The organism is Nonomuraea sp. NPDC050404, assembly GCF_040655495.1.
Lineage (GTDB): Bacteria > Actinomycetota > Actinomycetes > Streptosporangiales > Streptosporangiaceae > Nonomuraea.
The window spans coordinates 510,749-606,941 of sequence record NZ_JBFAKB010000006.1; the positions used below are offsets into that span (position 1 = coordinate 510,749).

The 96,193-nt window shown below is 70.4% G+C and carries 93 protein-coding genes, 3 tRNA genes and 1 riboswitch (1 of these 97 only partly in view); of the genes, 36 read left to right on the forward strand and 60 right to left on the reverse strand.

The window, feature by feature from the left end:
- Nucleotides 1–415, reverse strand: the beginning of a protein-coding gene (locus AB0I81_RS19650) for a DAK2 domain-containing protein (RefSeq protein WP_360658422.1). The gene continues 1,130 nt to the left of window position 1, outside the view; 415 of the gene's 1,545 nt are visible here — the first part of the coding sequence; its start codon is at nucleotides 413–415; the stop codon falls past the left edge of the window.
- 198 nt (nucleotides 416–613) lie between these two features.
- Between AB0I81_RS19650 and rpmB the strand changes: the two genes are divergently transcribed.
- Complete coding sequence (gene rpmB / locus AB0I81_RS19655; protein ID WP_043618345.1) at nucleotides 614–799, forward strand: 50S ribosomal protein L28; 186 nt, start codon at nucleotides 614–616, stop codon at nucleotides 797–799.
- A gap of 3 nt (nucleotides 800–802) precedes the next feature.
- Here rpmB and AB0I81_RS19660 read toward each other — a convergent pair whose 3' ends face one another.
- From AB0I81_RS19660 to AB0I81_RS19675, 4 genes are all read right to left on the reverse strand, one after another.
- The gene (locus AB0I81_RS19660; protein ID WP_360658425.1) at nucleotides 803–967 is read right to left on the reverse strand and encodes a hypothetical protein; all 165 of its coding nucleotides are present in this window, start codon (nucleotides 965–967) and stop codon (nucleotides 803–805) included.
- On the reverse strand, nucleotides 949–1,746 hold the full coding sequence (gene thiD / locus AB0I81_RS19665; protein WP_360658427.1) for a bifunctional hydroxymethylpyrimidine kinase/phosphomethylpyrimidine kinase: 798 nt from the start codon (nucleotides 1,744–1,746) through the stop codon (nucleotides 949–951). The genes AB0I81_RS19660 and thiD overlap by 19 nt, the downstream gene beginning before the upstream one ends.
- Before the next feature lie 22 nt (nucleotides 1,747–1,768).
- The gene (locus AB0I81_RS19670) at nucleotides 1,769–3,562 is read right to left on the reverse strand and encodes a hypothetical protein (RefSeq protein WP_360658429.1); all 1,794 of its coding nucleotides are present in this window, start codon (nucleotides 3,560–3,562) and stop codon (nucleotides 1,769–1,771) included.
- Nucleotides 3,563–3,790: 228 nt separating this feature from the next.
- Nucleotides 3,791–4,759, reverse strand: coding sequence for a thiamine-phosphate kinase (locus AB0I81_RS19675; protein ID WP_360658431.1), 969 nt, complete (start codon nucleotides 4,757–4,759; stop codon nucleotides 3,791–3,793).
- Nucleotides 4,760–4,806: 47 nt separating this feature from the next.
- Here AB0I81_RS19675 and AB0I81_RS19680 point away from each other — a divergent pair, with 47 nt between their 5' ends.
- Together AB0I81_RS19680 and AB0I81_RS19685 are read left to right on the forward strand one after the other, a co-directional pair.
- Nucleotides 4,807–5,040, forward strand: coding sequence for an Lrp/AsnC ligand binding domain-containing protein (locus AB0I81_RS19680; RefSeq protein ID WP_360658433.1), 234 nt, complete (start codon nucleotides 4,807–4,809; stop codon nucleotides 5,038–5,040).
- A gap of 25 nt (nucleotides 5,041–5,065) precedes the next feature.
- A complete protein-coding gene (locus tag AB0I81_RS19685) occupies nucleotides 5,066–5,563 on the forward strand; it encodes a DUF3515 family protein (protein WP_360658435.1) in 498 nt (165 codons plus the stop codon).
- Here the strand turns inward: AB0I81_RS19685 and AB0I81_RS19690 are convergent.
- From AB0I81_RS19690 to AB0I81_RS19700, 3 genes are all read right to left on the reverse strand, one after another.
- Nucleotides 5,546–6,640, reverse strand: a complete 1,095-nt coding sequence (locus AB0I81_RS19690) for a D-alanine--D-alanine ligase family protein (RefSeq protein WP_360658437.1) — start codon at nucleotides 6,638–6,640, stop codon at nucleotides 5,546–5,548. The genes AB0I81_RS19685 and AB0I81_RS19690 overlap by 18 nt on opposite strands.
- Before the next feature lie 201 nt (nucleotides 6,641–6,841).
- Complete coding sequence (locus AB0I81_RS19695; RefSeq protein ID WP_360658439.1) at nucleotides 6,842–7,852, reverse strand: NAD(P)H-dependent glycerol-3-phosphate dehydrogenase; 1,011 nt, start codon at nucleotides 7,850–7,852, stop codon at nucleotides 6,842–6,844.
- 4 nt (nucleotides 7,853–7,856) lie between these two features.
- Nucleotides 7,857–8,567, reverse strand: coding sequence for a lysophospholipid acyltransferase family protein (locus AB0I81_RS19700; protein WP_360658441.1), 711 nt, complete (start codon nucleotides 8,565–8,567; stop codon nucleotides 7,857–7,859).
- A 79-nt stretch (nucleotides 8,568–8,646) separates the two neighbouring features.
- Here AB0I81_RS19700 and cofC point away from each other — a divergent pair, with 79 nt between their 5' ends.
- Nucleotides 8,647–9,300, forward strand: coding sequence for a 2-phospho-L-lactate guanylyltransferase (gene cofC, locus AB0I81_RS19705; RefSeq protein WP_360658443.1), 654 nt, complete (start codon nucleotides 8,647–8,649; stop codon nucleotides 9,298–9,300).
- Between the two features lie 134 nt (nucleotides 9,301–9,434).
- Here the strand turns inward: cofC and AB0I81_RS19710 are convergent, their stop codons facing one another.
- The gene (locus tag AB0I81_RS19710) at nucleotides 9,435–10,721 is read right to left on the reverse strand and encodes an MFS transporter (protein ID WP_360658445.1); all 1,287 of its coding nucleotides are present in this window, start codon (nucleotides 10,719–10,721) and stop codon (nucleotides 9,435–9,437) included.
- A 53-nt stretch (nucleotides 10,722–10,774) separates the two neighbouring features.
- Here AB0I81_RS19710 and AB0I81_RS19715 point away from each other — a divergent pair, with 53 nt between their 5' ends.
- On the forward strand, nucleotides 10,775–10,981 hold the full coding sequence (locus tag AB0I81_RS19715; RefSeq protein WP_360658447.1) for a hypothetical protein: 207 nt from the start codon (nucleotides 10,775–10,777) through the stop codon (nucleotides 10,979–10,981).
- A gap of 80 nt (nucleotides 10,982–11,061) precedes the next feature.
- On the opposite strand, the gene AB0I81_RS19720 is transcribed toward AB0I81_RS19715, so the two are convergent.
- From AB0I81_RS19720 to leuC, 4 genes are all read right to left on the reverse strand, one after another.
- Nucleotides 11,062–11,361, reverse strand: coding sequence for an HU family DNA-binding protein (locus tag AB0I81_RS19720; RefSeq protein WP_360658449.1), 300 nt, complete (start codon nucleotides 11,359–11,361; stop codon nucleotides 11,062–11,064).
- Between the two features lie 98 nt (nucleotides 11,362–11,459).
- Nucleotides 11,460–11,747, reverse strand: coding sequence for a hypothetical protein (locus tag AB0I81_RS19725; RefSeq protein WP_360658451.1), 288 nt, complete (start codon nucleotides 11,745–11,747; stop codon nucleotides 11,460–11,462).
- Nucleotides 11,726–12,313, reverse strand: a complete 588-nt coding sequence (leuD, locus tag AB0I81_RS19730) for a 3-isopropylmalate dehydratase small subunit (protein ID WP_360658453.1) — start codon at nucleotides 12,311–12,313, stop codon at nucleotides 11,726–11,728. Before leuD ends, AB0I81_RS19725 begins: the two co-directional genes overlap by 22 nt.
- Nucleotides 12,314–12,327: 14 nt before the next feature.
- Nucleotides 12,328–13,713, reverse strand: coding sequence for a 3-isopropylmalate dehydratase large subunit (gene leuC, locus AB0I81_RS19735; RefSeq protein WP_360658455.1), 1,386 nt, complete (start codon nucleotides 13,711–13,713; stop codon nucleotides 12,328–12,330).
- Nucleotides 13,714–13,775: 62 nt separating this feature from the next.
- Here leuC and AB0I81_RS19740 point away from each other — a divergent pair, with 62 nt between their 5' ends.
- A complete protein-coding gene (locus AB0I81_RS19740) occupies nucleotides 13,776–14,492 on the forward strand; it encodes an IclR family transcriptional regulator (RefSeq protein ID WP_360658622.1) in 717 nt (238 codons plus the stop codon).
- Nucleotides 14,493–14,550: 58 nt separating this feature from the next.
- Complete coding sequence (locus tag AB0I81_RS19745) at nucleotides 14,551–16,260, forward strand: hypothetical protein (protein ID WP_360658457.1); 1,710 nt, start codon at nucleotides 14,551–14,553, stop codon at nucleotides 16,258–16,260.
- Between the two features lie 470 nt (nucleotides 16,261–16,730).
- Here the strand turns inward: AB0I81_RS19745 and AB0I81_RS19750 are convergent.
- The 5 genes from AB0I81_RS19750 to AB0I81_RS19770 form a co-directional block, all read right to left on the reverse strand.
- Nucleotides 16,731–16,806: transfer RNA gene (locus AB0I81_RS19750), tRNA-Glu, on the reverse strand.
- Nucleotides 16,807–16,827: 21 nt separating this feature from the next.
- Nucleotides 16,828–16,903, reverse strand: a tRNA-Glu gene (locus AB0I81_RS19755).
- A gap of 96 nt (nucleotides 16,904–16,999) precedes the next feature.
- Nucleotides 17,000–17,581: a hypothetical protein gene (locus AB0I81_RS19760; RefSeq protein WP_360658459.1), complete on the reverse strand. Its 582-nt coding sequence runs from the start codon at nucleotides 17,579–17,581 to the stop codon at nucleotides 17,000–17,002.
- Between the two features lie 77 nt (nucleotides 17,582–17,658).
- The gene (locus AB0I81_RS19765; protein WP_360658460.1) at nucleotides 17,659–18,273 is read right to left on the reverse strand and encodes a response regulator transcription factor; all 615 of its coding nucleotides are present in this window, start codon (nucleotides 18,271–18,273) and stop codon (nucleotides 17,659–17,661) included.
- A 103-nt stretch (nucleotides 18,274–18,376) separates the two neighbouring features.
- Entirely contained in the window at nucleotides 18,377–19,762 is a 1,386-nt protein-coding gene (locus AB0I81_RS19770; protein ID WP_360658462.1) for a sensor histidine kinase, read from the reverse strand.
- Nucleotides 19,763–19,872: 110 nt separating this feature from the next.
- On the opposite strand from AB0I81_RS19770, the gene AB0I81_RS19775 reads away from it, so the two are divergent.
- Complete coding sequence (locus AB0I81_RS19775) at nucleotides 19,873–20,808, forward strand: alpha/beta hydrolase (protein WP_360658464.1); 936 nt, start codon at nucleotides 19,873–19,875, stop codon at nucleotides 20,806–20,808.
- 40 nt (nucleotides 20,809–20,848) lie between these two features.
- Here the strand turns inward: AB0I81_RS19775 and AB0I81_RS19780 are convergent.
- Nucleotides 20,849–20,920 (reverse strand) — tRNA-Gln (locus AB0I81_RS19780).
- A gap of 165 nt (nucleotides 20,921–21,085) precedes the next feature.
- Between AB0I81_RS19780 and AB0I81_RS19785 the strand changes: the two genes are divergently transcribed.
- A complete protein-coding gene (locus AB0I81_RS19785) occupies nucleotides 21,086–23,056 on the forward strand; it encodes a M3 family metallopeptidase (RefSeq protein ID WP_360658466.1) in 1,971 nt (656 codons plus the stop codon).
- A 189-nt stretch (nucleotides 23,057–23,245) separates the two neighbouring features.
- Here the strand turns inward: AB0I81_RS19785 and gltX are convergent, their stop codons facing one another.
- Entirely contained in the window at nucleotides 23,246–24,619 is a 1,374-nt protein-coding gene (gltX, locus tag AB0I81_RS19790; protein WP_360658468.1) for a glutamate--tRNA ligase, read from the reverse strand.
- The gene (locus AB0I81_RS19795) at nucleotides 24,612–25,388 is read right to left on the reverse strand and encodes a fumarylacetoacetate hydrolase family protein (protein WP_360658470.1); all 777 of its coding nucleotides are present in this window, start codon (nucleotides 25,386–25,388) and stop codon (nucleotides 24,612–24,614) included. Before AB0I81_RS19795 ends, gltX begins: the two co-directional genes overlap by 8 nt.
- 170 nt (nucleotides 25,389–25,558) lie before the next feature.
- On the opposite strand from AB0I81_RS19795, the gene AB0I81_RS19800 reads away from it, so the two are divergent.
- The 7 genes from AB0I81_RS19800 to AB0I81_RS19830 all read left to right on the forward strand — a co-directional run bounded on the left by AB0I81_RS19800 (nucleotide 25,559) and on the right by AB0I81_RS19830 (nucleotide 28,702).
- Nucleotides 25,559–26,128 (forward strand): Asp23/Gls24 family envelope stress response protein, encoded by a 570-nt coding sequence (locus AB0I81_RS19800; protein WP_360658472.1) that lies wholly within the window; start codon nucleotides 25,559–25,561, stop codon nucleotides 26,126–26,128.
- 131 nt (nucleotides 26,129–26,259) lie between these two features.
- A complete protein-coding gene (locus tag AB0I81_RS19805; RefSeq protein WP_360658474.1) occupies nucleotides 26,260–26,445 on the forward strand; it encodes a hypothetical protein in 186 nt (61 codons plus the stop codon).
- Between the two features lie 43 nt (nucleotides 26,446–26,488).
- Nucleotides 26,489–26,677 (forward strand): hypothetical protein, encoded by a 189-nt coding sequence (locus tag AB0I81_RS19810; protein WP_360658476.1) that lies wholly within the window; start codon nucleotides 26,489–26,491, stop codon nucleotides 26,675–26,677.
- Nucleotides 26,674–26,997 (forward strand): hypothetical protein, encoded by a 324-nt coding sequence (locus AB0I81_RS19815; RefSeq protein WP_360658478.1) that lies wholly within the window; start codon nucleotides 26,674–26,676, stop codon nucleotides 26,995–26,997. Before AB0I81_RS19810 ends, AB0I81_RS19815 begins: the two co-directional genes overlap by 4 nt.
- 110 nt (nucleotides 26,998–27,107) lie before the next feature.
- A complete protein-coding gene (locus tag AB0I81_RS19820; RefSeq protein ID WP_360658480.1) occupies nucleotides 27,108–27,746 on the forward strand; it encodes a DUF6286 domain-containing protein in 639 nt (212 codons plus the stop codon).
- Nucleotides 27,743–28,330 (forward strand): hypothetical protein, encoded by a 588-nt coding sequence (locus AB0I81_RS19825; RefSeq protein ID WP_360658482.1) that lies wholly within the window; start codon nucleotides 27,743–27,745, stop codon nucleotides 28,328–28,330. Before AB0I81_RS19820 ends, AB0I81_RS19825 begins: the two co-directional genes overlap by 4 nt.
- Nucleotides 28,331–28,348: 18 nt before the next feature.
- Nucleotides 28,349–28,702, forward strand: a complete 354-nt coding sequence (locus tag AB0I81_RS19830) for an antibiotic biosynthesis monooxygenase (protein WP_360658483.1) — start codon at nucleotides 28,349–28,351, stop codon at nucleotides 28,700–28,702.
- Nucleotides 28,703–28,744: 42 nt separating this feature from the next.
- Here AB0I81_RS19830 and AB0I81_RS19835 read toward each other — a convergent pair whose 3' ends face one another.
- Nucleotides 28,745–29,341 carry an HD domain-containing protein gene (locus AB0I81_RS19835; protein ID WP_360658485.1) on the reverse strand — a complete coding sequence of 199 codons (597 nt, stop codon included), beginning with the start codon at nucleotides 29,339–29,341 and terminating at the stop codon, nucleotides 28,745–28,747.
- A 151-nt stretch (nucleotides 29,342–29,492) separates the two neighbouring features.
- Between AB0I81_RS19835 and AB0I81_RS19840 the strand changes: the two genes are divergently transcribed.
- Complete coding sequence (locus tag AB0I81_RS19840) at nucleotides 29,493–31,124, forward strand: heparinase II/III family protein (RefSeq protein ID WP_360658487.1); 1,632 nt, start codon at nucleotides 29,493–29,495, stop codon at nucleotides 31,122–31,124.
- On the opposite strand, the gene cimA is transcribed toward AB0I81_RS19840, so the two are convergent.
- From cimA to AB0I81_RS19860, 4 genes are all read right to left on the reverse strand, one after another.
- Nucleotides 31,125–32,702, reverse strand: a complete 1,578-nt coding sequence (gene cimA, locus AB0I81_RS19845; RefSeq protein WP_360658489.1) for a citramalate synthase — start codon at nucleotides 32,700–32,702, stop codon at nucleotides 31,125–31,127. It abuts the gene before it with no gap.
- 207 nt (nucleotides 32,703–32,909) lie between these two features.
- Entirely contained in the window at nucleotides 32,910–33,554 is a 645-nt protein-coding gene (locus tag AB0I81_RS19850; protein WP_360658491.1) for a thioredoxin domain-containing protein, read from the reverse strand.
- Nucleotides 33,555–33,608: 54 nt separating this feature from the next.
- Nucleotides 33,609–34,706 (reverse strand): branched-chain amino acid aminotransferase, encoded by a 1,098-nt coding sequence (locus AB0I81_RS19855; RefSeq protein WP_360658493.1) that lies wholly within the window; start codon nucleotides 34,704–34,706, stop codon nucleotides 33,609–33,611.
- A gap of 239 nt (nucleotides 34,707–34,945) precedes the next feature.
- On the reverse strand, nucleotides 34,946–35,992 hold the full coding sequence (locus AB0I81_RS19860; protein WP_360658495.1) for a 3-isopropylmalate dehydrogenase: 1,047 nt from the start codon (nucleotides 35,990–35,992) through the stop codon (nucleotides 34,946–34,948).
- Nucleotides 35,993–36,090: 98 nt separating this feature from the next.
- Nucleotides 36,091–36,238: riboswitch (cyclic di-AMP (ydaO/yuaA leader) on the forward strand.
- A gap of 18 nt (nucleotides 36,239–36,256) precedes the next feature.
- Here AB0I81_RS19860 and AB0I81_RS19865 point away from each other — a divergent pair.
- Complete coding sequence (locus AB0I81_RS19865) at nucleotides 36,257–36,841, forward strand: C40 family peptidase (protein ID WP_360658497.1); 585 nt, start codon at nucleotides 36,257–36,259, stop codon at nucleotides 36,839–36,841.
- A gap of 59 nt (nucleotides 36,842–36,900) precedes the next feature.
- Complete coding sequence (locus tag AB0I81_RS19870; protein ID WP_360658499.1) at nucleotides 36,901–37,716, forward strand: class I SAM-dependent methyltransferase; 816 nt, start codon at nucleotides 36,901–36,903, stop codon at nucleotides 37,714–37,716.
- A gap of 484 nt (nucleotides 37,717–38,200) precedes the next feature.
- Here AB0I81_RS19870 and serA read toward each other — a convergent pair whose 3' ends face one another.
- Complete coding sequence (serA, locus tag AB0I81_RS19875; RefSeq protein ID WP_360658500.1) at nucleotides 38,201–39,790, reverse strand: phosphoglycerate dehydrogenase; 1,590 nt, start codon at nucleotides 39,788–39,790, stop codon at nucleotides 38,201–38,203.
- A 241-nt stretch (nucleotides 39,791–40,031) separates the two neighbouring features.
- On the opposite strand from serA, the gene AB0I81_RS19880 reads away from it, so the two are divergent.
- Nucleotides 40,032–40,886 carry a hypothetical protein gene (locus AB0I81_RS19880; protein ID WP_360658502.1) on the forward strand — a complete coding sequence of 285 codons (855 nt, stop codon included), beginning with the start codon at nucleotides 40,032–40,034 and terminating at the stop codon, nucleotides 40,884–40,886.
- 97 nt (nucleotides 40,887–40,983) lie between these two features.
- The gene (locus AB0I81_RS19885; RefSeq protein ID WP_360658504.1) at nucleotides 40,984–42,345 is read left to right on the forward strand and encodes an MFS transporter; all 1,362 of its coding nucleotides are present in this window, start codon (nucleotides 40,984–40,986) and stop codon (nucleotides 42,343–42,345) included.
- Here the strand turns inward: AB0I81_RS19885 and AB0I81_RS19890 are convergent.
- Genes AB0I81_RS19890 through AB0I81_RS19900 form a run of 3 tightly spaced genes read right to left on the reverse strand, consistent with a single transcriptional unit; the run spans nucleotide 42,305 to nucleotide 46,088 of the window.
- Entirely contained in the window at nucleotides 42,305–44,905 is a 2,601-nt protein-coding gene (locus AB0I81_RS19890; protein ID WP_360658506.1) for an FtsX-like permease family protein, read from the reverse strand. The two genes, AB0I81_RS19885 and AB0I81_RS19890, sit on opposite strands and share 41 nt — an antisense overlap.
- Nucleotides 44,902–45,582: an ABC transporter ATP-binding protein gene (locus AB0I81_RS19895; protein ID WP_360658508.1), complete on the reverse strand. Its 681-nt coding sequence runs from the start codon at nucleotides 45,580–45,582 to the stop codon at nucleotides 44,902–44,904. The genes AB0I81_RS19890 and AB0I81_RS19895 overlap by 4 nt, the downstream gene beginning before the upstream one ends.
- Nucleotides 45,579–46,088 (reverse strand): PadR family transcriptional regulator, encoded by a 510-nt coding sequence (locus AB0I81_RS19900; RefSeq protein ID WP_360658510.1) that lies wholly within the window; start codon nucleotides 46,086–46,088, stop codon nucleotides 45,579–45,581. The genes AB0I81_RS19895 and AB0I81_RS19900 overlap by 4 nt, the downstream gene beginning before the upstream one ends.
- Nucleotides 46,089–46,176: 88 nt before the next feature.
- Between AB0I81_RS19900 and AB0I81_RS19905 the strand changes: the two genes are divergently transcribed.
- Both AB0I81_RS19905 and dacB read left to right on the forward strand, forming a co-directional pair.
- Nucleotides 46,177–46,725: a DUF1707 and FHA domain-containing protein gene (locus AB0I81_RS19905; protein WP_360658512.1), complete on the forward strand. Its 549-nt coding sequence runs from the start codon at nucleotides 46,177–46,179 to the stop codon at nucleotides 46,723–46,725.
- A gap of 240 nt (nucleotides 46,726–46,965) precedes the next feature.
- A complete protein-coding gene (dacB, locus tag AB0I81_RS19910) occupies nucleotides 46,966–48,510 on the forward strand; it encodes a D-alanyl-D-alanine carboxypeptidase/D-alanyl-D-alanine-endopeptidase (protein ID WP_360658514.1) in 1,545 nt (514 codons plus the stop codon).
- 59 nt (nucleotides 48,511–48,569) lie between these two features.
- Here dacB and AB0I81_RS19915 read toward each other — a convergent pair whose 3' ends face one another.
- Nucleotides 48,570–51,383: a BTAD domain-containing putative transcriptional regulator gene (locus tag AB0I81_RS19915; protein WP_360658516.1), complete on the reverse strand. Its 2,814-nt coding sequence runs from the start codon at nucleotides 51,381–51,383 to the stop codon at nucleotides 48,570–48,572.
- A gap of 278 nt (nucleotides 51,384–51,661) precedes the next feature.
- On the opposite strand from AB0I81_RS19915, the gene AB0I81_RS19920 reads away from it, so the two are divergent.
- The 4 genes from AB0I81_RS19920 (at nucleotide 51,662) to AB0I81_RS19935 (ending at nucleotide 53,583) form a co-directional block, all read left to right on the forward strand.
- The gene (locus AB0I81_RS19920) at nucleotides 51,662–51,817 is read left to right on the forward strand and encodes a hypothetical protein (protein WP_360658518.1); all 156 of its coding nucleotides are present in this window, start codon (nucleotides 51,662–51,664) and stop codon (nucleotides 51,815–51,817) included.
- A 105-nt stretch (nucleotides 51,818–51,922) separates the two neighbouring features.
- Nucleotides 51,923–52,177, forward strand: coding sequence for a DUF6461 domain-containing protein (locus tag AB0I81_RS19925; protein ID WP_360658520.1), 255 nt, complete (start codon nucleotides 51,923–51,925; stop codon nucleotides 52,175–52,177).
- A gap of 28 nt (nucleotides 52,178–52,205) precedes the next feature.
- Nucleotides 52,206–52,622, forward strand: coding sequence for an HIT family protein (locus AB0I81_RS19930; RefSeq protein ID WP_360658522.1), 417 nt, complete (start codon nucleotides 52,206–52,208; stop codon nucleotides 52,620–52,622).
- 154 nt (nucleotides 52,623–52,776) lie between these two features.
- Entirely contained in the window at nucleotides 52,777–53,583 is an 807-nt protein-coding gene (locus AB0I81_RS19935; RefSeq protein WP_360658524.1) for a CAP domain-containing protein, read from the forward strand.
- Between the two features lie 233 nt (nucleotides 53,584–53,816).
- On the opposite strand, the gene AB0I81_RS19940 is transcribed toward AB0I81_RS19935, so the two are convergent.
- The 5 genes from AB0I81_RS19940 to AB0I81_RS19960 form a co-directional block, all read right to left on the reverse strand.
- Nucleotides 53,817–54,671: a hypothetical protein gene (locus AB0I81_RS19940; protein WP_360658525.1), complete on the reverse strand. Its 855-nt coding sequence runs from the start codon at nucleotides 54,669–54,671 to the stop codon at nucleotides 53,817–53,819.
- An 85-nt stretch (nucleotides 54,672–54,756) separates the two neighbouring features.
- A complete protein-coding gene (locus tag AB0I81_RS19945) occupies nucleotides 54,757–55,548 on the reverse strand; it encodes an ABC transporter permease subunit (RefSeq protein ID WP_360658527.1) in 792 nt (263 codons plus the stop codon).
- Nucleotides 55,545–56,294: an ABC transporter permease subunit gene (locus AB0I81_RS19950; protein WP_360658529.1), complete on the reverse strand. Its 750-nt coding sequence runs from the start codon at nucleotides 56,292–56,294 to the stop codon at nucleotides 55,545–55,547. Before AB0I81_RS19950 ends, AB0I81_RS19945 begins: the two co-directional genes overlap by 4 nt.
- Nucleotides 56,291–57,043 (reverse strand): ABC transporter ATP-binding protein, encoded by a 753-nt coding sequence (locus AB0I81_RS19955; protein ID WP_360658531.1) that lies wholly within the window; start codon nucleotides 57,041–57,043, stop codon nucleotides 56,291–56,293. The genes AB0I81_RS19950 and AB0I81_RS19955 overlap by 4 nt, the downstream gene beginning before the upstream one ends.
- Complete coding sequence (locus AB0I81_RS19960; protein WP_360658533.1) at nucleotides 57,040–58,092, reverse strand: ABC transporter substrate-binding protein; 1,053 nt, start codon at nucleotides 58,090–58,092, stop codon at nucleotides 57,040–57,042. The genes AB0I81_RS19955 and AB0I81_RS19960 overlap by 4 nt, the downstream gene beginning before the upstream one ends.
- A gap of 217 nt (nucleotides 58,093–58,309) precedes the next feature.
- Between AB0I81_RS19960 and AB0I81_RS19965 the strand changes: the two genes are divergently transcribed.
- A complete protein-coding gene (locus tag AB0I81_RS19965; protein ID WP_360658535.1) occupies nucleotides 58,310–59,491 on the forward strand; it encodes an amidohydrolase family protein in 1,182 nt (393 codons plus the stop codon).
- On the opposite strand, the gene AB0I81_RS19970 is transcribed toward AB0I81_RS19965, so the two are convergent.
- On the reverse strand, nucleotides 59,456–60,652 hold the full coding sequence (locus tag AB0I81_RS19970) for a helix-turn-helix domain-containing protein (RefSeq protein WP_360658537.1): 1,197 nt from the start codon (nucleotides 60,650–60,652) through the stop codon (nucleotides 59,456–59,458). The genes AB0I81_RS19965 and AB0I81_RS19970 overlap by 36 nt on opposite strands.
- A gap of 88 nt (nucleotides 60,653–60,740) precedes the next feature.
- On the opposite strand from AB0I81_RS19970, the gene AB0I81_RS19975 reads away from it, so the two are divergent.
- Nucleotides 60,741–61,670 (forward strand): adenosine deaminase, encoded by a 930-nt coding sequence (locus tag AB0I81_RS19975; RefSeq protein ID WP_360658539.1) that lies wholly within the window; start codon nucleotides 60,741–60,743, stop codon nucleotides 61,668–61,670.
- Between the two features lie 121 nt (nucleotides 61,671–61,791).
- The gene (locus AB0I81_RS19980) at nucleotides 61,792–61,953 is read left to right on the forward strand and encodes a hypothetical protein (protein ID WP_360658541.1); all 162 of its coding nucleotides are present in this window, start codon (nucleotides 61,792–61,794) and stop codon (nucleotides 61,951–61,953) included.
- Between the two features lie 133 nt (nucleotides 61,954–62,086).
- Here the strand turns inward: AB0I81_RS19980 and AB0I81_RS19985 are convergent, their stop codons facing one another.
- From AB0I81_RS19985 to AB0I81_RS20000, 4 genes are all read right to left on the reverse strand, one after another.
- The gene (locus AB0I81_RS19985) at nucleotides 62,087–62,326 is read right to left on the reverse strand and encodes a hypothetical protein (RefSeq protein WP_360658542.1); all 240 of its coding nucleotides are present in this window, start codon (nucleotides 62,324–62,326) and stop codon (nucleotides 62,087–62,089) included.
- A 228-nt stretch (nucleotides 62,327–62,554) separates the two neighbouring features.
- Nucleotides 62,555–63,322 (reverse strand): type I methionyl aminopeptidase, encoded by a 768-nt coding sequence (map, locus tag AB0I81_RS19990; protein WP_360658544.1) that lies wholly within the window; start codon nucleotides 63,320–63,322, stop codon nucleotides 62,555–62,557.
- A 78-nt stretch (nucleotides 63,323–63,400) separates the two neighbouring features.
- Entirely contained in the window at nucleotides 63,401–64,105 is a 705-nt protein-coding gene (locus AB0I81_RS19995) for a response regulator transcription factor (RefSeq protein WP_360658546.1), read from the reverse strand.
- Between the two features lie 74 nt (nucleotides 64,106–64,179).
- The gene (locus AB0I81_RS20000) at nucleotides 64,180–65,331 is read right to left on the reverse strand and encodes a sensor histidine kinase (protein ID WP_360658548.1); all 1,152 of its coding nucleotides are present in this window, start codon (nucleotides 65,329–65,331) and stop codon (nucleotides 64,180–64,182) included.
- Nucleotides 65,332–65,483: 152 nt separating this feature from the next.
- On the opposite strand from AB0I81_RS20000, the gene AB0I81_RS20005 reads away from it, so the two are divergent.
- Nucleotides 65,484–66,239, forward strand: a complete 756-nt coding sequence (locus AB0I81_RS20005; protein ID WP_360658550.1) for a type II CAAX endopeptidase family protein — start codon at nucleotides 65,484–65,486, stop codon at nucleotides 66,237–66,239.
- On the opposite strand, the gene AB0I81_RS20010 is transcribed toward AB0I81_RS20005, so the two are convergent.
- From AB0I81_RS20010 to AB0I81_RS20045, 8 genes are all read right to left on the reverse strand, one after another.
- Complete coding sequence (locus AB0I81_RS20010) at nucleotides 66,202–66,609, reverse strand: HIT domain-containing protein (protein WP_360658552.1); 408 nt, start codon at nucleotides 66,607–66,609, stop codon at nucleotides 66,202–66,204. The two genes, AB0I81_RS20005 and AB0I81_RS20010, sit on opposite strands and share 38 nt — an antisense overlap.
- Nucleotides 66,606–67,406 carry a methyltransferase domain-containing protein gene (locus AB0I81_RS20015; RefSeq protein ID WP_360658554.1) on the reverse strand — a complete coding sequence of 267 codons (801 nt, stop codon included), beginning with the start codon at nucleotides 67,404–67,406 and terminating at the stop codon, nucleotides 66,606–66,608. Before AB0I81_RS20015 ends, AB0I81_RS20010 begins: the two co-directional genes overlap by 4 nt.
- A 33-nt stretch (nucleotides 67,407–67,439) precedes the next feature.
- Complete coding sequence (locus tag AB0I81_RS20020; protein WP_360658556.1) at nucleotides 67,440–68,408, reverse strand: NAD(P)-dependent alcohol dehydrogenase; 969 nt, start codon at nucleotides 68,406–68,408, stop codon at nucleotides 67,440–67,442.
- 151 nt (nucleotides 68,409–68,559) lie between these two features.
- Complete coding sequence (gene ilvC / locus AB0I81_RS20025) at nucleotides 68,560–69,543, reverse strand: ketol-acid reductoisomerase (protein WP_360658624.1); 984 nt, start codon at nucleotides 69,541–69,543, stop codon at nucleotides 68,560–68,562.
- A gap of 23 nt (nucleotides 69,544–69,566) precedes the next feature.
- Nucleotides 69,567–70,091, reverse strand: a complete 525-nt coding sequence (ilvN, locus tag AB0I81_RS20030; RefSeq protein WP_360658558.1) for an acetolactate synthase small subunit — start codon at nucleotides 70,089–70,091, stop codon at nucleotides 69,567–69,569.
- Nucleotides 70,084–71,823 carry an acetolactate synthase large subunit gene (locus tag AB0I81_RS20035; protein ID WP_360658560.1) on the reverse strand — a complete coding sequence of 580 codons (1,740 nt, stop codon included), beginning with the start codon at nucleotides 71,821–71,823 and terminating at the stop codon, nucleotides 70,084–70,086. Before AB0I81_RS20035 ends, ilvN begins: the two co-directional genes overlap by 8 nt.
- Before the next feature lie 203 nt (nucleotides 71,824–72,026).
- Nucleotides 72,027–74,660, reverse strand: coding sequence for an EAL domain-containing protein (locus AB0I81_RS20040; RefSeq protein ID WP_360658562.1), 2,634 nt, complete (start codon nucleotides 74,658–74,660; stop codon nucleotides 72,027–72,029).
- A gap of 236 nt (nucleotides 74,661–74,896) precedes the next feature.
- The gene (locus tag AB0I81_RS20045) at nucleotides 74,897–75,694 is read right to left on the reverse strand and encodes a 2-hydroxyacid dehydrogenase (RefSeq protein WP_360658564.1); all 798 of its coding nucleotides are present in this window, start codon (nucleotides 75,692–75,694) and stop codon (nucleotides 74,897–74,899) included.
- A gap of 149 nt (nucleotides 75,695–75,843) precedes the next feature.
- Between AB0I81_RS20045 and AB0I81_RS20050 the strand changes: the two genes are divergently transcribed.
- Nucleotides 75,844–76,899 carry a PQQ-dependent sugar dehydrogenase gene (locus AB0I81_RS20050; protein ID WP_360658566.1) on the forward strand — a complete coding sequence of 352 codons (1,056 nt, stop codon included), beginning with the start codon at nucleotides 75,844–75,846 and terminating at the stop codon, nucleotides 76,897–76,899.
- A gap of 171 nt (nucleotides 76,900–77,070) precedes the next feature.
- Here AB0I81_RS20050 and AB0I81_RS20055 read toward each other — a convergent pair whose 3' ends face one another.
- The 3 genes from AB0I81_RS20055 to AB0I81_RS20065 form a co-directional block, all read right to left on the reverse strand.
- Nucleotides 77,071–79,113: a VanW family protein gene (locus AB0I81_RS20055; RefSeq protein WP_360658567.1), complete on the reverse strand. Its 2,043-nt coding sequence runs from the start codon at nucleotides 79,111–79,113 to the stop codon at nucleotides 77,071–77,073.
- Nucleotides 79,114–79,205: 92 nt separating this feature from the next.
- Complete coding sequence (locus AB0I81_RS20060; protein WP_360658569.1) at nucleotides 79,206–79,862, reverse strand: response regulator; 657 nt, start codon at nucleotides 79,860–79,862, stop codon at nucleotides 79,206–79,208.
- Nucleotides 79,859–81,433 carry a sensor histidine kinase gene (locus tag AB0I81_RS20065; protein WP_360658571.1) on the reverse strand — a complete coding sequence of 525 codons (1,575 nt, stop codon included), beginning with the start codon at nucleotides 81,431–81,433 and terminating at the stop codon, nucleotides 79,859–79,861. Before AB0I81_RS20065 ends, AB0I81_RS20060 begins: the two co-directional genes overlap by 4 nt.
- Before the next feature lie 180 nt (nucleotides 81,434–81,613).
- Between AB0I81_RS20065 and AB0I81_RS20070 the strand changes: the two genes are divergently transcribed.
- From AB0I81_RS20070 to AB0I81_RS20080, 3 genes are read left to right on the forward strand one after another with little or no spacing between them, the layout of a single operon-like run.
- Complete coding sequence (locus tag AB0I81_RS20070; protein ID WP_360658573.1) at nucleotides 81,614–82,579, forward strand: tripartite tricarboxylate transporter substrate-binding protein; 966 nt, start codon at nucleotides 81,614–81,616, stop codon at nucleotides 82,577–82,579.
- Nucleotides 82,579–83,109 (forward strand): tripartite tricarboxylate transporter TctB family protein, encoded by a 531-nt coding sequence (locus tag AB0I81_RS20075; RefSeq protein ID WP_360658575.1) that lies wholly within the window; start codon nucleotides 82,579–82,581, stop codon nucleotides 83,107–83,109. Before AB0I81_RS20070 ends, AB0I81_RS20075 begins: the two co-directional genes overlap by 1 nt.
- The gene (locus AB0I81_RS20080) at nucleotides 83,106–84,629 is read left to right on the forward strand and encodes a tripartite tricarboxylate transporter permease (protein WP_360658577.1); all 1,524 of its coding nucleotides are present in this window, start codon (nucleotides 83,106–83,108) and stop codon (nucleotides 84,627–84,629) included. Before AB0I81_RS20075 ends, AB0I81_RS20080 begins: the two co-directional genes overlap by 4 nt.
- Nucleotides 84,630–84,709: 80 nt before the next feature.
- Here the strand turns inward: AB0I81_RS20080 and gatB are convergent, their stop codons facing one another.
- From gatB to AB0I81_RS20120, 8 genes are all read right to left on the reverse strand, one after another.
- A complete protein-coding gene (gene gatB / locus AB0I81_RS20085; protein ID WP_360658579.1) occupies nucleotides 84,710–86,215 on the reverse strand; it encodes an Asp-tRNA(Asn)/Glu-tRNA(Gln) amidotransferase subunit GatB in 1,506 nt (501 codons plus the stop codon).
- 51 nt (nucleotides 86,216–86,266) lie between these two features.
- Nucleotides 86,267–86,842, reverse strand: a complete 576-nt coding sequence (locus AB0I81_RS20090; RefSeq protein ID WP_360658581.1) for a hypothetical protein — start codon at nucleotides 86,840–86,842, stop codon at nucleotides 86,267–86,269.
- Nucleotides 86,839–87,870 carry an AAA family ATPase gene (locus tag AB0I81_RS20095; RefSeq protein ID WP_360658582.1) on the reverse strand — a complete coding sequence of 344 codons (1,032 nt, stop codon included), beginning with the start codon at nucleotides 87,868–87,870 and terminating at the stop codon, nucleotides 86,839–86,841. Before AB0I81_RS20095 ends, AB0I81_RS20090 begins: the two co-directional genes overlap by 4 nt.
- 20 nt (nucleotides 87,871–87,890) lie before the next feature.
- On the reverse strand, nucleotides 87,891–89,381 hold the full coding sequence (gene gatA, locus AB0I81_RS20100; RefSeq protein WP_360658584.1) for an Asp-tRNA(Asn)/Glu-tRNA(Gln) amidotransferase subunit GatA: 1,491 nt from the start codon (nucleotides 89,379–89,381) through the stop codon (nucleotides 87,891–87,893).
- Nucleotides 89,378–89,677: an Asp-tRNA(Asn)/Glu-tRNA(Gln) amidotransferase subunit GatC gene (gatC, locus tag AB0I81_RS20105; protein WP_101787882.1), complete on the reverse strand. Its 300-nt coding sequence runs from the start codon at nucleotides 89,675–89,677 to the stop codon at nucleotides 89,378–89,380. The genes gatA and gatC overlap by 4 nt, the downstream gene beginning before the upstream one ends.
- 119 nt (nucleotides 89,678–89,796) lie before the next feature.
- Nucleotides 89,797–91,875: an EAL domain-containing protein gene (locus AB0I81_RS20110; protein ID WP_360658586.1), complete on the reverse strand. Its 2,079-nt coding sequence runs from the start codon at nucleotides 91,873–91,875 to the stop codon at nucleotides 89,797–89,799.
- A gap of 264 nt (nucleotides 91,876–92,139) precedes the next feature.
- Entirely contained in the window at nucleotides 92,140–94,338 is a 2,199-nt protein-coding gene (gene ligA / locus AB0I81_RS20115) for an NAD-dependent DNA ligase LigA (protein WP_360658588.1), read from the reverse strand.
- Nucleotides 94,339–94,403: 65 nt separating this feature from the next.
- Nucleotides 94,404–95,384, reverse strand: a complete 981-nt coding sequence (locus tag AB0I81_RS20120) for a methionine synthase (RefSeq protein WP_360658589.1) — start codon at nucleotides 95,382–95,384, stop codon at nucleotides 94,404–94,406.
- Nucleotides 95,385–95,408: 24 nt separating this feature from the next.
- On the opposite strand from AB0I81_RS20120, the gene AB0I81_RS20125 reads away from it, so the two are divergent.
- Entirely contained in the window at nucleotides 95,409–96,041 is a 633-nt protein-coding gene (locus AB0I81_RS20125; RefSeq protein ID WP_360658591.1) for an MBL fold metallo-hydrolase, read from the forward strand.
- The last annotated feature ends 152 nt before the right edge of the window (nucleotides 96,042–96,193 follow it).

The window sequence follows — 96,193 nt, forward strand, 5'->3', positions numbered from 1 at the left end:
GTACGGCCCGCGCCGCCGACTCCAGCACGCTCAGCACCGTGCCCTCGACCGGCCTGGCCACGGCCTCCCTGGCGAGCAGCGCCGCCCTGAGCAGCCCGGCGCGCAGGTCGGGACCGTCCTTCAGCACCTCGGCGAGGCCGCGCAGCGCCTGGCTGACGATCACGCCCGAGTTGCCGCGCGCCCCCACCAGCGCCCCGTACGACAGCGTCTGCCACACCACGGCCGCGTCCACGTCGTCGGGCAGCGACTCGACGGCCTCGGCGGCGGACAACATGGTCAGGTGCAGGTTCGTGCCGGTGTCGCCGTCGGCCACCGGGAACACGTTGAGCGCGTCGATCTCCGTTCTGGCCCGGCCCAGCGCGTCGGCGGCCAGGCGCGCCCAGCGGCGTACCGCGGGCGGATCGAGGATCTTCATCGGCGCCTCCGACCGGTCGAATGCGCTACCGTAGTCGGTGGAGAATATCCCCGCCAAGGGCCCGGTTCTGTTGCCTCAGTTCGCGCCCATGGGCGTGGATCGGATATTCTCTTTTGGCTGGCCGGTTGTCCCGGCATGCCCTCCGCCCGGAAAGCATCAGCGGACAGGGCTACATCGACTGTTTTAAGGAGCGATACCGTGGCTTCCGTCTGCGATGTCTGCCGCAAGGGCCCGACCTTCGGCAACAACGTGTCCCACTCGCACCGCCGTACCCGCCGTCGTTGGAACCCCAACATCCAGACGGTTCGCGCGGTCGTCGGCGGCACGCCGAAGAAGCTGAACGTGTGCACCTCGTGCATCAAGGCGGGCAAGGTCACCCGCTAGTTCTCAATCTTCCGCGAAGGCCCGCCGCCTCCCATCGAGGGAGCGGCGGGCCTTCGTCATGCCCGCGCCTCTGCCGAGCAGGTACGGGCGCGGGCATGACGCGCCTCTGCCGAGCAGGTACGGGCGCGGGCATGACGCGCCCGTGCCGATCAGGTACGCCAGCGCCACGCGTGATCCACCGGGCCGATGCCGTCCCCCAGCGGGAAGCCCTTGGCGATCGCGCCCGTCACGTACTCCTTCGCCGTGCCCACCGCCCGCGGCACGTCGTCGCCCAGCGCCAGACGTGAGGCGATGGCGGAGGCCAGCGTGCAGCCGGTGCCGTGGGTGTGGCGGTTGTCCAGGCGCTCGGCGGCGAAGCGGTGCTCGTTCACGCCGTCGGTGAGCAGGTCCACCGGCGGGCCCGGCAGATGGCCGCCCTTGATCAGCGCCCACGTGGGCCCCAGTGCCAGCACGGCGTCCGCGGCCCGCCGCAGCCCGTCCTCGTCCTCGACCTTGACCGAGGTGAGCTGCTCCACCTCCCACAGGTTCGGCGTCACCACGGTGGCCAGCGGCAGCAGGCGGGTGCGCAGCGTGTCGACCGCCTCCGGCGCGAGCAGCGCGTCGCCGTGCTTGGACACCCCGACGGGGTCCACGACCAGCGGCGCGGCGTGGCGGCCGAGCACGTCCGCGACCGTCTCCACCAGCGCGGGCGAGGCCAGCATGCCGGTCTTGACCGCCTGCGCGCCGATGTCCCCGAGCACCGAGTCGAGTTGCGCCCGTACGGCCTCTGGGGGCAGTTCCCAGTAACCCTGGACGCCCAGCGAGTTCTGAGCCGTCACCGCCGCGATGACGCTCATGCCGTGGACGCCCATGGCCAGCATGGTCTTCAGATCGGCCTGGATGCCGGCGCCGCCCCCCGAATCGGATCCGGCGACCGTGAGCACCCGTGGAGGGGTCGAAACCGTCATGCCCCCATAAAACCGCAAAGAGCTACGAGATGGCGCACTCCCCTGCGACCATGCCGCAGTTCTGGGCCTGCGAGCCCCTGCCGGTGGCCGTGAACGAGACCTTGATCGAGGCCCCCTTCGCCAGCGACGCCGACACGTCCAGGATCAGCAGGTCGCCGTCCTGCGTCCACTCGGCGCCGTCCACGTCCACGACCTTGCCGTCCACGGGCACGGAGACCGTGGGCTCGCTCAGCGTCGCCGCCGAGGCGTTGGAGAGCGTGAGGTCGGCTGAATAGGTGGTCAGGTTCTGCTGGATCTTCTGCCGCACGTTGATCGAGCTGCCGCTGACACCCTCCGACGATCCGAACGAGCCCTCGTCGGGCTCAAGGGTGGTGCCGGCGGGCGGCGCGATCTCGGCCTCGGTGGGCGACAACGACGGGGCGTCCTCGGTGGGCGGCGCCTCCGACGCGGTCTGGTCGGCCGGCGGCTCCTCCACCTCCTTGGGCTCCTTCGTCTTCTTGCTCTTGGTCTTGGTGGGCGTGGGCGCGGCGGTGCGGACCGGGGCCCGGACGTTGGAGGTGATCGTGGGCGTCGGGGTCCTGGGAGGGTCGCTCTCCTCCCTGGGCTCCTTCGCCGTCGGCTCCTCGTCCTCGGCGGCGGGCTCGGTCTCCTCCTCTTCGAGGGCCGGGTCGGAGGCGGCGGGCGCGGGCTGGCTCGTGGTGCCTTGTACGGCGGCGCAGGTCGTGCCCTGGCACTTGGTCGCCGGGTCGCTGCCGCTCATGAAGTTGACGCCCGCCACGGTGCCGCCGAGCACGACGGCCACGGCGGCCACCGAGAGCAGCGCCACGCGGCCCTTCCCGGCACCCGACGGGGCGGCCAGCACGTCGTCGCCACCGCCACCGCCGCGTCCCGACTTGCGGCGGCCGCGCCGGCCCCTGGGCTCCTGCGGCTGCTCCGGGCCGGAGTCCTCCGACCAGCCGGAGCCGAGGAATCCGGTGTCGGCGTTCGCCCAGGCGGGAGCCATCGCGGTGGTGGGCTCGCCGGCCACCTTGATGTCGCCCGGCTCGGGCGGCGGGCCGCCGTAGACGGGGCCCGAGGGCGAGTCGAACCTGGCGGTGCGCTCCGGGTCGTCGAAGGGGTTGTGACGGTCGCCTGGCCCGTCGAAGGGGTTGTGACGGTCACCTGGCCCGTCGAAAGGCCCGGGGCGGTCATCCACCCCGTCGAAGAAGGCCGTCCGCTCGGCCGGCCCGTCAAAAGGTCCAGAACGGTCATCAGGCCCACGGAAGGGTCCGGTGGGTCCGGAACGGTCGTCAGGCCCGTTGAAAGGCCCAGGACGGTTGTCCGGCCCGCTGAAGGCCCCGGGGCGATTGTCCGGCCCGTTGAAGGGTCCGGGGCGGTCGTCGGGTCCGTCGAAGAACGCGGTGCGTCCCGCCGGGTCGTCGTCCTGACGATCGAAGAACGAGGTCCGCTCGACCGCGTCGTCCAGCGGCCCCGGACGGTCGGCGGGCCGCTCGAAGGGGCCGGGCTGACCGAAGTGCTGAGGACCGCTGGGAGGGCCGGCGAAGTCGCCACCCTGGAAGTTCTGGTCCCATTCGGCCGGACGGGCGAAGGCGCCGGTCGTCTCGAACGGCCCGGCCTGGTCCTCCCTTGGCCCTCTCGGCGGCGGGAAGGCACCCGCAGGGTCGTTGGCCGGCGGAAATCCCTTGGCAAGGTCGCCGGGCAGCGCGAAAGCCCCGGTGGTCTCAAAAGGCTCCGGCTCCGGCCCGCGCGGAGGCGGCGGGTCGGTACGCCGGGGCATCGGGGCCCACTGCCCCGTCACCTCAGGCTGGTCCGGCAACGAGGGCCAGCCTGGCGGCTCGGCCTGCTCATCAGGACCCCAAAATGCGCTGTCACCCCGTTCATCCCCGTCTTCGGATCCACCTGTGCCGTGGCGGCCCATGGCTGGCCCTTTCTCCCGGTTACAGTGGCCGCCAATCTTCATAACACCTTTGCTAAGCCGTTGTCACAGCAATCCCACTAGTGGTACCTCAAATCCGGAAAATTTCACTTAAATCGGGACAAGTCATCACCGAAAGTGATCCCATCCGCGCGGCCCTATCTCCCGCCCGTACACCAGCACACCTTCGCCCTCGACGATCCGGCCCACCACCCGCCACTCCCGCGGCAGCCGTACCTCCGCGGGGAACACCGCGGCCAGAGCGTGATCTTCGCCACCCGCGAGCACCCACTCCAGCGGATCGGCCCCCAGTTCCTTGGCCGCCGCCGCCACCGGCTCGGCCACGGTGAACGCCTCGGGATCGAGCTCCACCCGCACCCCGCTGGCCTCGGCGATGTGGCCGAGGTCCTGCAACAGCCCGTCGCTGACGTCCAGCATCGCCGCGGCGCCCAGCTCGGCGGCCAGCGGCCCCATCTCGTACGGCGGGCAGGGCCGCCGATGCCCGGCCACCGCCTCCGCGAGCGGCCCACTGTCCACCGGCACGCCGGACTCCAGCAGCGCCCATCCGGCGGCGGCGTACCCCAGCCGGCCGGCCACTGCCACGACCTGCCCCGGCCTGGCCCCCGAGCGCAGCACCGGGGCCCGCCCGCCGAGGTCGCCCAGCGCCGTCACCCCGATGACCATCAGGTCGCAGCGGGTGACGTCACCGCCCGCCACGCTCGCCCCGACCGTCGCGCACTCGTCACGGAAGCCGTCCGTGAGCGCGTCCAGCCAGTCCAACGGCAGGTCGGACGGCACGCCGAGCCCGACCACGATGGACGTCGGCGTGGCGCCCATGGCGGCCACGTCGGCCAGGTTCTGGGCGGCGGCCTTGCGGCCCACGTCATAGCCGCCGGACCAGTCGCGGCGGAAGTGCCTTCCCTCCAGCAGAAGGTCCGTGGAGACGACGACGCGCCCGTCCGGCGCACTGATCATCGCGGCATCGTCCCCGGGACCGAGGATTACCGCCTCACCCTGGGGCAGACGAGCAGTAATACGATTTACCACACCGAATTCGCCGAGATCTCCGACTGTGATGACGCACCTCCTGACGCACACAGGGTACGGTGGCCCTTCGGCGTGATCGAATCGCCCGGGAGGACGTGATGGTGCAGGCCTACATCCTTATCCAGACCGAGGTCGGCAAGGCCGCCGCCGTGGCCCACGAGATCTCCGGGATTCCCGGGGTCACTCAGGCGGAAGATGTAACAGGGCCTTACGACGTGATCGTGCGCGCGGAGGCCAACAACGTCGACGAACTGGGCAAGCTCGTCGTCGCGCAGATTCAGGCGGTGGAAGGGATCACGCGTACGCTTACGTGCCCGATCGTCCGTCTCTGAGGCTTCCGAAGGTAGTAGTCGTCCCATGCGTGCCGCCGCCCTCCTGCTCGTTCTCCTGACGCTCGCCGGTTGCGGCGGCACCGTACAGGTCGATCCGCCCGTTCCATCGGGTGAGGCGGTGGCGGCCTGCGACAAGCTGGCCACCCTGCTGCCCGCGACCCTGGACGGCGACGAACGCGGCGAGTCCACGCCGGAGTCGCCGTACGTGGCCGTCTGGGGCTCGGGCACCATCGCGCTGCGCTGCGGCGTGTCGCGGCCGGCCAGGATGGCGCCCACCGACCGGCTCCAGGAGATCGGCGGCGTGGGGTGGTTCGCCGATCCTGAGCGGCCCACGCTGTTCACGGCCGTGACCGACACCGCCTACGTGGAGGTCACGGTCGGGGGCGAGCACGTGGCCGGCGAGGTGCTCACGGAGCTGTCCGAGCCTGTCGGCCGGCTCTCGCCCCAGCCCTCCACGCAGCCCTCGACCCAGCCGTCCACGCAGCCGTCCTCAGCGCAGCCGTCCTCAGCGCAGACCGGCTGAGCGTGACAGGGCGAGCTGGATGAGGCGGTCCACCAGCGCCGGGTAGGGCAGCCCCGAGGCCGCCCAGAGCTGCGGGGCCACCGACAGCGACGTGAACCCGGGCATGGTGTTGATCTCGTTGAAGACCAGCCTGCCGTCGGGCGTGTAGAAGAAGTCCACCCGCGCCAGCCCTTCGCAGTCCAGCGCCTCGAACGCGCGCACGGCCATCGCGCGCAGCTCCTCCGCCGTCTCCTGCGGGATGTCGGCGGGCACGGTCAGCGACATCTGGTCGGGGTAGTACTTCGCCGCGAAGTCGAAGAAGTCCTGCCCGCCCTCGACCCTGACCTCGCCGGGCAGCGACGCGGCGGCCGGCTCGTCGCCGGGCGACTGCAGCACCGCGCACTCGATCTCGCGGCCGGCGATCGCGGCCTCGATGAGCACCTTGGGGTCGTGCTGCCTGGCGAACTCCACGGCCTCCTCCAGCTCGGCCCGGTCGCCGGCCTTGGAGATGCCCTGCGAGGAGCCGGCCCTGGCGGGCTTGACGAAGACCGGGTAGCCGAGCTCCTCGGCCTCCTTGAGCACCAGCTCGCGGTTGAGCCGCCAGTCGCGGTCGCGTACGACGACGTAGCGGCCGGTCGGCAGTCCTGCGGCGACCATGACGGTCTTCATGTGGGCCTTGTCCATGCCGACGGCGCTGGCCAGCACGCCGGAGCCGACGTAACGCACACCGGCCATCTCCAGCAGACCCTGGATGGTGCCGTCCTCGGCGAACGGGCCGTGCATCACCGGGAACACCACGTCCACCGAGCCGAGCTCGACGGGGATGCTGCCGGGGTCGTAGGCCACCAGCGAGTTGTCGCCCGAGGGCAGCGCCAGCGCCGCGCCCGTGGTGTCGACGACCGGCAGCTCGCCGGCCTCGATGGCGAACCGCTGGTCGGAAGCGGCCAGCACCCACCTGCCGTCCTGGGCGATCCCGATGGGGATCACCTCGTACTTGCTCCTGTCGATCGCGTCCAGCACGCTGCCCGCCCCCATGAGGGAGACGGCGTGCTCAGAATTGCGACCTCCGAAAACGACGGCGACGCGTGGCTTGCTCATGGTGTCCGAATCTACCGGGGTGTCCGTGTCACAGCGAGCCAAGCACGCCGTATTCAGGTGTTTCTCACCCCGATCCGATGGGTCAAACGCCGCAGCGCCCAAACATGGACGGCTCGATCCGGCCGGTCATACGCCGTCGGGCGAGGGCTTGTGCGGCTCGATCCGGCCGGTCCGAGGGCTTGTGCGGCTCGATCCGGCCGGTCAGACGCCGTAGCGCTCGGGCTTGGGTGAGCGGGACATCAGCAACATGCCCGCCTCCGACGGCGACATGCCGTCGTGCACGACGCCGACGACGACCTCGGTGATCGGCATCTCCACGTCGTGTTTCCTGGCCAGCTCAAGGACGGACTCGCAGGACTTCACGCCTTCGGCGGTCTGCTTGGTGGCGGCCACGACCTCCTCCAGCGTCATGCCCCTGCCCAGGTTCTCGCCGAAGGTGCGGTTGCGCGACAGCGGTGACGTACAGGTCGCCACCAGGTCGCCCATGCCGGCGAGCCCGGCGAACGTGTGCGCGTCGGCCCCCAGCGCCGCCCCCAGGCGGGAGATCTCGGCCAGGCCCCTGGTGATGAGCATGGCGCTGACGTTGTCGCCCATGCCCATGCCCGCGGAAACGCCCACGGCCAGGGCGATCACGTTCTTCACCGCGCCACCCAGCTCCACCCCGACCACGTCGGGATTGGTGTAGGGGCGGAACCACGGCGGCAGGTGACAGATCGCCTGCAGCCGGCCGGCCACCGACTCGTCGGTGCAGGCCACCACGGTGGCGGCGGGCTGGCGGGCGGCGATCTCCGGCACCAGGTTCGGCCCTGAGACGACCGCCACCCGGTCCTCCGTCACCTCGGCGACCTCGCGGATTACCTCACTCATCCGCTTGGTGGTGCCGACCTCGATGCCCTTCATCAGGCTCACGAGCACCGCCTTCCGCGGGATCAGCTCCCGCCAGGCGCCGAGGTTGGCGCGTACGGTCTGCGAAGGCACCGCGAGCACCACGAAGTCCACCCCGTCGAGCGCCTCGGCCGGGTCGGTCGTCGCGCGGAGCGTGGGCGGCAGCGACACACCCGGCAGGTATTCGGGGTTGGCGTGGTCGCGGTCGATCGCCTCCACGACCTCGCTCCTGCGGCCCCACAGCGTGGTCCGGTTGCCCGCCTCCGCCAGGATCATCGCGAACGTGGTGCCCCACGAACCCGTACCGAACACGGCCACTTTCGTCACGTCGTCACCGTCCGGCGGGGTCGTAGGGAGTGGCGGGCGCCTTCTCGCCGCGCAACTCGGCCAGCTGCACGGTGATCGCCGCCATGATGTCGGCCGTGGCCTCGCGCAACACACCGGCCTGCGGCGCCCTGCCCGCGTACTTGGACAGGTCCACCGGGGGCCCCACGCTCACGTGGAACGTCTTGCGCGGGAACACCCTGGGCCTCTTCTCACCGTACGGCAACAGCTCCTGCGCCCCCCAGTGGGCCACCGGGATGACCGGCGCGCCGCTCTCCATCGCCAGCCGGGCCGCGCCCGTCTTGCCCACCATGGGCCACAGGCCGGGATCGCGGGTGCAGGTGCCCTCCGGGTAGAACAGGATCGCGCACCCGTCGCCGAGCCGCCGCGCCGAGAGGCTGAGCGACCTGGCCGCCTCGTCGCTGCCGCGCTCGACCGGGATCGCCAGCAGCCCCCGCACGGCCCGCCCCAGGAACGGCACCCTGAACAGGCCCGCCTTGGCCAGGATCACCGGCCAGCGGCCGTTGTTGAACAGGAAGTGCGACAGCAGGACGGGATCCGCCCACGACAGGTGGTTGGCCGCGATGATCACGCCGCCCGTCCTGGGGATGCGCTCTCCCCCGCGCCAGTCCCGCTTGACCAGGAGCCGCGACAGTGGTTTCACCACGGAGACGGCGAAGGTCTCCCAGAAACGCGATGGTCGCGTGGGGCGGCTCATGGTGTCCTCCAGCACGTACAGGGTGCGCCCAAGTCTCCCGGTTGCCCGCGTGGGATGTCGAGGCGCGATGCTTTACCTTATGAGCATTCGCTGGTCCCTGGTCATTCCGGTGAAGACGCTGGTCGCGGCGAAGACCCGGCTGGCCGCCGCGACAGGCCCGCACCGCACCCGGCTGGCCGTGGCCGTCGCCAGTGACACCGTGTCGGCCGCGCTGTCCTGCCCGCCCGTCGCGCGGGTCATCGTCGTCACCGCCGACCCCGCCGCCGCGGGCCCGCTGGCCGCGCTGGGCGCCGACGTGGTGCCCGACCCCGACCGAGGGCTCAACACGGCCTTGCGTACGGGAGCCGCGCATGCCGTTAGCGTGGCGCCCGGCGACGCGGTGGGCGCGCTCCAGGCCGACCTGCCCGCCCTGCGCCCCGCCGAACTGGCGCTGGCGCTCGGGGCGGCGGCCGAGTTCGACCAGGCGTTCGTGCCCGACGCGCTGGACGTGGGGACCACTTTTTACGGGGTACGGCCTGGCGTGCCGTTCACGCCGAAGTTCGGCGGCGAGTCGCGGGCCAAGCACCTGGGCGTCGGGGCCAAGGAGTTGTGCGTGCCGGGGATCGACTCGGTCAGGCGCGACGTGGACACACCCGACGACCTGCGGGCGGCGATCGCGCTCGGGCTGGGGACACACACGGCGGCAGTGGTCCGCGACCTGTGGCCGGAGGCCATCCCGCCCGCGTCGGCCTGATGGCGGGTGGCCGTTGGAGGCGGCCCGGAGGCCATCCCGCCCGCGTCAGCCTGATGGCGGGTGGCCGTTGGAGGCGGCCCGGAGGCCGTCCGGGACGGGCGCGGCCTCGAGGCCGCTGGAGGGCGACCCCGAGGTCATTGCGTCGGCGTCGATCTGATGGCCGGGGCGGTGACGACGGCCAGGTATGACAGTGCGAGCAGGGCTACGCCTGCCGCGAACACGCCGTAGCCGCCCAGCCACTCCCCCAGCAGGCCGCCCGCCAGGGCGCCCAGCGGCGTGGTGCCCCACATGAGGAAGCGCATGCTGGCGTTGACCCGGCCCAGGAGGTGCTCGGGGGTGATGCGCTGGCGGTGGCTGAGCTGTGCCACGTTGAAGATCATCCCCGCGACGCCGGCCAGGGCCGAGGTGATCGGGAAGATCAGCAGCCGCCATCCGGGCCCGGTGGCCACGGCGGGCAGTTGCAGGGCCATGACGAGCACCGCCGAGCCGTACAGGGTGGCGCCGACGCCGAACCGCTCCGTCACGCGGGCCACCAGCGTCGCTCCCGCCAGCGCGCCGATTGCCGCGGCCGACAGCAGCAGTCCGTAGGTCACGGCGTCCACCTGAAGGTCCACGTACAGGTAGAGGGGATAGGCGACGGCACAGACGCCCATGGCGATCCTGGTGAGCGCGCCGCCGATCGCGACCCTGCGCAACACCGGCTCCCGCACCACGAACGCCACACCCTCCCGCATCTCCCCCCACAACCGCCTCTCCACCAGCACGTCACGCGCCCCGGCCCCCTCCGCCCTGGACCTGTCCGCCACGGCGCCACCTGCCGGAGTGCCGTCCGCGACAGCCTCGGCGCGGGGCCGTTCCTCGGCTCGTACGCGGGACAGCAGCGTTCCCGAGACGAGGTAGGCGATGGCGTCGGCCAGCAACGCGAGCGGGGCCGTGAGCGTGCTCACCAGCCAGCCGCCCAGGCCGGGCCCCGCCAGCACGGAGACCTGCCGGGTGACCTCCAGCCGCCCGTTGGCGTGTTCGAGCCGTCGCCTGGGCACGATCGCCGGCAGGAAGCTCATCTGGGCCACGTCGGAGAACACGGTGCCCACGCCGAGCACGAGCGCGACCGCGTACAGGTGCGGCAGGGTGAGCGTGCCCGTCCAGGCGGCGGCGGGCACCGTCAGCAGCGCCGCTCCCCTGCTCAGGTCGGCCCAGACGAGGATCGGGCGGCGTCGCGTCCGGTCCACCCAGACCCCGGCGGGCAGGCCGATCACCAGGAACGCGGCCGTCTGCACGGCGGCCAGCAGGCCGAGCTGGAAGGCGCCGGCGTGCAGCGTGTGCACGGCGGTCAGCGGGAGGGCCACGAGCGTGACCTGGGTGCCCAGTTTGGTGATCGCGTCCGACCACATGAACCGCCGGAAATCACCCCGCAGGCGCATGACGTGATCGTGCGCGCTCGTCTCGCGCGCGGGCAACCCATTACTCTGATCGCGTGCAGGCGACGGTACGCAGCTTCGACGAGGCCACTCGCTCGGGCACGGTCTTCCTCGACGACGGGACCGTGCTGGAGTTCGGCACTCCCGCCTTCGACGCCGGCCCGCTGCGGCTGCTGCGCTCGGGCCAGCGGGTCAACCTCGTCATGTCCGGCCGGGAGATCACCTACATCACGCTGTCCACCTTCCCCGTCCCGGAGGCGTGACCGGTTCCCGCACGGGCTGGCAGGACGGGCTGACATACGTCACGCCCGGGCCGGAGCCCGGGCGTGCTGGCCGACCGGAACTACTTCCTCTTGCCGGTTTTCTTGCCGCCCTCGTTCACGAGCTCTTTGAAGTCGGATCCGGGACGGAACTTCGGCGCCCAGCTCTCAGCGACGTTGATTTCCGCGCCGGTCGACGGATTGCGCGCCGTGCGGGCCGGCTTGTGCACCATCTCGAACGCGCCGAAGCCCGTGATCGAGACCTTGTCACCGCTCGCCACGGCCTTCTGGATGGCGTCGATGACCGCGTTGACGGACTCCGTGGCCGTCTTCCTGTCGCCCACCCGATCCGCGATGGCCTCGACGAGTTCTCGCTTGTTCATGAAAGTCCTGCTCCCCCAGTTTGCGGCTCGGGGTTTCACGACTTCTTCGACAAAGAAACCCCTTACGCGCTCGAAAGTAGGCGGGATCGCGGGGGAACTCAATCACCCTGCGTGTTTTCCCCCTCGCGTGGCGTGTCGAAAGGCCCGTCGGCGGCCTCACAGGGGGGCTTGTCACCAGCCCCGGCAACGGTCTCGTCAAGGGAGGCCAGGAACGCCTCCAGGCGCGCGGCGGCCCGCTCCGGGTCGCGTTTGGCCAGGTCACAGATGGCGAGGTAGCGGCGGGCAAGACGTTCTTTGCGGGCGGCGGGCAGCATGCGGACGCGGCGGTGCGCATCGCGCAACCGCCGCGCCAGTTCGTCGTCTTCTAGACGGTCGTCGGCAGCCATGGCTGCCGACCATTCTCGTACGTGGCCACATCCTCGGCGTGACGCAGGGTCAGCCCGATGTCGTCGAGCCCCTCCATCAGCCGCCAGCGGGTGTAGTCGTCGATCTCGAAGCCGACGACCTCATCGGCCCAGCGGACCTGGCGTTCGACCAGGTCGACCGTCACTTCCAGGGTCGGCTCCGCCTCGACGGCCGTCTGCAGGGCCTCGACCTTGTCGCCGGGCAGGATGACCGGCAGCAGGCCCATCTTGGTGGAGTTGTTGCGGAAGATGTCGCCGAAGCGGGCGGCGATCACGGCGCGGAACCCGTACTGCTGCAGCGCCCACACGGCGTGCTCGCGGGAGGAGCCGGTGCCGAAGTCGGGGCCGGAGACCAGGATCGAGCCGCCCTCGTAGGAGGGGTCGTTCAGCACGAACGTGGGGTCCTCGCGCCAGGCGGCGAACAGGCCCTTCTCGAAGCCGGTGCGGCTGACCTGCTTGAGCCAGACGGCCGGGATGATCTGGTCGGTGTCGACGTTGCTGCGGCGCAGCGGCACCGCCGTACCGGTGTGGGTGGTGAAGGCGTCCATGAGCGGGTTTCTCCTTACAGGTCGGCGGGGGCGGTGAGGCGGCCGGTGACGGCGGTCGCGGCGGCGACCTGCGGCGACACCAGGTGGGTGCGGCCACCCTTGCCCTGGCGGCCCTCGAAGTTGCGGTTGGAGGTGGAGGCGCTGCGCTCGCCGGGCGAGAGCGTGTCGGGGTTCATGCCCAGGCACATCGAGCAGCCGGCTTCGCGCCACTCGGCGCCGGCGGCCTTGAACACCTCGTGCAGGCCCTCCTGCTCGGCCTGCAGCTTGACCAGCATCGAGCCGGGCACGATCAGCGTGCGGGTCTTGACCTGGCGGCCACGCAGGATCTCGGCGGCCGAGCGCAGGTCCTCGATGCGGCCGTTGGTGCACGAGCCGACGAACACGGTGTCGACCTCGATCTCGCGCAGCGGCGTGCCGGCGGTCAGGCCCATGTACTCCAGGGCGCGCTCGGCGGCCGAGCGCGCGACCGGGTCGGCGAAGGAGTCGGGGCTCGGCACGGACTCGCCCAGCGGCAGGCCCTGGCCCGGGTTGGTGCCCCACGTGACGAACGGGGTCAGCGTCGAGGCGTCGATCTCCACGACCCTGTCGAACTCGGCGTCGTCGTCGGTGCGCAGCGACTTCCAGTATTCGACGGCTTCGTCCCACGCCCGGCCCTCGGGGGCGTGCTTGCGGCCCTTGAGGTAGGCGAAGGTGGTCTCGTCCGGCGCGATCATGCCGGCGCGGGCGCCGGCCTCGATCGACATGTTGCAGACCGTCATGCGGCCCTCCATGGAGAGCTTGCGCACGGCCTCGCCGCGGTACTCCACGATGTAGCCCTGGCCGCCGCCGGTACCGATCTTGGCGATGATGGCCAGGATCAGGTCCTTCGCGGTGACGCCGGCGGGCAGTTCGCCCGTGACCTCGATGGCCATCGTCTTGGGCCGGTAGGCGGGCAGCGTCTGCGTGGCGAGCACGTGCTCGACCTCGGAGGTGCCGATGCCGAAGGCGATGCCGCCGAAGGCGCCGTGCGTGGAGGTGTGGGAGTCGCCGCACACGATCGTCATGCCGGGCTGGGTCAGCCCGAACTGCGGTCCGATGATGTGCACGACGCCCTGCCCGGCGTCGCCCATCGGATGCAGCCGGATGCCGAACTCGGCGGCGTTCTTGCGCAGCGTCTCGACCTGGGTCTTGGACACCGGGTCGGAGATCGGGCCCAGCACGGTCGGAACGTTGTGGTCCTCTGTGGCGATGGTGAGATCGGGCCTTCGCACCTTCCGGCCGGCGAGACGGAGCCCGTCGAACGCCTGCGGACTGGTCACCTCGTGAATGAGGTGCAGGTCGATGTAGAGCAGGTCCGGTTCGCCCTCCGCGCGACGGACTACGTGCTGCTCCCAGACCTTCTCGGCCAGTGTGCGGCCCATGATCTCCTCCTTGAGATTCCTCCGACTTGCCTTCTCATATGTCGAGACTGCAGTATCGGTACATGGACAACTCTAGCGGAGTCGGAGTACTCGACAAGGCAGTTCTTGTACTCAATGCGCTGGAAGCGGGACCCGCTTCACTGGCGCAGCTCGTTCAGGCCACCGGTCTGGCCCGACCCACTGCCCATCGGCTGGCCGTCGCTCTTGAGCATCACCGCATTGTGAGTCGCGACACACAGGGCCGTTTCGTCCTCGGCCCGCGGCTGTCCGAGTTGTCCACCGCGGCCGGCGAGGACCGGCTGCTGGCGGTGGCCGCGCCGGTGCTGCTGCAACTGCGGGACCTGACCGGCGAAAGCGCGCAACTTTACCGTCGCCAAGGTGACGAACGTGTTTGCGTGGCCGCGGCCGAACGCTCCAGCGGCCTGCGCGACACGGTCCCCGTGGGCTCCGCGCTGCCCATGACGGCAGGCTCGGCGGCGCAGATACTGCTGGCCTGGGAGGAGCCCGACCGCCTGCACAGAGGGCTGCGCGGCGCCAAGTTCACCGCCGCCACACTCGCCTCCGTACGGCGCCGTGGCTGGGCCCACAGCGTGGGAGAACGCGAGCAGGGGGTGGCCAGCGTCTCGGCTCCGATAAGGGGCAGCGGCGGCAAAGTGATCGCGGCCGTGTCGGTCTCCGGGCCCATCGAAAGGCTCACGCGCGCGCCCGGACGACTGCACGCGGTGCCCGTGATGGCGGCCGCGGAACGCATCACCGAAGCGATGCGCCGCACGTCATGATCAGCAAAAGGATGTATTTGGGGAGCCGAGTGCCTCGCTGGCGCACTAGCCTGAGTGCGTGACAGATCGCATCGAGGTAGCCGCCACTGAGCTGCGACCCCTGCTCGAAGAGTTCATCATGTGGGCGCGCGCCAACGCCCCTGGTAGCGACCCCGAGCTCGTGGGGCCCGCAGCACTGTGGCACCGTCTCGCCTTCTCGCAGGACCTCGGCACCTGGAAGCGGGCCGACCTGCGTAACTTGCTGCTCGACCGGATGCCCAAGGTCGTGGAGGATCCCGACGCCGCCGCCGACGGGATGCTCCCGGCCGTGGACGCGTACCTGACGTTCCTCTCCCAGACCGGCCGGCTGGGCAAGGGATCCGACTCCCTCGCCGATCTGCAGGCCGAACTCGACGACGTCGAGGACGAGTTCGTCGATCTCATGGAGGAACTGCTCGACGAATCCGACGGCAACGATGAGGAGGACGAGAGCGGCGACCTTGGTGATTTCGAGCCTTTCGCCGACGACCTGGCCGAGCTCGCCACGATCAGGCTGCGGCCCGACTCGGAGCTGGCAGCGGCGGCCCGTCAGGCGCCGCTGATCGCCAAGGCCCGCGATCTGGCCGTGTGGGTGGGCTCGGGCCGCAGGGTCGGTGAGGAGACGCTGCTCACCGACGCCGAGGTCGAGGAGGCCCTGACGGCCACCGGCCTGCCCAGGCCGGAGACCGACGGCCCCGTCGCCGAGGCCGTGCCCCAGCTCTGGAACATCTGGAACCTGGCCGTGGACCTGGAGTTCCTCGAACCCGGCGAGGCCGGCACGGTGGCGGTGCAGGACGACACCGCCGAGTGGCCGTTCGACGACGACGAGGACGTGCTCGACGCCTGGATGCTCGGCCTGCACTCGGTCGACTACGGCGACCCCGAGCTGGCCGACGACGACCTCACGATGGCCCTGGCGGGCCTGACCCGGGGCCTGCTGGTCCGGCTGCTGCTGGCCGGCGGCTCGCGCGAGCGCGAGGAGCTGTCGCGGGAGCTCGCGGAGGCCGCCGCCGACCTCGACGAGCTGGGCGGCGACGCGTGGGAGGCGGCGGGCGACCCGCTCGCCCCCGCGATCGACTGGCTGACCGGCTACGGCATGGTCGAGGTCGAGGGCGGCGCCGTCCGCCTGACGCCGCTCGGCACGGAAGGCGTCGTGCACCTCATCGACGACGCCGACATCGAGGTGGACGCCAGGCCGGCGATCGAGTCCATGAGCGCCCACGAACTGCTCGCACTGAGCGCCGAACTGCCGGAGGAGGAGGCCGACGCCGAGTTCGCGGCCTGGATGCGGCTGCGGGAGCCCGGCAAGGCGGCTGAGGAGCTGCTGGAGGCCGCGGCCGAGGACGAGAGCGACGCGCTGATCAGGGTGCAGGCGGCCAGCGTCGTCGGCACGCTGGGCGAGGCGGCCATCCCCGCCTGGCAGGAGGCGCTCAAACAGCCCTCACTGCGCCCGTACGCGGCCACGCACCTCAGCCAGCTTGAGGTGGAGGGCGCGCCGGAGCCCACGCAGGACGACACGCACTGGCTCATCCTCGACATGTGGACGATCTCGGCCGGCCTGGGCCGCTCGGAGTTCGTGACCAGCCTGCGCGACATCGGCCCCGACATGGTCAACAGCCTGCTGGAGGTGATCTGGAAGATCCCCCACGCCCACGTGGAGGAACTCCTGGACCTGATCTCCCAGGTCCACCCCGACAAGCAGGTGGCCAAATCAGCCCGCCGAGCCCTCTTCAAGGCCCGCTCGATGTAGTCCGCTTGGTTCGGAACGCCCCCGCCGTCGGGTTGGACGGCGGGGGCGTTCCGCTTGCGAACGGCGAGCCTGGGACTCACCCTGCCAACGACGTGCCGAGGGGCGGCCCGTGGTGGACGGCTCCGGCGAACGGCGGGGCGAGGTGACCGTGGAGGGCGGGCTGGCGCGTGGTGGACGGCTCCGGTGAACGGCGGGGTGGGGTGACCGTGGACGCCGGGCTGTCGAACGACCGGGCCGCCGGCGGTGAAGGCACGACGGGCCGGGGCTGTTGGTGAAATGGCATTCCGCCGGTAAATGACGCCAACGTCAAGGCGCGCTCAAAAGGTCAACGACTCTCACGTCGATGGTCAAGAATGCGCACGTAACGGCGAGTTACCCGTGAACCGGAGGAGCGTTTCCCTGGAAAGAGCCAGGCCATAGACGGCGATTGGAGCCGCCCGCCGTGAGCGTAAAATATTATGATTTGGATTTGGTAGTCCCGACCGGATTCGAACCGGCGCTACCGCCTTGAGAGGGCGGCGTCCTGGGCCACTAGACGACGGGACCTTCATGTGGGGCTTGTGGCAGTGGTAGTCCCGACCGGATTCGAACCGGCGCTACCGCCTTGAGAGGGCGGCGTCCTGGGCCACTAGACGACGGGACCCTGTCCACAAGCTGCTCTGCCGGAGTGTTTTCCTCCCCGGCAACGCAGGTAACTCTACCGCACCCGGAAGACCACACCAAACCACTTGTCAGTCCATCAGATCCCCACCAGATCGGGCCTGTAGTGGCGCACCCAGTCCCCCATCGGCCCCCGCTGCCACACCGCGTCGAACTCCCCCAGCGGGATCGTCACCTCCGGCCTGCCGCTGGCCGGATCGACGGGGACCCGCGCCAGCCGGTCGCGCATCCAGCCCGGGATGCGGGGCGGCACCACGCGCTCGCCCCAGCCGATCAGGCCGACGGAACGCAGCGGCTGGACCCGCACCCGCGCACCCCCGGGGCGGCCGACGCGGCGCGGGTTGGCGAGTTGGGTGTCCACGACGTCGATCCTGGTGATGTCGGGCCAGCGCAGCCGTACGCGGAAGCCGAGCGAGTCGGTCAGCTCCACCCCGTCGGGCGAGAAGCGCACGACGGTGCCCGAGGCCAGGCGGCGGTGCTTGGCGGCCAGGACGGCGACCAGGCCGCCGGTGGCCAGCGCGCCGACCACGGCGCCCAGCGGGGTGCTCTGGGTGAAGATGGCGCCGAGCAGGAGGCAGACGCCGAAGAACAGCACGAGCGGGGCGATGAACGGGGCGAGGAAGCGCGGGAAACTGCCCGAACGCATGCGAAATTCAGCCATAGGTGGGCCCGGACTTTACCGGAAACCCTCCTGACCTCGCATTACTCACGACTCCGGGCACCAAGACCACGCCAAGATCATCCGGTGAGCAGACCGCGACGGAACGCCTCGGCCACGGCGGCGGCGCGGTCGCGCACGTCGAGCTTGGCGTAGATGTGCAGCAGGTGCGTCTTCACGCTGGCCTCGCTGATGAACAGGCTGGCCGCCGCCTGCTTGTTCGTCGCTCCGCCCGCCACCAGCCGCAGCACCTCCATCTCGCGCTTGCTCAGCCTGCCCCTGGCCGGCCTGCGCAGATGGTCGGCCAGCCGGCCCGCCACGGCCGGGGCGAGCACGGTCTCACCCCTGTGGGTGGCGCGCACGGCCCTGACCAGCTCCTCCGGCGGCGCGTCCTTGAGCAGGTAGCCGCTGGCGCCCGCTTCGAGCGCGGGCATCACGTCGGTGTCGAACGTGGTCAGCACCAGCACCCGCGGCCCGGTCCCGCCGATCAACCGGATGGCCTCCACCCCGTCCATGCCGGGCATGCGCAGATCCATGAGGACGACGTCGGGGGCGAGCTCGGCGGCCAGCCGCACGGCCTCCTCCCCGTCGCCCGCCTCGCCGACGACCTCAAGGTCGGGCTCGCCGCCGAGGGCCGCGCGCAGGCCGTCGCGCACGATCGGATGGTCGTCGGCGATCAACACTCGCAGCGGCATCGGCACTCACCCTCCCCGATCAGCGGTCGCAACCGCAACGGCCCTCGCCATTCCCGATCAGCAGTCGCAGTGGCATCGGCCCTCCCATCCCGCTGTGATCGTCTCATTCCGCGGGCATGGCGGGCACGGCGGCGGCGACGGCCGTGCCCGCGCCGGGCTCCGACTCGATCTCCAGGGTGCCGCCCACACCCCTGACCCGCTGCCTCATCCCATCCAGGCCGAAGCCGTCAGCGGGCCTGTGCGGGTCGAAACCGGCCCCGTCGTCACGTACGTCGAGCAGGACCCCATCGTCCGTGTACGACAGGGTCAGGCCCGCCCTGGTGGCACTGGCGTGCTTGGCCACGTTCGACAACGCCTCCTGCGCGACGCGGAACAGGGCCGTCTCCACCTCGGCGGACAGCGCGACGGGCGTGCCCGTGACGTCGAGCCGCAGATCGACGCCCGCCGTGTCGGCCCACGACCTGGCCATGTGCTCGATCGCCTCCGGCAGCCCCGCGTCCTCCAGCGGTTCGGGGCGCAGCGCGCGTACGGAGCGGCGGGCCTCGGACAGGCCGCGGCGGGCCAGGTCCGCGGCGTGGGTGAGGTGGCGGCCGCGTGACTCCTCGTCGGAGCTGCGGTCGGCGGCGTGCAGCTGGCCGATCAGGGCGACGAGGTCCTGGGCGACCGTGTCGTGGATCTCCCCCGCCACGCGGTGCCGCTCGTCGAGCGCGCCCGCCCGCCTGGCCTGGTCGAGCAGCCTGGCGTTCAGTTCGGCGTTCTCCTCCATGGCGGCGCGCAGCCGTTCGACCAGGCGGCGCCGCCTGTCGTGCTCGGCGGAGACGTACCAGCCGGCGAAGACCAGCGGCACGGCCACGCCGGCGAGCACCGTCAGCAGGGCCGTCCTGTTGCCGGGGCCCGCCTGGGTGGTCACGTTGATCAGGGCGGTGAGCGTGACGCCGGCCATGACCAGCCGGGCCGGGAGCAGGGCGAAGGACAGCGGGTAGCCGATCGAGGCGAACAGGACGAAGACGACGCTCTGGAAGGACAGGGCCGCGGCGAGGGCCAGCAGGAGCAGGTAGTGGGCCACGGCGAGCGCCCGGTGCGTGTCGCGCCGCTGGTAGAGCCAGGCGATGGGGGCCGACCAGACGGCCGCCGCGAGCGCCAGTATCGGCCAGGGTGGCAGGAAGGGGATCAGCTCGGGCGGGAGAGGCTCGGACGGGAGCGGTTCGGCGGGCGTGCTCGACAGGGCGGCGGCGATCGAGGAGATCGCGAGCAGCCCGTACGCCAGCGCCAGGTAGGCCCAGCGCTCACGCCCGTCCAGCCACGGCATCGCCGCGAACCGCCGGACCCGCTCGTGCAACCAGTGCAGACCCGCACGCCGCTGGTCGGGGTCGGGCTGGTCGGGGTCGGGCTGGTCGGGGTCGGGCTGGTCGGGGTCGGGCTGGTCGGGGTCGGGTGAGGGCATGGTCGCACGCCGTCGAGCACGCTCGTCGAAGCGGTCCCGGGTCATGGCAGCCAGCCTGGCACACCATCAACCGATCGGTGGATGCCCGCCATCAGCCGCTTCTCCAGCCGACCGGGCGATGTTGCCCTCCCCTGACCTCGGCGAACATCGAAGACATGAACATTCCAACCCGTAGAACCGCATTCCGTCTCGCCGCCACCGGTGCCGGTGCGGCGGTCGCCGCCTCGTCCGTCGTGGGCCCCGCGAAGAAGAAGGACGTCACCACGTACGTCTTCGTGACCGGCTCCAACGGTGTGGCCGCGTCCGACCCGGAGCTGACGATGCGCGGCCACCGCACCGTGGGCGTGAACCTGCCGGGGCACGGCCCCGAGGAGCAGTTCCACATCGCCTACCAGGCGCCGCAGGACCTGAAGAAGCTGGCCACGCTGCCGTCCCCGGTGGCGGGGGTGACGCTGGACGACTACGTGGAGGCCACGGTGGACGTCGTGCGGCGGGTCGCCCGCTACGGCCCGGTGATCCTGGTCGGCGGCAGCCTGGGCGGGGCCGCGATCACGAAGGCGGCCGACGAGGTGCCCGACCTGATCGACCGGCTCGTGTACGACACCGCGTTCTGCTGCACGAAGCTGCGTTCGCCGGCCGACTACGTCAACTCCCCCGAGGGGAAGGAGAGCCTGTCGGCGGGCCTGATGCACGCCATCGTCGGCGACCCGACCAAGATCGGAGCCATCCGGATCAACTGGCGGACGGCCGACAGGAGGTTCCTGGACGCGGCCAAGGCGGCGTTCCTGGCGGAGGGCACCGAGGGTGAGTTCCTCGCCATGCTGAACACCATGCTGCCGGACGAGAGCCTCCAGGTGAGCAGCGCCGACGCCCGGGGACGGAAGGAGGCGTGGGGACGGGTGCCGCGCGTCTACATCAGGCACAGCAAGGACCGCACGATCCCGCTCGCGCTGCAGGACCGGATGATCAGGGAGGCGGACGCGGCCACGCCCGGCAACAAGTTCAAGGTGTTCACGGTGGAGGCGTCGCACGCGCCGACCGCCAAGGCGTATAAGCAGATCTCGGACATTCTGCATCGGCTGGCGAAATAAGAAAACGGATGTCCCGTCGGGGAGACATCCGTTGCAAATGCTGGGGTACCAGGACTCGAACCTAGACTAACTGAACCAGAATCAGTCGTGCTGCCAATTACACCATACCCCACCGCTGCGGGCTCCTCGCGGAGCTGCGCTTGGCGACGTCCGAAAGAATAGCCCAGCTCGGGTGCTAAGACCAAAACGATTGGCGGGACCGTCCTCCAGAGCTCCCGGCACGTGCCCGGCCGTGCCAAGCTGAAGAGGACAAAACACCACGTGGAGGAGCCCGAGCTTGCCCGAGAATCCGTTCTTCGCCCCAAGCGGCCTGCCGTACGAACTGCCGCCCTTCGCCGATGTTCGCGAGGAGCACTACCTGCCGGCGTTCGAGCGTGGCATGGCCGAGCAACTCGCCGAGGTCGACGCGGTCGCGAGCAGCACCGAGCCGCCGACCTTCGGCAACACGATCACCGCCCTGGAGCGGTCGGGCAGGATCCTCGACCGCACGGCCACGGTCTTCTTCAGCGTCAGCGCGTCCAACACGACCGACGGCCTGATGGAGATCGAGAAGGTGATCTCCCCCCAGCTCACCAGGCACAGCGACGCGATCCGGCTCAACCGGGCGCTGTGGGCCAGGATCAAGCAGGTCACCACGACGGACCCCGAGGAGTCCTGGCTGCTGGAGAAGTACCGCGAGGACTTCATCAGGGCCGGCGCCGACCTGTCGGAGTCCGACCAGGACCGGCTGCGCGCGCTCAACGAGGACCTGTCGAAGTTGTCCACCCAGTTCGCGCAGACCCTGCTCAGGGCCTCCACCGAGTCGGCGCTGGTGGTGACCGACCCCAAGGACCTCGACGGATTCGACGAGGCCAAGATCGAGTCGCTGCGCAAGGAGGACGGCACCTACGTCCTGCCGCTGCTCAACTACACCGCCCAGCCGGGCCTGTCCCAGCTCACCGACCGCGACGTGCGGCGCCGCCTGTATGAGCTGAGCGTCGGCCGCGCCCCCGGCAACTTCGACATCGCGGTCAAGATGACGGCGCTGCGGGCCGAGCGGGCGGCGCTGCTCGGCTTCCCCAGCCACGCCGCCTACACCGTGGCCGACCAGACGGCCAAGACCGTCGAGGCGGTCGAGAACATGCTCGGCCAGCTCGTCGGGCCGGCCGTGCGCAACGCCAAGAAGGAGGCCGAGGCGCTGGCGGAGCAGGCCGGGTTCGACCTTGAGCCGTGGGACTGGCCGTACTACTCCGAGAAGGTCCGCCAGGCCCGCTACGACTTCGACGGCGCCGCGATGCGGCCGTACTTCGAGCTGAACCGGGTCTACCGCGACGGCGTGTTCCACGCGGCCACCAAGCTGTACGGGATCACCTTCAGCGAGCGTGCCGACCTGGGCGGCTACCACCCCGACGTGACCGTGTTCGAGGTGTCGGACGAGGACGGGAGCCGGCTCGGGCTGTTCGTGCTCGACCCCTACGCCAGGCCGTCCAAGCGCGGCGGGGCGTGGATGAACAACCTGGTCGACCAGTCGTCCCTGTTCGGGCTGCGGCCGGTGGTCATGAACAACCTCAACGTCACCAAGCCGGCCTCGGGGCCGACGCTGCTGACGTACGACGAGGTGGAGACGGCCTTCCATGAGTTCGGCCACGCGCTGCACGGGTTGTTCTCGCAGGTGCGTTTCCCGAGGGTGTCGGGCACGAGCGTGCCGCGCGACTTCGTCGAGTACCCGTCGCAGGTCAACGAGATGTGGGTGACCTGGCCCGAGGTGCTGGCCAACTACGCCAAGCACCACGAGACGGGCGAGCCGATGCCGGAGGAGCTGGTACGGAAGCTGAAGGCGGCCGAGCAGTTCAACCAGGGCTTCGAGACCGTCGAATACCTGGCCGCCACGCTGCTCGACTGGGCCTGGCACAAGCTCGCCCCCGGCGAGAGCGTGACCGACCCCGAGGCATTCGAGGCGGCGGCGCTGGAGGCGGCCGGGATCGCCTACCCGCTGGTCCGGCCGCGTTACCGGACCAACTACTTCCAGCACATCTTCGCCGGCGGTTACAGCGCGGGCTACTACTCCTACATCTGGAGCGAGGTGCTCGACGCGGAGAGCGTGGAGTGGTTCAAGGAGAACGGCGGGCTCACCAGGGAGAACGGCGACCACTTCCGGCGCGAGCTGCTCTCCAGGGGTGGCAGCATCGACCCGTTGACGGCCTTCCGCAACTTCCGTGGACGCGAGGCCGGCATCCAGCCGCTGCTCAAGCGACGCGGCCTCATCTGAGCGCCGCAACGCGCCCGCGGCCTCATCTGAGCGCCGCGACGCGCCCGCGGCCTCATCTGAGCGCCGCGACGCGCCCGCGGCCTCATCTGAGCGCCGCATCGTGGCCGCGGCCTCATCGGAGGGCCGCGACGTGCCCGGCAGCCCACCGCGTGAACGTGCGCGGTGGGCGTCCCGTCACCGATGCGCGGGTCAGCCGCGCAGGCGGGTCAGCGCGGCGCGTACCCGATCCTGGGCGCGCTCGCGGCCCAGCACCTCGATCGACTCGAACAGCGGCAGGCCCACCGTCCGGCCGGTGATCGCCACCCGCACCGGAGCCTGCGCCTTGCCCAGCTTGAGCCCGTGGGCCGCGCCGACCTCCTCCAGCGCCTGCTTGAGCGACTCGGGATCCCAGCTCACGGCCTCCAGCCGCGCCAGGTAGCCGGTGAGGATCTCCTCGGCGGAGTTCTTCATGCCCTTGTCCCACGACGCCTGGTCGAAGACCGGCTCCTCCAGGAAGAGGAAGTCGACGTTCTGCCGGATCTCCGACAACACCCCGAGCCGCGTCTGCGCCAGCGCCGCGACCTTGCTGAACAGCTCCCGGTCCCAGGAGGGGTCGAGGTAGGCCGCGCAGCGCTCCTCGAACGTCTCCAGCGGCAGCGCCCGGATGTACTCGCCGTTGAAGGCGCGCAGCTTCTTCTCGTCGAAGAAAGCACTGGCGGAGTTGACGTCCTCGGCCCTGAACAGCGGCACCATCTCCGACCACGGCATGATCTCGCGATCCTCGCCGGGGCCCCAGCCGAGCAGCATCAGGTAGTTGACCATGGCCTCGGCCAGGTAACCCTCCGCGCGGTAGTCCTCAAGGGCCACCTTGTCGCGGCGCTTGGACAACTTCTTGCGCTGCTCGTTGACGATCACCGGCAGGTGCGCCCACACCGGCGGCGTCGCGCCCAGGGCCGGCCAGAGCAACATCTGCTTGGCCGCGTTGCCCAGGTGCTCCTCGCCGCGTACGACGTGGGTGATGTTCTGCGTGATGTCGTCCACCGCGTTGGCCAGCACGTAGAGCGGCGAGCCGTCGGTGCGGGCGATGACGAAGTCCTCCTGCGCCGCGTTGGGGAACTCCACCTCGCCTCGGACGAGGTCGCTCACGACGGTCACGCCCTCGTCGGGCGTGCGGAAGCGGGTGGCGCCCTCGGTCAGCCCCCGGTCGCGGCAGTGGCCGTCATAGCCCTTCTGCTCGGAGCCGGTACGGGCCACCAGCGCCTCGCGCGTGCAGTCGCAGTAGTACGCCCTGCCGTCGGCCAGCAGCTTGGCCACGGCCTCGCGGTGCTGCGGCTCGTACGCCGACTGGAAGTAGGGGCCCTCGAACACCGGGTTGGTGCCGTTGATGCCGATCCAGTCGAGGGCCGAGATGATGCCCTCGGTCCACTCCGGCCGGTTACGCGAGGCGTCGGTGTCCTCGATGCGCAGCACGAACCGGCCGCCGGACTGTTCGGCCAGCGCCCAGTTGAACAGCGCCGTGCGAGCGCCGCCGACGTGGAACATGCCGGTTGGGGACGGAGCGAACCGGACCCGTACGTCAGTCACGGGAGACCACCTTGTTCGTGAGTGTGCCGATGCCTTCGATGCCGACGCTGACCTCGTCGCCGATCTCGAGCGGGCCGACGCCCGCCGGGGTGCCGGTCAGGATGACGTCGCCGGGGATCAGGGTCATGACCGCGCTGACGTAGGCCACCAGCGCGGGGATGTCGTTGATGAGCTGGCTGGTGCGCCCGCTCTGCCGGATGTCGCCGTTGACCGTGGTCGTCAGGGCCAGGTCGGCCGCGTCCAGATCGGTCTGGATCCACGGCCCGAGCGGGCAGAACGTGTCGAACCCCTTGGCCCGCGTGAACTGCACGTCCTTCTTCTGCAGATCGCGGGCGGTGACGTCATTGGCGCAGGTGTAGCCGAAGATGACGTCCTTGACCCGCTCGACCGGCACCTCCCGGCAGAGCCGGCCGATCACCACGGCCAGCTCCCCCTCGAAGTCGACGCGGTCGGACAACGACGTGGGGTAGGCGATGTTCTCGCCGTGGCCGATCACCGTGGTGGACGGCTTCATGAAGATGAGCGGTTCTTCCGGCACCTCGTTGCCCATCTCGGCCGCGTGCTCGGCGTAGTTTCTGCCGATGGCGACCACCTTGCTCGGCAGCATGGGGGCCAGCAGCTTCACCTGGGACAGCGGGAAACGCTCGCCGGTGAACTGCACCTGGCCGAACGGATGGCCGGAGACCGTGGAGATGAACTCCTCTCCCGGACCGCCCTCGACCACGCCGAACGAGACGCCTTCGCCTGTGGAGAACCTCGCTATACGCACCTGACAAGGCTATCGCCGCCGCTGGAGGGGTCCGCCACCTTTTAACGCGTCGCAGTCGGCACAAGTCAGGAACCGTCCATTAATGAGCCCAGAGTCCGTTTTGATGGGATTCGACCGGGTGGCAGCGGTTAGCTCTGCGTAGCAGTGAGACACCTGGGAGGTGACGGATCATGTCGGAGACGATGTCCAATCGGCCCACGGGACCCGGTGCGGCGGGGACGGTGCCACGGGCCCGGGAGCGGGACGGCGGCGGCGCCACCGGCTCGGCGACCTCGCTGGTCACGGACAAGGGCACCACCAGCATCGACGACGGGGTAGTCGCCAAGATCGCCGGCCTGGCCGCCCGTGAGGTGTCCGGCGTGTACGCCATGGGCGGAGGCGCGGCGCGGGCCCTCGGCAGCATGCGCAACATCGTCGGCGGTGACGCGAGCGTCGCCCAGGGCGTGTCGGTCGAGGTGGGCGAGCGGCAGGCCGCCGTGGACCTCGACCTGGTGACCGAGTACGGCACCGCGATCCCCGACCTGGCGGCGGCGGTGCGCAAGAACGTGATCGGGGCGGTCGAGCGGATGTGCGGGCTGGAGGTGACCGAGGTCAACATCCACGTGGACGACGTCCACCTGCCCGACCAGGACCGGGACCGCGATCGGGGCCGTGATCGGGGCCGTGATCGGGGCAGGGACGGGGACCGGGGCCACGACGGGCACCGGCAGGACGCGGAGCCGGAGTCCCGGGTCCGATGACGTCCGCGCCGCCCGATTCCGGCACCCCGCCAGGACCCGGTGCCGGTGCTGCGACCGAGGCCCGGATGATCGCTGATCGGGCTCGGGGGTGTGCCGGGGTGGCGGGGTTGTCCGGGGGGCCTTTCGGGACGGTGGCGACATATCTGCCGGGTGAGCGGCTCACGGGGGTGTCCGTGGGCGAGCTCGTGATCGAGGTCGCCATCGTGGCCACGCTGGCCCGCCCGCTGCCGGAGACAGCAGACGAAGTGCGGCGGGCCGTGGCGGACCTGGCCGGGGACCGCCCGGTGAACGTGCGTGTGGACGACATCGTCGTCTAGATCGCCCCTGGAGATCGCCCGTGGAGATCATCGTGGAGGAGAAATGAACAACATCCAGTGGATGCCGCTCATCGGCATGGCCGTCGGCATCGTTCTCGGACTGGCCGGGGCGTTCGGGGGGCTGAGCGCGTTCCTGCTCGTCCTCGTGCTGGGCGCGGTCGGCTTCCTGGTGGGGCGGTTCGCCGAGACCGGCGAGGTCAACCTGTCCAACTTCTCCGTGAGACGCAAATGACGGGCGCGCCCGAACCGCGCGGGCACACGGAGGTCGCCGACCGGGTGATCACCAAGATCGCCTGCTGCGCCGCCGAGGAGGTCCCCGAGGTGCGCGAGGTGCACGTACGGGGGCGGCCCTGGGCGCGGGCGTCGGACGGCGAGGTGAACGGCGGGCAGGCCACGGTACGGCTGAACGTGGCCGTGGCCTATCCGGCACCGCTGCACGCCGTGGCGGCGCGACTGCGCGAGCACGTGATCCGGCGTGTGGCGTTCCAGACAGGCGTGGAGGTCTCCCGCCTGGACATCACCATGACCGACCTGGGCGGTGACCTGCCATGACACATCTACGCGCCATCCCAAGGCCAGGCGGTGAGCGGCCATGACCGCCCACGACGTGCCGGGTGGTGAGCGGCCATGACCGCCCACGACGTGCCGGGTGGTGAGCGGCCATGACCGCCTACGACGTGCCGCCCGTGCAGGCTGCGCCGTCCGGTGCGCATCGGGCGGGGAACGAGTTGCCGCCGCTGCGGGACAAGGCCGCCGATCGGGCGGCGATCCGGGCGTTCCGGCCCAGCAGGAAGGTGCCCGCGATCGTGGTGGCCCTCCTGCTCACGCTGCTCAGCCTGCTCGTCCTCGCCGAGACGATCTCGGCGCTGGCCGGGCGCCCGCTGCGCTGGATCCCGTACGACCGCATGCTGGCCTGGGCCTCCTCGACGCTCTGGTCGGATCCGCTGGTCCTGCTCGGGTCGGCGGTCGTGACGCTGCTGGGGCTGGCGTTGCTGGCCCTGGCGCTGGTGCCGGGGCGGCCGAGCATGGTGCCGGTACGCAGCGGCGACCCCGACCTGATCATCGGCCTGCGTCCCAGGAGCGTCACCCGGGCCCTGGCGCACGCGGCCGAGCAGGTGCCCGGGGTGCTCTCGGCCCGGGTCACCCGGCGCGGTCACACGTTCGCCGTCACGCCGGTCACGTCCAAACGGGACGCGGACGGGTTCGGCCAGGACGTGCGCGGGGCCGTGCTGGACAGGCTGGCGGGGCTGGATCTGGTGGAGCCGTACCGGGTGGCCGTGCAGGTCAAGGAGCGCGAGTGAGCAGGAAGGCGAGGCGGGGCAACCGGTGGGGGCTGGCGCTGGTCGGGCTGGTGCTGGCGGTGCTGGGGGGCTCCGCGCTGGCCAGAGGGCTGGGCGGGTTCTCGCAGCAGTGGGCCGCCGCGCGGACGACGATCGTGGACGGCAACGTGACCGGGTTCTTCGCGCGTACCGGTCAGGGGATCTGGTGGCTGGTGGCGCTGGCGGCGCTGGTCGTGGCGGTGCTGGCGCTGCGCTGGCTGTTCGTGCAGGGGCGCAGGCAGGTGTGCGGGACGTTGTGCGTCGAGGACGGCCCGACCGGCGTCACGCGGGTGTCGGCGGGCGGGATGGCGCGGGCGGTCGCGGCCGACGTGGCGGCGAGTCCAGCCGTGTTGCGCGCCGATGCGAACCTGCTGGGCCCGCCCGGCCGCCCCGAGGTGCGGCTGCGCCTGACGGCCGACGAGTCGGTGCCGATGGGCGAGTTGGAGCGGCACCTGTCCACGGTGGCGCTGCCTCACGTACGGGATGCGCTCGACCGGGATCGGGTGCCGGCGGTGGCCCGCGTTAGCCTGGAGCCCTCACCTTCACCGCACCGGATCGTGCGCTGACGAGAGGGGTTCTGCCTGATGTCCGTTGTGAAGATCAATGCTCTGACCGTGCCCGCCGAGATGCGCGAGGAGCTCGAACGGCGTTTCTCCAACCGGGCCGGGATGGTGGAGTCGGCCGACGGGTTCGAGTGGTTCGAGTTGTTGCGGCCGGTGGAGGGGACCGAGCGCTACCTCGTCTACACCCGCTGGCGCAGCGAGGAGGACTTCCAGAAGTGGCAGCAGAGCCAGGCGTTCCAGCGCGGGCACGCCCAGGCGGCGGCCGCTGCCCAGGGGCACGGGCATGGGCAGGGCCACGGTCACGGACAGGGGCCCGCGGCGACGGACTCCGAGGTGTGGTCGTTCGAGGTCGCCGAGAGCACCGGCCCCAAGTAACGCCGAGAGCACCGGCCCGAAGTAGGTCCTGAGTAGGTCCTGTCAGCCGTCGAGCGGGTTGCGCAGGATGCGGTCCACGATGCCGTCGCGCACGAACCGCGCCGCCAGGCTCGACGGCTTGCGGGCGCCCTGGTCCGCCACGCACACGCTGAACTCCTTGGCGATCTCCAGCCTCGGATAGCGCTCAAGCCCCTCCCGCCGCACCTCGGCGGGGATCTCGTCGGTCCCGCGGCCCGAGATGTCCATGCCGGTGGAGAGTTCCAGCAGGTGTCCCTCGGGGTCCTCCGCCAGGGGCACCTCCTCCCACATGTGCCTGATGATCACCTCGCAGGCGCGCAGCCGGCGCTCGGGCGACCAGCCGGCCCCGGCGCAGAAGGCCCAGGCCACGTGCCCGCCCGCCTCCTCGTACGGCACCGTGTGGCTGTCGAACTCGGCCACCAGCCCGATGTCGTGCAGCATCGCCGACACGTACAGGAGTTCGGCGTCGAAGGAGATGCGCCGGTCCTGCGCGTAGGCCGCCGCCCACAGGTACGCGCGGATCGAGTGGTTGAGCAGGGAGGGCGAGTGGTACTGGGCGGCCACTTCGAGCGCGCCGCGGCAGGCGGGGCTGTCGGGAATGACCAGGTCGTCGAATCTCACGCCTTCCAGCATGTCCGGCGGACCGGCGGGCCGCCAGCAGGGGTGCCGGGGTGACATCGGGCGGTTAACGAATCGGGCACGCAACTTGACCAGTTGATCGTCATTCCGAAAGCATGTCCCGCCCTCTCGTTTTTGTCCGGAAGGAACTGGCGTGCGCCGCCTCGCGATCCCCCTTGCCCTCACACTCGCGCTCAGTGCCTTAACCGGGCCTGCGCAGGCGGCCGACAAGGTGGCCAGGACCACCGAGTGCCAGGGCGACTGGCTGCCCGGCACGCCGACCGCCGAGGACGTCATGCAGGGCGAGATCTCGCTGGTGGGGCTGCCGGCGTACAAGTTCGGCAAGAACGTCGACTGGAACGCGAGCCCGTACAAGAACCGCTCGTGGGAGTTCGTCTTCCACTCGCTGCGCTGGATGGGCACGCTCGTCGTCGAGTACGAGAACACCGGCGAGAAGCGTTACCTGGACCGCGCCACCGACATCGCCAAGGACTGGGCGGCCGACAACGAGTACGGCGCCCGCGGCACCCCCGCGTACGTCTGGACGGACCACCCCACCTCGCTGCGCACCCAGCCGCTGCTCTGCCTGAGCAGGCACGTCAACGAGAGCTGGCTGAAGCAGAGCCTGGCCACGCACGCCAAGCTCCTGTCGAACCCGAAGTTGTACAAGAAGGGCCACAACCACGGCATCGACCAGGACATCGCGCTCATGGGCATCGGCTGCAGGTACGGCCGCAAGGACTGGTCGAGCCTGGCCGTCAAGCGCCTGACCGGCACGGTGAAGCTGGATGTGGACTCGCAGGGCGCGCTGATGGAGCAGGCGCCGAGGTACGCGGTCTACGTCTACGGCCGGCTCCAGGTCGCCATGACGAACATGAAGGCGTGCGACCTGAAGGTGCCAAGTGAGATCGACAGGCGGGCCGAGGCGATGAAGGACTTCATCGCCCACTCGACCATGCCGAACGGCTACATGGTGCCCATCGGCGACGGCAGCGCGGACACCGAGCCGAAGATGGAGACGGGCAAGCCCAAGCAGAAGGTCAGGAACTACCGGGCCGGGTACGTGTACGGCCGCACGGCGTGGGAGAAGCCCGAGTCGGCCTACTACTCGATCAGGTACGGGCCGGGCATGAAGTTCCACGGCCACGAGGACCACCTGGGCGTGACGTACTACGCGCAGGGCCGCGACATCCTGGTGGACGGCGGGTTCCACTCCTACGAGAAGAGCGCCTACCGCTACTGGACGATGTCGCCCGAGGCGCACAACGTGCCGATCGTGGCGGGCGCGAAGTTCAGGCCGCGCACGGGCAGCAAGATCGTCAAGACCAGCTACGGCGACGACCGCCAGGCGTTCAGGCTGACCGACAAGGCGTACGGGGTCAGCCGTACCAGGTCGGTGCTGGTCAACCATGGCGAGGACGTGATGGCGGTGCTGGACACCGCGTCGGGCGGCAAGAAGGTCAGCAACATCTGGCGCTTCGCCCCCTCGCTCAAGGTCGTCTCGGAGAGCGGCGGCAAGGTGGTGCTGGGCGACGGCAAGTTCAAGGTCACGCTGCTGCAGTTCTCCTCGTGCGACAAGGTCGGCGGGCAGAAGGTGCAGCGGGGCGGCAAGCTGGGCTGGGTCTCGCCCACGTACTTGTCGAAGCAGGCGACCAACGTGGTGGTGTCCCCGGCGGCGAAGTCACTGCTGACGGTGATCGTGCCGGGGACGGACTCGCCCAAGGTGTCGTGCTCCGGCGGGAAGGTCACGGTGGACGGCGTGTCCTTCTCCGCCGGAATCGTCTGACTAGCCGCAGTCGCGCCCGGCGCGGAGCAGGCCGTACGTGACGGCCTGCTCCAGGGCCTGCCACGAGGCGTCGATGATGTTCTCCGCCACGCCGACCGTGGCCCATTCGGCCGTGTCGTCGCTGGAGGTGATGAGGACCCTGGTGATGGCGTCCGTGCCGTGGGTGCCCTCGAGTATGCGGACCTTGTAGTCCACCAGTTCCAGCTTGGCCAGCTCGGGGTAGAGCTTCTCCAGCCCCAGCCGTACGGCCTTGTCCAGGGCGTTGACGGGGCCGTTGCCCTCGCCCGTGGCCACGATGCGCTCGCCCTTGGCGTGCAGCTTGACCGTGGCCTCGCTGACCAGCTCGCCGCCCTTCGTGCGCTCCACGATGACGCGCCAGGACTCGACCTCGAAGTGGCGCCGGCGCTCGCCGCTCACGGTGTCGCGCAGCAGCAGCTCGAAGGAGGCGTCGGCGGCCTCGAACGTGAAGCCCTTGGACTCCAGGTCCTTGACCCGCTCGACCAGCGTCCTGGTGTGCTCGGGGGTCAGCTCGTAGCCGAGCTCGCGGCCCTTGAGCTCGACGGAGGCGCGGCCGGCCATGTCGGAGACGAGCATGCGCATGTCGTTGCCCACGGCGGCGGGGTCGATGTGCTGGTAGAGGTTGGGGTCCACCTTGATGGCGCTGGCGTGCAGCCCGGCCTTGTGCGCGAAGGCGGACATGCCGACGTACGGGGCGTGGGAGTTGGGGGTGACGTTGGTGACCTCGGTGATCGCGTGGGCGATGCGGGTCATGTCGGCCAGCGACTCCTGGGGCACGAGCTCGAAGCCCCGCTTGAGCTGCAGGTTGGCCACGACCGTGAAGAGGTTGGCGTTGCCGGAGCGCTCGCCGTAGCCGTTGGCGCAGCCCTGGACGTGGGTGGCGCCCGCCTTGACGGCGGCCAGGGTGTTGGCCACGGCGCAGCCGGTGTCGTCGTGGCAGTGGATGCCGACGCGGGCGCTGGTGCGTACGGCGTCCTGGACGATCTCGGCCAGCTCGTCGGGGAGCATGCCGCCGTTGGTGTCGCACAGGGCGATGACGTCCGCGCCGGCCTCGGCGGCGGTCCTGAGAACCTCCAGCGCGTAGGCTGAGTTGGACTTGTAACCGTCGAAGAAGTGCTCGGCGTCGAGGAAGACTCGCTGTCCCTCCGCACGGAGGTGGGAGACCGTGTCGCGGATCATCGCGAGGTTCTCCTGGAGAGTCGTGCGGAGGGCCAGCTCCACGTGCCGGTCGTGACTCTTGGCGACAAGGGTCACGACCGGCGCGCCGGATTCGCGCAACGCGGCCACCAATGGGTCGTCGGCTGCCTTCATACCTGCCCGGCGGGTCGCGCCGAACGCGGCGAGTTGCGCGTGCTTCAGGTCGAGCTCTGTTCGAGCGCGCCTGAAGAACTCTGTGTCCTTGGGGTTGGCGCCGGGCCAGCCCCCTTCGATGAAGCCGACTCCCAGACCGTCCAGGTGGCGAGCGACGGCGATCTTGTCGGCGACGGTGAGGTTCAGGCCCTCCTGTTGCGCGCCGTCACGCAGCGTCGTGTCGTATACGTGGAAGCGGTCGTCGGCCATGGATTTCTCATCTCTGGAGAAGCGTGTCGTCCTCGGGAAAACAAAAAGACCCCTCACGGACGTGAGAGGTCTGCGCGCTGGCGGTGTCCCTGCGTCAGCCAGCGCGCCTGCCGATAATGAGCAGACCGTAGAACATGGTGCCGCCCAGTCTGCCACATGGATTCACCATCTGGCACACCGGTCTCACCTTGTGGGACGCCGCGCGGCTCACACCCGGATTCCGTTGCCCTCCGTGATGACGCGCTCCAGCGCCGCCGGGTCGAGCGCCTCGTTGCCCAGCATCCGCCCGTCGAGCACCACCGTGGGCGTGCCCTCCAGCGGGATCTTCGCCGTCTCGGCCAGGTGTGACTTCGCGTACGACTGCGACGTCACGCACGAGTCCACCGACGCGCCCGCCTTCCGCGCGGCCTGTGCCAGCTCCTCGACCGTGAAGCCGGATGCCTCGCCGTGGGGGGCGGGCTGCATGGCGTACAGGGCGTCCCTGAAGGCCAGCCAGTTCTCCTCGGGCACGCAGCGGGCGGCCGAGGCGGCGCGGATGGAGTTGGAGCGCATGGGCTCCTGCTGGAAGATCGTCACGGTGTGGTAGACGACCTTGACCTTGCCCTCCCTGGCCAGCCGCTGGATGGTGGCGTCCACCTTGGAGTGCATCTCCTTGCAGATGGGGCAGTCGAAGTCCTCGTACACGTCGAGCACGGGAGCCTCGCTGCCCAGGTCGGCCAGGATCATCGAGCCGTCGTCCTGCCGGGCCAGCTTCACCCCCTCGGACGACGCGCCGGAGCCGGCGAACGACAACACCCCGAGCACGGCGATCGCCGCGCACGCCAGCGCGACCACCATCAACCGCTTCATCATCAGCCACTTTCATTGAACGCGCGGGCCCGCGGAGGTCCCCGCGGGCCGGTCGCATCAGACGATCTTGTGGACCCAGTTGTGCGTGTCGGGACGGGTGCCGTACTGGATGCCGACGAGTTCCTCGCGCACCCGCATCGTCACCGGGCCCGGCGTGCCGTCGGCCACGGTCCAGGAGCGGTCGGCGCCCTTGACCGTGCCCACCGGCGTCACGACGGCGGCCGTGCCGCACGCGAACACCTCCGTCAGCTCGCCCGACTCGCACGCGGACTGCCACTCGTCCACCGAGATGAGCCGCTCCTCCGTCTCCAGGCCCAGGTCGCCGGCCAGCTCCAGGATCGACTCCCTGGTGATGCCGGGCAGCAGCGTGCCGGTGAGCGCCGGGGTGACGAGCTTGTCGCCGAAGACGAAGAACAGGTTCATCCCGCCCATCTCCTCGACGTAGCGGTGCTCGTGCGCGTCCAGCCACACCACCTGGTCGCAGCCGTGCTCGACGGCCTGCCGCTGGGCGACGAAGGCCGCGGCGTAGTTGCCGCCGCACTTGGCGAAGCCGGTGCCGCCGGGGGCGGCGCGGGTGTACTCGGTGGACAACCAGACGGAGACGGGCTGGAGGCCACCGGTGAAGTACGAGGCCGCCGGCGAGGCGATGACCATGTACTTGTAGGTCTTGGACGGGTAGTTGACGCCCAGCCCCGCCTGCGTGGCGATCATGAAGGGGCGCAGGTAGAGGCTGTGCCCCTCGGTGGTGGGCACCCACTCCCTGTCGGTCTCGACGAGGAGTTCGAGCGAGTCCACGAAGGTCGCCTCGGGCAGCTCCGGCATCGCCATGCGCGAGGCCGAGCGGTTGAAGCGGGCGGCGTTGGAGTACGGGCGGAAGGTCACGATCGAGCCGTTGGCCTGCCGGTAAGCCTTCAGGCCCTCGAACAGCTCCTGCGCGTAGTGGAAGACCGAGGTGGCGGGGTCGAGCGAGAGCGGCCCGTACGGCATGAGCCTGGCGTCGTGCCAGCCGACGCCGTCGGTGTAGTCGACCGAGATCATGTGGTCGGTGAAGGTCTGCCCGAAACCGGGATTCGCCAGTACCTGCTCCCGCTCGGCCGCGGTGCGAGCGTGGTCGGATAGCTGCACGTCGAAGCTGAGCTTCTGAGCGATGGTCATGACGTCGGTCCTTATCTCTGCGATCTACCGAAATCTACCGGAATCTACCGGTTGCCTGCGCACCTGCGGCGGCCTGCAGCCGTGCCCGGACAGGGCAGTCCGTACTTCCTATTGTCTCGCTATATGGGATGGCAAGGGGCCGATGGGGTGGTTCGCCGCATCCCGGAACGCTGGAAACGCGAAAACGCGCCCGGCAGTCCTCCTAGGACCGCCAGGCGCGTTTCCGGGGCTAGGCGGTCCTAGCCGGATACTCGCCCGGTGATGTCGTCACCGATCTCGTGCGTGGTGCGGTTGGCCCAGCCGGTCAGGCGCTCCACGATGTCGTCGGCGACCGCCTGCTCGACCTTGGCCGCCTCGGTGCGCAGGCCGAGGTGGTCCAGGAGCATGGCGACGGACAGGATGGTCGCGGTGGGGTCGGCCTTGCCCTGGCCGGCGATGTCGGGCGCGCTGCCGTGCACCGGCTCGAACATGCTCGGCGCGGTGCGCTCGGGGTTGATGTTGCCGCTGGCCGCCAGGCCGATGCCGCCCGCGATGGCCGCGCCGAGGTCGGTGATGATGTCGCCGAACAGGTTGTCGGTGACGACCACGTCGAAGCGCTCGGGCTGGCTGACGAAGAACATCGAGGCCGCGTCGATGTGGCAGTAGTCGGTGGTGACCTCGGGGTATTCGGCGGCCACCCGGTTGACCGTGCGCTGCCACAGGTCGCCGGCGTAGGCCAGGACGTTGGTCTTGTGGACGAGGGTCAGCTTCTTGCGCGGCCGGGACTTGGCCTTCTCGAAGGCGTAGCGCACCACGCGCTCGACCCCGTGGGCGGTGTTGAGCGACTCCTGCGTGGCGATCTCGTGCGGCGTGCCGCGCCGCATGACGCCGCCCGTGCCGGCGTAGAGACCCTCGGTGCCCTCGCGGACGACGATCATGTCGATGTTCTCGGGCAGCGTGTCGGCCAGCGGCGTCTCCACGCCGGGCAGCAGCTTGACCGGGCGCAGGTTGACGTAGTGGTCGAACTCGAAGCGCAGGCGCAGCAGCAGGTCGCGCTCAAGGATGCCCGGCGGCACGCTGGGGTCGCCCACGGCGCCGAGCAGGATGGCGTCGTAGCCGCGCAACTCTTCGAGCACCGCGTCCGGCAGCGTCTCGCCGGTGCGGTGGTAGCGTGCGGCGCCCAGGTCGTAGTGCGTGGGCTCGATCTTCGTGCCCACTGCCTCAAGGACCTTGAGCCCTTCTGCGACGACCTCGGCGCCGATGCCATCCCCAGGGATGACGGCCAGGCGGATGTTACGCGACTCCATGACGGCAACCTTACCGGCTCGTCTCGCCTAACGAACACTCATCTCATTTCCCGGACATCCCGCTTTGGGCGGTTTGCGACCTTTTGACCGTTTCGTTAGTGTCCGTCGGGCCTAATCCGCGCAGCCGTTGCGCGGAGCCGGGGACCCACCTTTCCCCCCAGGGGCGAATCGGCGACACGTCGCCGTAGGGCTGTCTTCCAGGCCCGAGCCCGTCAGCTAACCCGGCCGGCCGTATGGAAGGACAGTGTTCTGTCTCGCATCGTCATGGCTCGTGCGGCCATCGCCCTGGCAACGGGCGCCGCCGGGCTCATCCTGGCCAGTCCCGCGGCACACGCCACCGCCGCCAAGGACCAGGACCCCACCACCCTGACCGGCGCCGACATCAAGCGCGTACGTGAGGAGAGCGCGCCGACGCCCTCATGGAAGGTCGCCCTCGCCTTCGCCATGGACAAACGCGGCACGCCGTATGTCTGGGGCGGCACCAGCAAGCGGGGCTACGACTGCTCGGGGCTCATGCTGCGGGCGTACGAGGCGGCGGGCATCGAACTGCCGCGCACCGCCCGCCAGCAGTACGGGGCCTTCGACAGGAAGATCGCCTGGAAGGACCTCAAGCCCGGCGACCTGGTCTTCTTCAGCGGCCTCGGCCACGTGGGGATGATCTCCAAGCCCGGTTACATGGTCCACGCGCCGAGCTCCGGCGACGTGGTGAAGGAGGAGAAGTTGTCCGACTGGCGCCGGCAGTCCTTCGTGGGCGCGGTCCGGCCCGATCCCCAGGGCGTCCGCCGCTGGACGTCCTACCTCAAGGAACGTGAGGCTCCGGCCCCGTCCATGCCCACCGCCGTCCTGTAGCGGAACCTGAGTGCGGCCCCGGTGCGCCCGGGGCCGCACGCGGGCGTAGCGTGTCGGATATGTCACCAGAGAAGGTGCATCTAACCGAGGAGAAAGCGACTCTCCTCGCCACCCTGTACGGCAGGGCACTCGACGCGCGATCCCCCCACCCGATACTCGGCGACCAGCTGGCCGCGCAGGCACTGGACCGGATCGACCACGACTTCCGCAAGACCGGGATCAATCCCGGCACGGCCAGGGCCGTGGCGCTCAGGGCGCGCTTCATCGACCGGTGGGCCGCGGAGTTCCTGGACGCCCACCCCGAGGCGACCGTCCTGCATCTGGGCTGCGGGCTCGACACCCGCGTGCACCGCATGGACCCGCCGCCCACCGTCCACTGGTACGACGTGGACTATCCGGAGGTCATCGAGTTGCGCCGGCGGCTGTTCCCCGAGCGGCCCGGCTACGACCTGATCGGCACCTCGGTCACCGACCTGGGCTGGCTGGAGCAGGTCCCCGGCGACGCTCCCGTGCTGGTCGTCGCCGAGGGCCTGTTCTACTACCTCGACGAGGTCGAGGGACCGGCGCTGGTGCGGGCGATCGTGGACCGCTTCCCGGGCGGCGAGTTCGCCTTCGACGCCCTGAACCCGCTCGGGCTGCGGCTCCAGCGGCTCAACAAGCCCGTGCAGAAGGCCGGGGCCACGATGCACTGGAGCATCGACGGCCCCGCCGCGCTGCCGGCCGTACATCCGGGGCTGCACTGCCTGGCGGCAGTGAGCGCGTTCGACATCGACGGGTTCGACCGCCTGTCGGCCTCGCACCGGATGGTGGCCGCGATCGTCAAGCTGCTGCCCGCGATGCGGCGGACGGCGGTGCTCTACCGGCTCAGGTTCTGAACGGCGGAGTCTGAGGGCAGGTTCTGAATGGCGGGGTCCGAGGGGGCGCTCTACCGGCTCAGGTTCTGCGGGGCGCCGCCGTTGTCGCGGCGGTCCAGCGCGGTCTGCACGGCCTCGGCGGCCTCGTCCTCGTGCTCTTCGGCGCGGTTCCAGGCATACATCTCGTACATGTGACTCATCTCATTTCGCGGACGCGTCGGATGAAAACAGCCGGACTCCGGTCGCGAATCCGACCGGGCCTGATCTCGTTGGTCCGGGTCGCGGACCGGACGAAGGGACTTACTGGCCGACACGCACGCCGCTCTCCGCGACGGGTTGCCGACCTGCCCTAACAGGCCCCGCCGCGGCAGGTAATAAGTACGAAGACCTGGCGCATTACCGGTAACAGTACCTGAGCATTCTCATTGGATGTCCTACTATCTCGCATGCTGAGACGCGAAAGGGCCGCCACCCGGAGCGGGTGGCGGCCCTTTCTGATGAGACCTCAGTCCTCCAGGTCCACCGAGCGGCCGCTGTCGGCGCCGATCTCGGCGCCGATCTGCTCGACGATCTCGGCGGGGATGGCGGAGTCGACGGTCAGCGCGATGAGCGCCTTGCCGCCCTTGGTGTCACGCGCCACCTGCATCGAGGCGATGTTGATGTTGTGCTCGCCCAGCAGCCTGCCCACCACGCCGACGATGCCGGGGCGGTCGGCGTAGGTGTAGAAGCACAGGTGGGCCGTCGGCTCGATCTCCATCTCGTAGCCGTTGACCTCGACGATCTTGGTGATCTGGCGCGGGCCGGACAACGTGCCCGAGACCGAGACGGTACGGCCGTCGGCCAGCACGCCGCGCACGGTCACCACGTTGCGCCAGTCGGGGCTCTCGGCGCTGGTGACCAGCTCCACGATGATGCCGCGGTCCTTGGCCAGCAGCGGCGCGTTGACGTAGGTGACCTGCTCCTCGACCACGTCGGCGAAGACGCCCTTGAGCGCGGCCAGCTCGATCACCCGCACGTCCTGGCCGGCGATCTCGCCGCGCACCTCGACGTCGAGCTTGGTGGCCACCTCGCCGGCCAGCGCGGTGAAGACGCGACCGAGCTTCTCGGCCAGCGGCAGGCCGGGCTTGACGTCCTCGGCCACCACGCCGCCCTGGACGTTGACGGCGTCCGGCACGAACTCGCCCGCCAGCGCCAGCTTCACGCTGCGCGCGACCTGCGTGCCGGCCTTCTCCTGGGCCTCGTGCGTGGAGGCGCCCAGGTGCGGGGTGACGACGACCTCGTCCAGCTCGAACAGCGGGCTGTCGGTGCACGGCTCCTTGGAGAAGACGTCCAGGCCGGCTCCCGCGACCCGGCCCTCCTTGATCGCCGAGTAGAGCGCGCTCTCGTCCACGATGCCGCCGCGCGCCACGTTGATGATGCGCACGTTCGGCTTGACCTGGTGCAGCTCCTTGTCACCGATCATGCCGACGGTCTCCTTGGACTTCGGCGGGTGAACGGTGATGAAGTCGGAGATCTTGATCAGCTCTTCGAGGCTGACCAGCCTGACGCCGAGCTGCGCGGCGCGGGCCGGCGGCAGGTAGGGGTCGTAGGCGACGATCTCGACGCCGAAGGGCAGCAGGCGCTGCGCGACGAGCTGACCGATCTTGCCGAAGCCGACGACGCCGACGATCTTCTCGTCGAGCTCGACGCCGGTGTACTTGGAGCGCTTCCACTCCCCGTTCTTCAGCGCGGCGTGGGCCTGGGCCGTGTTGCGCGCGCTGGCCAGGATGAGGGTGACGGTCTGCTCGGCGGCGCTGGTGATGTTGGAGGTCGGGGCGTTGACGACCATGACGCCGGCCTTGGTGGCCGCCTCGACGTCGACGTTGTCCAGACCGACGCCGGCGCGGGCGACCACCCGCAGCTTGGGCGCGGCGGCGATGGCCTCGGCGTCCACCTGCGTGGCCGAGCGGATGATCAGCGCGTCCACGTCCGCGAGGGCGGGCAGGAACTGGGAACGGTCGGCGCCGTCGGTGTGGCGGACCTCGAAATCAGCACCGAGTACGGCGAGGCCAGCCTCGGACAGCTTCTCTGCGACCAGAACGACGGGCTTGTTCACTGGTGTGGATCCTTAGGGCACGGCGGGCTTCGGGGGGACACGTCCACGGATCCCCCTCGGCGGTCCCACAGAGTGTATCCGCAGCTTGTGAACGTATTCACGAGAGCCCACCATCTGAGACGAGATCCGGTCTACCCCCCTGACCGAAAACTCATCCATCCCGGGCGCATCTTTGTCTTGATCGGGAGATTTATTCGCCATTAGCCTGATAAGCCGTGGCCGACTACCTATGGTTCGTCATATGAGCATCGGGAATCCTGCGCTTGCCGACGTGCTCGCACAGCATGGCACGCCCCACCGCCTGCTGAGCGCTCTTGCCGACGGTGGAGTCCTGGTGGCAGTGCGACCAGATCGTTCCGTCGTCCTTGGGACGACCCAAGCCGGTGACCGGGTCCTGCTCGGTTACACCGGTCCCATGACCTATGCCAGGCATCGCGGCAGTCATTCCCTGTCGGCGTGTGACGCCGGCACCATCCTGGACATCCAGCGCGTCACCGGAGTGCGCGAGATCGTCATCGACGCGGCCGGACCAGCCGCCGCGGCCGTGCCCATCGACGACCTCCAGCGCTTCATGACCACGACGCGGTCGGGCCCGACGCCCGTACTGTCGGGGGCGGTGCCGGCCGCCTACGCGACGGGCGCCATGGCCACCGTGTCGCGGGGTGCCGCGCTGGCCCAGGTGGCCCCGCCCAGCCCGCAGGCGCCCGCCTTCCCGTGGGTGCCCGCGCCGCGGCCACACCTGTCGGGGCCGATGCAGCAGGTGGATCCCGGGTACCGGCGGTGTACGCACCCGATCCTGCCGGCCCTGCGGCAGGCGATCGCGTACCTGCTCATGGACTTCCCGCTGGTGCACCACGTCTGGATCTCCGAGGCGGGCACGGCGTCCGGGGCGACCGGGATCATGCTGCACGTCAAGGTGCACATGTCGGCGGCCGAGGACGTCGTACGCGACCTGCACCGGCTGGTCCGCGCCCGGCTGCCGCAGTTCGCCGCCTCCGGGGCGCCGATCCTGATGGCCAGGGTGGCCGACTCGCGCAGCGAGCAGCGGATGATCGAGATCGGCGCGCACGTGGTGTGCGCCGACGTATCGGACTGACCGATCGCCGGGCCCCCGCAGGCGGGCCCGGCCAGGTCAGGGCCTCGCGGAAAAGTGGGCCCTCCCAAACAAGCCCTCGCTCGGTTCTAATGAGTGGATGATCAAACCGGCGGTGAGCACCGCCACCGTCCCGACGGGCGTGCGCCTGGGGTACGGGGTCGGCTCGTTCTGCACGGCCACGGTCAACGCCGTTCCCGGCCTGCTGCTGCTGTTCTACATGACGAACTTCCTGGCCGTGCCCGCGTGGCTGGCCGGTGTGGTGGTGACCGCGCCCAAGATCTGGGACCTGGTCATCAACCCGCTGGTCGGGCGCTGGTCCGACCGGACCACCTCGCGCTGGGGGCCGCGCCGGCCCTGGCTGCTGGCCGGGGCGTGCACGCTGCCGGTCGCGTTCTTCCTGGTGTTCGCGGGGCCGCCGCTGACGGGGGTGCCCGCCGCGCTGTACGTGGGGGTCTGCTTCCTGGCCACGGCGACGGCGTACGCGTTGTTCGAGGTGCCGTACAAGGCGATGCCCGGCGAGATGACGCACGACTACCACGAGCGCACCTCGCTGCTGCAGTGGCGGATGGTCTTCATCGGCCTGGCCACCGCGATCAGCGGCGTGCTCGCGCCGGCCATCGCCACCGGCGGAGGCGGGGACGGCACGCTGGCCAGCTACCGGACCATGGCGCTGACCATCGCGGTCATCCTGCTCACGGCCATGCTCGGCGCGTTCTTCGGCACCGCCCGCGCCCCCATGACCGGCGCCCCCGAGCCGGATCGCGGCGGGTGGCGCGAGCAGTTCGCCGCGATCAAGGGCAACCCGGCGTTCCTGTGGCTGACCGTGCTGGCCTGCGTGCAGATGCTGGCCGTGAGCATGATGCTGGCGGCGGCGCCCTACTTCGCCACGTACACGCTGGGCACCTCCGGCGCCACCCAGACGCTCTTCGCCGCGCTGGTCGGCCCGATCCTGCTGGCGATGCCGCTGTGGGTGCGGCTGGCCAAACGGTTCGACAAGCGCGGCGCGATGATCCTGGCGACGCTGACGTACGGCATCGGCACGACGGCGGCCATCGCCACGCCGATCTTCGGCTCGGTGTGGGCGCACCTCATGATCCTGCTGGTGGGCGTCGGGTACGCCGGAGTGCAGCTGATGCAGTTCTCGATGCTGGCCGACGTGATCGCGGTGGACGCGGCCAAGACGGGCAAGCGGCGTGCCGGCGTGCTGACCGGCCTGTGGACGGCCATCGAGAACGCGGTCAGCTCGTCCGGCGCGCTGTTCTTCGGCGTGCTGCTGTCGCTGGGCGGCTTCATCGAGTCCGAGCCGAGCAAGCCGGTGCAGCAGCCGGACAGCGCGGTGACCGCGGTCCTCATCGGGCAGACCGCGATCCCCGCACTGATCATCTTCGTCTCTGTGCTGATCACACTGAAGTACCGGCTCACACCACCCGGCGCGCCAGCACCAGCCGCGTCCGAGTGAACAGGCCGGCGAGCAGGGCCGCCAGCAGCGGCAGGCCGATCACGAGCGCGGCCAGGAACGTCCACGGCACGGCGGCCGTGGCCTGGACCGCGGTCTCGGACAGGGAGTAGTTGTACCTCCTCCCCCGCATGGCCCTGGCCAGGGCGAGCCCGGAGATCGCGCCTCCGGCGAGCCCCACGACGGCCCCGAGTCCGGCGATGTAGCCGGCCTGCGCCGCCACCACCAGCCTGCGGGTGGACGGGCGACCGCCCACGGCCGACAGGGTGTCGAGGTCCTGGCGCATGTCCGCCGCGGCGAGCCCGGTCGCGGCGAACGTCCCGCCGAGCACCAGGATCACCGCCGCGATCATCGCCAGGGACAGGTAGAAGGTGAGCTGCTCGCCTTCGTGGTTCACCATCAGCATGGCGAACGCGCTGGGGGTCACCGCCCGCAGATCGAGGTTGAGGCGATCCGTGGCCTGGATCCCGCCGCTGAGCAATTTGTCAGGAACGCCATGGGCGTAGATTCGCCGCTCGGCCAGCTTGAATCCGGCCGCGGTCAGAGCCGAGGCAGGCAGCACCCCACCGCTCTGATCCGCCTGCGCCCCCTGCGCCAGCACGGCCGCCACCTGGAACGACTTGTTGTCGTTCCCATCCTCATCCAGCGGCCCCACCGACACGCTGACCATGCCGTCCTTACTGATCATCCGGGAGTCGAACACCACGGCCTTGCCCGCGGCGAGTGCGGCCGCCGCCTGCGGGTCGCGCCGTCCCTGGAACAGGGCGAGCAGCCGCTCGTCCCCGACCGGGCCGTCGATGGGAGACCAACTGAGGTAGGGGCAGTTGTCCGAGCAGTCCCCGGGGCGGAGTTGGATCGACGGGTCCTGGTCGCTTCCCTTGTCGTCAACGACCCGCAGTCCAGCGGCCAGGCTCGCTCCCGGCAGCCTTTCCTCGATGGCGGCGCGCAGCTTCGACCAGGTCCCCTCGTCGAGTCTGGAGCTGCCCACGACGAGAGTGCCCTCGGGAGCACTGAGCGGGTTCTCTTGCTGACGGGCGGTGTACATGGTGGTGAAGGCCATGCCGACGGTGACCGCGCCCATCGTGGCGGCCATCACGGCGGCAACCGCCGAGGCCGTACGGGTCCGGTGCCGGACGGCGTCGCGGACCGACAGACGCGCGGCCAGCGGCAGGCGCGCCACGAGCGGTCCGGTGCGGCCGACCAGCCAGGGCACCAGCGTGATCAGCCCGAACAGGGCCACTACCGTGGCCATCGCCACGCCCAGCTCGCTCTTGAACGCGAGGTGGATCATCGCGCCCGTGCCGAGCACCAGCAGCACGAGCCCGAGCAGCGGACGGCCCGCGCGGTCGCGCACTTCGTCGGGACGGCCCGCGAGCACCCTGGCCGGGCTCTGCCGCGCGGCCTGGACCGCGGGCGTCACGGCCGCGACCAATCCGCTGACCAGGCCGAGCGCGGCGATCCCGAGCACCGGCTCCCACGGCACATCGACCGGGCCACTGCGCAAGTCGTCCAACCGCGCCAGGACCTTTCCGACACCCACCCCCACACCGATGCCCAGTGCGCTGCCGAGCAGTGCCGCCACACCACCCAGCAGCAGGCCGTCGGCCAGCACGATGGCCCGCAGATGCCCCGGGGAGCCGCCCTGCGCGGCGATGGTGGCCAGCTCCCTCCTGCGCCGGCGCAGGCCGACGGCGAAGGAGGGGCCCGCCAGCAGGACCGTCTCGGTGACGACGAGGACCACGCCGATGGCTATCCAGGTCCCTCGCTCGGACGTGTTGGAAGGGTAGAACCTCTCCTCTCCGCGCGGACCCATGATCACGGCGCGGGAGGCCACGTGGAGCCCCACCTTGTTCAGCTCGCGTACCTTCTCCCAGGTGACCGGGACCGGGGTTTCGACGAGCCAGCCGGCTCCGTCCGTGCCGGTCTGGTTCGGCAGCACCGAACCGTACAGACCCACCACTTCCAGCACGCCCGGTCTGACCGGGTTCTTCACGACGCCCACCACGCGCTTCGGCTCGCCCCGCCGCGTGAGCCGGAGCGTGTCGCCCACCCGCACACCGCGGCCGACCAGCGCGGGCGTGATCGCGATCTCCTGCGGCGTGGCGGCGAACCTGCCCTCGGCCAGGGTTCTGATACCCGTGCTGAGCCGGTCACGCAGGTCGATCTCCAGCAGTTCCACGCGGTCGAAACCGTCCGGGAGCCGAGCCTCGGTGGAGTACACGTAGAAGGGCATCACCCGGCCGCCGGTCAGCCTGGCCGCCTCCGCGGCCGTCCATGGAACCGGCCGGTCCGGCTCGGCAGAGTCCTGGTTGCCGAACCGGCCGGCGCGGTCCTGGGTCACCGGGAGCCTGCTCTGATGGGTGTAGACGGCCGCGTCGGCCACCGCACCCAGCCGGGCGATCATCTCCTCCCTCGGGGTCAGATCGGTGGTCTCGGTCATGGTCAGAAAACCCGTGAAGACCAGGACCGGCAGGCCGATCATGATCATGATCAGGGCACTGCGGCCCTTGAAGCGCAGGGCGTCCCTGCGGGAGATGCGCAGGGCGGCGCGGAAGGCGCTCATCGGGAGCTCTCCAGGTGCACGGCGCTCGACTCGGCGATCAGGCCGTCGCGCAGGTAGATCACCCGGTCGGCCCAGCCGGCGTAGCGCGGCTCGTGGGTGACCAGCAGCACGGCCGCGCCGTCGTCGCAGCGGGCGCGCAGGAGCTGCAGGATCTCATCGCCGGTGGCCGTGTCCAGCGCCCCGGTCGGCTCGTCGGCCAGCAGCAGCCGCCGCTCGCCGACCAGCGCCCTGGCGATCGCCACGCGCTGGCGCTGCCCGCCGGACAACTCCTCGGGAAAGCGGTCCGCGACCTCCGCCGCGCCCACCTCCTCCAGCACGGCCAGCGCCTCGTCACGGGCTTTCCCGGTGCGCACGCCGTCCAGCTCCCTGGGCAGCATCACGTTCTCGGCGGCCGTCAGCGACGGGATGAGGTTGAGGTCCTGGAAGACGTACCCGACGCGGGTACGCCGCAGCGCGGCCAGATCCTTGACCCCCGCCAGGTCCCGGCCCTCGATCGTCACGCTGCCCGCGGTGGGCCGGTCGAGGCCGCCCGCCAGGTTGAGCAGCGTGGACTTGCCCGAGCCCGACGGGCCCATGACCGCCACCAGCTCGCCCGCGCCGACCTCCAAGCTGACGCCCCTCAGCGCGTGCACCTGGCCGTGCTCGCGGGTCACTTCCCGCAACTCCACCACACTCATCGATTCTTCTCCTTGGAAACGGCCTCGCAGTGGTCCAGCCAGCGCTGCTCCGCCTCGGCCTTGAAAATCAACGAATCCAGCACCAGCCGCTGCGCGAGTCCCCCGCCCGCGGCCCGTTTGGCCTTGGTGAGCTCCTGCAGCGCGCGCATGGTGGCCATGCGCTGGGTCTGGATGACCTCGGCGACGTCCACCTCACCCGCCACGGCCATCGCGATCTTGATCGCCAGTTCGTCCCGGGGCCGGTCGGTCTGGGCGACGGGGGTGCTGAACCATCGCTCCACTTCCTCCCGACCGGCCTCGGTGATCGTGTAGACGGCGCGGCCCTGCTCGTCCGCCCCGCCGGGCGCGACCAGTCCGTCACGTTCCAGTCGGGAGAGCGTCGTGTAGACCTGGCCGATGTTGAGTGGCCAGGTCGCCCCCGTGGACGCCTCGAACTGGACTCGCAACTGGTAGCCGTACCGGGGTCCGCTGCTCAGCAGGGCCAGCAGTCCGTGCCTGATCGACATGGATACTGAGTATGCATACCGAGTATGCTTTCCGCAACTGATCGGCGTATTCTGGACAGGGGACGAGGTTGAGGCCGATACTCGCTCTATGAGCTCCACGCATCCGCCCTTTCGCGCATCGGATGGGGAACGTGACCGTGCGATCGACGAGCTCAAAGAGCGTGCCGTAGAGGGCCGGATCTCCCACGACACGTTCGTGGGCCGCGTGGACCAGGCGCTGCGCGCACGCAATCGGAACGAGCTCGACGATCTGGTCTCCGACCTGCCACGGCGGCGGTCGCTCCGGCAGCGCATGACCGACGCCGTGGCCTCCGTCTCGGAGTTCACCACCAAGGTCCAGTCGGCGTGGCGGCGTCCGCGCCTGCCCCGGCTGGCGCTGCCCGACGACGAACGGCTGCGTTACGTGGTGGGCCGCGGGTCGGCCTGCGACCTCGTACTGTCGGATCTGACGGTCTCCCGGGTGCACGCCGAGTTGCGGCGCGAGGGGGACGGCGGGTGGATGCTGGTGGACCTCGGCTCGCTCAACGGCACCAGGCTCAACGGGTGGCGGCTGGTGGGGCCGGCGCGGGTGAAGTCGGGCGATGAGGTCTCGTTCGGCGACTGCGGATTCATGGTGACGGCACACCTGCCGTCCTGACGACCGCGCCTTCGGTCCTGACGACCGCGCCCTCAGTCCTGACGACCGCGCCTTCGGTCCTGACGACCGCGCCTGCCGTCTCGACGCGACCGGATTCGCCTGTCCCGGCGCGACGCCGTTCCGTCCTGACGCGACGCCGTTCCGGCTGGTCGTACGGAACAAATACGGAGATTTGCGGATTACAGGGCCGCCCGCGCTGATCCATGCTCTCATGCGATCCCCCAGTCACTTGGAGACCCCATGCGGCGCACCTCAGCCACCCTCGTCGCGGGCGCGCTCGTCGCGGCCCTCGCGTGGGCGTCAGGACCCTCCACCCCCGCCGTCGCCCTCGACCCCGCCGCCGGCGTGGCGGACCTGACCCAGGACCTCAACCAGATCCTCAGCGACCCGCGCCTCACGATCGCCAGGGCGGGCGTCGTGGTCAAGAGCGCCCGGACCGGCGAGGAGTTGTACGCCACCGACGCCGGCAAGCTCCTCATCCCGGCCTCCAACACCAAGCTGTTCACCTCGGCCGCGGCGGCCGAGACGCTGGGCCTGGACCACCGCTTCAGCACCACCGTGCTGAACACCGGCCGCAAGGCGGGCTCGGTGCTGACCGGCGATCTGGTGCTGCGCGGCACCGGCGACCCGACCATGCTGGCCGAGGACTACGACGCGCTGGCCAAGCGGGTCGCGGGCGCCGGCGTGAAGCTCGTCACCGGCAGGCTGGTGGCCGACGACACCTGGTTCGATTCGCGGCGGCTCGGCAACGACTGGGCGTGGGACGACGAGACCGCGTACTACGCGGCGCCGATCTCGGCGCTGACCGCCTCGCCCGACAGGGACTACGACGCCGGTTCGGTGATCGTGAGCGTGGCGGCCGAGGGCGGCAAGGTCAAGGTGTCCACCACGCCCGAGACCGACTACCTGAAGATCGTCAACAGGGCCACCGCGGGCGCCGAGACCGACGTGCTCATCGAGCGGCAGCACGGCACGCGCACCGTGGTGATCACCGGCACGGTCGCGGATCCGTACCAGGAGTGGGTGGCCGTGGACGACCCCACCGCGTACGTCTCCTCGTTGTTCCGCAAGTCGCTGGCCAGGCACGGCGTCAAGGTGCTCGGCCCGACCGTCACGGGCGCGACGCCCTCGGGGGCCAGGGAGCTGGCCGCGCACGAGTCGATGACGCTGGGCGAGTTGCTGGTGCCGTTCATGAAGCTGAGCAACAACATCCACGCGGAGATCCTCACCAAGGCCATGGGCCGCAAGGTGTCGAACCAGGGCACGTGGTCGGCCGGGCTCAAGGTCAGCACCGACTTCGCGGAGGCGAACGGCGTAGAGGTGATCAACATGCGGGACGGCTCGGGGCTCTCGCGCCGCGACGGCTTCTCGCCGGGCTCGATCGTGCAGCTCCTGTCGGCCGTACGTACCAAGCCCTGGTACTCCACCTGGTACGAGTCCCTGCCCATCGCGGGCAACGCGGACCGGTTCACCGGCGGCACCCTGCGCAGCCGGATGCGCGGCACGCCCGCGCAGGACAACGTGCACGCCAAGACGGGTTCGCTCACCGGGGTCACCTCGTTGTCCGGCTACGTGAACAGCGCCGACGGCGAGCCGCTGATCTTCTCGATCATGCTCAACCAGTACCTGTCGGCCTCGCCGAAGGACATCGAGGACAAGATCGCCGTCCGCCTCGCGCAGTTCTCACGGACGGCGGCGGCCGGCGAGGCGACCGGGCTCCGTGCCACGGACGCGGGCCCGGCGGGCGATCTGGAGTGCTCGTGGCTCAAGCCGGTGCAGTGCTGAGGCGTCCTCCGGAAATTGCGGCCCCCTGACGGAACAGGGGTCCGCTGCCTCGGTGACGGTCAGAGCATGTTCTTGATCGGCTGGGGCGTCTCCGGTACGGGCTGGGCTAGGAGGTCGGTCGCCTCCCGTGGTGTGAGCAGGCGGGCGTCACGCAGGAGACCGACGGACCGCGCCCACTGCTCCCGGGCTTCGCCGTGCCGTTCGAGGTCGTGCAGCGTGGCGCCGAACCACCAGCGGGACACGGCTTCCTTCAGGCGGTATCCCGACTCGCTGAGCAGCCGCACGGCCACCGTGTAGCTCTCCACCGCCTCGGTCAGCCGGCCGGCGTGGCGGTAGGCGTCGCCCAGCGAGCCCTGGGCGATGCCGGCGTCGGCGAGCGGGCCGGCCTTCGTCCCCAGCTCCACCAGCTCGCGTGCTTCCGCGATCGCCTCGTCGAAGTGTCCCCGGCGGTAGTGGACATGCACGCGGTTGTTGCGGAGGATGATCGTGGCCCCGGGGCGTTCCGCGTCGTCGTTGAGGTCCAGCCCGGACTCCAGGTAGCCGAGCGCCTCGTCGAGACGGCCCACGATCGTGCTGACGACGCCGAGGTTGTTGAGCACCCCGACCTTCCTGCGGGGCAGGCCCGCGCGGTCCCAGTCGGTGAGGGCCGTCTTCAGTTCCGCGATCGCGGCGTCGTAGCGGCCCTGGTCCCGGTGGACCCAGCCGAGGAAGCTGCGGAGCTGGGCCTTGTCCTCCCAGGCTCCGATACGGTGGGCGACCTCGATGGCGCGCGTGTAGACGTCGGCCAGTTGGGTGTGCCAGCCCTGATAGCAGAAGGGCCAGTGGAGTCCGACGACCAGGCCGACGGCGGTCGCCGGGTCTGGGCCGTCCAACGCCTGTCGCGCGGTGGCGAGCAGGTTGTCCCGTTCGTCGTGGGCCCACCGTCCCGCCTGCGCCGGGTCCTCGAACGGGGTGTCGGGCAACTCGACGGGGCAGCGCAGCACGGCGTCGCCGGCGAGCATGGTGGTCGCCAGCCAGACGGTGGTCAGGTAGTGGTGCAGCGCGCGTCGTACGGCGGCGGCGCGTTCCTCCGCCGGCAGGTCCCGCTGCGCGCGTTCGCGGGCGTAGAGACCGACCAGGTCGTGGAACTGGTAGCGGTCGGGTCCCGCGGCCTCCAGGAGGCGGGCGTCCAGCAGGCGTTCCAGGGCGGACTCCGCGCGGTGGAGGGGCCAGCCGGTCAGGGCCGCGGTGGCGGCGGGGGTGTGAACGGGCAGGTCGAGCAGGCCGAGCAGGGGCAGCAGGTACGCGGCGTCGCGGCCGGCGGGTTCCTCGCGGAGGTGGTGGTGGCTGACCGCGATGCCGGCGCGGACGGCCAGGTCGGCGTACTCCAGCACGTCCAGGCGGCGGGTCGCGTCGGCCAGCCGTCCTTCCAGGTCGGACAGGGTCCAGTCGGGGCGGGCGGCCAGGCGGGCGCCGACGATCCGCAGCGCGAGGGGGAAGCCGCCGCACAGGTGGACGATCCGCTCGGCCGCCTGCGGCTCCACGTGTACGCGCTCGGGTCCGGCCAGGCGGGACAGCAGCGCGGCGGCGTCGGCGGCGTTCAGCGCGCCCAGATGAAGGTGGCGGGCGTTGTCCAGGGTGGCCAGCGGATCCCGGCTGGTGATCAGGACCCGGCAACCGGGACCGGCGGGGATGAGCGGGCGGACCTGGCGGACGTCGCGGGCGTTGTCCAGGATGACCAGCAGGTTGCTCGCCGCGGTCAGGGACCGGTAGCGGGCGGCGGCCTCACCCGGATCGGCGGGTACGGCGGCGCCGTCCAGGCCGAGCGAGCGCAGCAGGTGGCGCAGGGCCTGGGCGGGGGTCAGCGGATCGAGTCCTGGAGTGGATCCGTGCAGGTGGAGGTAGATGACACCGTCGGTGAACCGGTCTGCCATGGCGTGCGCCACGTGAACTGCCAGAGCGGATTTGCCGATGCCGCCGGGTCCGTCGATCACGATGGTCGCGGGTCCGTGGTCCCGGCCGAGTTCGGTCCGGAGGCGGTCGATCTCTGTCGCGCGGGCGGTGAAGGTGTGGGTGTCGGCGGGCAGTTCGGCCGGCGTGTACGGCTCGCCGGGCGTGACCCGCTGGGCCGGGGCGTCCAGGGCGAGGGCAGGGTCGTCGGCCAGGACGGCCTGGTGCAGGCGGCGCAGGTCGGCGCCGGGTTCGATGCCGAGTTCGGCGATCATGCTGGCGCGGGTGCGCTGGTAGAGGTCCAGGGCCTCGGAGGTACGGCCGGCGCGGTGCAGGGCGAGCATGAGCTGGGCGGCTGGGCGTTCGCGTAAGGGGTGGGCCCGCACGTGGACGGCCAGGTCTGCGGTCAGCGCGTGGTGGTCGCCGGCGGCGAGGCGGAGATCGGCGTGGTCCTCCAGGACGGTGCGGTGTTCCTCTTCCAGGCGGGCGGCCTCGATGCGGGCCCAGGAGTCGGTCAGCCCGGCCAGGGGCTCGCCCCGCCACAGTCGCAGGGCCGCGCGGAACAGGGCGTCCGCGGCACCTGTGTCCCCTTGCGTCTGGGCGGTGCGGGCGCGTTTGGCCAGGCGGGTGAACTGGTGGGCGTCGATGTGGCCGGGGTCGAGCGCGAGCCGGTAGCCGCCGGGCCTGGTCTGGATGATCTCCTCGGTGGTGTGCGGTCCGAGGATCTCGCGGAGTTTGGAGACCACGATGTGGAGCTGTTTGGTCGCGGTCGCCACGCTGCCGTCTCCCCAGATGTCGGTGAGGATCCGGTCGGCGTGTACGGCCTGCCCGGCGTTCAGGGCGAGCCTGGCCAGCACGCCGATTCGCCGTTGCCCGGCGAGCCGGACCGGTTCGCCGGCGGCCAGGACCTGCCACGGGCCGAGAAATCTGATCTCCAGCGTCACGAGTGGCGCTGCCCTCCTTCAGGGATGTTTGCGGCAATGGCGAATGGAACGCCGCTTTCATGCGGGTTGCGGCGTCGTGGTGTACCTGTGCAGGTATAGATGCGCAGGCTTACAGGTGCCTTACAAATGACTCACCGGGCTCCTGAGCAACAGGCTTCCGTACGGGGGTGTGTGCCTGCGGGACGTCGGCGCGTACCCGACCTTAAATGAGGATTGTGTCGTGATCACCGCGTCCATTAACATCGGCCCCCGCATATCCGAATCGCACCGGAGGTCTCGTGGAAAACGACAGACTGCTCAAGAAGCTCGCCGTTGTGGCCGTGGCCGGTCTCATCGCGCTCGGCATCGGCGCCGCGGCCGCCTCGTCCGCCTCCGCCGCCGACAAGATCTGGTGGCCCGACCCCTCCGGCGAAATCTCCGACGCCCGCCCGTAGTGCCGCCACGGCGCCGCCGGTCTCCGGCGGCCGGCTGACCGATCCGGAGTTTGTCGGTGGCTGCTGCGATCATGCCGCTCACGTGACCAACGAGAAGGAGCGACCATGACCGAGGCCCCCGAGCAGCTACCCGGCTTCCCCGGGTTGGACATCTTCGGTGAGGTCTACTGCGTGTCCTTCGTCCGCGACCTCTCTCCGGAGGAGGTCCTGCGCCGGTTCGGCGTGGACGAGGCGACCATGGAAGAGGTGGCGTTCGACGAGCTGGAAGAGCGTTCGATCGACACCATGAGGGACGACGCGGCCGGCTTCATCGGCGCCGCCAGGGCAGGCGGCGGGTGGACCGTAACCCTTCAGAGCTGATCAACCGGCCCTGCGAGACTCAGCGCTCATGGACTGCGTTTTCTGCACGCTCATCCGCGAGGACTCTGCGCATTGGGTGGCCCGCCGCCCCGAGACCCGGGCCTTCGCCCCGCTCGACCCTCTGGCGCCGGGCCATACCCTCGTCATTCCGGCCCCGCACTACAGAGATCTTTTCGAGACTCCCCCGGATGTCCTCTCGCAGACCATGGCGCTCGTGCAGGATCTCGCCAACGCCATGCGAGCGGCGCTCGGCGCCGGCGGGGTGAACATCCTGAGTGCCAGCGGCCCCGGATCGCAGCAGTCGGTGCCCCATCTGCACTTTCACGTCGTCCCGCGCTGGCCCGGCGACGGGTTTTCGACCTGGCCGGCCCAGCGCTCGCAGCACCGGCTGGACGACGATCCGATCCGTCGGCTCGCCGAGGCCATGACCACCGAGACGACGTGACAGGGACCACTGTGGTTTACCGAGATCAAGAGGGGTCATATTACGATTGAGCCACTTGGAGCTCCAGGTTCGCCCCTAAATTTCCATACATAGGCGACTTGGGGGGACCAGAATGCGGGTTCGACGCACTGTCGAGCCTCAACCGGAGGACGGAATGCGCAGACAGCTCCAGGCGATGGCCTGCCTCGGATGCCTGGCGGCACTGGGCTTCCCCATGCCGTCCGCCGCCGGTGCGCAGTCCTCCTCCAAGCCGCGCGCCGACCGGCAGTCGGCGTGCCGCGTGGTCGCGCTCAAGCCGTTCGTCTCGGCGGGCACCGTGCGGGGCACGGCCGTGCGGGCGGGCTGCGCCGACCAGGCCAGGCTGAGGGTACGGATCAAGGTCGCCGCCACCGGCCCCGACCGGGTCGTCAAGAGCGGCTCCCAGGTCGTCGGCAACACCCGAATCACCGCCAAAGTCCGCTGCACCCCCGATGCGCGCCGCTACTACGTCGTCGCGCTCGACTCACAGGGCCGGGTGAACACCTCGCGCCCGGTGCGGTTGTCGTGCGGGCGCCCGGCCTCGAACGGGGCGAACAAGGGCTTCGCCTCCGCCCCCGAGACGGCGGTGGTCAAGCAGACCAACGCGGCCAGGGCCAGGAACGGCTGCCGCCCCCTCGTCCACGACGCCAAGCTGCACCTGGCCGCCGAGCGCCATTCGGCGGACATGGCGCGCAGGAACTACTTCTCGCACACCTCGCGGGACGGCCGCTCGTTCGACAAGCGCATCAAGGCGGCCGGCTTCACCTTCCGCCGGGCCGCCGAGAACATCGCCAAGGGCCAGCCCACCGCCGCCGCCGTGGTCAAGGCCTGGCTCAACAGCCCGGGTCACCGGGCCAACATCATGAACTGCTCCTTGACCCACATCGGCGTCGGACACAACGCCAAGGGCCCCACCTGGACCCAGGACTTCGCCGCCCGTTAGGGCGGCACTCCCCCGACCAAGGGAGCGTCGGGCTTTCACCGGCCCCACCCCGAGCCGGTTCCCACCGCACGCCCACACGCTCCCCTTCCGGCGGACCCGGCCGCGCCTCCCCCCGCACACAGGACCGCGGCCGGGTCCGCACCCCACTTGCCAGGGTGCCGGGTCCGCACCCCAGCTGTCAGAGTGCCGGGTCCGCACCCCAGCTGTCAGGGTGCCGGGTCCGCACCCACAAATCAGAGCAGGGCGGTTCGCAGCCGGTCGTAGCCCGGCGCGAGCCGCCGCAGCCCCGCCGCCACGGCCGCGTCGTCGCCCGTGGCCAGCGGATACTGCAGCCCGCCGAGCACGCGGGCCTGCTCCCGCGCCACGTCGCCCGCCGTCGCCAGGCCCACGTTGGACAGCCAGGTCGCCGCGTCATCCAGCCGCCGCGCCCCCAGCCGGACGCCGAAGTACGTGAGCAGCCCGCGTACATCGTCGTCGAGCCCGTCCTCCACCATCTCGGCCAGCCGCGCCGCCGCGGCGGCCCCGCCCAGCGAGCCGGGTTGCACCGGCAGGTCCTCGCGGCCCTCCAGCCAGCGCACCGCGGCGGGCAGCGACTCGCGCAACGCCTGCGGCGCGGAGATCTCGCGCACCTGTACGAAGTCGGTGCGCATCACGTACGACGTGTCGATGTACTCCACGGCCTCGCCCCGCCAGGAGGCCAGGAAGTCGGCGACCGGCAGCGTGGCGAAGGGATGCCCGTGCGGGTCGTGCAGCACGACGGTGTCACCGCTCACTTCGAGCACCACGACGTAGTGGTCGCCGACCGCGCCGGGCGAATAGGTCAGCAGCCCCAGGTCCAGGGGCCCGGCCATGACGGGACCGCGCTCGCAGGCGGCCCTCAGCCGGTCGAGCGCCTCCTCCGGGGTCCCGCCATGGGTGCGCCAGCAGTCCCAGCCGAGCAGTTCGACGGCGGCGTCCACGCCGATCTCGGGATCCCAGCCGTAGGGGTCGAAGTACGGCTGGGTGCCGCCGACGAGTTGCATCCCGAACGGCGAGCCGGTCAGCGTCTCGACCACCCCGACCGCGGGCGCGGCCGGGCCGAACATCATGGTCAGCGAATGTGCGTAACAGTAAGGTCCTGATCCGAGGTACATGGCCGCCATTGAAGGCCCTGACACGGTGTCAGGCTCAAGCTCATTCCCGCGGCCGGTCCGAGAACCGGGCCAGGACGAGCGCCTCGACGACGCCGACGACCGCGTACGCGAGGATGGACACCCCCGTGACCACCACGATGTCCGCCCAGACCTCGTCGTAGCGGAACCCGCCGATGGCCCGCAGGATCTCCGCGCCGATGCCCTCACCGGTGGCCAGCCACTCGGCGATCAGCGCGCCGATGATCGAGGCGGGCACAGAGATCCTGGCCGAGGCGAAGAGCGCGGGCATCGCGGTCGGCACGGCGACCTTGCGCAGGACGGTCAGGCGACTGCCGCCGTACGCCATGATCAGGTCGGTGGCCTGCGGCGAGGCGGAGCGCAGGCCGAAGGCGATGTTCACCAGCGCGGGGAAGAAGACCACGATGCCGCCGATGACGGCCACGCCCAGCAGGTCGCGGCCGAAGATCAGGGTGATCAGCGGCGTCATGACCACGAGCGGCACCGAGCGCAGCAACATGGCGACCGGCATGAACGTCTGCTCGACCGTACGGAACAACACGAACAACACGGCGACGGCGGTCGCGGCGACCATCCCTGAGGCGAAGCCGATGGCCGCGTCCCTGATCGTGATGCCGAGCGCGCCGAACACGGCCTCGCGGTGCGCCTCGGAGGAGGTCAGGTACTCCCAGACCTGCGGCGGGCGCTTGCCCACCAGCGGGCTGATCCCGAACGCCTCCAGCGCCAGCCACCACGCGGCCACGACGATGACGACGGAGGGCGCCAGCGGGCCCACGATCCTCAGCACGGTGCGGCCGATCACCGAGCCGTTCATTGGGCCTCACCTTTCGACCAAGGGGTGACCACGCGGGCGACCAGCGCGACGATCGCGTACCCGAGGCCGGCGATCAGGCCCGCGACGAGCGCGAGCCCCCACGTGCGGGGCACCTGGAACTGCTGCTGGGAGATCATCAGGGAGACGCCGAGGCCCTGGTCGTTGCTGCCGAGGTACTCGCCGATGATGGCGCCGAGCAGCGCGGACGGTGCCGAGATCTTCAGGCCGGCGAACGTGCTGGGCAGTGCCGAGATGACCTGTACGTAGCGGAGCCTGGCCAGGCGGCCGCCGCCGTACACGGTGACGAGGTCGAGGCTGACCCGGTCGGCCGAGCGCAGCCCGAGCAGGGCGCCGATGAGCGTGGTGAAGAAGACGGAGATGGCCGCGAGGAACACCACGGTCGCCTCGCCGCCGAAGACCACCAGCACGATCGGCCCGATGGCCAGCAGCGGGATGCAGTAGCTGATCACGGCGAGCTGCGTGGCGACGGCCTCCAGCCGGGGCACGAGCAACACCAGCAGCGCCACGCCGATGGCCAGCCCGTTGCCCCACAGGAAGCCCTGGACGGCGGCGGACAGGGTGGCGGTGGTGTTGGGGCCGTAGAAGGCCCAGCCGTCGCGGCCCATGGACTCCAGCACCGCGAGCGGAGTGGGCACCGCGCCGCCGTCGGCGAACACCGTCACGGCCGCCAGCCACCAGAGCACGACGAGCGCGAGCACGCCGGCCAGGCCCTGGACCCGTCTCATGAGCCGTGCCCGAACAGCAGGTCGCTGAGGTGGTCGTGGATGGCGTGGAACTCGGGCGTACGCATCATGTCGGGCGTACGCGGGCGCGGCAGGTCGATCTCCACCAGCTCGACGATCCGCCCGGGGCGCGGGCTCATGACGGCCACCTGGTCCGACAGGAAGATGGCCTCGCTGATGCCGTGGGTGACCATGAGCGTGGTGGCGGGCTTCTCGGTCCAGATGCGCAGCAGCTCCAGGTTGAGCCGCTGGCGGGTCATGTCGTCCAGCGCGCCGAACGGCTCGTCCAGCAGCAGCACGCTGGGCTTGACCACCAGGGCGCGGGCGATAGACACGCGCTGGCGCATGCCGCCCGACAACTCGGCGGGCCTGGCCTTCTCGAAGCCCTCCAGGCCGACCAGCTTGATCAGGTCCTCGATCACGCCCGGCTCGGGCTTGAGGCCGGCCACCTCCAGCGGCAGCCGGATGTTGGCCGCGACGCTGCGCCAGGCCAGCAGCGCGGAGTCCTGGAAGGCGATGCCGAGGTGGTGGCTCCCGCGCAGTTCCCGCGGCGTCTCGCCGTTCACCCGGATCTCACCGGTGGTGGGCTCCTCCAGGCCGGCCAGGATGCGCAGCACGGTCGACTTGCCGCAGCCGGACGGGCCGAGCAACGACAGGAACGAGCCCTTCCTGGTCTGCAGGTCCACGCCCTCGACGGCGGTCAGGCCCTTGCCGAAGGTCTTGCTCAGTCCCGTGATGCCGATGCCGCTCATGACAGCTTCAGGCTCGGGTCGGCCTGGTAGATCTCGTTCAGGATCGACAGGTCGAAGAGCTGCTCGGCCTTGATGTTCAGGCCCGCCTTGGACAACGAGGAGATGTTCTGCTCGATCAGCTCGGGCGTCATCGTGAACAGCCCGTTGGCCTTCGAGTCGTCGGTGACGACGAGCTCGTTCTGCATCTTGGCCTCCTCGGTCTGCTCCTTGACGTCGAGGTTCTGGTCCTTGCCGTAGACCGTGGCGGCCAGCTCGGCGGACTTGGCCGGATCCTTGATGGCGTCCTTCCAGCCCTTGATCTCGGCGGTCAGGAACGCCTTGAGCTTGTCGCGCTCGTTGTCGATGGTCTCCTGCATGACCGTGAACGTCTCGGCGACCAGCGGCAGGCCGGCGTCGGCGAGCAGCAGGTACGCGGGGTCGTGCCCCTTCATGCGCAGGTTCACCGGCCCGCTGGTGACGAAGCCCACGTAACCGTCGAGCTGCCCGGAGGTGAGCATCGACGGGTCCGACTGGAACGGCACCCTGGTCACCTTGGCGGCGTCGATGCCGTTGGCCTTGAGCAGCGCGTTCCAGACCAGCTCGTTGGAGTCCTGGACGCCGATCCTCTTGCCGACCAGGTCCTCGGCCTTCTCGATCGGGTTCTTGCTCAGGGAGATGACGGCGAACGGGTTCTTCTGGAACGTCGCGCCGACGATCTTCAGCGGTGCGCCCTGGAGCACGGCGGGAGCGGTGATGGTGGGCGCCGACAGGCCCGCCCAGCAGCGCCCGGTGGCCAGGCCCGACTCGACCGAGGTGCCGGAGCCGCCGCCGGACAGCAGCTCGACCTGCGTGAAGCCGGCCTGCTTGAAGTAGCCGTTGGTGTCGGCGAAGTACTCACCGGCGAACTCGACGTTCTTCTTCCAGGAGAGCTGCAGCTTGATCGACCCGAACCCGCCGCCGTCGCCACCGCCAGAGCCCGTCGTGCCGCTGTCACCACAGGCGGCCAGACCGAGCGCCAGACCGGCCATACCGGTCGTCCGCAAGAACGCGCGACGGTCGAGGGTAGCCATAATTCTCCTTGAACGGCCGTTAACATGCAGGTCAGGACGGTATCCCTCGATTATTACCATCGTGTGACGATGGTTTCGGCCATCACCGCCCCGGGCAGGCCGCCGACCGGGAAGCCGGGAAAACCGCTGGCGGCGCCTGTAGGTCCCTACGAGAGCGCCGCGCGAGGACCGTAGATCCCTCCAGCCGCCCGGGGGCTCCGGTAGCGTCGAGCGGGAGATGAGACTCGACGGAATCCCCCTTTGGGACGGTACCGAATACCGCGGCCCGGTCGATCTGACCTGGGAGCCCGACCGGATCACCGGCGTGAGCCCCGCCGCGGCCCGCCATGACGACCTGTGCGTGCTGCCCGGCCTGGTGGACACGCACGTCCACCTCGTCGGCTACGCGGGGCCCGGCGACCCGCCCGACTTCGCGACCTGGCCGCTGACCACCACCCGCGACGAGCAGGTGCTGCACGGCGCCGCGCACGCCCAGCGGGCCATGCGGCACGGCGTGACGACGCTGCGCGACCTGGCCGGCGACGAGGCCCAGATCGCGCTGCGCCGGGCCTTCGACGCCGGGGTGCTGCCGGGGCCGCGCCTCAAAGTGCACGGCGTGGTGGGGATGACCGCCGGGCACAACGACCTGTTCGTGCCGCCGGCGTTCCCGGGCAGGAAGCCCACGGCCGACGGGCCCGACGAGTGCCGCAAGCTCGTACGCACCTGGGCCAGGGCCGGCATGGACGGCATCAAGCTCACCACCAGCGGCGGCGTGTTGTCGATCGGCGACAAGAACGTCTGGCGCAACTACACCCGCGACGAGATCAGGGCGGTCGTGGACGAGGCGCACGCGCTCGGCATGCCGGTGGCCTCGCACGCCCACTCCGAGGACGGCATCCGCGTGGCCGTCGAGGAGGGCGTGGACTCCATCGAGCACGGCACGCTGCTGAGCCGCGACCTGGCCGAGACGCTGGCCGCCCGGGGCACGCCCGTGGCGCCCACACTGCTGATCAACGAGGCCATCGCCGAGGGCCGCGTCCCCGTCACGCCCGAGGCCATGGCCAAGGCCGCCGAGCTGGTCGCCACCCGCGATGTGCTGCTGGCCCAGGCCGCCGCGCTGGGCGTGCGGTTCGTGCTCGGCACCGACGCCAACGGCCACCACGTGCAGTTCGGCGACCAGCTGGCCGAGGTCGTGCACATGACGCGCATCCTCGGCATGGACGCGGAGTCGGCGCTGCGCGCGGCCACCTCCGACGCGGCCGACGCGATCGGCATGCCGGTGGGCCGGGTGATGCCCGGCCTCGGCGCCGACCTGGTCGTGCTGCGCGGCCGGCCGTGGGAGCGCATCGAGGACCTGGCCACGGAGAACATCGTGGCCGTGGTCTCACGGGGCGACGTCGTGGCGGGCCGCCTGCCCTGACCGGAGCGCCAGGTAGAGGTCGGTACGGTCGCGCATCGAGGACATCCGCCGGCCGGTGAGCTCCTCGATGCGCTGCATCCGGTAGCGCAGGGTGTTGACGTGCACGTACAGCTCGTCGGCCGTGCGCTGCCAGGAGCCGCAGGTCTCCAGGAAGATGTCCAGCGTGCGCAGCAGCTCGGAGCCGTGCCGCGCGTCGTACTCCTCGACGGGTCCGAGCAGGTGATCGCGGAAGGAGCGCCGCGTTCCGGCGGGCAGCGAGGCCAGCAGCAGGTCGAAGCTGTCGATGTCGGCCACCGACATGATCGAGACGGGTCCGGGGCCGCCCCGCGCGGACTCCATGCCGCGCCTGGCCGTCTCCAGCGCCTCGCCGAGCTGCGACACGCTGGCCACCATCTCGCTGATCCCGGCCGCGATGGACGTGCCCCTGGTTACGGCCGGGTTGGACGTGCCTCTGGTCCCGGCCGGGTTGGATGTGCCGTGCTGCTCCGCCATCAGGCCGCGCAGTTCGTCGGCCAGGCTCTTGCGCGAGGCCCGGCCGTTGACCAGCACGACCGCCTCGCGCGGCGTACCTCCGACGACGAGGTGGCGGCCCTTCCTGGCCAGCCCGTCGTGCAGCAGCTCGGGCAGGTCCAGCTCGGGCCCGCCGGTCACGGCCACGACCATGGCCGCGGTCGGCAACCCGGGGTCGGCGCCCAGCAGCCGCAGGTGCGCCGAGACCTCGCCCGGCGGGATCTGGCCGAGCACGTCGAGCAGCGTCTGCGCCCTGACCCGCTCGGCCCTGCGCTGCTCGGCGGCGAACCCCTCGGCGGTCACCGCCTCGGTGATCGCGCCGAACGCCTGGTCGGGAGCGGCCAGCAGGAGCGGCAGCCGCCTGCGTTCACACGCCTTGACCAGCTCCTGCGGCAGCTCGCCGAGCACGATCAGCCCGACGACCAGGCCGGTGGCGTCGCTGGCCCACAACGCGTCGGCGAAGCGCTCGCAGTCGGACGGCCGGGAGTACCAGACCCCGCTGGTCAGCACGAGATCGCCGGAGCGCAGGTAGCGGCGGGGGTCGGGCAGATCCGTCGGGTACGCGCGCCGTACCTCCCGTTCGAGCCCGTCCGCGCCCGTCACCAGCGTCAGCCGTAGGTCCTCGCGGGCGAGCAGCTCCGACAGCCTCATGAAATCTGATGTTATGCCAGCTCAGGACGGAAGACTTCAGAGGTTCGCACAATGCCCGCGCACCCCGTGGTCGGGTTTACTCGTTGCCATGCGTCCCAAAGCGGAACTCCACCTGCACATCGAGGGCACCCTGGAGCCCGAGCTCGTCGTCGAGCTGGCCCGGCGTAACCGGATCGACCTGCCCACCTTCGACGTGGAGGCCATCCGCGCGCGGTACTCCTTCGCGAACCTGCAGTCGTTCCTGGACGTGTACTACGAGAACATGGCGGTCCTCCGTACCGAACAGGACTTCTACGACCTGGCCGCCGCCTACCTGCGGCGGGCCGCCGCGCAGGGGGTGCGGCACGCGGAGATCTTCTTCGACCCGCAGGCGCACCTGAGCAGGGGCGTGCCGCTGGAGGTGGTGTTCGGCGGGTTGTCGGCGGCGCTCAAGGACGGTGGTGTGTCGGCCGCGCTGATCCTGTGCTTCCTGCGTGATCGGGGCGCGGAGGAGGCCGAGCAGGTGCTGCGGGCGGCGCTGCCGTACCGGGAGCAGTTCATCGGGGTGGGGCTGGACTCGGCGGAGGTGGGGTATCCGCCGTCACTGTTCCGGCGGGTCTTCGAGATGGCCGCCGCCGAGGGGCTGCGCCGGGTGGCGCACGCGGGCGAGGAGGGCGGGCCCGACTACGTGTGGGAGGCGCTGGACATCCTGCGCGTGGAGCGGGTGGACCACGGCATCAGGGCGATGGAGGATCCGCAGCTCGTGGCCCGGCTGCGGGCCGAGCGCATCCCGCTGACCGTGTGCCCGCTGTCGAACGTACGGCTGCGCGCGGTGCCGTCCCTGCGCGACCACATCCTGCCCGCGATGCTGGACGAAGGACTGGTCGTGACCGTCAACTCCGACGACCCCGCCTACTTCGGCGGCTACGTGGAGGACAACTACGCGGCGCTGGGGCGGGAGCTGGGGATGAGCGACGACCAGCTTGACCGGATCGCGCGCCACTCCTTCGAGGCGTCCTTCACCTACGACCTCCCGTAGCCGCGGGCCGGTTCAGACGGCTCCTGTAGGCGCGGGCCGGTTCGGACGGCTCCTGTAGGCGCGGGCCGGTTCGGACGGCTCGCGTGGGCGCGGGCCGGTTCAGACGGCCACCTCTGTCACGGTGAGCGTCCTGGTGTCCTCGGCCACCCACTCCGGTTGGTTGTTGACGATCCTGGCGAGCCTGACCGTGACCTCGATCGAGTCTCCGGTGCGGATGACGTCGTTGCCGGGTGAGAAGATCAGGAGTCGCTGGTGGGTCTGCCCGTTGCAGTTGACGCGGTAGCGGCCGGCACTGGCGAAGCGTTAACAGTTGACTACTATCCGTACAAGGTCAAGAGGGTAGCCGCACCTCGCAGCCCCCTGGACGCCCTGATGGGGCCCGCCCCCGAAGGGACGGGCCCCATCTGGACGTCTCGTCAGCCGCTGAGGACGCTGCTGAGCAGCTCGTTCAGGAGGTCGAGGTCGAGGATGTCGTTGTCCTCACCGAAGTTGTTCCACTCGCCGAAGTCCCACTCCGTGCCATCGTCCTTGCCGTGGTTGGGACCGGGCAGGATGCGCGACTCGGCGGTGACGCTGGGCGCGGCGGCGAGCGCGGTGCCCCCGAACATGACCATCCCGCCGACGAGCCCGGCGAGGACGAGTCCGTTTCTATACATGTGTTCCCCCTGATACCTCTCGACTACTCTCCGTAGCTATCGGGGGAAGATCTGCCCTCTGTCCAAGTTCGACAAACACCCACATTTTCGCTCTTGACCTGCGCAAATGCCGTGGCAGAGAAAACAGATACGAAGATCTCCGCTACTTGTCGCATAGGTGCGCGCAGGTGAAGCACGACCGACCCCATCCTGGCCGGTTCATGACCATGACGCGTGTCGCCGTACGGCCTAGGGCAGCGTGAGAATGACCGGGCCGTCCTCGGTGATGGCCACGGTGTGCTCGACGTGCACGCTCCTGCTGTCGTCGGCCGAGCACACCGACCAGCCGTCGGAGTCCATCCGGTACTCGTCGCCGCCCCCGGCCATCAGGCTGGGCTCGATCGCGATCACCAGCCCCGGCCGCAGCCGCAGCCCGCGCCCCCTGGGCGCCTCGTTCGGCACGAACGGCGACTCGTGCATGGCCCGGCCGATGCCGTGGCCGCCGAAGTCGTTCTGCATGCCGTAGCCCGCGCCGCGCCCGACGGTGGACATCGCGTGCCCGATGTCCCCCATCCGGCCGCCGGGCACCGCCGCCTCGATGCCCGCCGCGAGCGTCTCCTCCGCGACCCTGATCAGCTTGAGGTCCTCCGCGCGGGCGTGCCCGATCGTGAAGCTGACCGTTCCGTCGGCGTGCCACCCGTCGATGAACGCGCCGCAGTCCACGCTGATCAGGTCGCCGTCGCGCAGCCGGTACGGCGACGGCAGCCCGTGCAGCATGACCCCGTTGACCGAGGTGCAGATCACTCCCGGGTACGGCATCGCCCCGAACGACGGGTGGTAGCCGAAGAACGACGCCCCCGCCCCGGCCTCCTCGATGACCGTCCTGGCCACCTCGTCCAGCTCCTTGAGCGACACCCCCACGGCGGCCCGGTCCCGCACCGCGGCGTGCACGGCGGCGACGACTTTGCCCGACTCCCGCATCGCGGAGATCTCACCAGCGGACTTGAGCTCGATCACGGCCCCTCCTCGTCGATAACTATACCGGTATTATTATCACGGATCATAGTCACGGCGACATGGCGGAGTCGGACTCGATCACCAACCCGGGTCGCGCAGGTGCAGCGCGAGCTGCGTACGGTCGCGCAGCCTCAGCTTGCGCAGCATGCTGGAGACGTGGTTCTTCACCGTCCCCTCGGTGATGAACAGCCGGGCGGCGATCTCCCTGTTCGTCGCGCCCACGGCGATCATCCGCGCCACTTCGAGCTCCCTGGCCGACAGCGACTCCCCCGGCCTCGTGGGGCCGCCCGCGTCCGGCCGCCCTTCCGTCCCCGGCCATTTGCGCAGTTCGGCCACCAGGCGCGCGGCCACGGGCCCGTCGAGCACGGTCTCCCCCTCGTGCGCCTTCCTGATGCCCGCGACCAGTTCCTCGGGCGAGCAGTCCTTCAGCAGGTAGCCGCGGGCGCCCGCGCGCAGGGCGCCGAAGATGTACTCGTCCTCCTCGAACGTGCTGAGCACCAGCGCCACCACTCCCGGATACTCGGCCGTCAGCCGGGCGACCAGTTCCACGCCGTCCATGCGCGGCATCCGGGCGTCCACCAGCACGACGTCCGGGGCGCACCCCGGCACGGCCGCCAGCGCCTGCCCTCCGTCGGCCGCCTCCCCCACCACCTCGATCCCGTCCTCGACCTCCAGCAGCTTGCGCAGCCCCTGGCGCATCAGGTCCTGATCATCCACAAGCAGAATTCTGATCACCGCCTCTGCGCCCGCCCCCTCCGCGTCCAGACCCGGCTCCGGCGTCACGCCCGCTTCCTCTGCCTCCCGACCCCGCTCCGGCGTCACGCCCGCTTCCTCTGCCTCCCGACCCCGCTCCGGCGTCACGCCCGCACCGCCGGGACCTCGGCGCGCAGTTCAAAGCCGCCCTCCTCGGCGTTGCCCGCGCGGAAGTTGCCGCCCAGGCCGCGTACCCGCTCGGCCAGCGACGACAACCCGAACCCCGCCGGATCCGCCGCTCCCCTGCCGTCGTCGCCGATCGTCAGCACCACCCGGTCCGCGCCGTAGGCCAGCCGCGCCCGCACCCGGCGGGCCTCCGCGTGCCGCAGCACGTTGGTCAGCCCTTCCTGCAGCACCCGGTAGAGCACCAGCTCCGAGTCCGGGTCGATGCGCCGCTCCGGTCCCTCCACCTGGAACCCGACCTCGACCCCCGTACCGTCGAAGGAGCGGGCCAGCCGTTCCAGCGCGCGGCTGCCGAACTGCCCGTCCTCCAGCGCGAGCGGCCGCAGGGCGCGTACCCACCGCCGCGACTCGGCCAGCGCCTGCATGGTCAGCTCCTTGGCCTGCCCGACCTCCGCCCAGACCTCGGCGGGCCGCCGCTCCGCGTTCTCCAGGTTCATCTTGATCAGGGTGAGGTGGTGGCCGATCGAGTCGTGCATGTCCCTGGCCATCCGGGCGCGCTCCTCGGCCACGGCCAGCTCCCTGATGCGCTCGATCAGCCGCTGGGCCGCCTCCCGCTGCCGTCCCGCCTCCAGCAGCGCGGCCGCCATGGCCAGGGAGAAGACCGCGAACAGCACCAGGAGCACGACCTGGTCGGTCATCGCGAGCCAGTCGCCGCCGGACAGTACGACGATGGCCGCGCCCATGGCCACGACGTAGCAGGACACGATGGCGATGGCGGCGCGCATGCCGTACAGGAAGGCCACGTGCACCATGGTGACCAGGATCATGGGCGAGTGCAGGCCGCCGGCGAACTGGCCGATGGGCAGCAGGACCAGCAGCATCGCGGGGGCGGCCAGCTTGCGCGGGGCGGGGGCGTCGCGGGCGACCGGCATGACCGCCCAGAGTGCGGCCAGCAGGGCCATCATGCCGATGAACAGCGCGGGCTCGGCGCGGCCGTTCGCGGAGGTGAGACCGGCGGGCAGGATGACCGCGTACAGGGCCCAGAACGTCGCCGTGAGCAATCCGGTCTGGCCCGCGGTGAGAAGCCCGGCCTGCCGCGACCCGCGCCGGTGGCACGCGGACGTCCTTGCCAAGCCCCCCGTGTACCGAAATTTCACACCTTCGGACCTTACGCGCCCGCGCCGTCGCCCGGCATCCCACCACGGGCACCATGACTTCGGTCATGGCCCGGCTCTATCCCCGGCTCGATGCGACCGCGCCGGCCCTGCGCCTAGCGTCTGCGGACATGCGAATCCTGGGTGCCGTCCTGATCACGATCGCGATGTTCGTCGCGACGATGATCGCAGTGACGACGATCTCCCGTGCCCTGCCCGAGAGCGTCGCGGGCTGGCTGTCCCCGCCGCTGACGACCGTGGTCGTGTTCGGGCTGCTGTACGCCTACCGACGCTGGACCGGCCGCCCATGGTCCGGCCTGGGGCTCACCCGTACGTGGTGGGCGCTCCCCCAGGTGCTGCTCGGCCTGGCGGCGGGACTGCTCCCGCTCCTCGCCGCGAACGCCGTCTCCGTCTGGGCGGGCGCGGCGACCTGGGCCCCGCCTGAGCCCCGGCCGCCCGCCATCCTGCTCCTCGGCCTCGCCCTCATCGTGCTGCGGGCCGCCCTCCCCGAGGAGGTGCTGTACCGCGGCCACCTGTACGACGTGCTCACCGACCGCCTCGGCCCGAACGGCGTGCTCGCGGTCACCACGCTCTCGTTCGGCGCGCTGCACATCCTGTCCCAGAGCCCGGCGTCCGGAATCGGGGAGAAGCTGCTGTTCATGGTGCAGGCCACCGCGATGGGGCTGCTGTGCGGAGCTTGCCGGGAGCGTACGGGCGCGGTGTGGATGCCGGTGGGCGTGCACACCGCCGTCTACGTCAACCTGCTCATCCCTGCTCCTGCGAGCAACTACGGCGCACAACTCGCCCTGCAGACCGCCGCACTGACCCTGACGGCGGCCGCCGTGCTCGTCACGGCCAGGCGCGAATCTCCCCGGCCAGCCCGGTAAGCGACTCGACCGGATGCTCGACCTCCGTCCACGGCGGCGTGAGGTCGGTGAGCTCGAAGCGGGGCACGACGTGGAGATGGAAGTGGAACACGCTCTGCCACGCGGTCTCGCCGCTGGCGTGCCAGAGGTTCACGCCCGGGGCCCGCAGCGCACCGGCGAGCCGCCGCGACACCTCGACGGCGGTCCCCATGACCTGCGCCGCCACCTCCACGGGGATGTCTGCCAGGTCCCGGTGATGGGCTCGCGGGACGACCAGCGTGTGGCCCCGGGTGGCCTGGGCGAGGTTGAGGAAGGCGATGGCGTGCTCGTCCTGGTGGATGGTCTGCGAGGGCTCCTCGCCGCTGACGATCCGGCAGAAGACGCAGCTCATGGGCGGCGCATGCGGTAGAAGGCGGCGGCGGAGCGCATGACGATGCCGCCGTCGGCGTGCAGCCGGGCCAGCCCCTCGAACACCTTTGCGCGGAACTCCTCGGCCAGTTCGGGGCCGAGCGACTCCACGAACCCCCTGAACCCGTGGGACATGTTCCAGTCCCAGTAGTGCTGCGGGTCGCGCAGCTCGAACGTCTTCTGCACGACGCGCTCCTCGATCTCCGCGAACCCGGCCTCCGCGCACAACTCCGGCAGCGGCCGGGCCGGCGGGGTGAACGGGTCGGGCTTCCTGCCCGGCCGTTCGGACATCTCCTTGACGGCCTGGCCCATGAACTCCCACCGCTCGTCTCTCGGGGCCGGGCCGGGGCCCGAGAAGGCCAGCAGGCCGCCGGGGACCAGCACCCGGTGTGCCCCGGCGAGGGCCTGGGCCGGGTCGTCGAGGAAATGCATGGTGAAGCCGCAGGTCACGACGTCGAAGGAGGCGTTGGGCAGGTCGAGGTGGTGGGCGTCCATGACCTGGGTGGACAGCTGCGGCAGGTGGCCGAGGTCGGCCTCCAGGGTGCGGAGCATGCCGGGCGCGTTGTCGATCGCCAGGACCGTGCCCCTCGTTCCGACCGCCGAGGCGGCGGGGCCCGCGATGGCGCCGCGGCCGGCCGCGAGGTCGAGGACGCGCTGTCCCGGCCGGAGCCCGCACCAGTTCACGAGCTCGCGGCCGTACGTCGCGAAGAAGGGAAGGTGCCGGTCATAGTCGGTGGCCAGATCGTCGAAGAGCTCCAGCACCAGCTTCGTGTCGGTCACAGTTCGACATGATCACATCGCGCCCCCCGGCGTTCAAATGATTATGACGACCTTGCCCTTGGCGTGCCGCCGTTCGGCGTACGCCATGGCCTCGGGCACCTCGCTCAGCGGGTGGACGCGGTCGATGACCGGCCGCAGCGTGCCGTCTTCCAGCAGTGCGGCCAGGGTGGCGAGGTCGTCGGCGTTCTCGCGGGTCACGAAGTTCGGGAACCTCTGGCCGACGAACCTCTCCATGGCCTTCAGCCTGATGATCCGGCCCATCGGGCCGACCCAGCGGCCCCCGGAACCGCTGTTGGGGATGAGCGTCCCGCCGGGGGTGAGCGCGCGCCGGCAGTCCGCCACCGAGCGGTTGCCCACGTTGTCGAGGATGACGTCGTACCGGCCGCGGGTGAAGTCCTCCTTGGCGTAGTCGATGACGTGGCCGGCGCCGAGCGAGCGCACCAGTTCGGCGTTCCCGCTGCCGCACACGCCCGTCACCTCCGCCCCGTACGACCTGGCGAGTTGCACCGCGAACGTGCCGATCCCGCCGGACGCGCCGTTGACCAGCACCTTCTGCCCCGCCTTGACGCGCGCCTTGTCGCGCAGGGCCTGCAGGGCGGTGAGCGCCGACGTGGGCACGGCCGCGGCCTGCTCGAACGTCAGGTCGGCCGGCTTGCGGGCGATCGGGCCGCCCTCCGGCACGGTGACGTACTCGGCGAACGCGCCGGCGTGACAGCCGTAGACCTCGTCGCCGGGCCGGAACCGGGTGACGCCCTTGCCGACCGCCTCGACCTCCCCGGCGAAGTCGTTGCCCAGCATCGGGGATTTGGGCCGGGTGAGCCCGGAGACAGCCCGCAGGATGTACGGGCTGCCCCTGAGCAGGTGCAGGTCGCCCGGGTTGACGCAGGCAGCGCGTACGCGGACGAGCACGTCGCCGTCTCCTGCCTCGGGCCTGCCGACGTCCTGGAGCTCGATGACGTCAGGCGGGCCGTAAGCGTGGTAGCGGATGGCCTTCATCGTCATGGCGTCCTCCGTGACAGGTGAAAGGAATTGCTGACATATGAAAACCATACCTCGCAGTAGGGACCTCCGGGCAAAGCAAACGGCGGGCGGGGGAAACCCCCCACCCGCCGCAGCGCGATGCCGGTCAGGCCCCGATCGGGCCCGTCATTCGTCAGGCCTTGAGCCAGCTCATCATCGGACGGAGCTTGGCGCCGGTCTTCTCGATGGCGTCCTCGGCCAGCTCGTCACGGTGACGCTGGAACTCCTTCTGGCCGCTGTCGAACTCCTCGACGAGCTGCCGGGCGAAGGTGCCGTCCTGGATCTCACCGAGGATGCGGCGCATCTCCTGACGGGTCTCGTCGTTGACGACGCGCGGGCCGCGGGTGTAGCCGCCGTACTCGGCCGTGTCGGAGACCGACCAGTACATCTTGGAGATGCCGCCCTCGTACATGAGGTCGACGATGAGCTTCATCTCGTGCAGGCACTCGAAGTAGGCGACCTCGGGCTGGTAGCCCGCCTCGATGAGGGTGTCGAAGCCCGCCTTGATGAGCTCGGAGACGCCGCCGCAGAGCACGGCCTGCTCACCGAACAGGTCGGTCTCGGTCTCCTCCTTGAACGTGGTCTTCAGCGCCCCCGCGCGGGTGCCGCCGATGCCCTTGGCGTAGGAGAGCGCGAGGTCGAGCGCCTTGCCCGAGGCGTCCTTCTCGACGGCCACGAGACACGGCACGCCGCGACCGGCCTCGAACTGGCGGCGCACGAGGTGGCCAGGGCCCTTGGGGGCGACCATGCAGACGTCGACGCCCTCGGGGGCCTCGATGAGGCCGTAGCGGATGTTCAGGCCGTGACCGAAGAACAGCGCGTCGCCCTCGACCAGGTTGGGGGCCACGTGCTCGGCGTACAGGTGGCGCTGGATGTGGTCCGGCGCCAGGATCATCGTGAGGTTGGCCTCCTCGACGGCCTCGCCCGGGGTGACCACGCGCAGGCCGTCGTTCTCGGCCTTCTCGCGGCTCTTGGAGCCCTCGGGCAGGCCGACGCGCACGTCCACGCCGGAGTCACGCAGGGAGAGCGCGTGGGCGTGGCCCTGGCTGCCGTACCCCAGCACGGCCACGTGGCGTCCCTGAATGATCGACAGGTCGGCCTGGTCGTCGTAGAAAATATCGGTCACTTGCTCAAAACCTTTCAGGCGGTACGGTCCAGTGCCCTGAGGGACCGGTCGGTGATGGAGCGGGCACCGCGGCCGATGGCCACCATGCCCGATTGGACGAGTTCCTTGATCCCGAACGGCTCAAGCACCTTGACGAAGGCGTCGAGCTTGTCGGGAGTGCCGGTGACCTCGATGGTCACGGCGTCGGCCGCCACGTCCACGCAGCGGGCGCGGAAGAGGTTGACGAGCTCCAGCACGTGCGAGCGACTCTCGGAGTCGGCCTTGACCTTGATCAGCATCAGCTCGCGCTGCACGGACTGGGACGGGTCCAGCTCGACGATCTTGAGCACGTTCACCAGCTTGTTGAGCTGTTTGGTGACCTGCTCCAGCGGCAGTTCCTCCACGCTGACCACGATCGTCATGCGGGAGATGTCGTCGTGCTCGGTGGGCCCGACGGCCAGGGAGTCGATGTTGAACCCCCTACGGCTGAACAGCGCCGACACGCGCGCCAGGACACCGGGCCTGTTCTCGACAAGCACCGACAGCGTGTGTCTACTCATCCTCGTTCTCCCACTTCGGTGCCATGTCACGGGCGATCTTGATGTCGTCGTTGCTGGTGCCCGCCGGGACCATGGGCCAGACCATGGCGTCCTGGTGGACGACGAAGTCGACCACGACAGGCACGTCGTTGATCTCCATGGCCTTCTTGATCACGGCGTCCACGTCCTCGGCGCGCTCGCACCGCAGGCCCACACAACCATAGGCCTCGGCCAGCTTGACGAAGTCCGGGATCCGGCGCGTCGTCTGCAGGTCGGTGTTGGAGTAGCGCTGGTCGTAGAACAGCGTCTGCCACTGGCGGACCATGCCGAGATTACCGTTGTTGATGACCGCGATCTTGACCGGCACGCCCTCCAGGGCGCAGGTGGCCAGTTCCTGGTTGGTCATCTGGAAGCAGCCGTCGCCGTCGATGGCCCACACGGTGGAGTCGGGGCGGCCCATCTTGGCGCCCATCGCGGCCGGGACGGCGAAGCCCATCGTGCCCAGACCGCCGGAGTTGATGAAGGTGCCGGGGTTCTCGTAGCCGATGAACTGCGAGGCCCACATCTGGTGCTGGCCGACCCCGGCCACGTAGTACGTGTCGGGACCGGCGATCGCGCTCAGCCGCTCCATGACGTACTGCGGGGCCAGCGAGCCGTCCTCGAACTCCTCGTAACCCAGCGGATAGGTCCGCTTGTACCCGTTGAGCGCCGTCCACCAGTCGGTGTAGTCGCCCTTCTGGTCCAGGTTCCGGATGACGGAGATGAGGTCGCTGATGACCTCCTTGCAGTCGCCCACGATCGGCACGTCGGCGTGGCGGTTCTTGGAGATCTCCGCCGGGTCGATGTCGGCGTGCACGACCTTGGCGTGCGGGGCGAACGACGACAGCTGGCCGGTCACCCGGTCGTCGAAGCGCACGCCCAGGCCGATGATCAGGTCGGACTTCTGCAGCGCGCCGACGGCCGACACGCTGCCGTGCATGCCCGGCATGCCCATGTGCTGCGGGTGGCTGTCGGGGAACGTGCCGCGCGCCATCAGGGTGGTGATGACCGGGATGTTCGTCAGCTCGGCCAGCTCCAGCAGTTCGGCCGACGCGCGCGCCTTGTGGACGCCGCCGCCGACGTACAGGATCGGCCGCCGGGCCTCGGCGATCAGCTTGGCGGCCTCGCGGATCTGCTTGGAGTGCGGCCTGGTGACCGGGCGGTAACCCGGGAGTTGCATGGTGGGCGGCCACGAGAACGTCATCTCGGACTGCAGCGCGTCCTTGGAAATGTCCACCAGGACCGGCCCCGGCCGGCCGGTGCCCGCGATGTGGAAGGCCTCCATGATCGTACGGGGGATGTCCGCGGGATCGGTGACCAGGAAGTTGTGCTTCGTGATCGGCATGGTGATGCCGGAGATGTCGGCTTCCTGGAAGGCGTCCGTGCCGATCGCCGCGCTGGCCACCTGCCCCGTGATCGCCACGATCGGCACCGAGTCCATGTACGCGTCGGCGATCGGCGTCACCAGGTTCGTGGCACCGGGGCCGCTGGTCGCCATGCAGACGCCGACCTTGCCCGTGGCCTGCGCATAACCCTCGGCCGCGTGCCCCGCGCCCTGCTCGTGCCGTACGAGCACGTGCCGGACCTTGGTCGAGTCGTAGAGAGGATCGTAGGCCGGCAGAATGGCACCGCCCGGGATCCCGAACACTGTGTCGACTCCAACATGCTCCAGCGCCCTGACCAGGGCCTGTGCACCTGTCATCCGTTCGGTCATCGGCTCGTTCCTTGCGTGGCTACTCGCTTAAGGACATAAAAAATGCCCCGTCCCACCGATGGCGGGGCTGGGGCGGCGCGCAGGTCGTCGTGCTTCGCTATCGGCCTGCGCGCCGGCGAAGTACTACGAGAATCTCACTGCGAAGCATGGCTTACACCATAGCCGCTCCGAACGCCCCAGTGTCAACTTGGTGGACACAAGTCTCAAACAGTGAGACTCGTACGCATCAGCGAGTCGACTCCGCGCGCCGCCATCGGCCGCGCCACCAGGAAGCCCTGCCCCCGCGTGCAGCCCATCCGCTTGAGCAGGTCGAGCTGCTCGGGACGTTCGATCCCCTCGGCCACCACGATGAGCCCGAGATCGTGCCCGAGCCGCACGATCGTACGCGTGAGCAGCGTCAGCGTGTCGTCCTTGCCCAGCCCCGACACGAAGGACGGATCGATCTTGATCATGTCCACCGGAAGCTGGCGCAGGAACGCCAGCGAGGCGTAGCCGGTGCCGAAGTCGTCGATCGCCAGCCGCACGCCGAGCGCCCGCAGCTCCGAGAGCCGCTTGATCGTCTCCTCCGCGTCCTCGACCAGCATCTCCTCGATGACTTCGAGGGTCAGCGAGGCGGCGGGCAGCCCGCTCTCGGTCAGCGCCTCCTCCACGGTCTCGACGAACCTGGGCGCCATGATCTGGCGCGCCGACAGGTTCAGCGACAGCCCGATGTCCCAGGAGGAGGCCCGCCAGGCGGCCACCTCGCGGCACGACTCGCGCAGGATCCACTCGCTCAGCGGCACGATCAGCCCGGTGTCCTCGGCCGGGCCGAGGAATTGCTCCGGCGGCACGAACACCGACCCGCGCCACCACCGCACCAGGGCCTCGACCGCGGTGACGCGCGAGGTGGCCAGGTCGACCACCGGCTGGTACTCGATCGCGAACTGCTGCTCGATCAGTGCCCGCTGCAGGTCGGCGGCCAGCTCCAGGCGGCGTACGACGTCGGCGTGCATCTGCGCGGCGAACACCTCCACCCGGCGCCCGCCCAGCTCCTTGGAGCGGGCCATGGCCACGTCGGCGTTGCGCATGAGGTCGCCCGCGGGCACGTCGTCCTCGGCGAAGGCCACGCCCACGCTCGCGGTGAGCGCCACGTCGCGGTCGGCCACCCGGAACGGCTCCTGCGAGACCGCGCCGACCAGCCGCTCGGCCAGATCCACCGCGAGCTGCGCCTCGCCGCCGGTCTCCACGAGCACGGCGAACTCGTCGCCGCCCCATCGGGCCAGCGTGTCGTCGGCGCCCACGGCCCCGCGCAGCCTGCGCGCGGCCTGCCCGAGCAGGTAGTCGCCGCTGGCGTGCCCCACCGAGTCGTTGACCGAGGTGAACCCGTCGAGGTCGAGGAAGATGACCGCCACGTTGCCCGCGGTGCGGCCGGACAGCACCTCGCGGGTGCGCTCCTCGAAGTAGGCGCGGTTGGGCAGGCCGGTGATGCCGTCGTGGAAGGTCAGGTGGGCGACCTGGTTGCGCAGGGCCTCCTCGTCGCTGATGTCCCTGGTCGTGACGAGCATGAGGTCGTCGCCGCCGGCGTGGCGGGTGGCCACGGACTCGGTGGGGCGCCAGGTGCCGTCCGCCGCGCGTACGCGGCAGGCGATCAGGCAGGCGCCGGGCGCGGCGTTCTCCTCGCCGTACTGCCCGGCCTCGATGGTCATGGCGCGCATGGCGACCCGGATGCCCGGCACGTCCTCCGGGTGGATGTAGTCGAAGATCGACCCGCCGACCAGCTCTTTCTGGGGGTAGCCGTAGGTGACCTCGACCCCGGCGCCGATCTCGCGCACGACGCCCTCGTAGTCGCAGATGAACACCACGTCGCCGGTGCTCTCCGCCAGCTCGCGCAGTTGCCGCTCGCCCAGCTTGACCAGGCCGCGCAGGCGCACGTTGGCCGCCGAGACCGCGAACAGGCGTACCAGCAGGAGCAGCACCACGGAGACCGCGACCACCACGACGCCGGTGATGGGCGGCCCGGCCCGGCCGCCCGCCTGGTGGGCGAGCAGCGTGCAGGCCGCCACGGCGACCATCGCCAGCGGCACCAGCGCGATCACGGGAGCGATCGCGGGCCGGCCCAACGCCCTGAGCCGCGGCCCCCACGGGATGGCCGCCAGCAGCAGGAAGGCGACGGGGGCGAGCATGACGGCCCAGAGCTGTGGCTCGGCGTCGAGCAGCCGCGCCACCGCCCCCGCCAGCCCCGCCACGGTCATGGTGCCCAGCGCGGCCACCCCGGCCAGGGCCAGCAGCCACGAGGAGGACTTGCTGGTGAGCACCGAGGGGACCACCGCGCACGTCACCAGCAGCGCGATCAGCGGCGGCAACATGACCAGCGTGAACGCGGCGGGGTCGGCCGCGTCGGCGTAGACGTGGCGCAGCGCCACCACCCAGCCGATCAGGAACAGGGAGGCGGTGCAGAGGTAGGCGTCGGTGATATGCCGTAAGGCGACTCTGGCCGGGAACCTCCGGTCGGCGGCGATCAGCGCGCCGCCCGCCGTGACGACGGTGCCGACCAGCATGAACAGATCGGCGAAGCTGACCACGAAGCTCTCGGCGACCGACCCGAGCGCCACCCCGGCGGCCCAGATGACGACGCCGCCGCCCATCCAGCGCGCGCCCATCGCCGTCGGGCGGGGCACGGCGGCCTGCCGCACCGAGGCGATCAGCAAGGAGGAGGCGGCGACCAGCGCCGCGAGCGCTCCGGCGATCGCTCCCGTGACCGGGGCCGGGCTTCCCGTCAGGAGGACGACGGCGAAGATCGCCGCGCCTGCCGCTGCCGCGGCGGCCGGCGGCACCCGTGGATCACGCCAGCGGATCACAGTCGTTGCCCATCCCGTCTCGAACTATGCACGTATGACCGCCGAAGCCCGGTCGATCACTTCGCCAGTGTGTGCTGTCGTGGGTGCGCGGGTGGTGACAACGGCGATGTCGTCACCGATCTGATAACCAGACAGACCAATTGCCGCCAAGAGTTCCTTGACAGTGAGTCAGGAACTCCCTGCAAACGCAACCGTACGCACCGAAGGTCACGGACCAGCCACGTTCCGGGATCCTCTCAGTACGCGTCCGTAATGACGTTGTCCAGGGGTTCTCCGGCAAGATAGCGCTCAAGCTGGGCGCGCAGGAGACGCAGCAGACGCCTCTCCGACGCGGGGGTGCTGCCCGCGACGTGCGGGGTGATCAGCAGGCCGGGAGCGCTCCAGAGCGGGTGGCCCTCGGGCAGCGGCTCGGGCGCGGTAACGTCGAGCGCGGCGCGCAGCCTGCCGGTCTTGAGCTCGGCCACCAGCGCGTCGGTGTCGACGATCCCGCCCCTGGCGGCGTTGACGAGCAGCGCGCCGTCCTTCATGCGCGCCAGGAACGCGGCGTCCACCATCCCCGCGGTGTCGGCGGTGGCCGGCACGAGCAGCACGACCACGTCGGCCCCGGGCAGCAGCGCGGGCAGCTCGTCCATGGCGTGCACGCCGTCGCGTGCGCTCCTGGCCACCCGTACGACGTCCACCTCGAACCCGCCGAGCCGCCTTTCGAGCGCGGCGCCGATGGAGCCGTAACCGACGATGAGCACGGTCGAGTCGGCCAGCACGTCGGTGTGGTGGTAGGTCCACTCGCCCCTGCGCTGCGCGTCCACGAAACCCGGGAACTCCCTGAGCACCGCGACCATGGCGCCCACCACCCACTCGGCGGTGCCGGCGTCGTGCACGCCGCGCGCGTTGCACAACTGCGCGCCCTCGGGCAGATGCGGCCGGTACGGCTCCACCCCCGCGGTCACGGTCTGCACCAGCCGCAACGAGCGCATCGCCGCCAGGGTCCCCGGCACGTCGGGCGCGGTCACCAGCGGCGGGATCCACACTTCCACATCCGCCACCCCATCCGGCATCGATGACGTGCCGTCATAGACGACGCATTCAACGCCAGGAAGGTCAGACAGAACATCAGCCGCCGAATCGGACGGAACCCAGGTCTTCATGCCGAGAACCCTACGGCTTAGGGGTCAGTATGGAACACATGAGGAAGCTCTTGACGATCATGCTACTGGCCGCGCTCACGGCGTGTTCCAGCCGTGGCGGAGAGGTCCTCCCCACGGCGGCCGTGTCGGCGGGGTCCGCGCCCGGCGCCCCGCGGGACGTGGTGACCGGGCTGGCCGTCCCGTGGGCGATCGCGTTCCTGCCGGGGCCCGGCGGCGACGCGCTGGTGACCGAGCGGGACACGGCCCGCGTGCTGCGGGTCAGCAGGGCCGGCGAGGTGAAGGAGCTGGCCAAGATCGAGGACGCGCGGCCCGACGGGGAGGGCGGCCTGATGGGGATCGCGGTCAAGGATGAGCAAATCTTCCTTTACTACACCGCGGAGCTGGACAACCGGATCGTCCGCTACCGGCTCGCCGGGGACGCCCTGACCGATCAGCAGCTCCTCGTCCAGAACATCCCGAAGGGCGGCATCCACAACGGCGGACGGCTCGCGTTCGGCCCCGACGGCTACCTGTACGCCACCACGGGCGAGGTCGGCGACCGCGACATGGCCCAGCAGCGCGACTCGCTCGGCGGCAAGATCCTGCGCATGACCGTAGACGGCGCGCCCGCGCCCGGCAACCCGTTCGGCACGCTGGTCTACAGCTACGGCCACCGCAACGTACAGGGCCTGGCGTGGGACGACTCGAACCGGCTCTACGCCTCGGAGTTCGGCGCGAACGCCTACGACGAGGTCAACCTGATCCGGGCCGGGGCCAACTACGGCTGGCCGGAGGTCGAGGGCCGCGGTGACGACCAGCGTTACGTCAACCCCATCCTCACCTGGTCCACCGCCGAGGCGTCGCCCTCCGGCATGGCCTACGCGGACGGCTCGTTGTGGGTCGGCGCGCTGCGCGGGGCGCGGCTGTGGCAGATCCCGCTCGGCGACGACGGCTCGGCGGGCACGCCGGTGTCCCATTTCGGCGACCGGTACGGGCGGCTGCGCGCGGTCACGGCGGCGGCGGACGGCACGCTCTGGGTCGGCACGAGCAACAAGGACGGCCGCGGCTCCCCCAATGACGGCGACGACCGCATCATGGCGGTCACCCCATCCTGATCGGGCCGGGGCGCCGTCCTGACCGGGCCGGGGCGCCGTCCTGATCGGGCCGGGGCGAGGCTTCTCAGCGCCGTCACCCCGTCCTGACCGGGCCGGGGCGAGGGCTTCTCAGCGCAGTCGCCCCGTCCCGACCGGGCCCCGAGCCGGCGACCGGCCCGGGGCGAGGGTTTCTCAGCCGGTCGCGCCGGTGCAGGCCACCTGGGCCTGCGGGCGGTACTTGGTGGTCAGCTTCTTGTCCCGCTTGACCACCTTGCCGTCCTTCTGGAACACCCGCGTCACGTCGATCGTGAAGCCCTGCTCCCCCACCGTCGGCAGGCAGCCGGGCGACGAGCTGGTCTCCCGCCGGAACGGCGTGTGGTCGCGCGGCTGCGACGTCACGGCCTCGATCTTGTCGTAGCGCTTGGTGCTCCACAACGTGACCGTGACCGACCTGTCGGTGAAGGCGGTCTTGATCAGCACGCCGTGGTCGGAGTCGTTGCGCCACTTCAGGTCCAGGTCGGGATAGAGCAGCGCGACGTCCCGCCCGGCCGGATAGCGCGGCGCGTAGTAGTCCATCGGCTGGTGCTCCACGTCGTCGAACCCGCCGAAGTACGCCGCGTTGTACATGGCGGTCGCGAACTGGGAGCCGCCGCCGCCGACGATGTTCACCATCCGCCCGCCGACGATCTGCCCGGCCTCGACGTAGCCGTCCTCGACGGTCCGCCGCCCGACCACGTCGTTGATCGAGAACGTCGCCCCGGGCCGCACGATGTGGCCGTCGAACTCCTGCGCCATCCGCTGGATGTTCTTCACCCGGGCCTGGCAGCAGTCGAAGGAGGAGGTGAAGGTGCTGACGGCCTCCCTGATGCCGAGCCCCTGGATCTGCGAGGTCTGCACGTCAGGGGCCACCGTGCCCAGCCGGACCGCGACCGTGCGGTCGCCGCCCTCCTGGAACACCTTCTCCGCGTCCCTGGCCAGCAGCTTGTCGTTGACTCCCCGCCCTGACCTGGCGGGCACCAGGACCGGCTTGCCGTCCACGATCTGGTACGTGGCGTCGCGCGGCTGCTGCGCCGCGTCCACCAGGCTGCTCTCGACGGAGGCCAGCACCTTCTTGGCGTCGAACTCGGGCACCAGCGTGCCGTCGCCGTCGGGGTTGAAGGTCAGGTTGGCCGCGATCATGGCCGGGGGCACCGGCACCTGCTTGTCGCCGAGCGTCAGCGTCAGGGGCGCGGCGACCGCCGCCTTCGCCATGGCCAGCGCCTTGGTGACCGACTCGGAGGTGGTCGCGGGCTCGGCGGGCCGCAGCGGGAGCGCCACCGTGCCGCCGCCGCTCAGGAAGCTGCCGGTGATCTTGCGTACGGCGTCCTCGCGGTCGAGCAGCACGCCGTCCTCGGGCTGGCGGGCCTTGGCCTGCAGCCCCGAGAAGAACACCCTGCCCTCCTGCGCGGGCTTGTCCACGCTCTCCGCCAGGCCCTCGACGGTCCTGGTGAGCTGGGAGGAGTCGACGGTGATCTTCGGCTGGAGCTCGGTCGTGCCGGTCAGCCCCTGCCAGACCTCCTCGGGGGTCGGGAACCCGCTGGGCGCCTGCCCGATGGTGCCCACCACGTCGAGTTCGAGCCCGGCCTCGTCGGCCTGGATGGTCTCCTTCTGGCCGCCGATGTCGGCCACCACGGGCTTGCTGAGCCTGGCGCCCAGGTCGGCGCGCAGCTTCTCGGCCGCCTGCGTCACGGTCAGGCCGCCGATGTCCACCCCGGCCACCCGCGTGCCCCGTAACACCGAGCCCGACATGAACACGGCGGGGACCACGTACGCCAGCGCGACCAGCACCAGCACGAGTCCGGCCAGGCCGGGCAGCAGCCTGCCGCGTCTGGGCGGGTCGGGCTCGAAGGGCGCGGGCCGCTCCGGCGGGCCGCCGAACACGGGGACGGGGGCCGGCTGCCTGTCGGTCACCGGCCAGGGCTGGGCAGGCGGCGCCACGGGAGGCAGCGCGCCCTTGCCGGCAGCGCCGTTGACAGCTCCGTTGGCGACACCGTTGCCGGCACCGCCCGGAGGACCGCCCTGCGCGCTCGGACCCTGCTGCGGCCGGGGCTCCTGCTTTTCCGGCGGGCCGAAGATGTCCCGGGAGACGCCCGGGGGCAGACCTTCGATCCGCGGCTTCCTGGAGACGGCCGACGTGGGCATTGGCACCGAGGCGAACGGGTCGGTCGGTGATTCGATCGGTCCGGCGTTTCGCACGCCTCAATCTCCTCCCGGTCCGCAGCCAAGTCTCAGGCAACAGTAAGGCACGCGGATCCGCATATGTCACGGGAAATGGCTACGGAAGTGTGTCAACCTAGCCACCGGTAGCGATGCTCCGGCCGGCCGGCCGTGCCGTAACGCGGCCGGAACTCGGCCTGACCCGCCGCGCACAGGTGTTCCAGATAGCGGCGGGCGCTCACCCGCGACAGGCCCGTGAGCTCGGCCGCCTCGGCGGCCGACAGGTCACGGCCCGCCTCTCGAAGGGTATCGGCGACCAGTGCGCACGTGGCCGGGGACAACCCTTTCGGCATGGGGGCGGCGCTCTTGTAGGTGCCGAAAAGGCGGTCCACGTCGTCCTGGCGGGCCTCGGGGCCGATGGCGGTCAGGCGCTTGCGGGTGTCGGCGTAGTGCTGCAGGCGCTCGGTCAGCGCCACGGCGGTGAACGGCTTGATGAGGTAGTTGATCGCGCCGCCGCGCATGGCCTCCCTGACGGTGGGCACGTCGCGGGCGGCGCTGATCATGAGGACGTCCACGTCGTGCAGTGCCTTGAGCACCTCCAGGCCCGACATGTCGGGCAGATAGATGTCGAGCAGCACCAGGTCGGGCCGTAACTCGGCCGCCGCCGCGAGCGCCTCGGCGCCGCTGTGCGCGACGGAGACGACGTCGAAGCCCGGCACGCGGCTGACGTAGCCGCTGTGGATGCGGGCGACCATGAAGTCGTCGTCGACCACCAAGACTTGGATCATGGCTTATCCCCGTTCGGGAGCAGGGCGGTGAAGACCGCGCCGCCCGCGTTGCGTACGCGTACCCAGCCGCCTCGGCGCAGGCACACCTGCCTGGTCAGGGCCAGCCCCAGCCCGCGCGGGCCCGAGTGGGCAGCCTTGGTGGTGAAGCCCTCCCTGAAGACCTCCTCCACCAGGCCGGGCGCGATGCCGGGGCCCGAGTCGCCCACCCGTACGCGCAGCCCGTCCGCGTCGGCACGTACCGACACCTCGATCGTGCCCTGTGCGCCGTCGAGGGCGTCGATGGCGTTGGCGACCAGGTTTCCCACCACCAGGACCGCGTCGCGCGGGTCGCCGAGCAGGCCCTCGGGCACCGCGGAGTCCTCGGCCAGCACCAGCTCGGCCCCGCGCTCGGCCGCCTCGGCGGACTTGGCCAGCAGGAGGGCGGCGAGCGTGGGGTCCTGGATGTGCTCGCGCAGGTCGGTGGCGTACGCGCCGTGCGTGGTGCGGGTGATGAAGGTGATGGCCGCCTCGTGCTCGCCCAGCTCCAGCAGCCCGACGACGGTGTGCATGCGGTTGGCGAACTCGTGCGCCTGGGCCCGCAGTGCCTCCGTGGCGCTGCTGCTGTCGTCCAGCTCGCGTGCCAGGTGGACCAGCTCGGTGCGGTCCCGCAGGGTGACCACCCAGCCGAGGTGGCGGCCGCGTACCCAGACGGGGGTGCGGTTGAGCACCAGCACGCGCTCGCCGTGCAGCACGATGCGGTCCTCGCCCGGGTCGGCGCCGCCGAGCACGTCGCGCATGCGCTCGGAGACCGGCATCTGCGTCAGGTCCTCGCCCACGGTGCCCAGCAGCTCGCGGGCGGCGTCGTTGACCAGCGTGACCCTGCCCGCCAGGTCGAGCGCGAGCACGCCCTCCTTGACGCCGTGCAGCACGCCCTCGCGCTGCTCCAGCAGCGCGGCGATCTCGCGCGGCTCCAGGCCGAAGGTCTGCCTGCGCACCCGCGCGGTGATCAGCGCGGCCAGCGCGAGCCCGGCCAGCAGCACGGCCAGCGCGGTCCAGATCAGCGGCGGCAGGGTGCCGGCGACCTGGCGGATGACCGTGGTCTCCAGCACGCCGACGGACACCAGGCCGATGATCTGCCCGTACTCGTCGCGGATGGGCGCCTTGCCCCTGACCGTGGTGCCGATCGTGCCGGTCTCCGTGCCGACCCAGCTCCTGCCGGTACGCAGCACCGTGCTGCCGTCGGTGGACAGCCGCTTGCCGATCAGCGAGGCGTTGGGATGGGCGTAGCGCTTCTGCTCGGTGTTGGCGATCACCACGTAGTCGGCGCCGGTCTCCTGCTGGACACTCATGGCCAGCGGCTGCAGCACGCTGTCCGGGCGCGCCAGCTCGAACGCCTCCCGGACCGTCGGCAGCCCAGCCACCGACTGGGCGATCGCCAGCGCCCGCTGCTGGTAGAGCGAGTCGAGCTGGTCGCGCGTGTGGTCGGCCCACACGCTTCCCGTGCCTCCTACGGCGAGCAGCACGATCGCCATCTGGAGCGCGAACAGCTGGGTCCCGAGGGAGGCGTCACGCAGGCGTCTCACCCGGCCCATGCAAACAAACGGAGGTCACGTCCCGGTCGCGACCAGCACGCGACCGGCACGACCGCCATGCACGTCCGGGTCGTGACCAATACGACCACTATGACGGCAACCGCGGAAAGCCTCGACGCGCGACAATCGGGACTTCACCATGCCAGTTCCATAAAACGTGAAATCCCCCCAGGAGTGATCATGCGCCTGCGCGTATTCGCCGTCCTCGCGGCACTCTCCCTCGCCACGATGACGGGCTGCGGCCAGACGGGCACCAGCGCCAACGCGACCTTGCGGATCATGGCCCCGGCCGCGCCGGGAGGCGGCTGGGACCAGACCTCCCGTACGGCGGAGCAGGCGTTCAAGGCGGCCGACCCCAAGCGCAAGGTCGAGGTGTACAACGTGCCCGGCGCCGGCGGCACGATCGGCCTGGCCCAGCTCGCCGGCGAGAAGGGCAACGGCAACCTGCTGATGACCATGGGTCTGGTCATGGTGGGCGCCATCGAGCAGAACAAGTCGCAGGTCACGCTGGCCGAGACCACGCCCATCGCCAAGCTGACCGAGGAGTACGAACTCGTCGTGGTGCCGGCCGCGTCGCCGTACAAGTCGCTGGCCGATCTGGTGGCGGCCTGGAAGGCCGACCCGGCGAAGGTGTCCATCTCGGGCGGCTCGGCGGGCGGCACCGACCACATCCTGGCCGGCCTGATGGCCAAGGCCGCGGGCGTGGACCCCAAGCTGGTCAACTACATCGCGCACTCGGGCGGCGGCGAGGCGCTGAACGAGCTGCTCGGCAACAAGGTCAGCGCGGGCATCTCGGGCGTTTCCGAGTTCGCCGAGCACGTGAAGTCGGGCAAGCTGCGCGCACTCGGCGTGTCCTCCGGCGAGCGGCTGCCCGGCGTGGACGCGCCCACGCTGAAGGAGGGCGGGCTGAACGTGGAGTTGGCCAACTGGCGCGGCTTCGTGGCCCCCGCGGACCTCTCCGACGCCGACAAGACGGCCCTGACCGACCTGGTCACCAAGATGCACGACTCGCAGCCGTGGAAGGACGCGGTGGCCAAGAACGGCTGGATCGACTCCTTCCAGACCGGGCAGAAGTTCGCCTACTACCTCGACGCGGAGCAGGCCCGTGTCAAGGCGATCATCGCCGAGATGGGACTCGTCTCCTGATGTCCGACCTTCCACCGAAGGCCCGCCGGCCTCAGGAGGCGCGGCGGGCGGGCCGTTGGCGGCCCGAGCTCGTGCTGGCGCTCGTGGTGCTGGCGCTGGGCGTGCTCGTCGTGGTCGGCACGCTCGACGTGTCGGCCGCGGCCTCACAGCTCGGCCTCGGGCCGCGTTTCTTCCCCATGCTGGTGGGCGGCTCCATGGTGCTCATCGGCCTGTTCTACGTGATCGACGTGCTGCGCGGCGGCCAGGGCGACCCCGAGGAGAGCGAGGACGTGGACGCCGCCGCCCCCACGGACTGGCGCAGCCTCGGCCTCGTCAGCGGCATCTTCCTGGCCTTCGCCGCGCTGCTGCCCGTGCTCGGCTGGGTCATCGGCGCGAGCCTGCTGTTCTTCGGCCTGTCGGTGTCGCTCGGGGCCAGGCATCTGGTGCGGGTGGCCGTGATCGCGGTGGCCCTGGGGCTGGGCACGTACCTGCTGTTCGTCATGGGCCTGGGCGTGACGCTGCCGGGCGGTCTGCTGGAAGGGGTGCTGTGAGCTCCTTCCAGTTGTTGCTCGACGGCTTCGCCGCCGCGCTCACGCTGACCAATCTCATGTACGCGCTCATCGGCGTCACGCTCGGCACCCTGGTCGGCGTGCTGCCCGGCATCGGGCCGGCGATGACCGTGGCGCTGCTCCTGCCGATCACCTTCACGGTGCCGGTGGCCAGCGCGTTCATCATGTTCGCCGGGATCTACTACGGCGGCATGTACGGCGGCTCGACCACCTCCATCCTGCTCAACACGCCCGGCGAGTCGGCGTCGATGATCACGGCGCTGGAGGGCAACAAGATGGCGCGGCGGGGCAGGGCCGCCCAGGCGCTGGCCACGGCCGCGATCGGCTCGTTCGTGGCCGGGACCATCGCCACGGCCCTGCTGGTCGTGGCGGCGCCCGCGGTGGCCGCCTTCGCGATCTCCTTCGGCCCCGCGGACTACTTCGCGCTGGCGGTGCTCGCCTTCACGGCGGTCTCCTCGGTGTTGTCCCGCTCGATCGTGCGCGGCCTGGCCTCGCTCGGTCTCGGCCTGGTGATCGGCCTGATCGGCATCGACCAGCAGACCGGCCAGGCCCGCCTCACGATGGGCATTCCCCAGTTGCTCGACGGCATCGACGTGGTGATCGTCGCGGTGGGCCTGTTCGCCCTCGGCGAGGCCCTGTACGTGGCCTCCCGCCTGCGGCACGCGCCTCCCGAGGTGGTCAGGGTCGGCTGGACGTGGATGGGCCGTTCCGACTGGCGGCGCTCCTGGCGGCCGTGGTTGCGCGGCACCGCCCTGGGCTTCCCGTTCGGGGCGCTGCCCGGCGGCGGGGCGGAGATCCCGACGTTCCTGTCGTACACGGCCGAGAAGCGCCTGGCGCGCGGCGTGGCCCGCGAGGAGTACGGCAAGGGGGCCATCGAGGGCGTCGCGGGCCCCGAGGCGGCCAACAACGCCTCCGCGGCCGGCACCCTGGTCCCGCTGCTCACGCTGGGCCTGCCCACGTCCGCCACGGCCGCGATCCTGCTGGCCGCCTTCCAGCAGTACGGCCTGCAGCCCGGACCCCAGCTCTTCGACAGCCAGCCGGCCCTGGTGTGGGGCATGATCGCCTCGCTGTTCATCGGCAACGCGATGCTGCTGGTGCTGAACCTGCCCCTGGCCCCGCTGTGGGCCCGGGTCCTGCGGGTCCCCCGCCCGTACCTCTACGCCGGGATCGTGCTCTTCGCCGCCCTCGGGGTCTACGCCCTGAACGGCACCGCCGTGGACCTTTTCATCCTGTACGTGCTCGGCCTGCTCGGCTACGCCATGCGGCGCTTCGGCCTGCCCGTCGCCCCCGCGGTGATCGGCATGATCCTGGGCCCGATGGCGGAGATCCAGCTGCGCCGGGCGCTGGCCATCGGGGCGGGCGACGTGAGCGTGCTGGTGAGCAGCCCGATCTCGATCGTCCTGCTCGTACTGGCCGCGCTGGCCCTGCTCACGCCCCTGCTGCGCAGGCTGGCGGCCCGCCGCGGCCTCGCACCCGCCGTACCGGGGCAGGAGGAGGAGTAACCGCGCCCCGCCCGGGGAATCTCACAGATGGTTCTTGGGCAGGCCCCGCCGATTTGTCCGAGTCGACGGGGCCAAGGGACCTACTCCGAGACGCCGAGCTTCTCCAGGATGAGCTGCCGGGCCCGGCCCGCGTCAGCCTTCCCCTTGCTGGCCCGCATGACGCCACCCACCAGCGCACCCACGGCGGCGACCTTCCCTGACCGCACCTTCTCGGCCGCGTCGGCGTTGTCGGCCAGCACCTGGTCGATGATCGCCGACAGCTCGCCCTCGTCGTTGACGATCTTCAGGCCGCGCCGCTCGACCACCTCGTCCGGCGCACCCTCACCGGCCATCACGCCTTCGAGCACCTCACGCGCCAGCTTGTCGTTGAGCGCGCCCGAGGCGACCAGCTCGGTCACCCGGGCGATCTGCGCGGGCGTGATCGGCAGGTCGGCCAGCGGCGTACCCGTCTCGTTGGCCCGCCGCGCCAGCTCGCCCATCCACCACTTACGCGCGTCCGCCGCCGGGGCGCCGGCCGCGACCGTGGCCTCGACCAGGTCGATCGCGTCGGCGTTGTGCATGGCCTGCATGTCGAGGTCGGACAGGCTCCACTCGGCCTGCAGCCGCTTGCGCTTGACCGACGGCAACTCCGGCAGCGCCGCCTTCAGCTCGGCCACCCACGCCGTGTCGGGCGCGATCGGCACCAGGTCGGGCTCGGGGAAGTAGCGGTAGTCCTGCGCCTCCTCCTTGGATCGCCCGGACGTGGTGGTGCCGGTGTCCTCGTGGAAGTGCCGGGTCTCCTGCGTGATCTTGCCGCCCTGGGCGAGCACGCCCGCCTGCCGCTCGATCTCGCTCCGCACGGCCCGCTCGACGCTGCGCAACGAGTTGACGTTCTTGGTCTCCGTACGGGTGCCCCACTCCGACGCCCCGCGCGGCATGAGCGACACGTTGACGTCACAACGCAGCGAGCCCTCCTCCATACGCACGTCGGAGACGCCCAGCGAGCGCATGACCTCACGCAACTCGGTGACGTACGCCTTGGCCACCTCGGGCGCGAGCCGGTCGGTGCCGGGGATGGGCTTGGTCACGATCTCGACCAGCGGGATGCCGGCCCGGTTGTAGTCGACGATCGAGTAGTCGGCCCCGTGGATGCGCCCGGTCGCCCCGCCCATGTGCGTGGACTTGCCGGTGTCCTCCTCCAGGTGCACCCGCTCGATCTCGATCCGCACGGTCTCCCCGTCGACCTCGACGTCGATGTAGCCGTCGAAGCAGAGCGGCTCGTCGTACTGGGAGATCTGGTAGTTCTTCGGCATGTCCGGATAGAAGTAGTTCTTCCGGGCCATGCGGCACCACTCGGCGATCGAGCAGTTCAGCGCCAGGCCGATGCGGATCGTCGACTCGATGGCCGCGGCGTTGGCCACCGGCAGCGCCCCGGGAAAGGCCAGGCAGGTCGGGCAGACCTGCGTGTTGGGCGGGGCGCCGAAGGTCGTCTTGCAGCCGCAGAACATCTTCGACCTGGTGCCCAGCTCGACATGCGTCTCGAGGCCGAGCACCGGCTCGAACCGCTCGAGCGCTTCGTCGTACGGCATGAGCGTACCGGCAGTCATGATGAGGTCCTTAGTTCAGTTCGTTGCGTTATCAAGCTATCGCTTCGGCTCTCAGAGGAAGCCATGGTTCCTCAGCGCCTTGGAGGTCGCCTCCACCCACGCGGCGTAAGCGGGCAGTTCAGCCAGCATGGACAGATCAACGTTGTTACCGGCGGTGGCGAAATGCTCGTCGACCTTGCGGTGGTTGACGCCTGCCAGCACAGCCCTCAGCACGGCCTTGGGATCGGAGATCCGCTCGGCCTCGCGTGGCCTGGCCGGCAAGCGGCTCAGGTCGGCGCCCCGGACCCGCGTCCAGACCTGCGCATCGGCCAGCAACCAAGCCTCGGTCTCCTTCACCGGAATCAAGGGAATCACGTCCTGGTCCGCATGTCTGACCGCTTTGTCCCGCTCCCGGTAATCGCTGTGCAGGAAGATCAGATGACAGTTGGGGGCCAGATCCAGGATCGCCTGCCGGATACGATCGTCGTCCTTGATCATCCGGCAGGCGCCTCGCTCGACCTCCATGAGGTCCACGGGGCGCGGCGCATCGTCCAGCAAGGCACGGAGTTGGCGTGCGATGACCGGACCGAGGAAGAGCTCATCAGTGCCTCCCTCGGTGATGAGCCCCGGCACGAGGGGGCGGCTCATGGCGCCTGCCCGACCGTGCTCAGGTAGTTGCGGACCTGACGAGGCGAGGCGAACGTGCCCGGCTCACCCGTCTGGCGCACCGGCTTGGCCACCGTCACTCGGGATCGCGGTTTCCCACCTCCCGTCCGCCAGGCCGACTCGAGGAACACCAGAGAACCGGGATCGCTGCGATAGAGGGTGGAGACCGCGACCGGCGAGTGGGTGGTGAGGATGACCTGACGCCAGGCACCGCCGTTACCCCCCACACGCGCCGCCACCCTCTGCAACAACGCACCCAGCCTGCTCGGATGAAGACCGTTCTCGATCTCCTCCACCATCAGCAACCCGGAGGAGACCCCGTCGTACAGCGCGGCGAGCAGCGCCAGCACCCGCAGCGTGCCGTCGGACGCCAGCCGGCCGGGGACCGGTTCGTGATCCACCAGCAGGTCGAAGGACCACTCCTCCGACCTCTCGTCGAGCACCGGCTGAACACCGGTGACATCGGGCACCAGCGCCGAGAGATCCACCATGAGATCGTCCAGCTGACCGTCCCGGGCCATCCGTCCGAGGACGGCGGCCAGGTTTCCGGCGTCCTCCATGAGCGGCCGGTGATCCAGCGCGCTCGCAGGCCGGCGCATGGCGGTCGGGTCCGGCAGGTGGTGGTGCCAGGCACGAACCTCCAAAGGCCAGAGCGCAGCAGGCGCGCTCTCCCAGGCCACGGACCATTCGCCGGAGCGATCGGCGTGGACCGCGGCGGCCAGAGACACCCTCTCGGCCACCGCCCGCACCCTGATCGTGAACTCGGACACGGCGTCGTCGCCGGCCGGCCGGTGGAAGAGCTCCTGCGGTTTGCCCCTGCGCGCGCTCAGCAGCGGATCGTGCACGTCCTTCGAACCCTGTGCCAGCAGCGCCCCGCGAGCGAACGCCAGCGCGTCCAGCAAATTGGACTTCCCGCTGGAATTCGGCCCGACCAGGGCAAGGAACGGCGGCACGTCGAGTTCGAAGTCCAGGAAGGACTTGAACCCGTCGATCTCGATCCGTGTGAGCACGCCGCCGTCCCCCTATGGCCCTACAGCTCCGGCGCCTTGGACAGCAGGCCGGCGCCCCAGCGGCTCTCCAGGGCCTGTTCCACGGCCGCGCCGACCCGGTAGCAGCGGTCGTCGCCCAGCACGGGGGCCATGATCTGCAGTCCCACCGGCAGGTTGTCCTCGTCGGCCAGGCCGACCGGTACCGAGATGGCCGCGTTGCCCGCCAGGTTGGACGGGATCGTGCACAGGTCGGCGAGGTACATGGCCATCGGGTCGTCGGCCCGCTCGCCGATCGGGAACGCCGTGGTCGGCGTGGTCGGCGACACCAGCACGTCCACCTGCTGGTAGGCGGCCTCGAACTCGCGCGCGATGACCGTGCGCACCTTCTGCGCCTGGCCGTAGTAGGCGTCGTAGTAGCCGCTCGAAAGCGCGTACGTGCCGAGCATGATGCGCCGCTTGACCTCGGGACCGAAACCGGCGGCCCTGGTCAGCGCCATGACCTCCTCGGCGCTGCGGGTGCCGTCGTCGCCGACGCGCAGGCCGTAGCGCATGGCGTCGAAGCGCGCCAGGTTGGAGGAGCACTCCGAGGGGGCGATCAGGTAGTACGCGGGCAGCGCGGTCGTGAACGACGGGCAGGAGACCTCGACGACCTTGGCCCCGAGCGACTCCAGCAGTTGCACGGCCTCGTGGTAGCGGGCCAGCACGCCCGCCTGGTAACCCTCGCCCGCGAACTCCTTGACCACGCCGATCCGCATGCCGGAGACGTCGGGGGTCCTGGCGGCCTCGACCACCGAGGGCACGGGCGCGTCCACCGAGGTGGAGTCCATCGGGTCGTAGCCGGAGAACGCCTCGTGCAGCAGCGCCGCGTCGAGCACGTTGCGGGCGAACGGCCCAGGCGTGTCGAGAGAGCTGGCGAAGGCGATCAGGCCGTAACGGGAGGAGCCGCCGTAGGTCGGCTTCATGCCCACGATGCCGGTCACCGAGGCGGGCTGCCGGATGGAGCCGCCCGTGTCGGTGCCCGTGGACAGCGGCGCCTCGTACGCGGCCACGGCGGCACTGGAACCGCCCGACGAACCGCCCGGCACCCTGGTCAGGTCCCACGGGTTGTGGGTCGGGCCGTAGGCGGAGTTCTCCGTGGAGGAGCCCATGGCGAACTCGTCGAGGTTCGTCTTGCCCAGGATGACCAGCCCGGCCTCGCGCAGGCGCGCGGTGACCGTCGCGTCGTACGGCGGCCGCCAGCCCTCCAGGATCTTGGAGGCGGCGGTCGTCGGCATGTCGCGCGTGGTGAAGATGTCCTTGTGCGCGATCGGCACCCCGGCCAGCGGCCCGAGCTGCTCGCCGGCCCTGCGCCTGGCGTCCACGGCTCGGGCCTGCTCCAGCGTCGTCTCCCGATCGACGTGCAGGAACGCCTTGACCTTGGGCTCGACCTCGGCCATCCGGTCGAGGTGCGCCTCGGCCACCTCGACGGCCGACACCTCGCCGGCGGCGATCATCGAGCCCAGCTCGGCGGCGGTCTTACGGATCAAGCTCATGCCTCCTCCCCGAGGATGCGCGGCACCCGGAAGCGGTCGTCCTCGACGGCGGGGGCGCCGGAGAGCGCTTGCTCGGGGGTCAGGGACTGTCGCACCTCGTCGGCACGGAAGACATTGGTCAGCGGAAGCGCGTGCGACGAAGGCGGAACATCCTCGGCGGCGACCTCGGCCACCTTCGCGACCGACTCGATGATGGCATCGAGTTGGGTGGCGTAGTGATCGAGTTCGTCGTCGGTGAGCGCCAGCCTGGACAATCGGGCCAGGTGTGCGACCTCGTCGCGGGTTATGGCGGACATGAGTCGTTGAACCCGTTTCGTGGATGGAGTCTTTGGACACTGCCATCCTAGAGGGCTTGACGTCGCAGCCCCGACCCATTAACCCACTGGCAACATCCGCCCCGGTACGAAACGTAGTGTCAGGCTGAGCTGCTGACCTCTGGCTGGTAGCCGAACTCCACGGTGTTCTCCACTGTGTCCCCCACCCGGTCCCGCAACCACGCCGCGGCCTCCTCGGCCGGCATCGGGTGGCAGAACAGCCAGCCCTGCCCCACGTCGCACCCCATCTCCACCAGCCGCATCGCCACCTCGTCCGACTCCACGCCCTCGGCGACCGAGCGCAGCCCGAGCGAGCGGACCAGGTCCACGATGGAGCGTACGATCCGGTAGTCGTCCTCGGACCCGGCGATCCGGCGTACGAAGGAGGCGTCGATCTTGACCTCGGACACCGCCAGCCGCTGGAGCCTGATCAGCGAGGAGTAGCCGGTGCCGAAGTCGTCCAGGGCCAGCGGGACGCCGAGCGTGGCCAGCGCCTTGATGGTCTCCTGGGTGTAGGCCTGGTCACCGGTCAGGATGCGCTCGGTGACCTCCAGCTGGATGGCCGCGGGCGGCAGCCCGTAGCGGGCCAGGCCCACTTCGAGCTGCTCGGGCAGCGCGGAGGCGAGCAGGTCGCGGGCGGAGATGTTGACCGAGATCTGCACCCGCAGCCCCGAGTGCCACCAGGCGGCGGCCTGCTCCAGGGCCTCCTCGACCACGTACGCCGTGAGCTGCCGCATCAGGTACGACTGCTCGGCCAGCGGCACGAACTCCGACGGCGGGATCGGCCCGTGCACCGGGTGCCGCCAGCGCAGCAGCGCCTCGACCCCCTGCACGTCACCGGTGCCCAGCACCACCTTGGGCTGGAAGTGCAGGCGCAGCTCGCGGTTGTCGATCGCGCGGCGCAGGTCGCCCAGGAGGGTGAGGCGTTCCGGGGAGTTGCGGTCCTTGTCGGCCTGGTAGAGCTCGACTCCCGTACGGCCCTCCTTGGCCAGGTACATGGCCACGTCGGCGCGCTGCAGCAGCAGTTCGAAGTCGGGCGCGTGGTCCGGATAGAGCGCTATCCCGACGGACCCGTCGAGGTCGAAGGTCATGCCCTCAAGGCGTACCGGCTCGGTCAGCGCCGCCCGCAGCCGGGCCGCCACCTCCCTGGCCGCGTGCGCGTCCCTGATCGAGGGCAGCAGCACCGCGAACTCGTCGCCGCCCAGCCTGGCCACGACGTCGCCCGGCCGTACGGAGTGGGTGAGCCGGTGCGCGATGAGCTGCAGCAGCCGGTCGCCCACGGGGTGCCCCAGCGTGTCGTTGACCTCCTTGAACCGGTCGAGGTCGAGCAGGAACAGGCCGACCCGCTCGTCCTGGCGCGCCTCGGCCAGCGCCTCCTCGGTGCTGACGATCAACATCTTGCGGTTGGGCAGGCCGGTCAGCTCGTCGTGCAGGGCCTGGTGGTCGCGGCGCATGGACAGCGTGGCGGTGAAGTAGACGGCGGCCAGGGGCGCGACGAAGAGCGGCACGAGCCCCGGCGAGTGGTTCATGACCACGACGACCAGCGGCGCCAGGCCCAGCAGCGCGGTGTAGACCAGGCCCTGCGGGCCCACGGTGGCCCGTACCACCCGCACGATCGAGCGCCGCTCGTGCAGCGCGACCGCGCCGGACACGAGGGTGGCCCTGGTGACGAAGTACGCGGCCCCCGCCAGCGCGATCGCCAGCAGGTGGTCCCCCGCGGGCACCCACGGCGCCGCCGGGCTCGGCACGATGCCGAACATCCCCAGGACCACGGCCGCCGCGGTGAGCGCGAGGGTGGACTGGGCGATGTTGAACATGACCCGGTGCCACGACTTGCGCGTCACCACGCCGTTCATGGCGACGGCGACGCCCTGCATCAGCACCGCTATGGGCAGGCCGAGGTGCAGCAGCACGGCGAAGGTGAACATGGTCGACGGGTAGGTGCCGCCCACGGCCGTGGCCGAGGACACCATCACGGGCCGCAGCTCGCCGAGGATCACCAGCACCGCGAGCACCCAGAACAGCGGCGTGCGCGCGAGCTCGGCCAGGCCGGACGGGTCCAGCCTGAGCATGGCCACCACCAGGGCGGTGCAGCCGATCACAGTGATGCCCGCGAGGTAGCCCCACAAGGGCGTCCCGACGCGTGGTCCGGTGTCGCGGGTGTCGGTTGGGTCAGTCATCGGTAACAGAACCCCCATTAGGTCACTATGGGAGGGTACGACCTTCACCCCACTTCGCGAAACCAAGCGCGTACGTTCCGTCACTTCTCCTTTCCGACATATACCCAAAAAGCACCCTCAGTAGCAAGTCGAGCACCCTAAGCCCCGAAAAACCGCCGAACCCTTATCTGCCAGCACGAAGGCGGCATGGCAACGGGGCCCGCCCGTACCCACGAACGGACCCCGCGAGCGCTGATCGAAAAGCTAGGGCTCCCGGCTGAATCCTCAGCCCTCTTCCGGATCCGGGGTGACCGCCACCTCCGCGGCCGCCTCAGGCCCCTCGTTGAGCAGCACCTCGAACCCGGCCACGTCAAGAATGGGCACCCCTGCGCTGACCGCCTTGTCGTACTTCGACCCGGCGTTCTCCCCCGCCACCAGGAACGACGTCTTCTTCGACACCGACCCCGACACCTTGCCGCCCCGGCTGGTGAGCGCGTCGGCGGCCGAGTCGCGGGTGTAGCCCTCCAGGGTGCCCGTCACCACGAACGTCATCCCCGCCAGCGTCTGCGGCCCCTTCTCGGGAGCGGGCTCGTCCTCCATCCGGACCCCGGCCGCCCGCCACCGCTCGACGATCTCCCGGTGCCAGTCGACCTCGAACCACTCCTTGATCGTGGCCGCCACCTTCGGCCCGATGCCCTCGACCGCGGCCAGCTCCTCTTCAGAGGCATCTCTGATGGCGTCGATCGAGCGCATCGCGTTGGCCAGGGCGGTGGCGGTCGGCGGGCCGATGTGCCTGATCGACAGGGCGACCAGGATCTGCGCGAGCGAGACCTGCTTGGCCCGCTCCAGCTCCTCCATCAGCCGCAGCGCGTTCTGGCTGGGCTCGCCGCTCAAGTTGGAGAAGAACGTGACGATCTTCTCCTCGCCCGTCTTGGGGTCGATCTTGGGCAGGCCGGTGTCCTGGTCGCGGACCACCGACCTGATCGGGATGAGCTGTTCAAGCGTCAGGTCGAACAGGTCGGCCTCGGTGCGTACCACCGGCTGCTGCGGCGGCAGCGGCTGGCTGAGCGCGGTGGCGGCGACGTAGCCGAGCTTGTCGATGTCGAGCGCGCGCCGGCCCGCGGCGAAGAACAGGCGCTCGCGGATCTGGGCCGGGCAACCGCGCGCGTTGGGGCAGCGCAGGTCGGCGTCGCCCTCCTTCTCGTACGCCAGCTCCGTGCCGCACTCCGGGCAGTGCGTGGGCATCACGAACTCCCGCTCGGACCCGTCGCGCAGCGCCGTCACCGGCCCGACGATCTCGGGGATGACGTCGCCCGCCTTGCGCACCACCACGGTGTCGCCGATGAGCACGCCCTTCTTCACCACGATGGCGGCGTTGTGCAACGTGGCCCGCTCGACGGTCGAGCCCGACACCACGACCGGCTCCATCATCCCGAACGGCGTGACCCGCCCGGTTCGCCCGACGCCCACCTTGATGTCGAACAGCTTGGTGTTGACCTCTTCCGGCGGATACTTGAACGCCATCGCCCACCGCGGCGCCCGCGAGGTCGAGCCCAGCTCCCGCTGCGTACGGAAGTCGTCCACCTTCACCACGACCCCGTCGATCTCGTACGGCGGGTCGTGGCGGTGCTCCCGGTAGTGCTCGATGAACTCGTTGACCTCGGTGAGCCCCGGCACCACCTGATACAGGTCGCTGACCGGCAGCCCGAACTCCCGCAGCCGGTCGTAGACGTGCGACTGCGCCACCGGCTCGGCCGCGCCCTCCCACAGGCCGATGCCGTGCACCAGCATCCGCAGCGGCCGCTGCGCCGTGATGCGCGGATCCTTCTGCCGCAGCGTGCCCGCCGCGGAGTTGCGCGGGTTGGCGAACGGCGGCTTGCCCTGCTCGACGAGCTGCTCGTTGAGCTTCTTGAAGTCCTCGACCGGGATGTAGACCTCGCCGCGCACCTCGACCAGGCTCGGCACGTCATCGCCCTTGAGCCGGTGCGGGACGCCCTTGATGGTGCGCACGTTGGCCGTCACGTCGTCGCCGGTGCGCCCGTCGCCACGGGTGGCGCCGCGCTCCAGCTTGCCGTCGCGGTAGACCAGCGCGATGGCCAGCCCGTCGATCTTCAGCTCGCACAGATAGGGACCGGGGTCGCCCTCGGCCAGCCGCTCGGCGCGCGCCTGCCAGGCCGCCATGTCCTCGGCGGTGAAGGCGTTGTCGAGGCTCTCCATCCGGTTGAGGTGCTGTACCTTGGCGAAATCGCCCGACACCGGCGCGCCCACCTGCTGGGTGGGCGATTCGGGCGTCTGCAGCGTCGGATGCGCCTCCTCCAGCGCGAGCAGCTCGTTGAACCACCCGTCGAACTGGGCGTCGCTCACCGTGGGCCGATCGAGCACGTAGTAGCGCCAGCGGGCCTCCTCGACCAGCTCGCTGAGCTCGGCATGTCGCTTGAGCGCGGTCACCGGCACGCCCTCGACCTCACTGCCCGGCTCACTCACGGAGCGTCTCCTTCCATGCGTCCACCTGTGCAAACGCTATCGTCGGGCACCGACAGAAACACGGCTCATCCCTCTTCGGGATCGTCCCTGAGCACCTGCGCCGCCTTTCTGCAGGCCGCCAGGGCCGCGCGCGCGTACGAGGGCGACGCCCCCGCCAGCCCGCACGCCGGGGTCAGCACGACCTGCGAGGCCAGCCGGTCCGGCGCGAACCCCACCCGCCGCCACAACTCCAGCGCGGGCCTGGCCACGGTCTTCGGATCCGCCGGCCGCGTGTCCCTGCCCGGCACGACGCCCATGAACAACATCTTCCCGGCCTCGAACAGCTCCCCCAGCGCGTCCTCGTCCCTGCGCCGCAGCAGCGCCGCGTCCACCGACACCCCCCGCGCCCCGGCCCTGCGCAGCAGGTCGAAGGGTACGCGGGGCGCGCAGCAGTGCACCACGGGCTCGTCGAACAGCCGCAGCGACTCCTCCACCCGCCACTCCTCCACGGCCGCGAGCCGCCCGAACCCCGACGCCGTCGGCACGGTGCCGGCCAGCACGCCGGGCAGCCCCGGCTCGTCGAGCTGCAGGACGATCTCCGTCACCCCGGGCAGCCGCCGCCGCACCTCGGCGCAGTGATCGGCCACGCCCTGGGCGAGTGAGGCGGTCAGATCCCGTACGGCTCCCGCGTCGGAGAGCATCTTGTCCCCGAACTTGAGCTCGATCGCCCCCGCCAGCGTCCACGGCCCGCAGACCTGCAGCTTCAGCGGCCCCGCGTAGTCGTGCCCGATCTCCTCCAGCCCGTCGAGATCGCGCCGCAGATGATCGACGGCCCGCTGGTGGTCGCGCCCCGGCCGGTCACTCAGCCGCCACCCCGAGGGCTGCACCTCGACCGGCAGCTCGACCAGCAGCCCGGCCGACCGGCCCACCATGTCGGCCCCGACACCCCTCGCGGGCAGCTCGGGCAGGTACGGCAGCCCGGGCACCTCGCCGAACACGACCCTGATCGCCTCTAGATGATCCTCACCCGGATGCGAACCGACTCCGGTGGCTTCCCACGTAGACATGGGCACAAGCGTAGGCTCTGGCGAATGAAGCTCATCAAGTACGACCACGCCTGCGTCCGGATGGAGAAGGACGGCAAGGTCCTGGTCATCGATCCGGGCTCGTTCACGAAGGACCCCGTGCTGGACGGCGCGGACTCCGTGCTCATCACCCACGAGCACTTCGACCACGTGGACGTCGACAAGCTCAAGGCCGCCTCGCCCGACCTGGAGATCTGGACCTGCGAGGGTGTCGCGGCCGAGCTGACCGAGGTGCCGGGCAAGGTCCAGGTGGTACGGCACGGCGACGCCTTCGAGACGGCCGGTTTCCAGGTCAGGGCGTTCGGCGAGTGGCACGCCTTCAACCACCCCGACATGACCGTCGTCCAGAATGTCGGCTTCCTGATCGACGACGAGGTCTTCTACCCGGGTGACGCGCTGACCGTTCCCGAGGCGGAGGTGGGCACGCTGCTGGTGCCGACCGGCGCGCCGTGGCTGAAGCTGTCGGAGATGGTGGAATATCTCCGTACGATCCGCCCGGCCAGGGCGTTCTCCACCCACGACGCCCTCTACAGCGAGATCGGCCTGCGCCTGGTGGACGGCTGGCTGAAGATGGAGGCGGACAGGCAGGGCGCCGACATGCGCCGGCTGAAGGTCGGCGAGTCCGCCACCCTCGGCTAGCCCCGTTTTCCGCATGTGAGTGATCTTCAGCGGAGGTCTCGTGGATCGATGTCAAGGAGATCCAGGAGGTGGAGTTGGAGGTCGGTGGGTTGCGGGATGGCCGGGGGTGACTGGCCGGTGCCTGGGATCAACCGGATGCCGGCCAGCGCGTC

What these genes read in the sequence shown, in the direction of transcription:
- thiD (WP_360658427.1), bottom strand. Translation starts at nt 1,746, where the DNA reads ATGACGGTTTCGACCCCTCCACGGGTGCTCACGGTCGCCGGATCCGAT.
- AB0I81_RS19680 (WP_360658433.1), top strand. Translation starts at nt 4,807, where the DNA reads ATGGTGCAGGCCTACATCCTTATCCAGACCGAGGTCGGCAAGGCCGCC.
- AB0I81_RS19685 (WP_360658435.1), top strand. Translation starts at nt 5,066, where the DNA reads ATGCGTGCCGCCGCCCTCCTGCTCGTTCTCCTGACGCTCGCCGGTTGC.
- AB0I81_RS19690 (WP_360658437.1), bottom strand. Translation starts at nt 6,640, where the DNA reads ATGAGCAAGCCACGCGTCGCCGTCGTTTTCGGAGGTCGCAATTCTGAG.
- AB0I81_RS19700 (WP_360658441.1), bottom strand. Translation starts at nt 8,567, where the DNA reads ATGAGCCGCCCCACGCGACCATCGCGTTTCTGGGAGACCTTCGCCGTC.
- cofC (WP_360658443.1), top strand. Translation starts at nt 8,647, where the DNA reads ATGAGCATTCGCTGGTCCCTGGTCATTCCGGTGAAGACGCTGGTCGCG.
- AB0I81_RS19710 (WP_360658445.1), bottom strand. Translation starts at nt 10,721, where the DNA reads ATGCGCCTGCGGGGTGATTTCCGGCGGTTCATGTGGTCGGACGCGATC.
- AB0I81_RS19720 (WP_360658449.1), bottom strand. Translation starts at nt 11,361, where the DNA reads ATGAACAAGCGAGAACTCGTCGAGGCCATCGCGGATCGGGTGGGCGAC.
- AB0I81_RS19725 (WP_360658451.1), bottom strand. Translation starts at nt 11,747, where the DNA reads ATGGCTGCCGACGACCGTCTAGAAGACGACGAACTGGCGCGGCGGTTG.
- leuD (WP_360658453.1), bottom strand. Translation starts at nt 12,313, where the DNA reads ATGGACGCCTTCACCACCCACACCGGTACGGCGGTGCCGCTGCGCCGC.
- leuC (WP_360658455.1), bottom strand. Translation starts at nt 13,713, where the DNA reads ATGGGCCGCACACTGGCCGAGAAGGTCTGGGAGCAGCACGTAGTCCGT.
- AB0I81_RS19740 (WP_360658622.1), top strand. Translation starts at nt 13,776, where the DNA reads ATGGACAACTCTAGCGGAGTCGGAGTACTCGACAAGGCAGTTCTTGTA.
- AB0I81_RS19760 (WP_360658459.1), bottom strand. Translation starts at nt 17,581, where the DNA reads ATGGCTGAATTTCGCATGCGTTCGGGCAGTTTCCCGCGCTTCCTCGCC.
- AB0I81_RS19765 (WP_360658460.1), bottom strand. Translation starts at nt 18,273, where the DNA reads ATGCCGCTGCGAGTGTTGATCGCCGACGACCATCCGATCGTGCGCGAC.
- AB0I81_RS19770 (WP_360658462.1), bottom strand. Translation starts at nt 19,762, where the DNA reads ATGACCCGGGACCGCTTCGACGAGCGTGCTCGACGGCGTGCGACCATG.
- AB0I81_RS19775 (WP_360658464.1), top strand. Translation starts at nt 19,873, where the DNA reads ATGAACATTCCAACCCGTAGAACCGCATTCCGTCTCGCCGCCACCGGT.
- AB0I81_RS19800 (WP_360658472.1), top strand. Translation starts at nt 25,559, where the DNA reads ATGTCGGAGACGATGTCCAATCGGCCCACGGGACCCGGTGCGGCGGGG.
- AB0I81_RS19810 (WP_360658476.1), top strand. Translation starts at nt 26,489, where the DNA reads ATGAACAACATCCAGTGGATGCCGCTCATCGGCATGGCCGTCGGCATC.
- AB0I81_RS19815 (WP_360658478.1), top strand. Translation starts at nt 26,674, where the DNA reads ATGACGGGCGCGCCCGAACCGCGCGGGCACACGGAGGTCGCCGACCGG.
- AB0I81_RS19820 (WP_360658480.1), top strand. Translation starts at nt 27,108, where the DNA reads ATGACCGCCTACGACGTGCCGCCCGTGCAGGCTGCGCCGTCCGGTGCG.
- AB0I81_RS19830 (WP_360658483.1), top strand. Translation starts at nt 28,349, where the DNA reads ATGTCCGTTGTGAAGATCAATGCTCTGACCGTGCCCGCCGAGATGCGC.
- cimA (WP_360658489.1), bottom strand. Translation starts at nt 32,702, where the DNA reads ATGGCCGACGACCGCTTCCACGTATACGACACGACGCTGCGTGACGGC.
- AB0I81_RS19850 (WP_360658491.1), bottom strand. Translation starts at nt 33,554, where the DNA reads ATGATGAAGCGGTTGATGGTGGTCGCGCTGGCGTGCGCGGCGATCGCC.
- AB0I81_RS19855 (WP_360658493.1), bottom strand. Translation starts at nt 34,706, where the DNA reads ATGACCATCGCTCAGAAGCTCAGCTTCGACGTGCAGCTATCCGACCAC.
- AB0I81_RS19860 (WP_360658495.1), bottom strand. Translation starts at nt 35,992, where the DNA reads ATGGAGTCGCGTAACATCCGCCTGGCCGTCATCCCTGGGGATGGCATC.
- AB0I81_RS19865 (WP_360658497.1), top strand. Translation starts at nt 36,257, where the DNA reads ATGGCTCGTGCGGCCATCGCCCTGGCAACGGGCGCCGCCGGGCTCATC.
- AB0I81_RS19870 (WP_360658499.1), top strand. Translation starts at nt 36,901, where the DNA reads ATGTCACCAGAGAAGGTGCATCTAACCGAGGAGAAAGCGACTCTCCTC.
- AB0I81_RS19880 (WP_360658502.1), top strand. Translation starts at nt 40,032, where the DNA reads ATGAGCATCGGGAATCCTGCGCTTGCCGACGTGCTCGCACAGCATGGC.
- AB0I81_RS19885 (WP_360658504.1), top strand. Translation starts at nt 40,984, where the DNA reads ATGATCAAACCGGCGGTGAGCACCGCCACCGTCCCGACGGGCGTGCGC.
- AB0I81_RS19890 (WP_360658506.1), bottom strand. Translation starts at nt 44,905, where the DNA reads ATGAGCGCCTTCCGCGCCGCCCTGCGCATCTCCCGCAGGGACGCCCTG.
- AB0I81_RS19895 (WP_360658508.1), bottom strand. Translation starts at nt 45,582, where the DNA reads ATGAGTGTGGTGGAGTTGCGGGAAGTGACCCGCGAGCACGGCCAGGTG.
- AB0I81_RS19900 (WP_360658510.1), bottom strand. Translation starts at nt 46,088, where the DNA reads ATGTCGATCAGGCACGGACTGCTGGCCCTGCTGAGCAGCGGACCCCGG.
- AB0I81_RS19905 (WP_360658512.1), top strand. Translation starts at nt 46,177, where the DNA reads ATGAGCTCCACGCATCCGCCCTTTCGCGCATCGGATGGGGAACGTGAC.
- dacB (WP_360658514.1), top strand. Translation starts at nt 46,966, where the DNA reads ATGCGGCGCACCTCAGCCACCCTCGTCGCGGGCGCGCTCGTCGCGGCC.
- AB0I81_RS19925 (WP_360658520.1), top strand. Translation starts at nt 51,923, where the DNA reads ATGACCGAGGCCCCCGAGCAGCTACCCGGCTTCCCCGGGTTGGACATC.
- AB0I81_RS19930 (WP_360658522.1), top strand. Translation starts at nt 52,206, where the DNA reads ATGGACTGCGTTTTCTGCACGCTCATCCGCGAGGACTCTGCGCATTGG.
- AB0I81_RS19935 (WP_360658524.1), top strand. Translation starts at nt 52,777, where the DNA reads ATGCGCAGACAGCTCCAGGCGATGGCCTGCCTCGGATGCCTGGCGGCA.
- AB0I81_RS19940 (WP_360658525.1), bottom strand. Translation starts at nt 54,671, where the DNA reads ATGATGTTCGGCCCGGCCGCGCCCGCGGTCGGGGTGGTCGAGACGCTG.
- AB0I81_RS19945 (WP_360658527.1), bottom strand. Translation starts at nt 55,548, where the DNA reads ATGAACGGCTCGGTGATCGGCCGCACCGTGCTGAGGATCGTGGGCCCG.
- AB0I81_RS19950 (WP_360658529.1), bottom strand. Translation starts at nt 56,294, where the DNA reads ATGAGACGGGTCCAGGGCCTGGCCGGCGTGCTCGCGCTCGTCGTGCTC.
- AB0I81_RS19955 (WP_360658531.1), bottom strand. Translation starts at nt 57,043, where the DNA reads ATGAGCGGCATCGGCATCACGGGACTGAGCAAGACCTTCGGCAAGGGC.
- AB0I81_RS19960 (WP_360658533.1), bottom strand. Translation starts at nt 58,092, where the DNA reads ATGGCTACCCTCGACCGTCGCGCGTTCTTGCGGACGACCGGTATGGCC.
- AB0I81_RS19965 (WP_360658535.1), top strand. Translation starts at nt 58,310, where the DNA reads ATGAGACTCGACGGAATCCCCCTTTGGGACGGTACCGAATACCGCGGC.
- AB0I81_RS19970 (WP_360658537.1), bottom strand. Translation starts at nt 60,652, where the DNA reads ATGAGGCTGTCGGAGCTGCTCGCCCGCGAGGACCTACGGCTGACGCTG.
- AB0I81_RS19975 (WP_360658539.1), top strand. Translation starts at nt 60,741, where the DNA reads ATGCGTCCCAAAGCGGAACTCCACCTGCACATCGAGGGCACCCTGGAG.
- AB0I81_RS19985 (WP_360658542.1), bottom strand. Translation starts at nt 62,326, where the DNA reads ATGTATAGAAACGGACTCGTCCTCGCCGGGCTCGTCGGCGGGATGGTC.
- AB0I81_RS20005 (WP_360658550.1), top strand. Translation starts at nt 65,484, where the DNA reads ATGCGAATCCTGGGTGCCGTCCTGATCACGATCGCGATGTTCGTCGCG.
- AB0I81_RS20010 (WP_360658552.1), bottom strand. Translation starts at nt 66,609, where the DNA reads ATGAGCTGCGTCTTCTGCCGGATCGTCAGCGGCGAGGAGCCCTCGCAG.
- AB0I81_RS20020 (WP_360658556.1), bottom strand. Translation starts at nt 68,408, where the DNA reads ATGACGATGAAGGCCATCCGCTACCACGCTTACGGCCCGCCTGACGTC.
- ilvN (WP_360658558.1), bottom strand. Translation starts at nt 70,091, where the DNA reads ATGAGTAGACACACGCTGTCGGTGCTTGTCGAGAACAGGCCCGGTGTC.
- AB0I81_RS20035 (WP_360658560.1), bottom strand. Translation starts at nt 71,823, where the DNA reads ATGACCGAACGGATGACAGGTGCACAGGCCCTGGTCAGGGCGCTGGAG.
- AB0I81_RS20050 (WP_360658566.1), top strand. Translation starts at nt 75,844, where the DNA reads ATGAGGAAGCTCTTGACGATCATGCTACTGGCCGCGCTCACGGCGTGT.
- AB0I81_RS20060 (WP_360658569.1), bottom strand. Translation starts at nt 79,862, where the DNA reads ATGATCCAAGTCTTGGTGGTCGACGACGACTTCATGGTCGCCCGCATC.
- AB0I81_RS20065 (WP_360658571.1), bottom strand. Translation starts at nt 81,433, where the DNA reads ATGGGCCGGGTGAGACGCCTGCGTGACGCCTCCCTCGGGACCCAGCTG.
- AB0I81_RS20070 (WP_360658573.1), top strand. Translation starts at nt 81,614, where the DNA reads ATGCGCCTGCGCGTATTCGCCGTCCTCGCGGCACTCTCCCTCGCCACG.
- AB0I81_RS20075 (WP_360658575.1), top strand. Translation starts at nt 82,579, where the DNA reads ATGTCCGACCTTCCACCGAAGGCCCGCCGGCCTCAGGAGGCGCGGCGG.
- gatB (WP_360658579.1), bottom strand. Translation starts at nt 86,215, where the DNA reads ATGACTGCCGGTACGCTCATGCCGTACGACGAAGCGCTCGAGCGGTTC.
- AB0I81_RS20090 (WP_360658581.1), bottom strand. Translation starts at nt 86,842, where the DNA reads ATGAGCCGCCCCCTCGTGCCGGGGCTCATCACCGAGGGAGGCACTGAT.
- gatA (WP_360658584.1), bottom strand. Translation starts at nt 89,381, where the DNA reads ATGAGCTTGATCCGTAAGACCGCCGCCGAGCTGGGCTCGATGATCGCC.
- gatC (WP_101787882.1), bottom strand. Translation starts at nt 89,677, where the DNA reads ATGTCCGCCATAACCCGCGACGAGGTCGCACACCTGGCCCGATTGTCC.
- AB0I81_RS20110 (WP_360658586.1), bottom strand. Translation starts at nt 91,875, where the DNA reads ATGACTGACCCAACCGACACCCGCGACACCGGACCACGCGTCGGGACG.
- AB0I81_RS20120 (WP_360658589.1), bottom strand. Translation starts at nt 95,384, where the DNA reads ATGTCTACGTGGGAAGCCACCGGAGTCGGTTCGCATCCGGGTGAGGAT.
- AB0I81_RS20125 (WP_360658591.1), top strand. Translation starts at nt 95,409, where the DNA reads ATGAAGCTCATCAAGTACGACCACGCCTGCGTCCGGATGGAGAAGGAC.